The following is a 90,486-nucleotide window of genomic DNA, read 5'->3' as shown; positions in this document are numbered from 1 at the left end:
TGCTCGTCGCGTTCGGCGGCGGTGACCGAGGTGGTGGTGCGGACGTCGATGCCGCGGTCGGTGAAGCTGTCGGCCAGCCCGTCACCGGCGAACGGTTCGAAGCGGCCGAGCAGCCGTGGACCGCGCTCGATGATGGTGACGTTACTGCCGAGGTCGGAGTAGGCGCTGGCCATCTCGGACGCGGCGACGCCGCCGCCGAGAACGACGAGCCGGCGGGGGATCTCGGAGGCGGTGGTGGCCTCACGGCTGGTCCACGGCTGGACCTGGTCGAAGCCGTCGACGTCGGGAACCGCGGGCTCGGAGCCGGTGCAGACCGCGACGGCGTGACGCGCCGTCAGGGTGGTGCTCTGCCCGTCGGTACCGGTGACCGAGACCTGTCTGGTCCCGGACACGCGTGCGTGCCCTCGCACCAGGTCCACCGGGACACTGGCCAGCCATTCGGCCTGCCCCTGATCGTCGTGGTCGGCCCAGGTGTCGCGCCGTGCCTGCACCGCCTTGGCGTCCACCTTGCCGGCGACGGCTTGCCGGGCCCCGTCCACCTGCTGCGCCGCCCGCAGCGCCTCGGGTGGACGCAGCAGTGCCTTGCTCGGTATGCAGGCCCAGTGCGAGCAGTCACCGCCAACGAGGCCGGACTCCACGATGACCGCCGACAGCCCGCCCTGGACCGCACGCGCAGCGACGTTCTCACCGGTGGATCCGGCTCCGATCACGATCACGTCGTAGGTTCCGTCCGGCATGTGCTGTCTCCTCGTCGGTATGTCGCGGGCTGGGAGGCGAACTCACTCGCCGAGTTCGCGCATGACGGTATCGGCGAAGGCGTCCCAGTCGGTCCCGGGGTCGTGGTCCTTCCGCGCGTCACGTAGGGCCGCGCGCAGATCTTCCGCCTTGACGTCACCCGCGCGACCCCGCCCGTGGCCCGATCCGAGCAACTGTCCTGCCTGACCGGCGTAGCTTCCGTGTTCGCGTGGGTAGTCGCCGAGGCCCTCGCGGTAGCACCAGACGATGTCGTTCGCCTCGCCTTGCAGCCCGTCGCCGCGATTCATGCTCTGGCTCTCCGGCCGGTACGTCTCGCCGGGAAGGTCGCGTCCGCTCGGCATCCGGATCCCGAACTGTTCGCGAGTCCGTTCCTCCACCGCTTCTGTCAGATCCTCGCCCAGGTCGAGGGAGTCGAGTAGGCGGTCCTGCACGTACCGCGTGAGCATCTGCTCAGCCCGTTCAGCCTGGCCGGACCTCAACAGCCCGTGCGCTCGTCCACGGATCCGGCGTTGCTCTCGCAGGAGCGTGCGCTCGAAGCTCTCGATCTCGGCCGTGACGGGCCGGAGGAACGTCTCCGGGTTCTCGCAGGTGTGATACATCAGCCGCTTGAACGTCCGGGTGGCGTACCGGGTCGCCTCCTGTGGTGCGTAGTCGGCCGCCAGATGCGTGGACGCGGTGTCGCTGGTGAGGTAGCGGTGTTGCTTGAACTCCGGCGGGACGTCGTCGGCACCCAGGTAGACGGGCACGTACGGTGTCGTCACCGCACCGGTGACCGCGGTCCACAGCACGCGCAGCTCGGAGTGCTTCACATCCCGTAACTGCGCCACCTGGCCGTAGCCGGACCGGTCGTGCGACCACCGTGGGTCGCGGACGTAGGCGAGCATGTCCTCGAGCGACACCGGCGCGAGTTCCTCGGACAGCTCCCTTTCGAGGACCGCCTGCACGTTGTTTCCCCAGGGGTGGGTTTCGGTGATCTGCCGGTCGTTCGGCTGCCAGCCCGCGTAGACCTCCTGCGGGTCGAACACGTCGCTGGCCCCCGGATCGAACCAGCCCTGTTCGACGGCGAAGTCGACGAAGTTGTCCGAGGCCAGGTACTCGTCCGGGTGGTTCTGGAAGTCCACCGGGAACGGCTCGAGATAGCCCGGATAGGAGACGCGGGCCTCGTCCGGTCCGAGCCGCTCGGCCGCCCACAGTCCCTGGTTGCCGCCGTAGTTGACCAGCACCCAGCCTTCGTTCTCGTCGGCGAACAGGTGTGAGTTGCCGCCGTAGCTGGAGTAGCCGTACTCGTCGATCAGCCCGCCGACGATCTGGACGGCCTCGCGTGCGGTCGTCGCGCGTTCCATGGCGATGCGGGACAGGTCACTGTAGTTCGGCCCGGTCTGCGGCTGCTCGGTGAAGGCCAGCAACCGGTCGCTCGTGGGCGACCAGATGTCGCGGGCGGCGACGCCGTGCTCGTTCAGCCCGCCGTTGGTCAGCGGCGCCGGGAAGCCGGCGAACTCCGAGTAGTGCGACGTGATGTACCGGTTCGTCTCCCGCGCCTGCGGGATCTCGGTCAGCTCGCCGGGCATGCGCGCCTCGCCGGTGATGCCGACGGTGGTGGTGGCGTCCTCGGGGAACGTGCGTGACGGCACGATCTCCAGCCAATGGCTCGACGGCTCGTGGCCGAAGCCGCCGAGCAGGACCGAGCCGTCCTCGGTGAGGTTGCTGCCCACGTAGAAGCCGATGCTCTTGGTCGGGATCTGCGCCGGTGTCTGCCGGTCGTGTTTTGCGGGGGTAGCCGCCGGGCGTTCGCCCGGATGGTCAGCCGCGGCGGTCAGCGGCAGCGCGAGCGACACCGCCGCGCCCACAGTGAGTAGTTGACGAAGCTCGTTCCGGAGCCGGATCTGAGCCATGACGCCGACACCCTTTCTCTTCTCGTGAGCACTCTGCGACGCACCACGGCACGTCGAGAGGCACGCCCGTCGTTGTCCATGCGCCTTTACCCGCAATTCGGCCGTCGAAGCGGTACGGAATGCGGCTCATGTGCGCTTCGTTCAGTCGGTGCCGGGATTGATGCCGGGATTGATGCCGGGATCGGTGCCGGTGTGTGGGATGATGTCGCAGAGGCCGCCGCAGTCGGCCGGGTCGAGTTCCCGCGCGCGGCGGGCCAACTCGAGCAGCCGGCCGCGGGTCTGCTCCAGTTCGGCGATGCGACGCTCGACCTCGGTGAGCCGCTGGTCGACGAACTGCTCGACGTGGCTGCACGGGGTCGTACCGCCGTCGCGGATGCTCAGGATCTGGCCGATCTGACGAAGGGTCAGCCCGGCTGTCTGTGCGGCGCGGATGAACTGGACACGGTCGACGGTGCCGCGGTCGTAGTCGCGGTATCCGGACGGTGTCCGCCCCGGGTCGGGCAGGAGCCCTTCGTCCTCGTAGAACCGCAGCGTCTTCGTGCTGACCTCTGTCTGCTGCGCCAACTCGCCGATCCGCATGGGGCGCTCCCTCGGCTTGACCTTCCAGTGCGCTGGAATCTCTATCGTCGCACTCATGACGGCAACGGACGACCTCGCGGTGATCGGCTCCGGTGGTGCGGCGTTCGCGGCGGCGATCGCGGCGCGGCGCAAGAACCGCAGCGTGGTGATGGTCGAGCGCGACACCGTGGGCGGCACGTGTGTCAACACCGGTTGTGTGCCGTCCAAGGCGTTGCTGGCGGCCGCGGACGCTCGGCGGGTCGCCCTCGAAGCGCGGTTCCCGGGCATCGACTCGAGCGCCGGCGAGGTGGACGTCGCCGCGCTGATCAGCGACAAGACCGAACTCGTGGAGCAGTTGCGTGCGGACAAGTACGTCGACCTGGCGGCCGAGTACGGCTGGCGGGTTGTATCGGGAACCGCCCGGTTCGTTCCCGGGCCGGCCCTGGAGGTGGCGCTCGCCGATGGCGGCCGGGAACGGGTCGAGGCCGAGCAGTACGTCGTCGCCACCGGCTCGGCTCCGGCGGTGCCACCGGTCGAGGGCCTGGACGAGGCCGGGTACCTGACCTCGACGACAGCGATGGAGCTCGACGCACTACCGGCCTCGATGATCGTGGTCGGTGGCAACGCCGTCGGCCTGGAGCAGGCGCAGCTGTTCGCCCGGCTCGGTGTCAGCGTGGCGGTCGTCGAGGCACTGGATCGGCTCGCGCCGTTCGAGGAGCCCGAGGTTTCCGCCGCCGTCGCCGGGGTGTTCGCCGACGAGGGAATCTCGGTGCATGCCTGTACTGCGGTCACGGCGGTGCGCCGGGACGACACCGGTTACGTCGTCACCGGCGAGTGCGGTGGGCACACCGTCGAACTGCGGGCTGAGCAGCTGCTCGTGGCCACCGGGCGCCACCCCGTCACCGACGGGCTCGGCCTGGAGGCGGTCGGCGTCGAGACCGGACCGCGCGGCGAGATCGTCGTCGACGAACAACTCCGCACGACGAACCACCGCATCTGGGCCGCCGGCGACGTCACCGGCCACCCTCAGTTCGTCTACGTGGCCGCGGCGCACGGCAGTCTCGCCACCGACAACGCGCTCGACGGAGCCGCACGCGCGCTGGACTACCGGCACCTGCCACGAGTGACCTTCACCAGCCCTGCCTCAGCCTCCGTCGGGCTCACCGACGCCGAGGCGGTCGAGCAGGGACACGCCTGCACCTGCCGCGTCCTGCCGCTTCAGTACGTGCCCCGCGCCCTGGTCAACCGGGACACCCGCGGCGTCATCAAGCTCGTCGCCGAAACCGGCACCGGCCGGCTGCTGGGCGCCCACGTCGTCGCCGAGGGCGCCGGGGACGTGATCGCCGCCGCGGGCTACGCGCTGGCCAACCGGATGACGGTTGATCAGATGGCCGAGATGTGGAGCCCGTACCTGACCATGGCCGAAGGCCTCAAGCTGGCCGCCCAGGCCTTCGCCCGCGACGTCACCAAGCTGTCCTGCTGCGCCGCCTGACCCGGCGCCGGATCTCCTGGAGGAAACAGTCATGACCAGTGCCGACGATCGCATAACGAGGTTCAACGCCGAGTTCGGCATCACCCTCATGAACGACTCGCAGGCAGCGCTTCCGCCGCCGCTGCGTGATCTGCACCGGACCGTGCTGACCGCGTTCGTGAACACCGGGGAGGCGCCGAGCACGAATTGGGTGAGCGAGCAGGCGGCTCGGTTCGGACTCGACCCGGACCAGGCACTCGGAGCCCTCGACCGGGCGGACCTCGTGCACACCGCCGACGGCGCCGTCACCGTCGCCTACCCGTTCTCCGGCGTGCCGACGCCGCACCGTGTACAGCTGGACGACGGTGCCACCAGTTGGGCCATGTGCGCCGGCGACTCTCTGGGGATTCCGTTGATGGCCGGCCGCGATGCCACCATCTCCAGCGCCGATCCGCACACCGGCGAAGGGATCCACATTCAGTGCCGCGACGGCGCGTTCACGTGGCAACCCGACAGCACGGTCGTGCTCGTCGGCGCCACGACGGGGTGCGGCACCGCCGCCGAAGCGGCCTGCGGGCACGTCAACTTCTTTGCCGACCCGGTCAACGCCGAGGCGTACCTGCGGGCGCACCCGGCGGTGACGGGCGAGATCTACGATCAATCCGACGCCGTCGAGATGGGGCGGTTCATCTTCGGCCCGCTGCTCGATCGCTGAGCCGGTGCGATGTGGCCTTCAGGAGCTGCCGCGGATCATCAGGTCGAGGCCGAGCTCGAACTGCGCGTCCGGGTCGGACTGTCCACAGAAGACGTCCGCGACGCCGGCGAGGTCGTCGGGGGTACCCGGGCGCAACAGGTCACGCACGGACGGAACGCACCCGGGGCAACCGAGGCCCCAGCTGAGGTAGGCGAGCGCGTGGCCGAGAGCGTACGACGTGAGGGTGCGCAACAGCTCGTAAGCGCGATCTTCGGCGACGCCGCTGTCGACGGCCGCGGTGATGTGTGCCCGGACGGCGCGTAGGGCGGGAATGGGCATGACCTGCCGGGCGGTGATCAGCGGTGCCGCGTTCGGGTGCTGGTGGAGGACGTCGCGCAGCGCGTGCGCGAACTGGCGGTAGCCGCGGTGCCAGTCCGGGTCGGGCGGCGCGGCGTCCTCGACCTCGGTCCAGAGCGTCTCCACCACGCCGTCGAGGACGTCGTCCTTGCCGGCGACGTGGTTGTACAGCGACATGCCCTTGACGCCCAGCTCGGCACCGAGCTTGTGCATGCTCAGCGACTCCAGGCCGTGCTCGTCGACGTAGTTCAGCGCGGCGCGCAGGATCCGGTCCCGGGTCAGGGGTGCGCGTCCGGTGTCCGTTGCCGCTCGTGTCGTCGCCATGGTTGACAACTTACACCATAAGTTCTAGCGTCGCCGAACATGGGCTTACGGCATAAGTGAGGAGCCGTCATGGAAGCGGTACTGACCGAGAATCCGGCGTCGGCGGGCACCGCGCCCGGCGCGGCGATCGAGCTGTCCGGACTCGGAAAGGCCTACGGACGCGGCGAGCACGCGTTCGCGGCAGTCCGCGAGACGACACTGTCGGTGCCCTGGGGGCAGGTGATCGGCTTGCTCGGCCCGAACGGCGCGGGCAAGACCACCACGATCAAGATGATCTGCGGCCTGATCACGCCGAGTACGGGGTCGATCACGTTGGGCGGTTACGACGTGGCGCGACAGCGCAGTCACGCCGTCCGCCAGATCGGCGCGGTGCTGGAAGGGTCCCGCAACGTGTACTGGCCGATGTCGGCGTGGGAGAACCTGATGTACTTCGGGCGACTCAAAGGCCTGCGCGGATCGGAGGTCCGCCCGCGCGCACGCCGGCTGTTGACCGATCTTGGGCTGTGGGAGCGCCGGCACGAGACTGTCGGCTCGTACTCCCGGGGGATGCAGCAGAAGGTGGCGGTGGCGGCCGCTCTGATCACCGACCCACCGATCATCCTGCTGGACGAGCCCACGCTGGGCCTGGACGTCGAGGCGGCGCGCACCGTGAAGGACTGGATCGCGCATCTGGCCGCGGACGACGGCAAGACCGTCGTGTTGACCACGCACCAGCTCGAGGTGGCTCAAGAGCTGTCCGACCGGATCGCGGTGATCAAGGAGGGCGAGATCATCGCGGATCTGCCCACCACCGAACTGCTGGCCCGGCACGCCGAGAACCGATACGAGATACGCGTCGCCGGGTCGCTGGACGGGAACGTCGGCGGATTGCCCGCGGGGGCGCGGGTCGAACCGGACGGCTCCGGGACCCGGGTGCTCTTGCCGGACGCCGACAGCGCCACCGTGTACGCGGTCCTCGATCAGCTCGCGGCGGCGGACCAGCAGCTCGTGTCGGTGGCGCAGGCACGGCCGAGCTTGGAGGCGGTCTTCATCCGCCTCCTGCACCACGCAGGTGCGGCGCCGACGCCGGAGGCCGGAGGGGAGGGGACGACGCCGTGACGATGTCGCTGTCCGCCCCTGTCGCCAGTACGCGAGGGTCGTGGGTGGTCCTGCAGACCCGGCTGGTCGCCAACGAGACCGGCAAGGGCGTACGGCTGATGTGGCGACGACGGTCCATGGTGGTCGTCGGCATGGCCATGCTGGCGCTCAACTATCTCGGCATCACCTTCTTCATCGGCGGCGGGCACGTCGTCGAGCCACTGATGGTCGAGACGCTGCCCGCGTTGCTGGCGGTGGTTCTGGCCAGTACCGCCGCGGTTCAGGGCAGCGGCGGCATCGCGGAAGAGATCTACGGCGGAACGCTCGAGCAGGCGCAGATGAGTCCGGCCACACCTCAGGTGCAGATCCTCGGCCGGATCGCCGCGCTGGCGGTCGAAGGGCTGGCCGGCGCGGTGGTGCTCGGGGCCGTGTTCGCGCTCGGGTTCGGCCTCGACTACGACCTGCACCCGGCCGCCCTGGTGCCGGGCGTGCTCACCGTCGTCGACGCCCTCGGATACGGCCTGCTGCTCGCGGCGCTGACGGTGCGCATCGCGAGCATCGGCGCCATCACACACGTGTTCAACATGGTGGTCATGTTCTTCGGCGGGATGATCGTGCCGATCACCGTCTTCCCGGACGCCCTCGAGACCTTCGCGCAGTTCGTCCCGACCGCCCTCGGCGTCCAGGCCGTCAACACCACGATGGCGGGCGAGCCGTTGTCGGCGACATGGTCCGACGGGACGCTGCCCTGGCTCGTGGTGCACGCCGGCGTGCTGGTCGCGCTCGGGCTGGTGACGTACATCGTCAACATCCGACACGCGCAGCGGGAAGGAGGACTGAGCCCGCGATGAGCACGAGATACCTGGTCGCCGTGGGGAACGAGATCCGCAAGGGCCTGCGGTTCGCCTGGTCGGAGCGGCTGCAGATCCTGATCGAGCTGCCCATGTTCGGTGTGTTCATTCTGCTGCTCGGCCCGCTGCTCGGCCAAGGGGAAGTCGTCGTCGGCGGAGAGGTCGAGTGGGCGCTCGACAGCGCGACGACCTCGGTGATGCTGGTCTGGTTCGTTCCGTTCATCTTCTTCTACATGCAGGTCGTCAAGATGTTCTGGCGGCTGCTTGGCGAGATCCAGGCGGGCACGATCGAGCAGGTCTACCTGTCGCCGTTGCCGCCCTGGCTCGTCGCCGCCGTCGGCCGGGTGGTCGCGGCGTTCCTGGAGACCTTGCTGGTCGCTGCCGGCACGGTCGCGATCGTCGCGCCGTTCGTGCCGATCCGGGTGGACTGGAACGCCGCCGCACTGCTTCCCGCCGCAATGATCATGCTCGCCGCCGTCGGCGTCTCGCTGATCGTCGCGGGAGCGACGTTGGTGTGGAAGCAGATCCAGTTCGTCAACGACACCGTGCTTCTGGTCGTGATGCTCTTCAGCGCCAGCGCGGTCCCGCTGATCGACGTGCCGGCCTGGTGGGCCGACGCGAGCCACGCGTTCCCGCTCACCGACGGCGTCGGGAGCCTGTACACAGCCCTGTTCACCGACGGATCCGTCACCGAGCCGTGGGGCATGGGAGGGCTCGTCCCGCTGCTCGTGGTGACGTTCAGCTACCTGGCCGCCGGCATCGTCGCGTTCGGGTTCGGCGAGCGGGTCGCCAAGCGCCGCGGCACGCTCGGGCGCTACTGAGCCGTCGGAGTCTCGCGGTGGATGAGCCGCCGCGGCGGGATTCGCTTCGGTGGTGGGCGGAACAATTCTTGGGATTCCTCTGACACAACGGAAGGCGAAGTCTGTCGACAATGGCGTGACAGGACGGTGATGTCGATGTCTTACCTGTCACGACACGAGAACTCCACACGCCATGCTCACGACGAGCCGGCGGTTTCCGTGTCCGGAGCCGGTGCGCTGGACGCTGTCCTCGCCAGTCTCGATGACGGGCTGATCATCGCCGGGCTCGACGGCCGTGTCACCTTCCACAACGCCGCGGCCGCCCGGCTGCTCGGCGTCACCGGCGGCCTGCTCGCGGGTGCGTGCCTCAACGAAATCGGGCGTCAGCTCGGAATCCGTTCCACGGCGTCGCAGCCCTCGACGTCAATGCACGTGACCGCGACCGTCGCGGGCCGGCGCCGTAAGCTGCGCCTGCGCTCGTTCCCCGTCCGCGACAGCAGGGCCGTCACGCTCGGTGTCGGTTACCTGGTCGAGGACATCACCAGCCCCAAGCGCATCGTGCTGCGCCACCGCGACCTGGAGCTCGACATGCACGCGATGACCGCGCGCGTGCGAGGCCGCCGGGTCACTCTCACCCGGACCGAGCTGGCACTTCTGCGTCTGTTCATGGAGAACCCGGGCACGACGCTGCGTCATGCCCGGGTGCTCCGTCAGATCTGGGGACCGAAGTACGGCGATGAAGCACATTACGTCCGGGTCTATGTGAACCGGTTGCGGCGCAAGATCGAGGCGGACCCCGCCAATCCGACGTACCTCGTCACCGAACGCGGCATCGGCTACCGCTTCGCCGGGTGAGCCGGTGGGCGCCCACGAAGCGGTAGCCGATGCGTGCCGGCGGATCAGCCGGCGGGTTCGAGCCGGATGGTCAGCGCCGTGTTCTTCTCGACCTCCTCCCGGCTGTAGTACAGCGGGAAGGTCTCGCCGTTCGCCCACGGGACGAACAGGTTCTCGTAGAACTGGCTCTCCGGGTCGCCGGACTGGCCGGGGTTGGTCATCGCCTGGGCATCGTCCCAGTTGCCCGGCTCGGCGATGTAGCGCCACGACGCCCCGGCGTCACCGACGGTGTTGTTCACCGGTTCCTTCTCCATGGGCTCGATGTCGATCGCCTCCCGGGTCTGCGGGTCCACCAGCGCGGACAGCGGATGGATCAACTCCAGCTGGTTGTAGTGGCCGTATCGCCAGCGGTCCGGGTCGGACCCCTGGTCTTCGGTCAGCTTCCGCGCGGCAGCCGCGAGACTCGAGGTGATCGCCGCGTCCCGCACCGCGACGGCGTCGCCGTCGAACCACTTCTCCGGGTTCCGGATCATGTCCACGGCCGTGGTGTCGGCCACCGCCCCGATCTGCTCCACCACGGCCGGGTCGTCGACGGCCGCCTCGAGCAGCGCCTTCCCGAGGAAGCCGTCCCCTGTGCCGGGTGCGCCGTGGATGTCCGTCCAGACGTCGAACACCGCGGCCGCGCCGGAGTCGGCGTTCATGTCGTGGTCCCAGCCGCGGAGCAGGTCGAGCGCCTGCCGGACGCCGGGATCGTCGGAGGTGACCTCGTCGAGCTCGTCGGTGATCAGCCTGCCCGGGACGGAGACGTGGTCCGTCTGCAGCGCCAGCATCGACTCCTGGGTGGCGTCGTCCATCTCGCCGAGAACCTCACGCGTGCGTATCGCGCGCCAGGGGTCGGACGCCTCGAACCCGATCTTGCGGTTGACGTACTCGGGCAGCGGACCGGTCTCGTGGTCGTCGAACAGCCTGGACTCGTTGTTGGTCTGCAACCACCCGCGTTCGGGGTTGAAGCTGACCGGCAGCTGGTCCATGTCGTAGTAGCCGTCCCACTCGTAGCTGCCGTCGCCGGGCACGGGCAGCAGGCCGTCCCAGTTCGGGCGGATCGGGGTGCGGCCGGCCGGCTTCCATCCGATGTTGCCCTCGACGTCGGCGTACTGCTGGTTCTCGCCGGGCGTTCCCCACCGGTTCAGCGACGTGTGGAAGCCTCGCCAGTCGCCTTCGCGCATGTACTCGATGCTGCCGAAGTACGCGGCGGTACCCGGTTCGGTCCATACCGTGCGTACTCCGAAGGCGACCTTGCTCTTCGGGTCCTGATAGATGACCGGCCCGTGGCGGGTGAACCTCATCTCGACCGTCTCGGTCCCGCCGCCGCGAACCGGGATCTCCTCGGTCTTCACCCGCATCGGTTCCCAGCGGCCCTTGTAGCGGTACTGGTTCGGCTTGCCGGGGCGCGTCTCGTAGACGTACAGGTCTTCCTGGTCGATGTCGTAGATGGTCAACCCGAAGGCGATGTCCTGGTTGTGGCCGAGCGAGAGGCCGGGCAGGCCCGGTTCGCCGGCGCCGATCACGTCGATGCCCGGCGCGTTGAGATGTGCGATGTAGCGAAGCGAGGGAACCGACTGCCCCCGGTGCGGATCACTGGCGATCAGTGCCCCGTCGGTCTTGGTGCGCTCGGGAGAGACGGCGAACGTGTTGGAGCCGGGATCGAGGTCGTCCGGGTTGTCCGGCAGTTGCCCGATCTGGTCCCCGGCCTTGCGGCTGCCTGGCGGCGCCGGCTCGACTGTCCGCCCGTTCACGGTCGCCTCGCCGAATCCGCCGAGCGACTCCAGCTCCGCCTGGTCGAAGTCGACGCCCTGGGTGGCGAGGTCGTAGGTGCGCAGGAGTTCGTCGGGATCCTCGGGGAAGCTTTCGAGATCGAGACCATCCGGCACCTGGGTTTTCCAGCCGGCATCGAGCGGCTCCCGGATGTCTTCGTACTGCAGCCCGAGGTCACGGGCGACGTAGGCGCGTTCGACCTCGGACCGGAGGTTTCCGACGAGGGCGTGCGACCGGAGCCGGACGACGTCCTCCGGCTTCCAGAGTTCGGGCTCGTAGCGAAGGAACTCGAACTCCCATGGCATGAGCTCCTGGTTCTTCCGGGTGAGCTTGACGTAGGCGTTGATGCCTGCCGTGTAGGACTCGGCGATCTCCTTCGCGTCGTTGCCGTAGGACAGCCATTCCCAGTACATGTCGTCCCGGTAGGAGAACATCCGATTGGCGCGATCCTGCTCGACGTACGCCGGGCCGAACACCTCGGAGAGCTGCCCGAGACCCTTGCGGCGCCACAGATCGATCTGCCACAGCCTGTCCCGCGCCGCGTTGAACCCCTGCGCGAAGAACGAGTCGTAATGCTCACCGGCGTAGATGTGCGGCACGCCGTAGTCGTCGACCAGGATGTCGACCGGCTCCGACAGCCCTTCGACCGTGTACACGTCGTCCGGCCGCTCCTGCGTCGCGGCGGTGCCGGCGCCCTGAGCCACCGCTACCGTCGCGATCACGGCCGTACCCAGAGCTAGGGCGGCGCGCGCTCTCGTCCGATGGATCATCGTCGCTGTCCCTTCGTTGGCGGGCCGCGTGAGCGGCACGGGCGGACTGGAAGGAATCACCGACCTGGCTATCAGAGATCGCAGGTGACGCCCGGGCAGGCGGACGGTTCGTTGATGCGATGTTGATGCACGGGTTCGGCTATGGATTCGGAGACGGTGACACAGCGGTCAACGGTTGCCATTCATGTCACCCCGGAAGACAAAGCACCCTGGAAGACGAAGCGGTCCGGCGCGATCCGGGCACACCACGAATGCCGGTGACTTCAATCACGGTGCAGCTCGGCGGCGTCCGGCACCGTTGAGACCGCGTCAGTCCCTGCCGACGTCGCCGGCCGCCCGCAGCCCGGCGCGGAACCCGGCCTGGAACCGCGTGCGTCCTCCGAGCTGGTCGAACATCGTCTGCAGCCGGCGCTGCAGCGTGCGGGCGCTGACCCCGAGCTGGCGGGCGACCGCCTCGTCCTGCATCCCGCTCGCCAGCAGCGCCACGACGTCGAGGTCCAACGTGGAGCCGGACGTGGCCGCGGTGCCGGACTCGGACAGCTCCAGCGGAGCGGCGGTGCGCCACAGCGCCTCGAACAGCGACACCAGGGCGTCGAGCAACGCACTGGCTTGGACCACCAGGGCGCTCTCGACCGTCACCGGTTTGGACGTGAGCGGCAGGATGGCCACCTTGGCGTCGGCGATCGCCAGCTTGATCGGCACTTCGCCGATACGCGCCTGTTCGCCGGCGGCGACGCACCGTTTGACGTGCATGAGGATGGCCGGGTCCTCGAAAGCGCTCGGCCCGTAGATGCTCCGCGCGCGGACGCCGCGCCGCATCCCTGCCTCCTGGGCGAGGTTCGGCTGGCCGGTGTCGATCGCGAACGGCGGCTTGATCAGCCCCAGCACCTCGTGCTGCGCCATCTCGTGCAGTTGGTAGTAGCGCCGCGCCACGGCGTCGGGCCCGTTGACGATCTCGATCAGCTGCTCCGGCTCACCGTCCGGGCTCCAGGTCTCTTCGGCGGCCAGCACCGTCGCCGCCGCACGGCTGGACGCCAGCTCGTCCTGGCGTCGCGCCGCGAGCGCGTCGATGGCCACGGTCGGCGGCGTGGCCGTCAGCCGTAGCGGCCGGCCGGCGAGCCGGCTGACCAGACCCAGCTGTTCCAGGCTCGGCACCAGCCGGCGCAGCGCGTCCGTCGAGAGTCCGGCCGGCTCCGCGAGCTTCGACAGCGGCAACGGGCCGTGCCGCAGCAGCGCCCGGTAGGCCGCCTCCTCCGCGGCCGACACGCCGAGCCCTGCCAGCAGCCCTTTCTCGGTCTCCGACATCTCCACCACCTCTGGCCAACTCTCGACATGTCGAACTTACGCCACCGTATGGGCATTTACTGCCGTACAGAGCGCGCGGTAAGAACGGACGATCTTGCCCCTCCCGGAGGAGAGCCCATGCCGCCGCTATTCCATCGCACCCCCAGACGTTCCGGCCCGCGCCCGGCACGCGCGACCGCCGGACTGCTGGCGCTCCTGCTCCCGGTAGCGGGGCTCAGTGCGGCCGGCGCGTCCGCGGCACCGACCACCGCGCCGGACACCGGCACCGAGTCGAGAGAACCGCGCACGGCCGACACGACCGAAGCGAGCGCCGCTACCGAAACCGAGGCAGGCAGTTACGACCTCACCCTCGTCACAGGCGACACCGTGCACGTCACCGTCGACGCCGACGGCCGGCAGCGCGCCGAGGTCTCGCCGGCGCCACGGCCGGACGGATCGAGCCCGGGCTTCTGGACCCACCGGCGCGGTGACGACCTCTACGTCATACCGCAGGATGTCGCGGACCTGGTCCCGCGCCGGCTGGACCCCGCGTTGTTCAACGTCAGCGGACTGATCGAGAACGGCCATACCGACACGCAGAGCGATGACCTCGAGGTGATCGTCACCTACCGCTCCCGGGCCCGGCTGCGCACACAGGCCGCGCCGGGCAGCGGTGACGTCCGGCAGCTGGAGAGCGTGAACGGGCTCGGCCTGCACATCGACAAGGAGGACGACACCGCCGCGATCAGGCGGGCGCTGCACCGGCTCGCCGACCGCCCGAAGGCGCGCACTCTGTCCTCGGGTCCGTACGCCGGCCTCGACAAGATCTGGCTGGACCGCCGGATCGAGCCCGCTCTGGACGAGAGCACAGCGCAGGTCGGCGCGCCGTCGGCCTGGGAGCAGGGTTACGACGGCTCCGGTGTCACGGTCGCCGTGCTCGACACCGGCATCGACACCGACCACCCGGACCTGGCCGAGAACGTGGTCGCGTCCCGGAACTTCACCGACTCCGACACCGCCGACGACCGGCGCGGGCACGGCACCCACGTGGCCTCCACCGTCGCCGGGTCCGGCGCAGCGTCGGACGGGCGCTACACCGGCGTCGCCCCCGGGGCGGATCTGCTGAACGGAAAGGTGCTCAACGACGCCGGCACCGGTTCGACCAGCCAGATGATCGACGGGATGGAGTGGGCCGCCAAGCAGGGCGCCGACATCGTGAACATGAGCATCGGCATCCGCGGCGGGTACACCGACGGGACCGACCCCGGCAGCGTCGCCGTCGACGCGCTGACCGAGCAGTACGGCACGCTGTTCGTGGTCGCCGCCGGCAACGACGGCCCGAGCGACAGCACCGTCACCACCCCGGCCACCGCCGACCGCGCGCTGACGGTCGGCGCTGTCGACAAGGACGGCGACATCGCCGAGTTCTCCAGCCGCGGACCCCGCGCCGGTGACCGCGCGCTCAAGCCCGACGTCACCGCGCCCGGCGTGCACATCGGCGCAGCTCGCGCGGACGGTACCGCGCTGTGCGAGTTCGTGTGCTCCCAGCCGGAGGACGGGCCGATCAACGAGCACTACACGGCCGCGTCCGGAACCTCGATGGCGTCCCCGCACGTGGCCGGCGCGGCCGCCCTGGTCGCGCAGGCGCATCCCGGCCTGGAGGCGACACAGCTCAAGTCACGGCTGATGAGCACGGCGTCGCCCAGCGACGACCTGTCGATCTACGCCGAGGGAGCCGGCGAGGTCGACGTCGCCGCCGCGCTCACCGCCCCACTGCTGACCGCTCCCACCTCGGTCAGCCTCGGGAACTTCCGTTACCCGCACGCGCAGCGCGATCCGGTCGAGCGGACCATCACCTACACCAACCCGGGCGACGAGGCCCGCACGGTCGAGCTGGCGATCGACGTCGAGAACGGCGACGGCGAACCTGCCCCGGAGGGCGCGCTCACCCTGTCCGAGCGGACCCTCACCGTGCCGGCGGGTGGATCCGCCACCGCCACGCTCACGCTCGACACCACCCTGCCCGGCTTCGGCCAGTTCGGTGGCGCGCTCGTCGCACGGACCGCCGACGGAGACTCCCTGCGCACGCCGGTTGGCTACTACAAGGAGCCGGAGCGCTACGACCTGCACGTCAAGGGCATCGCCCGCGACGGTCGCGAGGCGTACGGCCGCTTCAGCGTGCTCGACGTGGTGGACGGCAGCGTCGCCGCCAAGCGCGCCTGGGGCAAGGACAACGAGACCACCTGCACCACCGAGCAGCGGGCGAGGACCAACTGCATCCGGGTGCCACCGGGCACCTACTCGATCAGCGGCCTGATCGCCACACTGCCGCAGTGGGCACCGGCCGGTCAGGTACCCGGGCCGTTGGCCGACTACCTGAACACCTCGCTGGTCAGCGAGCCCGAGGTCACCATCGACAGCGACACCACGCTGACCTTGGACGCCCGCGACGCCGTCGAGGTGGAGATCGAGACGCCCGACCACGAGACGAAGCGCAACGACGGCGCCGCCCGGTATCTCAGCCTCACCAGGACGCCCGAGAACGGGCCGGCCATCGGGGACGGCCTGCTGATCAATCCCCGGACCCAGCTGCAGGAACGGCTGTTCGTGCAGCCCACCGAGCAGGTCACCCAAGGACAGCTCGCGGCCTACACGCAATGGGGGCTGGCGGCCCCGGCGATCACGTTCGACGTCGCCGGCTCGGACAGCGTGCCGCTCAACCCGATGTACTACGACCGTGCCTGGTTCAGCGACAACTCCCGGCAGTACCCGATGCTGGACGGTACCCACGAGCTGCCGGTGGTCGACGCGGGGACGGCGACCGCGGACGAGATCGACGGTCTGGACCTCGACGGAGCGTTGGCGCTGGTCCGCCGCTCGGATGCCGTCCCGGTGCCCGAGCAGTCCGGCAACGCGGCCGAGGCCGGCGCCGCGATGGTCGCGATCTACAACGACGTGCCCGGCTCCAACGCGGACCCGGGCGTGCCCGGGGACTTGCAGGTGCCCACGGTCCGGCTGTCGCACGCGGAGGGCACCGGCCTGCTGGACCTGCTGCAGAAGCAGCAGGTCACGGTCGAGGCCGTCGGTCAGCCGGTCAGCCCGTACCAGTACAACCTGACCTACACCGAGAAGGGGCGGATCCCACAGGACCTGCACTACGTCGCCGACACCGACGAGCTGGCCGCGGTGGAGAACAGCTTCCACAGCCAGCTCGGCGAAGAATTCACCTTCACCGAGACCTGGTTCGCGCTGCAGCCGTGGGAGGACTTCTCGCTGAGCTTCGGGTTCCCCACCCGCGGCGGTGCGCAGACCCGGACCGACTACTACGTGCCCAGCTCCGAAACCGAGTACCTGCGTACTGTCACCACGCCCGAGTCGGTGCGGTGGCCGGAGCCGGAGATCATCCTCCGGGGCGAGCAGCGGTCGTTCCAGCCAGGCGAGCGCGTGCAGCAGTCCTGGTTCAACGCTCCACTACGGCCCGGCCTGTGGTCGGAGGACCCGGTGCGGCGTTCCGGGGACGAGATGAGCTTCAACTTTGCTGCCGTCACCGACGGCGACGGCCACGTCGCCGGTGCCTCCACCACCCCGGAGCACGGGCCACCAGGGTTCACCACCCGGTTCCGGGTGTACGCCGACGACCAGAAGGTCATCGAAACCTCGGGAGCGACGGACGGCATCGCCGCCGTTCCGCCGGATGCCGAGAACTTCCGACTCGAGTACGACGTCCAGAACGCCGCGTCGTGGGCGAAGCTGTCGCCGCGGACCAGGTCCGTGTGGACGTTCACGTCCTCCACCCCGGCCGACGGGCAGGTACGCGTCGAGCCGCTGCTCACCGTCGACTACGACGTCGACGTGGACCTGCACAACCGCGTGCCGGCACCGGAGGGCAGCACCGGCCCGCACGCCCTCGAGTTCACGGTGGGCCACCAGGCCGGAGCACCAGATCTGCCGATCCGCAGCACGGCGTCGCTGGAGGTCTCCTACGACAGCGGGGAAAGCTGGAGCAGGGTCCGCAACCTGCGTGAGGTGGAGGACGGGCGATTCGTCGCGCACCTGCCCCGGAAAGGGCCGGAGAACACGGCCGGCACCGTCTCACTCCGCATCGAGGCCGAGGACCGCGCCGGCAACACCGTCGAGCAGGAGATCATCGACGCCTACGGGCTGTCCGGCCGCTGAGCCGTAGCAGCACAGCGGCGGGACAGTGAGCCCGGGCCCTTCCGCAGGGGGCCCGGGCTCACACGCGCGTCTTCCGCGTCAGCGGCTTATGGCTACGACGTGGCGTGCGGTGGCGGCCAGTACGATCACGCCGGCCACTCCTCGTGCAGCCGATCGAGGTAATAGGTGGCATACCCCGGCCACGGAGTCGTCGCCGCATCCAGGACCGCAGAGAGATCGTCGGTCTCCGTCACGAAATGACGGGGACGGGTGGTTGGCATGCGACCGGTGTAACACGCGTCTTCCATGGTGCTACACCTGCCGACGAGACTCACGAAACTACCCGCGAAACGCTCTCCGCGCCTCACGTAGGAAGGCCCGCGCACGGCACGGACGGCGACGCGCACTGCCTGGCTACGCCGCTGGCTGGTGAGCCCGCGTGGGCAGTATCAGGTGATCGGTGTGTTTACTTGTCCTGGCTGGGCTGATATGCGGCCAACGGCTCAGGTGAGTGGATCTGGGCTGTCGTGCCCTTCGTGCCGGGGGACGTGGCTCGAGGGCTGTGGTGGTGGCTCGTGCTCGAGAATCCGGCTCCATGCGCGAAAAACGGACGGATGCGGGCCCGTTTCGGCGGTTGGTGCGTCCGTTTTTCACACATGGGACGCTCAGAACAGTATCAGCGAGCCCTGGGCGCATCCGCCCGACGAGCCCACGGAAGCGACAGCACCCCACACGCCGGCGCTTCGCAAACAGTTGTCCACTCTCCGGGTCGCTGGCCCTTTCGACAAGCCCCCGCAGCCGGAGCGGCGCTCGTGCACGTCGACGCGCAACCCACCACCCGCGGATGAGGACGCAGAGCCTGAAATGATCATTCGTTCCGACCCTGGGAAGCATCGTCTCGGTGTCGTTCGTTGGGCTCTAGATCACGGGAAAGTGCCAACTGGCCTGCACACACTGCTACGCCGATTCGGGACCCCGTTGCACACACGGGGTGATGACCACCGAGGCGCGACGGTCTGCTGTGTCAGCTCTATGTGGCCGCGCGGATGCTCGCCCGCGGCGACCTCGACTCGGAGCCTGCCCGGACGATCGTCCTGGCGCACGTCGACACCGTCCGTTCCGCCGTCGCTGGTCATGCGTCGTCGGCGAACAAGTAGTACAGATACCGCTGCGGGTCGGCCAGGAAGGCCCGGGTCAGCGCGACCGGCTCGGCGTCGTCGTACTCGACCGTTTCGATCTCGCCGCTGGTGTCGATCTGCACGATCGTCGCGTCCGGGCAGGCCAGCAGGATCGGCGAGTGCGTCGCGATGACGAACTGCGACCCTGCCTGCACCAGCTCACGGATCCGGGACAGCGCCGCGAGACAGCCGTGCACGGACAGCGCCGCCTCCGGCTCGTCCAGCAGGTACAGGCCCTTCGGCCCGAACCGGTGCACCACCAGGTCCAGGAACGACTCCCCGTGTGAGCGCTCGTGCGGGGACACCCCGCCGTAGGCCGGCAGCAGCGGCGGCGACCCCGGATCCTGGTCGAGGCGCTCGATCTCGGTCGCGACGTTGTAGAACGACTCCGCCCGCAGGAAGTACCCGGTCCGCGGCCGGTTGCCGGCCACGCGAGACAACACCAGATGCTCACCCAGGCTGGACTCGCTCGCTCGGGTGGAGAACCCGAACGACTGGCTGCCGCCCTCGGCGTTGAAGCCCGCCGCCACCGCCATCGCCTCGACGAGCGTCGACTTGCCGGTGCCGTTGTCACCGACCAGAAACGTCACCGGCGACGGCAACTCCAGCCCACCGTGTCGCGCCAGCCCCTGTACCACCGGCAACGTGTACGGGTACACGCCCGGCTCCGGCACCGAATCCAAGCGGATCTCACGCACGAAGGGACCTGCGTTCACGATGCGATCGTCGCACGGGTGGCCGCCTGCAGGACTACGGAGATGCTGGTGGGCGGGTCAGTCCTCGATTGCCTGACGTGTGCCGCCCTCCGCTGCTGGAGCGGTGGCCACGGGAAGATCCGCCAGCCGCCATTCGAGCATGCCGTCGGACAGCCGGCGGGCCCGGCGGCCGTGCGAGGTGAGCAGGCGGACGGCGTCGTGGGCGAGGACGCAGTAGGCGCCGCGACAGTACGCGACGATCTCCTGGTCGGAGGGGATGTCGGCGAGGCGGCCCGCGAGCTCCTCGACCGGGACGGACATCGCGCCCGGGATGTGGCCCGCCTCGTACTCTTCGCGCGGCCGGACGTCGAGCACGACGACGTCGTCGGTCTCGGCACGACGGACCAGTTCGGCCCGGGTGACCTCCTCGGTGCCCGGGCCCAGGTAGGTGGCGCGGGCCGCTTCGACGTCGGCCAGGTGCTCGTTGGCCACGGTGCGCACGAGGGCGTACAGCGCGGCGACGTCGGCACCTGCGAGCCGGTAGTGAACCTTGGCGCCCTCGCGGCGGGTGCTGACCAGGTTCGCCTGCTTGAGTGTCTGCAGGTGCGCCGACGTCGTGGTCACACCGAGATCGGCTGTCTTGGCGAGTGTCTCCACCGTGCGCTCGCCCTGCGCAAGCAGGTCGAGGAGCTCGAGACGTTTCCCGCTGCCCAGAGCCTTGCCCACGCGGGCGAACTGCTCGAACAGTTCCGTCTTCGCGGCGCGGTCACCCATGGTTTTCTCCTCATCATCTGCTGACGGCGGCGGCACGTGCGATCAGTGCTGCTGCCGTGTCGACGTCTTTCGGTGTGCTCCAGCGGCCCAGCGACAGTCGTATCGTGGCCAGGGCGCGCGTGGGTTCCAGGCCCATCGCGGCCAGCACGGGCGACGGCGAATGCTGCCCGCTGTGACAGGCCGAACCGGTCGACGCCGCGATTTCGGGCACGGCGGCGAGCAGCTGGTGCCCGCGGGTGCCCTCGACGCTGACGCTCAGCGTGTTGGGCAGCCGTGCCGCGCCCGCTGCGTTCGCCGTGACCCGGCCGGGCAACCGCTGCGAGAGATCCATGAGTAACTGGTCACGCAGCGCGTCGATGCGCTCGTCACTGTCGCCGAGCTCGTCGGCGGCGAGCCGGGCCGCGGTCCCCAGCCCGGCGGCGAGCGCCACGTTCTCGGTGCCCCCGCGCCGTCCGTTCTCCTGCCCGCCGCCGTAGATGACCGGTTCGAGTCGAACGCCGTCGCCAACGTGGAGCGCGGCGATGCCCTTCGGTGCGTACATCTTGTGGCCCACGACCGTCAGCAGGTCCGCGCCGAGTTCGGCGACGTCGACCGGGATCTTCCCGGCCGCCTGTGCCGCATCGCAGTGCAGGAGGGCGCCGTGCGCGTGGGTGATGTGGGCGATCTGTGGGACAGGCTGCAGCGTGCCGGTCTCGTTGTTGGCGGCCATCACCGTGACCAGCACGGTGTCGTCGGTCAGGGCCGCCGCCAGCTGCGAGGGGTCGACGACACCGTCGGTGTCGACCGGCAGGTACGTCACGCGCACACCGTGCAGGCGCTCGAGGGACCGGCAGGTCTCGAGTACCGCCGGATGCTCGGTGACCTGAGTGATCACGTGCGGCCGTCGCACATCGGCGCCGAGGACGACGCCGCGGATCGCGAGCTGGTCGGCCTCCGATCCGGAGCCGGTGAACACGATCGTGCCGGCGTCGGCGCCGATCAGTGCGCCGACCTGTGCGCGCGCGATGTCGAGGGCGTCCCCCGGCGGCGCGCCGTACGCATGGTCGCTCGAGGGGTTGCCGAAGTACCGCGTCAGATACGGGGACATCGCGTCGACGACGCGGGGGTCGACGGGCGTGGTCGCGTTGTAGTCCAGGTAGACGGGCCCGTCTGCCAGCGCCGGATGTTCGGCGGTGTTCACGTGTCTGCTCCTTCGATCACCGGGTGCGCCCGGCGGGTCGGTCGGCTCGAGAGGAAAACAGCATCCTCGCGACTAGCATAATCCATATATCCATGGAATATTGTAATGAGTTGCGGTCGCGCGGACGGCACCGCGAGGCGACGAGTCTCGGAGGACCACGATGGGTTTCACTGACGAACACCTGATCCCGCTGGTGGACGAAGGGCTGGGTAACAGCGCCTATCTCGTGGACCTCGGCGACGGCAGCGCGCTCGCCGTCGATGCCAGCCGCGACCTCCGTGCCTTGCGCGCCGCCGCCGAACGGCGCGGTTTGACGCTCCGGTTCGCCGCCGACACCCACCTGCACGCCGATTTCCTGTCCGGAGCCGTGCAGCTCGGTCACGACGACGGCGCCACGGTGCTCGCCTCGGCCGCGGGACGGCGAGCGTTCCCGCACGTCGCGCTCGCCGACGCCGACGAGGCGGACCTGGGCGGACTGACACTGCGCGCGCTGGCCACACCCGGGCACACGGATGAGCACCTGTCGTTCCTGCTGCTGGACGGGGTGCGTGAACTGGGCGTGTTCACCGGTGGGTCGCTGATCGTCGACTCGGCCGCACGCACCGACCTCCTCGGCGCGGACCGGGCCGAAGAACTGGCGCGTGCGCAGTACCGCTCCCTGCGCCGGCTGGCCACGCTGCCGGACGAGGCCGCGGTCTGGCCCACCCACGGGGCGGGCTCGTTCTGCTCGGCGCCCGCCGGTCGCGAACGGACGTCCACCATCGGCGCGCAGAAGCAGGCCAACCCGCTCCTGGCCGAGGCGGACGAGGACGCTTTCGTCGCCCGTCTGCTCGGCGGCCTCGGCAGTTACCCGGCATATTTCGACCGGCTGACCGAAGTCAACCGGCGTGGTCCCGCGGTCCTGACCGTGGCGGCGGTTCTGCCCGCGCTCACGGTCGACGAGATCGAGGGGGTGCGGGTCGAGGGCGGCCACGTCGTCGACGTCCGGCCGGTCGCGGATTTCGCTGCCGGGCACGTTCCCGGCGCGATCTCCATCCCGCTGCGTGCCCAGTTCGCGACCTGGCTGGGCTGGCTGCTCCCGGACACCTCGCCGCTGGTGTTCGTCACCGGCGCGGACCAGGACGTCACGGAGATCGTCTGGCAGGCGTGGAAGATCGGATACGAGCGCCTGGCCGGACACCTGGCCGGGGGTATGCCCGCATGGACGGCCGCAGGTGGCGATCAGCAGCACATCGAGTTGCTGTCCGCCGAGCGCGTCGGCGGGCGACCGGTACTCGACGTACGACAGGACGCCGAACACGCCGCGGGCCACATTCCGGCCGCCGCCCACATCGAGCTCGGCGACCTGGCCGAACATGCCGACGACGTCCCACGCGACGCGGTCGTGGCGTGCGGACACGGCGAACGCGCCATGACCGCCGCCAGTCTGCTGCAACGAGCAGGGCACACAGATCTCGCGGTTCTCGACGGCGGACCCGACGACTGGGCCGCCACGCACGGGCGGGCGCTGGCGCACGACACCGAGCGGACAACCCGCCGGTGAGTCCAATGTCGGCCGCGTCCCGACCGGTGCGGCTGGGGTTGAAAGAGAACTGGCCGCAGTTCACGCTGCTGATCGTCGTCAACGTCTGTGTCGGCGCCCTGGTCGGGCTGGAACGCACCACCGTCCCACTGATCGGCACTGACGTCTTCGGTCTCACCAGCAACCTGGCCGGATTCTCGTTCATCATCGCCTTCGGCGTCACGAAGGCGATGACCAATCTCGTCGCAGGCGCGCTGACCGCACGGTTCCGCCGGAAGCAACTATTGGTGGCAGGCTGGCTGATCGGCGTGCCCGTGCCGTTCGCACTGGCGTGGGCGCCCGGCTGGAGCTGGATCGTCGCCGCGAACGTGCTGCTGGGCATCAATCAGGGCCTGACCTGGTCGATGACGGTGAACATGAAGATCGACCTGGTCGGGCCCGCCCGGCGTGGCCTGGCCACAGGGCTGAACGAGGCCGCCGGTTACGTCGCGGTCGGCGCGACCGCGCTGGGCACCGGTTATCTCGCCGCCGCGTACGGGCTGCGTCCCGCGCCCGAACTGATCGGGGTCGTCTTCGTGGTCGCTGGGCTCGCGCTCTCGCTCGTGGCGCGCGACACCAGCGACCACGTCGCCCTCGAATTGTCTCGGCATCCCGCGCCGGCCGCAGCGTCGGAGGCCCCGGGGGTTGCGCAGGCCTTCGCGCGTACGTCCTGGCGAGATCGCAGTCTGCGCGGCGCCAGCCAGGCCGGACTGGCGAACAACCTGAACGACGGGCTGACGTGGGGTGTCTTTCCGTTGTTGTTCACCGAGTACGGACTCGGCCTGACCGCCGTCGGTGTGATCAAGGGGCTGTACCCGCTGCTGTGGGGTGTCGGCATGATCCCCACCGGGCACCTCGCCGACCGGGTCGGCCGCAAGCCGCTCATCGTCACCGGCATGCTCGTGCAGGCCACCGGATTCGTCCTCGCGTTTGCCCTGCTGTCCCGGCCCCTGCTGGCGGGCGTCGCCTCCGCCATCGCTCTCGGGATCGGCACCGCCATGGTCTATCCCGCGCTGATCGCGTCCGTCAGCGACCACGTACATCCGAGTTGGCGCGCCAACGCCCTGGGCGTGTACCGCTTCTGGCGCGACGTCGGTTACGCCGCGGGTGCCCTGGTCGCGGGGCTGCTCGCCGATCTCGCCGGGCTCGAGGCCACCGTCGTCGCGGCGGCCGTCATCACCGCGGCGTCCGGGCTCCTGGCCGCCCGCTGGATCAGCGAACCACGGACCGTCTGACCCTGTCGCGCGGAGGCGTGGCCGCGCGGCAGGCGTGCGCACCGTCGTTCACCACGGCTTCACCTCCGGTCGTCCCGGAGCACCCGTCGGCTGTCACGTTCGACCGGAAGCCTTTCGTCTGCATTGCGCCGAATCGTCCCCGCCTGTGTAGAGGAGTGGCACGAATCCATGGCTGCACGATCCGCACGTTCCCGACTGGCGTCCGTACTGGTGCTGGCCGTCGCCGCACCCGCGCTGGCAGCGCTGCCCGCCGGCCCGGCCGCCGCGGCGGACGAGCGCCCGACGTACCTCGGCAAGACCCACTACACCGGGGAGTTCCACGCGCACACCTCGATCAGCGACGGCGTCAAGATGCCGCGGGACGCGTTCGAGCACGTGGCCTCGCGCAGCGACGCCGACTTCTTCACCGTCTCCGACCACGACGTGCTGTTCGACCGGCGCAACAGTGACGACTTCACCACAGACTGGCGTGACGCCGTCTCCGACGAGTGGCGCCACCTGCACGAGGCGTCGGCGTCGTTCAACGCCGCGCAGGACGAGCTGGTGACGATCCCGGCCGAGGAGATCACCTGGTACGACGACTCCGGTCACATCAACCTGTTCAACACCGACTGGCTGACGACGGCCCGCAGCGAGGGCGACTCGCTCTCGTTCGGCGCCGCCACGGGTGACCTGAAGTACGATCTGCCGACGTTCTACGCCCGGCTCAAACAGGATCCGGACGCCATCGCACAGTTCAACCACCCGGACCCGGACGGCAAGGGCAACTTCGCCGCCTTCGGCCACCTCGATCGGGAGGTGGACGAGCGGATGCAGCTGATCGAGGTGAAGAACGCCACCAACCTGGCGCAGTACCAGCTCGCCCTGGACGCCGGCTGGCACCTGGCGCCGGTGTGGAACGGCGACGAGCACAGCGCCAACTGGGTGACCGGCAACGAGTCGACCACGGGCGTCTGGGCGGAGCAGAAGAGCCAGAACGCCGCCTACCAGGCGATGCGCGACCGGAGCATGTACTCCACCCAGGACGTCGACACCGTGCTGACGTACAGCGGCAACGGGCAGATGATGGGGTCGGTGCTCGCCTCCGGCACCTCGAGCGTCACCCTCGACGTCGGGCTGACCGACCCGGGCAGCGGGGAGTCGTTCACCTCCGTGCGGGTGCTGACCAACGGCGGTGCCGTCGCGCACGAGGTCCCCGGCGTCTCGGGCGGCGACGTGAACGTCACGCACGAGCTGGACGCGGACGACGGCGACTTCTTCTACGTGGTCGCGACCCAGGCCGACGGCGACACCGTCGTCTCCGCACCGGTATGGGTCGGCGGCACGACCCGCGGCGCCGACTACGCGCCGACGATCACGCTCGGCTCGGACCTGCCGTCCGCGGTCGCGTACGGCGACCGGGTCGCGCTGCCGGACGTCGTCGCCGAGGACGACAGCGGTGCACAGCCGACGGTCCGCTACCAGGTGTGGGACGACAACGGGCAGGTGCCCGTCACCGACGAGGGCTTCCGTGTCCGCAGCTACTCGGACCACTTCGTCGTCATGAAGGCGACCGACGGCGCCGGGAACGTCGGGTCGCGGATGCTGCGGCTGACGGTGACCCAGGACGACGCGGACCCGGCCGGCGTGTTCGGCTACCTCGGCAGCGTCGCCACGGTGGGTGAAGAGCCCGGGACCGCGGGCCTCAGCGTCACGACCGACGCCACCGTCGACCGCGTGTACGCGCAGGTCCGGCGGGCCGGGCACCGCACATGGCGCAGCACCCCGGTGCTCACCTCGGCCGACGACACCACCTACGAGATCAACACGGTGGGCAAGCCGGGCGAGGTCTACCAGAACACCGTGACCGGGCAGCCGCTGCGCAGCCACGAGTTCGACCTGACCGGCCTGCGGGACGGGACGCGCTACGAGTACCGCTTCGGGGTGGCCGTCGACGGCGCCGCGCCCGGACCGCGGGAGCCGGCATGGACCGACGTGCGGGGCTCGTTCCTGGCCGGAGGCGAGCGGAACCGGCCGATCTACCTGCTGGGCGACCTGGCGGCGGACTCCCGTGAGCCCGCCGACCTACGGCTGCTGCCCGACATGCTGGCGCGGCTGCGTGCGGAGCGACCCGGCGGCGGCACCGTCGTGCAGACCGGGGACCTCGTCGCACGGGGGGTTCAGCGCGAGTACTGGGCGGACGCGTTCGACCACGTCCTCGACGGCCTCGGCCTGCAGGTGGCGCCGGTCGCCGGCGACGCGGAGAGCGACGGTGACCTGGAGTACAACATCCTCTCGCCGCGCCGGAACGCCATCTTCTCGAGCATGTACGCGCTGCCCGACGACGGTCCCATCGGCGAGAGCAATTACTCCTTCGACCGCGGCGACGTGCACGTGGCCGTGCTGAACACGAACTACGACCTCGACGCCCAGCTGGACTGGCTGGTCGACGACATCCGCGCCGCCGACGAGCCGTGGAACGTCGTCGTGGGCCACCGGTCGTTCTTCGGCGGCGCCGGCGCCGAGGGGCCCGGGATGCGCGCGAAACGCGAGAAGGTTCTCCGGCCTGTTCCAGCGGCTCGGCATCGACCTGTACGTCGGCGGACACGACAACGTGTACAAGCGCTCCACGATCGTCGACGGCCGCCTCGCGCGGACACCGGAAGAGGTCGCGGCGGGGACCACCTTCGTGACGCTCGGCTCGGCCGGGCCGCACTTCGGCGACAATGCCGAGAAGCCGTGGGACGACGTCGTCGACGACGAGAACACCCAGATGGGCAGCGTGCTGCGGGCGAACGGCGACCGGCTGTCGCTGGCGACGTACACGGCCGACGGCCGGCTCGTCGACGACACCACGCTCGACCGTCCGCACGGCGACTGGACGGTCAGTACGGCGGAGATCACCGACGGCGGCCTCGCCGGCGTCGGGCTGGTCAGCCACCCGGGCAGCGGCGACGGCGTGACGGTCGAGGCGGTGAGCTACGACGCCACCGGTCAGCAGGTTCTCGACCGGCGCGTCACCGAGGTCGAGCTCGACCACCGCGGCGCCGAGCAGTGGGCCGGCTTCGACACCCCGTTGCCCGTCGCCGCCAACGACACGGTGAAGCTGCACTTCTGGGCCGGCCCGCAGCGGGACGAGGAACTGCGGCCGGTGCTCGTGCTGCAGGAAGGGCTCAGCGGCAGCGGCAATGCCGCCGACCCGTACCTCATCGACTCCGCCGACGACCTCGGCAAGGTGAAGCACGACCCGGACGCGCACTACCGCCTCACCACCGACCTCGACCTGGCCGGCCAGGACGCCCCCAAGATCGGCGCGGACCAGCCTTTCACCGGTGACCTGGACGGCGCCGGACACGTCATCACCGGGCTGCGGACCACGAACGGCGGGCTCGTGGGCGTCAACGACGGCAGCATCCACGACCTGGCGATCGTCGACGCCGACGTGTCCACCGCTACGGCGCGGGGCGGCATCCTCGCCGACACCAACACCGGAACCATCGAGCGGGTCCACACCAGCGGCCTCGTCACCGCGGCGTCGCGGGCCGGCGGGATCATCGGTGACAACGGCGGCGTCCTCCGGGACGCGTACTCCACCGCCCGGGTCCAGAGCTACGACACCGAGGCCGGCGGCACCGTGGGGGTGGCCCTCGCCGGCTCGACGACGGAGCGGGTCTACGCCGCCGGAGCGGTGGGCGCCTCCACCCGCAACACCGGAGGCGTCGCCGGGTACGGCTACACCGGCACCGTGCTGCGTGACTCCGTCGCGCTGAACCCCACCGTCACCGCGCCCAGGTACGCCCATCGCGTGCTCGGTCGGGTGCTGCGCGGGCACACCGCCACCCTCGCGAACAACTGGGCGGCGCAGAGCGTGGTCGCCGACGTGCAGAGCGTGCCGGACGCGCCCGCGGCGGACAACCTGATGGGCGCGACCGCGACCGTGGCGCAGACCCGGGATCCGGCGTTCTACCGCGACATTCTCGGCTGGGACTTCGACAGTGTCTGGGCCTGGGACTCCGACGGGATGCGCCCCACGCTGCGTTCGGTCCCCGAGGACGTCGCGCCGCCGTCGTCGGAGCCGGACACCCCGGAGCTGCCGCAGGACGGCGACGGCGCCTACCTCGTGTCGAGCGTCGCCGACCTCGACCAGGTGACGCAGTTCCCCGACCAGCGGTTCCGCCTGGCGGCCGACCTCGACCTGAGCGAGCACGCCGGGCTCACCGTCGCCCGCACCGGGTTCTCCGGTGAGCTCGACGGCGCCGGGCACCGCATCACCGGGCTCACCTCGTCCACCGGAGGACTGTTCCCGCTGGTCACCGAGGACGGGAACATCCACGACGTCGCCGTCGACGGCGCCCTGGTCGAGACCACCGCCTCGAACGTCGGCATCCTGGTCAACACCAGCCGCGGCACCGTCGAGCGGGTGACGACGTCGGGCACGATCTACGGCGGCAGCACCGTCGGCGGTGTGGTCGGCTACTCCTACGGCGAACTCCGCGACAGCTACTCCGCCGCCGACGTGTACGCCACCCGTGGCCGCCAGGCCGGCGGTGTCGCCGGCATCACCGGGGTCGGCAGCCTCACCGAGCGCACCTACGCCACCGGGCACGTCGAGGTGGTCGACGACAGGAACGCGGGCGGCATCAGCGGCTACGCCTACACCGGCACCACCGTGCGGCACAACATGGCGCTCAACTCGCGGGTCGTCGCCACCGGCTACGCTCACCGCGTCGTCGCCCGGGTGCTCCGGGGCGACACCGCGACGCTCGTCGGCAACGCCGCCTCCGAGAACGTGGACGCGGCCACCCAGTCCATCCCCGAGACCGGGCCGGACACCCTCAACGGCGCGACCCGCACGGCGGCGCAGGCGGCCAGTCAGGACACGTACGAGGCGATGGGCTGGGACTTCGCCGACGTGTGGGCGTTCGACACCGAACTGGGCAGGCCGGTGCTGCGCGCTGTCGACCAGGGGTAGGCGGAGTCGGCTCCCCGATTCAGGGTGCGCCGTCCGGACCGGCCGCGAGGGCTCGCCCGAGTGCGCTGGCGCAGTACCGGACGGTGCGCCCTGACCGCTCGCGGGTGACGAGCCCGTTCTCGCGCAGCACCCGCAGGTGCTGGGACACGGCGCTGGGGGTGATGCCGAGTGCGCCGGCGAGGTCGGTGGTGGTCGCCGGAGAACGCAACGCTTCGAGCAGTTCGGCGCGGGCCCGGCCGAGCAGCCGCCGGGTGGCTTCCGGTGGTGTTCGGGTGCCGGTGCTCCACAGCGCGGCGACGCCGCGGGCGGGGTAGCGGACGGTGGTCTGGGTGGACGTGTTCTTCTTGATCAGCACGTAGGGTGAGCCGAGCGCGACGGGCATCAGGACGAGCCCGCCAGGTCCGCGGTTGACCACCCGGTCCTCGCGCCACCGCGCACCCTCCAGCACCAGCCGTCCGTCCCGCCAGTGCAGGTCCGGGTGCAGGTCGGCGAACAGCGCCGCGGCGCCGCCGCGAGCGAGCCGTTTCGCGCGGTGGGCGACGTCGGCGTCGAGGGCGGCGTGGATCCGTGCCCAGTGCGGCGCGACCAGGCGGTCGTGCGCCGCGCGCAGCTCCGCGGCGATGTCACGGAGACCGGCGGCGGGGTCGGCGGCGAGGTCGGCCGCGGCTCGCGGCGGCGCGTCGCCGAAGACGCGCCGCAGGCTGGCGCGGACGTGGCGTGCGGGCGTGTCCCGCAGCGCCGCCAGGTCGTCGTCGATGGACGTCCCGGCGTGCGCCGGCGCCGGGACCAGGAACTCCGGCCAGCCCGGCTGCTCGCTGACGAGCAGCGGCCAGGTGCTCGACAGCGTCAACGGCTCCGCGGCCAGGGCGTCGGCCGCCCACCGCAGCCACCGCCGGTTGACGGCGTGCCGGTCCTGACCGGCGAGTTGTTGCAGCCCGGCCACGGTCTCCGACAACGGGGAGACCGCGAACCTGGTCGCGGCGAGCTCGTCCACGCCGAGATCGACGGTCAGCGCCATGGGCCGAGTATGTAGCAGGGAGCTACATGATGTCGCCGTGGCGCGCGGCGCCGGAACGATGCCGGCATGACGCGCTCGGCCGGCCCACGTGACCTGCCCGGAGCCTATTGGCGGCTGACCGGCGCGGCGGGTGTCGGCGCCGTGGGGGAGGGCGCGTTCGCCGCGGCTGCTCCGTTGCTGGCGGCGACGCTCACCGGCGATCCCCGGCTGGTCTCGGTGGTCTCCGCGTCGGTGTACCTGCCCTGGCTGTTGCTGTCGCTCGTGGCGGGCGCGGTGGTCGACCGGTACGACCGCGTGGGCCTGATGTGGTGTGCGCAGGCGGTCCAGGCGGTGATCGCCGGTGTCGTCGCGATCCTGGTGGCGTCCGATCGTCTTGGCATCCCCACCCTGGCGATCCTCGTGTTCGGGCTGGGCACGTGCCAGGTGGTCGCCGGCAACGCCGGGCAGGCGGTCCTGCCGGACATTGTCGGCCAGCGGCTGCTGCACGCGGCGAACGGCTATCAGCAGTCGATCGTCCTGGTGGGCCGGCAGTTCGCGGGACCGCCGGTCGGCAGCGTGCTGTTCGCGGCCGCGGCGGCGCTGCCGTTCGTCGCGGACGCCGGCGCGCTGGCGATCGCCGCCATGCTGCTGGCCACGCTGGCGCACTCCGGCCCTCGGTCGGCGGCGCACCCGCCAGCCGGGCATCCGCCAGCCGGGCACCCGCCGGTCCGCACCGCGATCGCGGAGGGCCTGCGCTGGCTGGCTCGGCACCGGCTGCTGCGGCTGCTGGCGGTCCTGCTCGGCGTGAACACCTTCTGCTTCCACCTCGGCAACGCGACGCTGGTGCTGCTGGCGACACGGACGCTGCACGTGGACGCCGCCGGGTACGGACTGCTGCTGGCGACCGCCGCCGTCGGTGGCCTGCTGGGCGGCGTCGCCGGACCGCGCATCGTCGCCGGGCTCGGCACCCGCGCCACGCTGTTCGCCGCACTGGGCACGAACGCCGCCGTCTTCGGGGGCGTGGGCGTGAGCCCCGACGCGACCGTCCTCGGTGCGCTGCTCGCCGTGAACGGCTTCGCCACGACGCTGTGGACGATCATCACGGTGAGCCTGCGCCAGCGCCTGGTGCCGTCCCGTCTGCTCGGCCGCGTCAACAGCATCTACCGCATGGTCGGCTGGGGGCTGATCCCGCTCGGTGCGCTGGCCGGTGGGCTCGTGGCGCACGTGTTCGGCCTGCGCGCGCCTTTCCCGGTCGCGGGGGCCATCCGTGCGGCAGCCCTGCTGGCCACCGGTCTCGCGCTGGCCCGGGCGATGGCGGTCACCCTCGATCCGAGGGAGTAGGGGACAGCTCAGCGGGTGCGTTCGTAGTGGCGGCGTGCTTTCGCGCGGTTGCCGCAGGCTGCCATGGAGCACCAGCGGGCGCGGTTGGCGCGGCTGCGGTCGAGCAGGAACAGCCGGCACTCGTCGTTGGCGCAGGGGCGTAGCCGGCCGGGCAGCTGTTCCTCGGTGGCGGCCCAGGCGAGGACCACGTCGACGGCCAGCCGGGCGTGAGGAGGAGCCTCGAGTGTCCACCGAAGGCCGTCCGGCGTGAGCTCCGGGGTCTGGCGGACCCCTTCGAGCAGCGGGCTCAACGCGACCGGCGAGCTATCTCTGCGCACCACGTTCTGCAGGACGTCCCGCGCCTCGCGGAGCAGCACCAGTTCCGCGTGGCTGCCGTCGCCGCCGTGCTCGCGTGCCCAGCGTCCGGCCGCGGCCGGATCGCCGAGCGCGTCCTGTTCCTCGCCGTTGACCAGTGGCCTGCTGTTGAGCAGGTCCAGCAGCAGGTCCATCGGATGCCGCTCCCGTCTCCCTAACCAGATCGGACTATTTGACAGGTTAGCCGCTCCGTGCTTGCATGACCAGGACCTAACCAGATCAGACATTTGAAGGAGTTAGAAGTGGGCTCGGTTCATCACCGCACCGCCACCATCGACGGACACCGGATCTTCTACCGTGAGGCCGGCCCTGCCGACGCCCCCGCGATCGTCCTGCTGCACGGCTACCCGACCAGCTCGTTCATGTTCCGTGAGCTCATCCCGCTACTGGCCGGGGACTACCACGTCATCGCGCCCGACCACCTCGGCTTCGGCCGCTCCGACGCTCCTCTCGTCGACGAGTTCGCGTACACCTTCGACGCTCTCGCCGAGCTCACCTCCGGACTGCTCGACCACCTGGGCCTGGACCGCTACGCCCTCTACGTGCAGGACTACGGCGCCCCCATCGGGTGGCGTCTCGCGCTCGAGCACCCCGAACGGATCTCCGCCGTCGTCACCCAGAACGGCAACGGTTACGAGGACGGGTTCGTCGAGTCGTTCTGGACCGACGTCTGGGCGTACGCCGCGAACCCCGGCCCCGACACCGAACCCGCCGTCCGTGCCGCCCTGAGCGTCGAGGCCATCCGCTGGCAGTACCTGCACGGCGTACCCGACCCGAGCCTGGTCAGCCCGGACACCTGGGAGCGCGACCTCGCCCTCGTCTCCCGTGAAGGCAACGACGAGGTCCAGTTGGCGCTGTTCCGTGACTACGCGAACAACCGCCCCCTCTACCCGCGCCTGCACGAGTTCCTGCGCACCAACAAGGTGCCGGTGCTCGCCGTGTGGGGCCGCAACGACGAGATCTTCGGCCCGGCGGGCGCCACGGCTTTCGCCCGCGACGCCGAGGACGCGGAGGTGCATCTGATCGACGGCGGCCACTTCCTGCTCGAGAGCCACCTGGACGTCGTCGCGGGATACCTGCGCGGCTTCCTCGGCCGAGTGCTGCGTTGAGGAACGTGTCGCGACCGATCCGCTGATCTGCCGCGCTCGGTTCGGTCGTGCCGGGCCGGTTGTGGTGGTCGCGGTTCGGTGCGCCAGAAACGGTCCCCAGTAAGGATGACTTGTCAATATCTTCCTTCGTTGCATTTTTTCACCGGGTGTTGAAGTGGCCACCGGGGTGTGCTCGCCGCGGCGAATGGGCGCACGGGTGCCGGACGTCTATCCCGCGCACGCTGACGGACGGAAAATACAAGGTCAACGGATGGTGAAGGGCGAGATCATCGACGGCGACCCTGGCTGTCGCTCGAAAAAATTCGGCGCACAGGGGTTGTCTCTTTTGTGCGACGTCCGTTACGTTCAAGGCCATATATAACGGCCGATCGGATACATGCGATTTGTCGAGGACAGTCGTCGACCTGTCAATTCTCTTGACATTTCGAGTGTTTCCGGTTGTGGGCACGCCGTGAACGTCCGCACCAGCGAACCGCCCGGTTACGACACGATCCGCCCGACCCACAACCGCCCGCTCCGTCCCCGGCACCACGCGCACCCGGAACCGCAGTCCGAGAGGCCGTGCTGTGAGCATTGACGTCGGCGCCCTCGCGCCCTCCCCGCCAGACACTCCCGCCGTCCACGTCGCCGGCGTGTCGAAATCGTTCGGCACCCTGCCTGCGCTGAGCGACGTGGACCTCCGGGTGCAGCGTGGCCAGGTCTACGGCGTCCTGGGGCCGAACGGCGCCGGCAAGACGACCTTGCTGCGCATTCTGCTGGGGCTCGTGCACGCCGACACCGGCACCGTGCGGGTGTCCGGCCGCCACCCGGGCGCGCCGGAGGCCCTGCGCGGCATCGGCGCGTTGATCGAGACCCCCGCCTTCGTCCCGCACCTGTCCGGGCGCACCAACCTCCGGGTGCTGGCCCGTGCGCGTGGCCTGCCCGACAGCGAGGTCCAGCGGGTTCTCGAGATCGTCCAACTCGACGGGCGGGCCGACGATCGCTACGGCGGCTACTCGCTCGGCATGGGCCAGCGCCTCGGCGTGGCGGCGGCGCTGCTCGGCCGGCCCCCGTTGCTCGTCCTGGACGAGCCCACCAACGGGCTCGACCCCGACGGCGTGGTGCAGATGCGCGAACTGGTGCGCAACCTCGGCACCGACGGCACCACCGTGCTGCTCTCCTCGCACATCCTCGGCGAGGTCCAGCAGATCTGCGAGCGTGTCGTCGTCCTCGACCGGGGCAGGACGATCGCCGACGACACGGTCGAGAACCTCCGCGCCGGGCCGGGCGCGCTCACCGTCGAACTCCGGGCGGATCCGCCCGCGCCGGCGCGCACCATCGCCCGCTCCCGGTTCGGCGAGGCCACGGTGCCCGAGAGCGACGACGCCACGCTGCGCCTGCACGTCGACCCCGGCGACGTTCCGGCATTGGTTCGCGCGCTGGTCGAGGGCGGTGTCGACGTGCACGAGGTCCGGCACGAACGCCAGTCGCTGGAGGACGTGTTCTTCGAGCTCACCCGGCACGATGCGGCGGAGGTGCGGTCATGATCGCCGCGCTGAACGCGGAGACGCTGCTGCTGCGGCACCGGCTCGCGCCGCTCGTCGTCGGCGGCAGTTGGATCGCCCTGGTCCTGGCCTTCGCCTTCGGCGTGCCCTACATCGTCTACAGCACGCTCGACCCCGATGCGACCGCCGACCGCGCCGACCTGCTCGAGACGCTCGTGCCCGCCGCCGTCGACAGCACCTCCGTCAGCAGCTACCCGATGTTCGGCGGAGCGATCATGCTGATCCTCGGGGTGCTGGTCACCGGGCCGGAGTACCGGTGGGGAACGTGGACGGCGCGGCTGTCGCAGGGGCCCGGCCGGGCGCAGGTCGTGCTCGCCAAGATCGCAGCAGGTGTGCTGGCCGTCATCGCGATCGCGGTGGCCGCCGCCGTGACCTCGGCCGTCGCGTCCGCGGTCATCGCCTCCGTCGAGGGTGAGCCGCTGAACTGGCCCGCCCCGGTCGAGATGCTTGCGTCACTGGGCGGCGCGGTACTGATCTCGGCGACCTGGATGAGCGTCGGTGCCGCCCTGGGCGTCCTGTTCCGCGGCACCAGCGTGGCGCTGGCGGTCGGGCTGGTCTGGACGCTCGGCCTCGAGAACGCGATCGCCGGGCTGGCCGGCGTCATCGGGGCGCTGGAGCCGGTCCGGGCGGTGCTGCTGGGAACGGCCAGCGGCTCGCTCGTCGCGGGCCTCGGCGCACCGACCCAGGGCGACGGCGGCACACCCGGCGTCGTCGACCACCTGACCCCGGCGGCGGCGTGCGCCGTACTGGCCGTCTACCTGGTCGCGAGCACCGTCCTGGCCGTGGCCCTCGTCCGCCGCCGCGACATCACCTGAGTCCCCGAGCCGAACCGACCCGAGGAGTGACGTTGACGACCGACACGCCCGAGCTCGTCCGGCCGCGCATGCGACGCGACGTGGCCTTCCTCGAGACGCTCGAAGGCGTCTACGTCCGCGGGCACGACGACGCCTTCGTCATCCGCGGGGCGAGCGCCTACCGCTACCTGACGGCGCTGCTGCCGCACCTCGACGGATCCACGCCGCTGTCCGAGCTGCTGTCCGGCCTGCCCGACGGGCACGCCGACGCGGTGCGTTCGCTGGTGGGGACGCTGGCGAGCAGGGGCGTCGTGGTCGACGGCCCGGACCTGCAGGCGGAGTACGACGACGACGTCCGCGCCCGCTTCGGCAGCCAGCTCGCGCTGCTCGACCACCACGGCGACGACGGCGACGGGTTCCGGCGCGCGGCGTCGGCGCGGGTCGCGGTGCTCGCCGACGACGAAACGGCCGGCGCCGCGCTGGCGGCCGGGCTGAGCGCGAACGGCGTCGGCAGTGGCGACGGGTTCGTCCGTGCGGGGTCGGCGGCGGCCGTGCGCGGCGACCTCGACGCGGGCCTCGACCTGGTGTGCTTCGTCGCGGTGAGGGGCCCGGGCGCCGACCTGTTCGCCGTCGCGGACGCGTGCCGCTCCGCCGGCGTCTCGTTCGTTCCGCTCACGCGCGTCGGCGACCTGCTGGTGCTCGGCCCGCGCGAGGCCGGCGGCACCGACGTGCTCACGGCCATGCTCCGCATCAGCGACAACGAGATCGACGGAGGCGCCGACGTGTGGCGGGCCGCGACGGCCGGCGCCGCGTCCGTGCCACCGCGGCCGGTGCTGCCGGGAACCGCCGCATCGATGGCCGTCAGCATGGCCGGGTTCGAGATCTTCAAGTCCCTCACCGGCACCATCAGCAGTGACATCGACGGCTCCGTCGTGCTCGTCGACCCGCACCGGCTCACCGTCAGCAACGAGCGTCTCGTCGCCCATCCGGCTGCGGACGCCCCGGGCGGTCCGGCTAGCGCGGTGCCGCGCGGACCGGCCGCCGGCGCCGTCAGCACGGATTCCGCCGCCGACGAGGACGAGGGCGACGAGGAGGCCGTCGAGCGCGCCTACACCCGGTTCGAGTCCGTCGTCGCCGACACCGTCGGCATCTTCCGGAGGTTCGACGACGATGCGATCGTGCAGATCCCGGTGAAGGTCGCCGGGCTGATCGCCCCGGCCGCCGACGCGGAACCGGTGGTCGCGTTCGGGGCGCGCAACGTCCTCGAAGCGCGCCTCGAAGCGCTCGAGACCGCCGCCGCCCGGTACGCGCTGGTCACGCACCGGCGCTGTTCGCTGCTGCCCGCGCCGAGCCCGGAGGCGGAGCGGGTGAGCCACGACCGGCTCGACACCTGGCTGGGCGTGCCTCCCTCCGACGCCGCACCGGTGGCGGCGACCGAACTCGCGACCGGGCGCGCCCTCGCCGTCGACCGCGCGGCCGCGCTCGCCGGGCCGTGGGACCGCGCCGCCGCCTGCTTCGAGCCGGACCGGGTGGGCATCGCCGCGGCCGAGTCGCTCGAGCAGGCGAGCCTGCGCGCACTCGTCGACGCGGCAGGAGCGGCCGCCGTCACCGCACTCGCCCGCGGCGAGCACGCGGTGCACCCGGTCCCCGCCGACCTGGCCGACGACGGCACCGACCGGTCCGGTCACCTCGCCATGCTGATCCGCGAGATCGAGGACGCCGGCGGCAGGATCGCGCTGCACGCCGCCACCGGCCCGGTGCCGATGGCGGTGGTACGGGTCGTCGACGGCGCCGGCGAGCGGATCACGGCCGCCCCGGGGACGTCGTGGACCCGGGCCGCGCTGAGCGCGCTGCTGCGCGTCGTCGGGCCCCGGCAGATCGCCGGCACCGCCCTGGCCGCCGGCGAACCTCGGCCGGGCAGCACCGACGTGCTGGACCACGCCGCCGTAGGCCCGCCGGTCACCGACCCCTCGTGGCTGCACCACGAGGCGGACGCCGAGACCGTCGTGGCCCGGCTGCACGCGGACGGCCGCGGCGCAGCGGCCGTCGACCTGGGCACCCCGGACCTCGCGGGCGTCACCCGCATCGTCCGCGTCCTGCTGTTCCGCCAGCCCACCCGCCCGGAGCTGTTCCGCTAGCCCACCCGCCCGGAGCCGTTCCGCCAGCCCACCCGCCCCGAGGAGGCACCGTGACCGACCTGACGACCGAGCTGCTGGCTCTCGAGACCGTGACCTTCGAAGTCGAGGAGATCGCTGACGTCGGCCAGGACGCCGCCGGCTGGTGCAGCTCCAGCACGAGCACGTCGAGCTGCTCCTCGTGCAGCACGTCGAGCTGCTGCGGCTGCTCGAGCTGCAGCTGCAGCAGCACCAGCTGACGAGGCTCCGCGACCTCACCGCCGGCCCGGGCGGTGAAAGGCACCCGCAGGGAAGGGGGTGAACGACATGGCGCTTCGTGAAGAGCTGCTCGTCCTCGAGACGGCCACGTTCGAGATCGAGGACATCACGGACATCGGTCAGGACGCCGCAGGTTGGTGCAGCTCGTCCTGCAGCTGCTCGAGCTGCAGCTCGTGCAGCACGTCCAGCTGCTGCTCGACCAGCACCAGCACCGGTTGCGGCGGCGGCTGACCCGCCCGGCGCTACCGGCCCACCAGTATCGATCGATCCGGAGAAAGGAGTGAACCATGGCGCACACGACACTCGGCATGGAGCTGCTCGAGCTCGAGGCGGTCACGTTCGAGGTGGACGAGATCACCGACCCGTCCGCCGACATGGCGGCCAGCAGCTCGTCCTGTAGCTGCTCGAGTTGCAGTTCCTGCAGCACGTCCAGCTGCTGCTCGTGCAGCACGAGCACGTCCAGCTGCGGCTGAGCACACCTGGATCGGGTGCTGCGGGCCACTCGGACTGGCCCGCAGCACCCTTCGACCCTACGTCTCGCGCTCTGCCCCGCCGCGCCCGAGGAGAGGTGCTGAATCCGTGACCACGCTGCAGGACGACCGCGACGCACACCGGCCCGCAACGGATGCCGCCGGCGACACCGCCACCTCGACCGCCGCGTTCGGACGGCAGGTCGCCGACCTGCTTCCGGCGGAGCTCGCCGCACGGTGCCCCGCCATCGACGTCGCCGTCCTCGGAGTACCCGGGCACGAGCACCGGGTGACCGTTCCCGTCGACCGGTCGCCGTCGACCGCCACGGTGAGCCTGCGCCGCTACGGCTCCGCCGTGATCGTCGCCGCCACTCCCGGTGGAGGCGGTCCGTGCCCGCGCTGCCTCGACCGCCGCTGGACGGTGTGCCGCCCGATGATCGAACGCCGGATCGTCGACGAGCCGCACGGCGTCCTGCCGGGCGAGCCCGGCGCGGTGCCGCCACACGTCGTCGCCGTGGCCGCGGTGCTGGTCGAGGCCGCCGCCACGCCTCCGGCGGGCGAGCCGGGCCACCCGGTGTGGGAGATCGACACCCGCACGGCATCGGTGCGCCGGTACGGCCTGCTCCGCGACTCGTCGTGCGACGCCTGCGCCGCGCCCGTCGCCGACACCAGCTCCGGCGCCGAGATCCACCTGCGATCGGTGCCCGCCCTGCGTCCCGGCGCCACCCGCAGCGGCCGGCCCGAGGACCTCGGGCTGCCCATGGACGCGCTCGCCAACCCGGTGTGCGGGATGCTCGGCGGACCCGGCATCCGCGCCTACCATGCCACCGCGACGGCGCCGGTCAGCGGGCATTTCGAGGTCCGCAGCAAGTACGGCCTGCACGAGATGTGGTGGAGCGGGCACGCCGAGAGCTACCAGCGCAGCGAGCTGCTCGGCGCCCTCGAGGGTCTCGAGCGCGACGCCGGTCAGCGCCCGCGCCGCGTCGAGGTCGCCCGCCGGGCGGCGGTCACCGAGCTGGACGCTCCGTACGTCGAGATGGAGCAGTGCGGGCTGTACACGCAGGACTTCTACGACCGGCACGCCGAGAAGTACGTGCCGTGGTCGGAGAATCCGAGCGTCCCCTGGGTCTGGGGCTGGTCGCTGCGCGACGGCCGCGCGCTGCTCGTCCCCGAGCAGATCGCCTACTACCTCGACCACCGCGAGGACCACCGCAACACCGTGCAGGAGTGCTCCAACGGCTGCGCCTCCGGCAGCTCGGTCACCGAGGCCGTGCTGCACGGCCTGCTCGAGCTCGTCGAACGCGACGCGTTCCTGATCAGCTGGTACGACGGGCTGACCCGGGCCGAGATCGACCTCGACACCGTCGACCATCCGCTGGTGCAACAGATGCGGGCGCACGTCGACCTGCTCGGGTACGACCTGCGATGCTTCGACATCCGCGTCGACCTGCCGGTGCCGGCCGTCGGCGCGGTCGCGGTCCGTCGCGACGGCGGGCCGGGCACGCTGTGCTTCGCCGGCGGTGCCTCGCTCGACCCGGACGACGCGGTCCGCGCCGCGGTGTGCGAGGTCGCCTCGTACGTCACCGGGTTCCCCGAGCGGGTCGGCGAGTCCATCGAGCACAACGAACTCATGGTCACCGACTACGGGCACGTCACCGAGCTCGCGCACCATGCGCTGTTGTTCGGCATGCCGGAGATGGCCCGGCACGCCGAACACTGGCTGCGCCAGGACCACCGGTCGCCGATCGCCGACGTGTTCGCCGACTGGACCACGTCGCGGGCCCCGGTGACCGACCTGCGCGAGCCGGTGGACGAGATCGTCGCGCTGCTCGCCGAACGTGGCCACGACACCGTCGTCGTCGACCAGACCACGCCCGAGCAGCAGGCGCTGGGCCTGTCCACCGTGGCGACGATCGTGCCCGGGCTGATTCCGATCGACTTCGGCTGGCACCGGCAACGCGTGCTGCGGATGCCGCGCACGCTCTGGGCGCCCTACCGCGGCGGGCACGTGCCGCGTCCGCTCGACCCCGGCGACCTGCACCTCGTCCCGCACCCGTTCCCGTGAAGGAGCGCGTCCACGTGAGCACACCGACCGAGACGCACCCCGTCGAACCGCCACTCGCCCCGGCCTCCCCGGGCCCGCCGTCCGGCCGTGACGTGGCGCTCGACTACGCGCGGCGGATGTTCGAGCGTCAGCGCGTTCCGCTGCCGCCGCTCGGGTACCGGGTCGACTGGGCCGACCAGCCGTCGAGGCACAAGCTCTACCTCGACACGGTCAAGCTGGCGCTGCCGGCGCCGTTCGAGCCGATGCCGGACGTCGGCGTCGGCGCCGCGGCCGAGGCGGCCGGCGCCGAACCGGTGCACACCATGCCCGGCCTCGGCGTGCTGGCCTCGGTGCTGGGGAGCTACGGGCTGGTCGACCGGCGCACCGAGCCGAACTGGAACGAGGACAGCCGGCGCAAGCTGCGCTCCGACGGCGCGGTGTGGGCGCGCCCGACCGCGTCCGGCGGCGGCATGTATCCGGCCGAGAGTTACGTCGTCGCGGGTCCGGATGCGCCGTTGCCCACCGGCGTGTACCACTACGACACCGCCCACCACGGGCTCGACCGGCTCACCGTGGCCGATCGCGGACACGACCTCGCCGCGGCCTGCGGGGTCGCCGCCGACCTGTACCTGGTGGCGACGCTGCGGTTCTGGAAGAATGCGTTCAAGTACAACTCGTTCTGCTACCACGTCGTCACCCAGGACGTCGGCGCCCTACTCGGGTCCTGGCGGCTGGTCCTCGGCGCGCACGACGTTCCCGCCGAGCCGGTGCTGTGGTTCGACGACGCCGCGGTGGCGGCCGCGCTCGACGTGGACGGCCATGCGGAGGCGCCGTTCGTGGTGCTCCCGCTCGGCAAGCGTGGCCCGCGGGGCCCGGGCGGACCGCCGGACACGCGGCCTCCGCGTCCGTCCGGCACCGCTGGACCGCTGCGCCCGAGGCCGGCCGGCGTCGAGCACCACCGGGTGTGGGAACGATCCGCGCGACCACGGACGTTCGACCTGGTCGACCAGGTACATGCGGCCGCGCTCGTGGGTGACGAGCCGCGTCCGGCGCCCACGCCGTCGTCGGCGGCGCCTTCGGTGGCGGCACCGGCCGAGGAGGACGGCGACGTGGTCGAACTGCCCCCGTCGCACGCCGCTGCCGGCGACCTCGACCTGCGGACCAGCCTGCTGCGGCGCCGGTCGAGCTTCGGGCAGCTGGCGCCGCGTCCGCCGCTCACGCTGGACGATCTGGGCTGGGTGCTCTCCGCCGTCGACCAGACGGCTCGATCCGGCACCGATGTCGCGCCCGCACCCCGTGACCCCTGGACCCGGCTGTGGGTGCTGGCCGGCGCCGTCGACGGGCTGGAACAGCGCGCCTACGCCTACACCGGGCACCGGCTCGTCGGCGGGCCGCGGGCCGACGTCGGCGCACTGCAACGGCACTACGCGCTGACCAACTACAACCTGGGCGAGGTCGCCGCGGTCCTGGTGGTCACCGGCCGGCTCGGGCCGCTGGTCGAGGCGTACGGCGCGCGCGGCTACCGGATGCTCGGCATCGAGGTCGGACAGGCGGCGCAGTCGACCTACCTGGCGGCCACGGCCCGCGGCCTGGGTGTGGGTGCGGTCCTGGGTATCGACAACCTCGCCGTGGACGAGCTGCTCGGCATCGGCGACACCGACGAGCGCAGCATGCTCTTCCTCCTCCTCGGCCACGACCGCGTCGGCCGTGCCGGCTACGACCACGCGCTGCGACCCGCGGTACCCGACGAAGGGACGCCACGATGACCGACCTGATCGAGGACGCGACCACCCGCGCCGACGCCGGCTCCGCGCTGTCGCGATGGCGGCTCGGCGAGGCCTTCCTGCTGCGGGTGGCCGGCCAGTCCGCCGACGTCACCGCGGCGCTGCGCACCGAGAAGGCGGCCGCGTGGGTGCAGCGGGTGTTCGATCTCGAGGCCGCCCGCGACACCGCCGGGGCGGCGCTGCGGGCCGAGCTCGAGGCCGCCGTCGCCGCGACGGACGAGGACGATCCCGGCCGTGCCGCGCTGATCAACCTGCGCCGCGACGTCTACAACAGCCGCCGTCCCCGCCCGGCCACCGTCACGAAGGCGCGGGCCGTACTCGATCCGGCCCGCGAGGAACTGCTGTCGCGCTGGGCCGACTCTGTGACCGCGCTGCGCGACGAACTCGAAAACGGGACGGCGATCCTCGCCGACGACGTCACCGAGGCCAGGAGCCGTGCACGCGTCCTGCTCGCCGACGACGACCTGCGCTGCGCCGTACTGCTGCAGTCCGAGGTGCTCGAGTCGACCATGGACCGCTACCTCGACCCGAAGCGCAAGCTGGACAAGGCCGGGCGCCAGATCGAGCGCACGCTGCTGGAGCTGCTGTACCGCGCGGCGCTCAAGACCAGCCCGTTCAGCACGCTCACCTCGGTCGGGCTCGGCCGGTTCAGCCCGGACACCCGGCGCGCCCGGCCGGATCCGGAGTCGCTGCAACAGCACTCCGCCGCCCGGCTAAACGTCGCCGTACCGGCCCGGCTGGCCGCGGTCATCCTGGCCGACCCGCAGCTGCGTTCGGACATCCACGTCTCGACCGCCCCCGGAGCCGGCCTCGACGGGGAATCGATGCGCTATGTCCGCCGCCGCACCACCGCCGGCACCGACCCGGACGCGGTGGTCGCCATCGACAGCGTGCACGAGGACCTGTTCTTCCTGCCCAGCGGCCCGGCCCTGGCCGACGTCGTCGCGTACGCCGGGGGCGACACGCGGCCGAGCCTGCACGAGCTCGCCCGGCAGGTCGCGGCCGCCGGCGAGGGTCGTGAGGTGGGCGAGGTCGACCAGCTGCTGGGCCATCTGCTCCGGCTCGGCTTCCTGCTGGCGCCGGACCTGCAGATCGACCTGCGCTCGACCGACCCGGCCGGCGTGTTCGCCGCGGCGCTGGCCACGCACGACCACCCGACTCTGCAGGCGGTGGCCGGGCGGCTCGCGGCCGCCGACGGACTCGTGCAGGAGTACCCGAGCACCCCCGCACGTGCACGCGCCGGGGTGCTCGCGCAGATCCGCGAGCACATCCGGGCCTGCTTCGACGCGGTCGGTGCGCCCCGCGAGCTGGTCCCGCGCACGCTCGTCTACGAGGACACCACCATCGCCGACGGCGGGCTGGACGTCGACGCGCGGCTCTGGGAGCAGACCGTGTTGCCGGACCTCGCGGACCTGGCCGACCTGCTGCCCGCGTTCGACCTCAACGTGTCGCGACGGCTGACCGCGAACGGGTTCTTCCGGGCCCGCTACGGCGTGGGCGGCCGGTGCGAGGACGTCGTCCGGTTCTGTCACGAGTTCCAGCGCGACTTCTTCGAGCCATACACCCAGCGCTCGATGCGACGGCGCCCGTTCGACGACGACAACGCCTTCGTGCGCCAGGAGAACTGGTTCAAGCTCGCCGACATCGACGCCGTCGACGACGCCCGTGAGGCCGCTTCGGCGGAACTGCGCGCTCGTTGCGCCGGGACGAGCGGGACGCCGGACGAGGTCCGCCTCGACGACGGTTTCGTCGACGCCGTGCGCCGGCATCTGCCCGCCGGTTCGCGGTTGCATCAGCCGTGGTCGTTCTTCGTCCAGCTCGCCCGGGACGACGCCGCCGCGGGCCCCGGCCGGATGGTGCTCAACCAGGCCTACGCCGGGCTGACGCTGATGTTCTCGCGCTTCGCGCACAGCCTCGACGCCAACGGCGGCCGCGCCGAGCAGCTGATCCGCCGCACGCTGCGTGACTACACGCCGGCCGGTGCCGTGCTCGCCGAGCTGCGCGGCGGATACGAGACCACGAACCTGAACATCCACCCGGACGTCACGGACTACGAGATCGTCTGCCCCGGCGACGCCAGCACACGCCCGCCGGACGAGCAGATCCCGCTGGACGACCTCGTCCTGGAGCACGATGCCGACGCCGACCGGGTCCGGCTGCGCTCGGTCCGTCTCGATCGCGAGGTCGTGCCGGTGTACCTGGGCTTCCTGATGCCGATGGCGCTGCCGGAGATCCAGCAGGTGCTGATGTGCTTCTCGCCGACGGGCATGGCCCAGATCGACCTGTGGGCCGGCACCGGTGAGCCGGTGCCGGACGAGGGCATCACGATGTACCCGCGGCTCGTCCTGGGCGATCTCGTGCTCCAGCGGCGGATGTGGAAGATGAACGTCGCCGCGCTACCCGTGCGCGACCCGGCCGACTCGGACGCCGAGCACCTGCTCCGCGTGCAGCGGTGGCGTCGCGAGAACGGCCTGCCCGCGCGGGTGTTCGCCCAGGTCGACACCGCGGCCGCTCGCTCGGCCGACGACGGAGCCGAGGCCGACGACGATCCGGCGCCCGGCGCCGGTGGCGACCCCGGCGCCGGCGGCGAGCGCAAGACCGGCCGCAAGCCGCTGCCGGTCGACTTCGACAGCTGGCTGTCGCTGCACCTGTTCGAGCAGATGGTTCTCGGCGCGTCGAACCGGATCGTGCTCACCGAGCCCGACCCGGACGTCGACCAGCTGTGGCTGCACGACCAGCACGGCCGGCCGTACGTCGGCGAGCTGCTGATCGAGCTGTACGACAGACCAGACTCCGCCGACAGGAGGGACGATCATGTCCGGTGAATGGGTCGCCCTGCACGTCTTCTACGCCAGTGACGCCAACCCGATCGTGGTCGAGGCGGTCCGCCCGCTGGTCGACGAGCTGCGGCGCGACGACGTCATCGACGGCTGGTTCTTCATCAAGTACTGGATGGAGGGCCCGCACCTGCGGGTGCGGTTCCGGCCCCGGACACCGGAGCTGCGCGGCGAGGTCACCGAACGCGCGACGTCGGCCCTGCAGGCCTTCCTCGACCGGCGCCCGGCGCTCTACGACACCGACATCGCCGGCCTCGGTGACCTGTACAAGAGGATGTACATCGCCGAGTACGGGGAGGAGCGCTGGGCGCGGGAGTACGGCGACGGGGCGATGCCGTTCCGTCCGAACAACAGCATCGCGAACCTGCCCTACGAGCCGGAGTACGACCGGTACGGCGGCCCGGCGGGCATCGATCTCGCCGAGTGGCACTTCGAGCACTCCAGCGACATGGTCGCCAAGCTGCTGGCGACGTCCAACACGCACGTCCGGCCGGTGCTGCTCGGGCTGGCGACCCAGCTGTCGCTGATGACGGCGTACACGTTCCTGGGCGACGACCGATCCGTGCAGCGGTTCTTCCAGCGCTACCGCACCTTCTGGGAGACCTCGTACCAGGAGCCCTCGGACGACTACCACGGCTCGTTCGACAAGAGCTTCGAGCTGACCCGCGACTCGCTCGTCGAACGGATCGACCGCATCCGCGGCATCGCGGGCGCCGAGCCCGCCGACGCGTTGTCCGGCATCGAACGCACGTGGTTGGCCCACTGCGCCGAGCTGCGCGAGCGGGTACTGGACGCCGCGGGCCGCGGACAGCTGGTGTTCCCCTCGGAACGGCTGGGGGGCAAGGCTCCGATCGACGACCCCGAGGCACTGGCGACGGTGCTGTTGAGCTCGTACGTCCACATGACCAACAACCGCCTGGGCGTCGCGATCCTCGACGAGATCTACCTGTCCTATCTGGTCGAGCGGGCACTCGAGACGCGCGGGGAACAGGTGCCGGCGTGACCACCGTCGACAGCACCGAAGGCGGGGTGCCGGCCGACTGGCTGCAGCACGCGCGGCCGGCGCTGCGGCCCGCGGTCCGCATCGGACCGGAAGTGACGCGGGGCGACGCCCGGGTGCACATCGTCGGAGACCGCGACACCCAGGCGTATCTCAAGGTCGGCGCGCGCGAGGCGTTCCTGATGCGCCGGCTCGACGGTCAGCACACGCTGGCCGAGATCGGCGACGAGTACGCGCACCGGTTCGGCAAGCGGCTCGCCGCCGCGAACTGGCAGCAGCTGCTCGGCATGCTGGCCTCCCGCGCACTCATCGAACCGGCCGGCGAGCAGCAGCTGGCGGAGGTCCGCGACCGCGCCGAGCAGGCCCGCCGTGGCGAGGGCCGGTCGCCGTTGCTGTGGCGCATGCCGATCGGAGGGCTCGCCGATCGGGTGCCCGCGGTGTCGCGGCGGGTCGGCTGGTTGCTGGCGCCGGCGGTCGCGGTGCCGCTGACGGTGCTCGGCGCGCTGATCTCGCTCTACGTCGTGTCGAACTTCGCGCAGCTGTACGACGCGGTGGGCGCGGCGCCGTCGCGCTGGTCGGTGTCCGTGGTGACGGTCGTGGTGACCTGGCTGGTGATCGGCTGCCACGAGTTCGGGCACGGCATCGCTTGCCACCGATACGGCGGCCGGCCCACCCAGATCGGGTTGATGTGGCGGTTCCCGCTGATCGCCCCCTACTGCAAGGTCGACGACGTCGTGACCTTCGAACGGCGCTCGCACCGGGTGACGACGTCGTTCGCCGGCATCTACGTCAACCTGATCGCGCTGCTGCCCTTCGCGGCGCTGTGGTGGTGGGGGCCGGCGTCCGGATGGTGGCACGGTCTGGCCGGCGCACTGCTCATCGTGGGGACCGCGAGCACGGTGGCGAACCTCGTGCCGGTGTTCAAACTGGACGGCTACCACATGCTCGAGCACGCGACGGCGACGATGAACCTGCAGTCGGAGTCGTTCCGCTTCGTGGGCCGGTTCGTCCGCGGCGGCCCCGCCGGGGTGTCGGCGTACCCGACCCGCGCCCGCGTGATCTTCGGCGGCTACGTCCTGCTCGCCGCGGCGATCCTGGTTCCGGCCGCGGTTCTGCTCGTCCGGCTGTGGTATCTGACGCTGGCCGATCTGTGGGGCACGGCCGGCGCGGTGGCGTTCCTGCTCGGTGAAGCGATCTTGGTCGCGCTGTTCCTGTGGTGGGCCGTAAGCTGGCGGCAGCGCAGACGCAAGGAGGCCTGATGGACCCTCTGAGCATGATTCTCGGCCTGCTGTTCATCGTGGCGATCAGCTGCGGTGGATGGATCGTCTGGGGTGTCGTGCAGAGCCGTGAGCGCGCGCGCGAACTGAAGATGGCCCGCGAACGCGAAGAGACCGAGCGGCTGCGGCTGCGGCTCGAGGCCGAGGACCGTGCCCAGGAACGCGCCGACCGGATCTACCTCGACACGCTGGACCGGCACTCGAACCCGCAGTTGCCACGTCGCGACGGAACGTCGCCCGACGCCTCCTGACCGCCCAGTTCGGTTGTGCCGGCCGTCGTGCCGGTCACCACCGCACCGGCAGCTCGGCGAGCCCGCCGGTCACCACGTCGTGCCGCAGCGTCAGCTCGTCGACGTCGACGGCCGGGCGCAGGGTCGGAAACCGCGCCACGAGCTGGGCGAACACGGCCTGCAGCTCGATGCGGGCCAGCGGCGCGCCGAGGCAGTAACGCGCACCGTGCCCGAACGTGAGGTGCGCTGGCCCGGCGCGGTTCACATCCACCCGGTCCGGGTCCGCGAAGACGGCGGGGTCATGGTTCGCGGCGCCGTTGTCCAGCAACACGAGCTCTCCTGCGCGGATGCCGACCCCGTCGACCTCCAGATCCGTGCGCGCGTAGCGGGGGATGCCGCCGCCTCCCTTGCCCGGCGCCCGCAGCAGCTCTTCCACCGCGTCCGGAATCAGGGCGGGATCGTCGTGCAGGGCACGCCACTGCTCGGGGTTGTCCAGGAGCAGCAGCGTGCCGAGCCCGATCTGCACCACCGTGGTCTCGTGCCCGGCGAACAGCAGCGCCATGGCGAGCCCGGCTGCCTCGGTGTCGGAGACACCGTTGGTGGCGCACAGCCGGGAGATCACGTCGTCGCCGGGTTCAGCTCGCTTGCGGGCGACGAGCTGCACGCCGTAACCGAACAGATCGGCCAAACCCTGTTCGGACCGGGCACGGTCCCGGACATCGGCGGCGGCCTGCGTCAGCGTGCGGAACCGGTCCCGTTCCTCGTGGGGCACACCCAGCAGCTCACAGATCACCAGCACCGGCAGCGGGATCGCCAGCGCCGCGTGCAGATCGGCCGGTGGCCCCTGCGCGGCCATCGTGTCCAGCAGTTCGATGGTCAGCGCGTCGATCCGCGGACGCAGCGCGCGCATGCGCTTGGGGGAGAAATGCGGCTGCAGCAGCGATCGCATCCGGGCGTGGTCGGTGTGCTCGGTGTCGAAATCGCCGAGAGGGCCGCCGAACAGCGCCGACTCGCCGGTGCGGGCCGCCGCCTCGGGGTCGGGGTGCGCGCGCCCGAGCCGGTTGTCGTCCAGCAGTTGCCGCACCTGTGCGTACCCGGTGACCAGCCACGCATCGTGGCCGACCGCGGTGCGGATGCGGTGGATCGTCCCTTGTTCCAGCAGCGCACGCAGCTGCGGCGCGATGGCGAGTGGATGCGTCTGCTCGAACGGCAACTGGACCGGCGCACTCATCGTGGCCTCCTCTGTCTCATTTACTCAATCTTGTATAAGAGAACATAAACAAACTACGTGTATATCCTGCCTTTAACAAGAGGAGGGGTGATGGCAACCGACGGTCGTCCCGACCGGACAGCGGCAGCCGGCCGCAGGCAACAGGCGCGACGCCTGCCGCGGGCCGAACGGCGCGAGCAGATCCTCGCCGCGGCCACCCGAGCGTTCGCGCGCGCGGGCTTCGCCGCCACCGGCCTGGACGACGTGGCCGCCGAGGCCGGCGTCACGCATGTGATCGTCTACCGGCATTTCGCCTCGAAGGCCGACCTGTACCGGGCCGTGCTCGACCGGGCATGCACCCGGCTCGCCGACACCGTCGGGACCGACGATTTCGACGACAGCAGCATCCCCGCGATGCTGCGTGCCGCCGCCGACGACCCGGACGGGTTCCGGCTGCTGTTCCGGCACGCGGCCCGCGAGCCGGAGTTCCGCGACGTGACCGACGCGCTCCGGGCCGCCTCGACCGAGGTCACCGACCGCCATCTCGCCGACTCGATACCCGAGGGTCCGTGGCGGGACTGGGCGGCCCAGCTCGCCCCGACGATGGCCCTCGAGGCGGTGATCGCCTGGCTGGACGCCGGGCAGCCCGACGCGGACGGCGCCGCCGCGCGTGTCGAACGCGCGGTTCACGGGGTGATCGACGCCGCACGCACCGACGGCCGGTGAGCCGGGCGACCGTGTGGTGCTCCGGATGTGCCTGGGCCGGCGCTGGCCGCGTCGCCGGCCCAGGATGGGATTCACGGACTCGGCTTGACCCTCACGCAGCGTGAGGCTGAAGGGTGAGGCGCATGAGCGACCACTACAACGCGTTCGAGATGAGTCCCGTGCCCGCACCCGGCCCGGACGCGGTTCCGCCGGAGCCGTTCCGTGGCATCTACGGAATGCCCGCGTTCGCGACGATCCCCACCAGCGACTTGGCGGCGTCCGTGGACTTCTGGGTTCGCGGGCTCGGGTTCTTCGAGCTGTTCGGCATCCCCGGCACGCTCGTGCACCTGCGCCGGTGGGCGTTCCAGGACGTGCTCCTCGTCTCGGCGGAAAGCGTCCCGGAGCAGGCACCAGCGGTGAGCTTCAGTTTCGCGTGCGTGCTCAGCCAGGTCGACTCCGTCGTCGAGACCTGTCGTGCGCTGCGCCCGGACTCGGTCGACGGTCCGCGTGACACCCCCTGGAACACCCGCGATGCGGAGGTGATCACCCCCGAGAACGCACGGATCGTCTTCACCGCGGCGAAGCCGTTCGACCCGGACAGTCAGGAGGCGCGGAACCTTGAAGCCGTCGGGATCACACCCCCGGGCGTCGGTCGCGGCGACAATGAGGAGCATGCCTGATCCCGCCGACACCGACGGACTGACCGTCGGTCAGGTCGCGACGCATCTGGGCGTGACGGTCCGTGCGTTGCACCACTGGGACGAGACCGGTCTGGCGCGACCGTCACTGCGCACGGCTGCCGGATACCGGCTCTACACCGCCGGTGATCTGGAACGTCTGCATCGCATCGTCATCTACCGTGAACTCGGTCTCGGCTTGGACAGGATTCGGGTGGTCCTGGACGACTCGACCGCGGACGTGCCCGGCGCATTGCGCACGCAGCGCACCCAGGTCGCCGAACGAATTGACCGCCTCCAGCAGCTCGGAGCCGCCCTGGATCGGATGATCGACGCTCACGAACGCGGCCTGCTGCTGACCATCGAGCAGCAGGCCGAGATCCTGGGCCCCCAATGGAACCCGGATTGGCCTGCCCAAGCTCGTCAGCGCTACGGAGACACGGCGCAGTGGCAGCAGTACGCCGAACGCTCAGCCTCTCGCGGTCCGGAAGATTGGCAGGCCATCGCCGACGCCGTCGCCGACCTCGACCGCGCTCTCGTGCATGCGATGGACTCCGGCGTCACGCCGGGGAGCGCAGAAGCGAATCAACTCGTCGAGCGGCACCGCGAGGTCTTCTCTTCGTACTTTCCCCTCACCAGGCAGATGCAGGTCTGTCTCGGTCGCATGTACGAGGCCGACCCGGGATTCGCCGCCCACTACGACGGCATCCGCTCCGGCCTTGCTACGTGGTTCCGCCGGATCGTCGACGCCAGTGCGCGCGCCCACGGCATCGACCCCGACACCGCGACCTGGCAGTAGAGCGCGGGATCCGTCAGGTCCGCACCAGCGGGGTCGTCGGACGCCTGCTCGAACCCGGAGCCTAGGATCGTCGGGTGAGCAACGTCCGCGCGGCAACCGAGGCAGACATCGGCGAGCTCGTCCGGTTGCGGGTCGTGTTCGCCGAGGCCATGGGTGGAAGCTTCAACCCGCCTTCCGCTGATTCGCGATGGCGAGACAACTGTGCCGCCGTCCTGGCCGGCCAGTTGGCGGCCGAGACCATGCGCATCCTCGTCGTGGACGGCACGAGCGGCCTTGCGGCGTGCGGATACGGGACGATCGAGCAATGGGTGCCGGGCCCGCATCTGCCTCATGGCCGCATCGGGCACGTCATGGGTGTGGTCACCGATCCGGAACATCGCCGCCTCGGGCACGCCCGGACGATCATGGACGGGCTGCTCGAGTGGTTCCGGGAGCAGCGCATCCCCCGAGTCGATCTGCACGCCTCCGCCGACGGTGAGCCGCTCTACCGCAAGCTCGGCTTCACCGAGCACCCCGACCTCTCGATGAGCTGGCGAACCTAGGCGACTTCCCGGCCCCGGGCTCCGGAACGCAGTAAAGTTCCACGCGTCCCAACCGGCGCGTCAGCGGCCGGACGAACTTCGCGAACGGGGGTTTCACGACTCGATGAGTACACCGCAGATGCCCGAGACCGTGCAGGCGTTCGTCGACTCCGTCAACCGCTCCGACGAGGAGGCGTTCCTGGCCGCGTTCACCGCCGACGGATTCGTCGACGACTGGGGCCGGACGTTCACCGGCCGCGAGGCGATCAAGGGCTGGAGCGACCGCGAGTTCCTGGGTGCCGACGGCGTGCTCACGCCCGAAGAGGTCACCACGGACGGCGACACCGTCACCGTCGTGGGCGACTGGCGCAGTACGCACGCCAACGGACGCAGCAGCTTCGCCTTCCGCCTCGCCGGCGACCGCATCGCCTCGATGACCATCCGCGAAGGCTGACCCGCAGCAGCCGGCGGACTTGCCCAGTACCGTTCAGCGATCGGTCACCGGGAGTCATAGCGGCGGTTACCCAGGGGCGGAATCGTGCGGACATGGACGATTCGCGCCGGCGTCGATCGAGCGCCGAACCCCTGTCCCGTCGTCTGTTCGTTGCCGGACTCGGGGCCTCGGCCGCGGCCGTCGCAGGCCCGGCGTTGATCCGCGCCGACGGTGCGCACGCCGCCGCGCCCGGCACCGGTGGCGCACTTCCCGATGACCTGTTCTCGCTGGGAGTCGCCTCCGGCGACCCGCTTCCGGACGGTGTCGTGCTGTGGACGCGTCTGGCGCCCGACCCGCTGGCCGGCGGCGGGCTACCGCCTCGGGCATACCCGGTCGAGTGGGAGGTCGCCGAGGACGAGCGTTTCTCTCGCGTCGTGCGCCGCGGCCGCGAGGTCGCGCTGGCTCAGTTCGGGCACAGCGTCCACGTCGAGGTCGACGGCCTACGTCCGGGCGCCGACTACGTCTACCGGTTCCGGGCCGGCGGCCGGATCTCTCCCGTGGGAAGGACCCGAACCGCCCCGGCCGGCGCTACGTCCGCGTTACGGTTCGCGTTCGCGTCCTGCCAGAACTGGCAGGACGGGTACTTCACCGCATACGAGGCGTTGGCGGCGGAAGACCTCGACTTCGTGGCCTTTCTCGGTGACTACATCTACGAGTCCGAGCCGCGGACGACGACGGTTCGCACCCATGAGGGCTCCGGTGAACCGACTACGCTCGAGGAGTACCGGAACCGCCATGCGCAGTACAAGAGTGACGTCCACCTGCAAGCTGTGCATGCGGCGTTTCCGTGGATCGTCACCTGGGACGACCATGAGGTCGACAACAACTGGGCCGACGAGATCCCACAGGACCCGGACAAGCAGAGCCCGGCGCAGTTCCGTGCCCGGCGGGAGGCCGCGTTCCAGGCATACTACGAGCACATGCCGTTGCGGCGGCGTTCCCGTCCGCGCGGTCTCGACATGCAGCTGTACCGCAGGCTCGGGTTCGGCGACCTCGTCGACCTGCATGTTCTGGACACCCGGCAGTACCGCTCCGACCAGCCGTCCACGTTGGAGGCTGCCGAGACGGACACCTCGTTGACCATGACCGGAGACGAGCAGGAGCGGTGGCTGGTGGACGGGCTCACCGACGGCTCCACACGCTGGAATCTGCTGGCCAACCAGGTCATGTGGGCGCAGAACGACCGCCGGGCAGGCCCTGAGGACGTCTTCGACTTCGACAACTGGGACGGCTACCGGGTTCAGCGACGGCGGATGCTGGAACTGTTCGGAACCGACCAGGTGTCGAACCCGGTCGTATTGACCGGTGACCGGCACTGTACGTGGGTCTGCGACCTCGAGCCCGACTTCGACGACCCGTCGGCGGCAGCCGTCGGGGCCGAGATCACCGGGACGTCGATCTCGTCGGGCGGCAACTCCGATCCGGACAGGTTCCAGGCGACGTACCGGCCGATCGCGGCGGAGAGCCCGCACTGGAAGTACTTCGACAACCAGCGTGGCTACATGGTGTGCGACGTCGACCGCGACCGGATGCTGAGTTCGCTTCGACTCGTCGACACGGTGTGGCAGCCCGAGGGGGCAACCGTGCGGACCGCGGCGGAGTTCGTCGTCGAGGCCGGCGTGCCGGGTGTGACGGTCGAGTACGAGGAGCCGCGGGCGGTTCACCGGCGTGCGCAGACGCGGCGGGAGGCCGGGCCGCAGTACGAGGTCGACGACGTCGAGGAGCATGTCGACCTGGGCAGGTGACTCGGCGGTCGCCTCGAACGGCGACCACACGTTCGATACTGTGCACCGATGCCGTCCGAAGCCGGGTACAGTCGTCGAGCTCCGGTGCTGATCGTCGTTGGCGGTCTTCCGGCGGCCGGGAAGTCGTCCGTCGCCCGGACGCTGGCTCCGCGACTACGAGCGGCGTACGTGCGCATCGACAGCATCGAGGTCGCCATCGACCGTGCCGAGGGCCGGTCGCGGGAGACGAACGGCTGGGACGCGCCGCCCGGCTACGCGGTGGGTTACGCCGTGGCTGCCGACCAGTTGCGTACCGGTCTCGACGTCGTCGCCGAATCCGTTAACCCGCTGCGTGCCAGCCGGGACGCGTGGCGGGACGCCGGGCTCGCGGCTGGCGCGGACGTCCTCGAGGTGGAGGTCGTCTGCTCCGACACCGACGAGCATCGCCGGCGTGCCGAGGAGCGGGTGTCGGACCTTGAAGGGCTCGCATTGCCGAGGTGGGAGCAGATCGTCAACCGCGAATACGAGCGATGGGACCGCGACAGGATCGTCGTGGATACCGCAGTTCTCGGCGTGGACGAAGCCGTGCGGCTGCTGCTACATGCTCATCATCAGCAGCAATGCCAGGACGGCGAGTACCCCGAGGAGCAACCCGACCGTCTGTGACCCGCGCCGCGGGTGTGCGATCCATCTGCGCATGCCGGCCAGCGGATGTGGCCGTCCGTATGTCTCGGACACTCGTGACCTCCTGCGTCTGCGCAGGCTGTGATGCCTGTGGCGGGGTCCGCCGGATGCGGATGCGGATGCGTGGCCCGGCCCCGGCGGCCCCCGTACTTCCGGCCGTCAAGCACCAGGGTCACCGGCAACGCGCGTGCGGTCAAGTGGTTCCGGCCATGCCCGTGGGTGAACACCCGATGACCGGCCCGTAGACGTACCCGTTCACAATGTTCGGCGGCGACCATCGTCGGCGGCGCGGCGCAGCAACTTCTCCGCCGCCGGCGACGGGTGCATTTGACGTCGGGCGCCGGAGAATGGGACGCATGCGGATTCTGGTTCTGGGCGGCACCTGGTTCATCGGCCGGCGGATCGTCGAGCGTCTGCACGAGCGTGGTGACGACGTGCTGGTCGTCCACCGCGGGCGCAGCGAGCCGGACGGCTGGGTCCCGGTGGAGCATCTGCGGACCGACCGGCGCGACCTGCACGCACACGCCGGCCGGGTCCGCTCGTTCGCGCCGGACGCGGTCGTCGACACGCTGGCGCTGAGCGCCGCCGACGTCGACGCCGTCCTGCCGGTCCTGCCCGAGGTGCCGACCGTGGTGCTGTCCAGCCAGGACGTCTACCAGGCGCACACCGGACTGCGCCACGGCAGGTGCGAGTCGCCGGTGCCGCTGACGGAGAGCTCGACGCTGCGTCGCGAGCGCTATCCGTACCGGGGCGCCGGCATCAACCACGTGCCCGACGACTACGACAAGCTCGACGTCGAGGATCGGTGGTGTTCCCGGGCAGCCACGATTCTGCGGCTGCCGCTGGTCTACGGCCCGCACGACTGGCAACGGCGGGAGGACGTCGTGTTGCGCAGGCTCCGTGCCGGCCGGCGACAGATCCCGATCGGCGCGGGTAACCTGCTCTGGACCCGGTGCCACGTGGACGATCTCGCCACCGGTGTGCTGGCGGCCCTGGACACGCGGGCAGCCGACGGACTGACCTTCAATCTCGGAGAGAGTCGCACCTGGCCGCTGGCTGCCTGGTTCACGCAGATCATCGGGGCCGCCGGAGCCGACGCCGAACTCGTCCGGGTGCCCGACGCGGCCCTGCCACAGGACCTGGCGCTGACAGCCGTCCAGCAGCAACACCTGCTCGTCTCCGTCGCGCGGGCGCAGGAGGTGCTCGGCTGGACTCCGGGTGAACCGTCGCACCGCGTCTCCGAGTCCGTGCGGTGGCACCTGGAGCACCCTCCCGCGGAGGGCGCGTGGACCGACGAGGATGCTGCCGCGGACGACGACGCCCTGGCGGCGAGCGCGTAGCCGGCGGTGGCGGACACGTGATGCGTCAACCGTCGCCGGCGACGAGGTACCCGCGGGAACAACTCGTGATCTCACGGCGGGGCTCGGCGATCCGGCCGCATGTGAGCGTTTAGGGTACTGCTCTGTCACGGATGTGCCGCATCCGTGACTTACGTATGTGGCCACCCGAAACGGTCGGCCGTACGAGCAGGACCAGTGGAGTTCCGGAGGAGACCTCATGCATGTGCGTCCGCGTCGTGTCCGTTCCGCGAGTGTTGTGATGGTCGCGGCCAGTGCTCTGGCGGTGAGCTCGTGCGGAGGGGAGTCGGTACGGTTCGGTGGCGAGGACGTCGCGAACGCCGAGGAGGTGCTGGCTTCCGCGGACGACGCGTTCGACGGCGTGGTCCAGGCCGGCGTGAGCGCGGGCACGACGACGGTGTCCGACGATTCGCGCTGCTACTTCCGCGAGGCCGGCGAGGACGGGGTCGATCGGACCGCGTTCTGTGGGCCGGTACGGCGGATCGGCGGGAACGCCGACGAGGCGTGGTTGCCGGTCCCGTTGGCGGCGGACGGCTCGACCGAGGACGGTCTCCGGCTGACGGTGGCCGCGACGGAGACGTCGGAGCTGACGGCGGTGGACAGTGGCGAGCTGTTCCGACCGGACGGTGGTGAGCCGGTGGCGGCGGACTCGCTGGACGAGCCGCAGGCGCCGGAGGCTCCGTTCGCCGATCGGGCGGTCGCGCTGCCGTTGAACCAGTCCGGCGTCGACGCGGAGTTCGAGCAGCTGGAGCAGCCGTACACGCTGATCACGCCGTCGGTGACGGTCACCGTCCAAGCGGCGGCGACGCTGGACGCGGTACCGGCGGACGTGGTGGATCAGGTGAGCGAATCCGGTGAGAGCTCCAGCACCGTCGGGGGTACCGGTGCGGCCGAGGAATCCGATGACACGGCGACGGGGGAGCCGTCGGTGCCGTTCTACCGGCCCGCCGAGGGGCAGCAGGTGCAGGCATGGCAGGTCACGTTCGGCCCGCCGCCGGAGATCGCGCCGGCCGAGGACGACCAGTACTTCGGGTTCGGCGGTGGCTCCGCGGAGCCGCGGGACGCTTCGACGTCGTTCGCGCTGGCGGCCGGGAACCAGCGGCTGACCGTGCGCGGCAACCTCGACATGGGCACCGGCATGGAGGTGGACACCCTGGGCGTGGGCTGCGACGAGGTGCCCTGCCAGACGAACGAGCAGCAGCAGTACCTGTTGCTCGCGTCGATGGCCGAGGACGCGTCGCCGTCACTGGTGGCGACCGTCGATGGTGCCGATCAGTCGCTGTCGCTGGACGACGGCACGCTGACGTCGGACGTGTCGCAGGTCGCTTACGACCGGGAGCGGCTGTCGCAGCAGGTCTCGACCACCTGGCCGAACAAGACGATCGTCGTCCGCACCGAGGAGCAGCTCGACAAGGAGGTCGAGGACGCGGTCTTCTTCGACGACATCACCTACAACTACGGCGGCGCCGTCCAGCAGGTCTTCCTGTCCCCGTTCGACTACGCCAAGGGCTGGGCACCGTCCGGCAAGGCGTGGCTGACCGTTCCGATCATCAACCGGCCGGACGACCTGAGCAGTGGCGAACTGAGTCTGGACGAGGCCGCGACGATGACGCTGAAGGTGGGAGATCAGCGGATCGCGGCGCAGTCCGGTGCCGGCCGTGATTCCTGGGCCGTGTTCCAGGTGAACGACACGTTCACCAAGGGCACCGTCGTGTACCGGCCGACCGGCAGCGTCAGCGTCTACGACCAGAACTACCCGCTGAAGACCGACGAACCGCTGACGCTCGACGTCGCCCTGCCCGCCGCGGAGTGATCGTCACGGGGGCTCGACCGCGGCGATGCGGTACTTGTGGACGTCGGCCGAACGCAGCGGCGGCAGGTCCGGCTCGGGCCCGCCGGAGGAGCGGAAGCGCTGCAGGTCCTCGTCGGACTCCCACTGCTCGTGGATGACGATGCGCTCCGGGTCCAGCGGGTCGGGGGCCTGGACGAAGTCGAGGCAGCCCGGTGCGGCTCGCGCGGCGCGAGTGACGTCGGCGACCGCGGCCAGGTAGCGGTCGCGGTCGGCGGGGTCCACGCGCAGCGTCCCGGCGATGATGATCATCCCGAATCCCGTCCTTCCGGCCGTCGAGTCCCTCGACGCTACGCCGTCGCGTCACGGAGCGGCCGTGCGGGCCGCAGCGGAGTCCGCGGATCTCGACGGGACTCGCCGGGTTCTGGCACGATCGTTGATCGTGAGGGAAGCATCCCGCAGCACGTGGACGCGACCTGAACCCGCCTCGTGACGGCGGTGCAGCGCAGCCGACCGAGGGGGACGCCGCATGCCGAACGCAGGACTCGCTCACGCCCGGACCCGCCGCTCGGCGGTGCTCGTCGCCGCACTGGTCGCTGTGCTGGTGGCGGCCACGGTGGTGGCGCGGCCGTGGTCGACGGACGCGGAGGGAACGACGCCGACGACCGGTGAGGACGTCGTGCTTTCGAAGCCGACCGTGCGCTACGACTCGCACTGCGACTGCACGGTGGTGACCGTGCGGTGGCAGGCGGACCGCGACCTCGAGAACGGCTGGGACGCCGTCGTCGTCCACGCCGACGAGACGGTCACGATGCTGGGCGGCTCCGTCATTGTCTGTGATGCCGGTCCCGCTCCGGACAGGTGCCGCACGCACGGAGTGCAGCTGGAGGCTTCGACCGGAGTCGGTCAGACGTTCGCCAGCGAGGAGGGCGAACACGGGACGATCTCGATGTCCGTCCGCGACTACACCGGGGTCGAGGGCCGCTGTCCGCTCACCATTCACTACGCTCACGGCGGCACCGACGACCGGATCCACCCCGACATCCGGCCCGGCAAGGTCCGGTTCCGGAGCAAGGCCGATTTCTGGAGGACGGAGGAGTCCTACCGCCCTGCGTGTTGATTCTCTGCTGCCAGCAGATTGTCTTGGTCCGCTCACCTGCGGCGGCTCAGGATCGAACTGACGCCGGGTCGTCCGGCGTCGGTTCGCTTCGATCGACGAGACGCTGGGAGAGACCATGCGGACTTCCGTTGCCCAATCCACCTCGAGCGCCGGAACGCTCGACGACCAGCTGGCGGCGAGGTTGCTGCACCAACGCATCATCGTCCTCGGCACCGAGGTCGACGATCAGGTGGCCAACCGGCTGTGTGCCGAGCTGTTGCTGCTGTCGGCCGAGGACCCGCGTACCGACATCAGCCTGTACATCAACTCGCCGGGCGGCTCGGTCAGCGCCGGGCTGGCGATCTACGACACGATGCGGCTGATCCCCAACGACGTCAGCACGCTCGCGATGGGCTTCGCCGCGAGCATGGGCCAGTTCCTGCTGTGCGCGGGCACCGCCGGCAAGCGTTACAGCCTGCCGCACACCCAGGTGCTGATGCACCAGGGCTCGGCCGGGTTCGGCGGCACGGCCGCGGACATCGAGATCTACGCCGAGCAGCTCGAACGGACGTCGGCGCTGATGAACCGGCTCACCGCCGAGCACACCGGACAGACGGAGGAGACGATCGAGAACGACGGCCTGCGTGACCGGTGGTTCACCGCCGAGGAGGCGCGTGAGTACGGAATGATCGACCGGATCGTGGAGCAGGTCGACGACGTCCGTCCCGCGTTTGCGGGCCGTTCGGTGGGGGTGTGAGCCGATGAGCCAGTACACGATCCCGTCCGTCGTCGAGAAGACGGCAACCGGCGAGCGTGCCTCGGACATCTACTCGAGGCTGCTGTCGGAGCGCATCATCTTCCTCGGCACCGAGATCGACGACGGTGTGGCCAACGTCGTGATGGCGCAGCTGCTGCACCTGGAGTTCGCCAGCCCGGACGCGGAGATCGGGCTGTACATCAACTCACCGGGTGGTTCGTACAGTGCGCTGACCGCGATCTACGACACGATGCAGTTCATCCGTCCGGACGTCGCCACCGTCTGCATGGGGCAGGCGGCGTCGGCCGCGGCCGTGCTGCTGGCCGGCGGAGCGCCCGGCAAACGGTCCGTGCTGCGGCACGGCAAGGTCGTGCTGCATCAGCCTTCCAGCCAGGCCCGCGGCACCCTGCCGGACCTGGCCATCGAGGCGAAGGAGATGGCGAAGGTGCGTGCCGAGATGGACGCGATCCTCAGTGCGCACACCGGCCATCCGGTGGAGAAGATCCGCGCCGACACGGACCGGAACATCACCTTCAACGCCCGCGAGGCCGTCACCTATGGCCTCGCGGACCGGGTCATCAGTACCCGCGAGGCGGCAGCGTCAGGACTGGCGGCGTGATCACGCCGCCTGCATGAGCGTGTCGCCTGGACGGTGCGTGGTCGGAGCGGTTCCCACGGAACGGCGCCGGCCACGCGCCACGTCCAGGCGGATGACTTCGGCCGATGCGGCGCGCTCGTCGAGCATGTCACGGCCGACCTCGGTGATCAGATCCGGCAGTTCGATCCGCAACGCGTCGCTGATGGCGGCCAGCACCTCCGACGATGCTTCCTTGCGGCCGCGTTCGACCTCGGAGAGGTACGGCATGGAGACCCGGGCGGCGCGGGCGACGTCGGCGAGCGTGCGGCGTTGTTCGAGGCGGGTGCGGCGCAGCACCTCGCCGAGGGTGGTCCGCAGCAGGGGGCGGTCCGAAGGCTCGGGCGTGGTTGGGCCGGACGTGACCGAATCGGACATCGATCTTCCCTCCTGGCTGCGTGGGCGCCGTCACCGCTGACGCGGGTGGTTTCACGCTATCGGTGCGCACACGGCGGTAGGAGTGGGTTTCGCCGCCGGCGTACGACCGGCACATGGGTCAACCAGCCACCCGACGACGGCGAGCACGAACTCGCGTCTGGAGAGTGTTCGCAGCGTGTTCCGATCGGATCCGCCAGCACGGTGTGGCGGTGCTGCTGCCCAGCAGAACGATCGCCGGGCGTTGGAGATGGCCGACGTCGACCGAAGCGCTGTCCAATGCTCGGCCCCGGGCAAGCACGTGAGCAGGCCCGCCGGCGACGTCACATGCCGTGGCGTTCGTACGGGTCCGTGACGGTGTGCAACGGCAGGCGAACCGAGCGCGGCGCATCCAGGTGGTCGGGGCGATCGTGCCAGGACACCGTGATCTCGCTGACCCGCAGTTCAAGGGGTTGGATCAGCATGTATCGCTCCGCATGCCCGGGTGGGAAGCGGTCCACGATGATCGAACCCTCATGCCGGACGAGATTGCGCACGTCAACGCGGACGCCGTAGGCGGTGTCGTTGCCGTCGTTACGCAACACGTAACGATGGTGGCTCACGTGTTCGAGACCGAAGACCGCGCCTGGCCAGATGCGCTCCGCCAGCGTGCTCGCCTGCTCCGGCCGGGTCACCGCCGTGACTGTCCGGCGCACATACCATGTCGCCCACAGCGCGAACCCGAGGGCTGCGACGACGACCACGGCCGACGCAACGTCCATATGTCAAACGTACCTCCGAAAAACGCGGTATGGCCTGCGCTGACGTGTAACGTTTCGGCATTCTGGCGGCCCGCGGCGCGCTCGCCCGCCGGGTGACGTCGGGGGCGGCCCGCATCAATGCTGTCGTGGTTTCCGCCGCCTGGTCGAGCAGCCCGGGGGCAAGGCAGCCGATCATGCTCATCGGCCCGGCCATTGCAGGCTCTCGCCGGATCCGGCCAGCGCATCGGTCCAGATCGGGCATTGCAGGGCGATCGTCGTGGCGAGGATCGGCCAATCGATAGTGACTCGGCGTTAGAACTGCACGGATGAGGATGTTCGCGTCGAGCACCAGCCGGCGCTGAATCTCCACTACTGCGCCTCTCTGCGCCGAGCCGTCTTGAAGTCCTCGATGATCTCGTCAGGGTCGACGTGCTCGGCTTCCAGCAGCACGGTTGCGGCCGTGCCCACGCGAGGCGACAGAGCAGGCGAGGGCCGCCGACACGGACTCCCGACGAGCGTCGTGGCGATCGTCGAGACGTAGGCCGCCGTTTGGAACTCGTTGGTCTTGCCGTGCATGGTTCGAGGGGCCTCGTGCGTCATTGAGGGCGACAGACAAGTCCAGATGTGACAAGACAAGGATGCAGATGGACTCGGAATCGGAAGAGCAATTCCGACAGTTCGTCGAAGGCCGCTCCCTCGCGTTGCGACGTTTCGCGTACGTCATCAGTGGCGACATGTACAACGCCGAGGACCTCGTTCAGGGTGCGCTGGCGAAACTCGTCAAGAAATGGCGCAAGATCGACGACCCGGAGCGATATGTGCGCCGGATCATCTACAACGATCAGGCCAGCCGGTGGCGGCGGCGCGGGGTGGTCCGAGAGGACCCGGCCGGGCACGTACCGGAACGGCAGTCCGCGGATCCGGCCGGCGACGTGCAGCGGCGTCTCGACGTCCAGCGTGCGCTGTGGCTGCTCGCGCCGAGGCAGCGCGCCGTGTTGGTGCTCCGGTTCTACGAGGATCTGCCCGAGCGTGAGGTCGCGGTCGTCATGGACTGCTCGGTCGGCACCGTCCGCAGCCAGACGTCGCGTGCGCTAGGTCGTCTCCGTCAGCTCGCGCCTGAACTCAACGGTGAGAATTCCTCGTTGCCCGTCGAGAAAGGGACTCGACCATGAAAGTCGAAGACACCATCAGGGAAAACGTCGACCATATGACGCGAGCGGTCCACCCGCGGACCGGCCTGGCCGACGACGCTATCCGCCAAGCCCACACGAGCCGGCGTCGAGTCCGTATCGCGGTGGCAGGCAGTACGGCCGCGGTGGCCGGGCTCGGGGCATTCCTCGTCGTCGACCCGGGTGGCCTGCGCGACGGCTTCGACACGCCGGCTGCGAACGCACCACTTCCTGCCGCGTCGGACACTCGTATCGACTTCGACGATCTGCCACTCGGCTCGCCTCCCGAAGTCCCATGGCTGGCCGACGGCGCCATCCACGACGTCTCCGGCTCGACATCGTTCGGCGTCGATGTGAGCGCGGTCTCCATACGCCGCGTCGATGGTGGCCACGTCGTCAAAGCAGTCCCACCCGCCGACGCGCCCTTCGATGATGTCGAAACGGTACCGGACTGGCCGCACGCTCGACTGTTCTTCGTCCCCCAGGACGGCGAAGCCACAGTCCTGGCCGAGGGCCGGGTCACGACGGTCGCCGTGTCGCCGTCCGGCAAGCGAGTCGCGTGGGGCATGGCCGATCTCACGGACGCGTCGGGCGATTTCAACGACCAGGACGACATGAGGTCCAGCCTCACCGTCGCCGACGTGCGCACCGGTGAGGTCATAGACGAGATCACGGAGATCCCGGCAATGATGTCGAGTCCGGCGGGCTTCCTCGGTGAGGACCGAGTGTTGTACGCGTCCGACAGGAACAAGACGCCGCTCGGAACCTTCCTGTGGGAGATCGGCGGTGACACCTCACGTTGGCGAGACGGAGGAAGTGTGGTGGCTGTGTCGGCGTCGGCCGGGCTCGCCGCCGTCCGTCCCCGTGGCGGCCCAACGGAGATCGTCGGCGTCGAATCCGGGGAGGTGCTCTGGAGCGTTGAGCGCACCATAGCGACCCCGCTGGATACGCTGGCATTTTCCCCGGATGGTCAGTATGCGGCGATCGTCGAGAACACGCACGTCGTGATCAGGGATGCGCGTACCGGTGAGGAGGTACGCCGGATCATGGTGGAAACTCCGGAGCATCCGCGGTGGGAGTCCGACGATTCACTGGTGTTCGGTGCTTATCAGGACACGACGCAGGCGGCGTTGGTGCGTTGCCCGGTCGAGGGCGACTGTGAGTTGGCCACCGAACCGCGTCAGCTGGACGATGATCCGCATACTCGGGACAATCCCTATCGCCTGGGAACGTAGTGACGATGTGCCGACGTTCGGCGGGGCCCGGTGACGATCGCGGTGTCGTCACCGGGCCCCGGCCGTTCGGTCGTTGTTCGATTGCGACGTCAGCGCGTGGCCTCCTCCGCCGCGGAGCAGCGCTGGAGTCCATCGATCGTGGCCAGTCTTGGGCATCCAGCAGCGCTGCTCCTTCGTCTGCGGGAACACCGGCCGATCCACAGGTTTCAAGCATTGCTCCAGTTCGCGCCGAGAGCTCAAGGCACGGCTCCGACTGCGTGGGCCGATCGCGAGCCCACGGCGTGCCACGTTCCTGTGTCGAAACGTCCGGCCCCGCACAACCAGCGCGTAGGGCCGCTCAGCCTGGCGGCGGCGCGGTGCTGGCGCGGACGATCAGCTCGGGCGCGACGACCTCCGGCTCGTGGATCGTCTCCGGTCCGAAGGCTCGGGCGTGGTGGGGCCGGACGTGACCGAATCGGACATCGCTGTTCCCTCCTGGCTGCGGACCAATGCCACCTCGTCAGTCGGTGAGCCGGGTGAGCACGAACACCGGGATGACGCGGCTGGTCTTCTCCTGGTAGGTCGCGTAGTCCGGCCACACCTCGACGGCCCGCTGCCACCAGAGCTCACGCTCCTCGCCGGTGACCTCGCGGGCGAGATAATCGTGCTTGTCCGGCCCGTCCTGCAACTCGACGTGCGGATTCGCCACCAGGTTGTGGTACCAGACCGGATGCTTCGGCGCGCCGCCCAGCGACGCCACGACGGCGTACTCGCCCTCGTGCTCCACCCGCATCAACGCGGTTTTGCGCAGCTTGCCGGTCTTGGCGCCGACCGACGTCAGAACGACGACCGGGCGGCCGCGCAACGTGAGTGCGGCGGTGCCGCCGGACTGCTCGTACTTCTCCGCCTGCTGACGCGCCCAGTCGGAGGTGCTCGGTTCGTACTCACCGTTCAAAGGCATGCCGTCGCCAACCCACGTCACGTCCGGAGCTATTCCCCGACGGGGTCTGTTCGCGCCACGCAGATGATGGCCTATGTAATGCACGAGCAAACTCCAGCAACCTCGCAGGGGAGGACCCAACATGGAGCTACGGTTTCTTGGCACGGAGACCCAGGGCGGAGGCTCGCCAACCTTGTACGCAACGGACCGGGGCACGTATGTCGTGCAGGGGTGGAAGGTCGACGTCGACGAGCAGAGCGTGGAGATACCGCACCGACTGCTGCGGCATGTCGAGACGGGCAGCTACCTGGGCTCTCAGATGGTCGACTCCGGGCGGGGGAGCTTCTTCATGTCCGGCCGGGCGGTCACCGACCAGGACGTGCTCGCGCAGATGGACATTCCTGGCCACGAGACATGCGTAGAGGTTCCGAGCAACGAGGAGGTCTGGTTCGGTGGAGTTGCTACAGGGTGAGGCGTTCGACTCCCTGTTCCAGAAGTTCGACCGACTCGCGTTCCATCTGGAAGTGCAGGACACGTACCACACTCCCGGCGAGGCCGAGCCGTTCGGACTGTTCCTGGCGGGCAAGGAAGACGACTTCGCCTGGCATCAGCCGTGGCTCGATGTCGTGCGCACAGCGACGGCGGCAGGGCGAGCCTTCCGACGGGTCCGGGTCGTGACCGTCCCGCACGTCGACTACACCCGCTGGGGCCTCACGGTCGCACCGCACAACATCGGCGCCGGCGAGGACATCCGCTGGCTTCCCCGCCACCTCACCGACGCTTCAGAGCTGACGACCGACGACTACTGGCTGTTCGACGACGACCTCGTGGCGTTCACCGTGTTCGAGCCGGGCGGACGGTTCGCCGGCGGTGCCGTCACGACCGACCCGGTGATCGTGTCGCACTGCCGTGCCGTGCGAGACCGCGCGTGGGCGGCTGCCATTCCGCACCGCACGTATGTTGAAAGCGAGTACGCGTCCGCGTAGAGCTGTACCGTGACGAACTCGATCCACCAGGCGCGCGAGGCGCTGGGGCAGCGGCTGCGCGACCTGCGCAAGGACGCAGGGCTGACCGGCAGGGGCCTCGCGGTGCTTGCCGGTTGGCACAGCTCCAAAGTGTCCAAGATCGAGTACGGACGGCAGACACCCTCCGAAGAGGACATCCACGCCTGGTGCCAGCACACCGGGACGGGTAACCAGCGCGCGGACCTCATCGCCACCGTCCGCAACATCGAGGCCATGTACGTCGAGTGGCGCCGCATGCTCGGCACCGGCACCCGACGGCGCCAACAGGCCTCACAGACGGTCGAGGCCGACACCCGCCTGATGCGCTGGTACGAGCCCACACTCATTCCGGGGCTCCTGCACACTGCCGAATACGCCGAGGCCGTCATGCGGCGTGTGATCGCGTTCTACGACATCCCGGACGACCTCGACGCAGGAGTGACCGCGCGGATGGAGCGGCAACAGACCCTCTACCGGGGCGACCACCGATTCCACTTCATCATCGCGCACCAAGCACTGCTCACGACGGTCGGAAACGACGACGTGATGATCGGGCAACTCGACCGGCTGCTGGCCGTCATGTCCCTGCCCCGCGTCGCGTTCGGCATCATCCCGCCCACAGCGGAGTACCATGTCCCGGCGAACCAGTTCATCATGTTCGACAACCGCCTGGTCCACGTCGAAACCATCTCCGCGGAGCTGACCATCAGCCAACCCCGCGAGATCGCCCTCTACAGCAGAGCATTCGACGAACTCGCCAAACAGGCCGTCGTCGGAGAACCTGCCCGCCAACTCGTCACCTCAGCACTCGAACAGCGACGCAGAGGTTGAGTCGGACTCTGGTCGCATCAAGCCGTAGCCCTTTTCGACGACGGACAGACGAGCATGGCGGCCTGACGGACCGCGCCCTACCGTGGCCGGGCAGCATCGTCGACGTCTCTGAGACGATCACGTCGAAGCCGCCGCGTCCACGCGCCAACGAACGGTCCGCCGAGTGCTGCGAAGGAGTCGCTCGCCATGCCTGAACTGCTCACCGACCAAGAACTGGCCACGATCCTGCGCGACGAGCTCTCCGGCTGGTCACGCGCGGAGGGGTCCATCACCAAGACCTGGAAGCTCAAGGGATTCTTCGGCGCGCTCGTCCTCGCGAACGCGGTCGGGCACGTGTGCAACGCGATGAATCACCACCCGGACCTGTCGGTCCACGACTACAACCAGCTGACGGTCACGCTCACCACCCACGATGCCGGCGGCGTGACCGAGTACGACATCGATGCGGCGCGACGGATCGAGCGAGTAGCCGCGTAGCGCAGAAGAAGCGTGTCCGGCCGTCACTAGGCGAGTGCATGCGTCACCAGGGCTGTAGGGGTGGTGACGCATGGAATTCCATGCGGAACGTGATCATTCTCAGAAGGCGTCATGTGATCACGGGGCAGGTGGCGTCGACGGTGCCGGCGTCGGTCAGGCTGACGGAGACCCGAACTCTGCCGGGGTCCCGTCCGGACGCCACCACCACCGCCAGTATCGTGCACACGACCTGCTCGACTCCGTTCGGGCCGGTCTCGTCGGCGGTGAACGGCAGATGGATGGTGATCCGGTCGCCGGCGTCGACGACACCGGACCGGATGTCGCTGGACGGCAGGTCGCTGTGCAGGCCCGCGTCGACCTCGGTGCCGGACGGTCCGGTCAGCAGCAGTTGAACGGCACTGTGCACCGTGCCCAGCCGGCCGGTGTCACGCGTGCTCGGCCGCAGATCGCCGCTGCCGTCCACGAAGAAGACGGTCGTCCCCGCGGCCAGGCCGGTCGGTGCCTGTCCACTGTCGGTGACTACGCTCGGCCCGATGCCGCACCCGGCGATCGGCATCGTGGCCAGGGCGACGACGAGTAAGGCGCGGCGGAGCCGGTCAACGGTTCTCATCGTCGTCTCCTGCCTCGTCGTCTTCCGCGTCGGCCACGCCCTCCGCGCCGCTTCGCTTCAGCCCGCGGGGGAGCCGGAGCACGAATCGTGCGCCCGCGCCCTGCACGTCGGCGGCCGTCACGTCGCCTCCGTGCAGCCGGGCGTTGGCGCGCGCGATCGACAGCCCCAGCCCGCTGCCGTCGGAGCGGGCGCGCGCGACGTCTGCCTTGTAGAAGCGGACGAACACCTGGTCGGGGTCGCCGTCGGGCAGCCCCGGGCCATGGTCGGTGACCGAGACCGTGACGTCGTCCGCGTCCGCGCGCACGTCGATCACCACCGGCGGCTCCCCGTGGTGCAGTGCGTTGGCGACGAGGGTGGACACCGCCACGTCCAGCCGGCGCGAGTCCACCCGGGCCCGGACCACTCCGGGCACCGTCAGCTCGACCCGCTCGGTCCAGCCTCGGGTGCGCAGCGTGTCGGCGACGGCGCGGCCGATGTCGATCTCCTCGAGGCGCAGCGCCGAGGCGCCCGCGTCGAACCGGGAAATCTCCAGCAGGTCCTCGACCAGCCGGGCGAGCCGGCGCGTCTCGCCGACGGCCATGGTGGTGAGCTCCCGGTCCTGCGGCGAGCGGTCGGCGGCGTCGTTCTCGAGCATCTCCATGACGGAGGTCAGCACGGTCAGCGGGGTGCGCAGCTCGTGTGAGACGTCGCCGACGAACCGTCTCGCCTGCGCCTCCCGGTCGCGCAGTTCACCGACGGTGTGTTCCAGTGTCTCCGCCGTGTGGTTGAACGTGGTGGCCAGCTCGGCCAGCTCGTCGTGCCCGCGCGGAGACAGCCGGGTGTGCAGGTTTCCCGCCGCCAGCTCACGCGCCGATTGTCCGAGCCGCCGCACCGGACGCAACACGCTGCCGGAGATCACCAGCGCGAGGACGGCGGCCACGGGCAGCGCGGCCGCGATCGTCAGCATCACCACCCGCTCCCACCGGTCCAGCTGTTCCTGCGTGGGGCGAAGGTCGCGTACCACGTAGACCCGGACGCCGGAGTCGCGCCGGCTCCCGTCCAGCTCGGTGAGCTGGATCGGCGTTCCGAGCACGAGCTTGGGGCCGGCGTCGGAGACCACGCGCTGGGCGACGACGTCGTCGCCGCCGGCCACAGCGGCGCGGATGTCGTCGCTGAGCAGCCCGAGAGTGTCGCCCGCCGAGGAGGTCAGGCCCTCGAAGGTGATCAGCGCGTCGCCGCCGATCGATCTGCGCAGCTGGTCGAGGTCGCTGCGTTCGGGCGGGTAGCCGATGGCCGGTGCGGCCTGACCGATCTGGTTGCGCAGCGCGTCCACCGCGCGCTGTTGTGTCTCGTCGATCAACGAGCTGCGGGCGGCGGCGTACCCGGCGCCGGACGCGGCCGCGGCGGCAACCGTCGCGACCAGCACGAACGCGAGGACCATGCGAGCGCGCAGGCCGCTGGGCCACCACGACGCGCCGCGCATCCGCGTCCGGGCCGTCACACCGGGCCGAACCGGTAGCCGAAGCCGCGGACCGTCTGGATGAACACGGGCGCGGCCGAGTCGGTCTCGATCTTCGCGCGCAGGCGCTGCACGCCGTTGTCCACCAGCCGGGAGTCGCCGAGGTACCGGTGCTCCCACACCGACTCCAGCAGCTGCTGACGGCTCAGCACCTGCCCGGGCGCGCGCGAGAGCTCCAGCAGCAGCCGCAGCTCCGTCGGTGTCAGGGACACGTCCTGCCCGCCCTTCGTCACGGTCATCGACGCGCGGTCGATGACGAGATCGCCGTGTGTCGCCGTGGCGGTGGGCGCGGCCTCCGATGCTCCGCGGCGCAGCACGGCACGGACCCGCGCGTCGAGCACCCGCGGCTCGATCGGTTTGACGACGTAGTCGTCGGCGCCCGCCTCCAGCCCGCCCACGACGTCGACGTCGTCCCCGCGTGCCGTGAGCATGACGATCGGTACGTTTCCCGCCGCCCGCACCCTCCGGCACACCTCGAACCCGTCCATGCCGGGCAGCATCAGGTCGAGGACGACGAGGTCAGGCGGATTCCGGTGCAACGCGCGCAGCGCATCCTCACCGGTCGCCGCGGCCGTGACGTCGTGCCCGTAGCGATCCATCGCCATGGCGAGGCTGACCCGCACCGGTTCGTCGTCCTCGACCAGCAGAATTCGCGACACGACGTCGAGTATCGGCCAGCCGCCGGGACCGCGGCCACGGGTTCGCCCGGACCGCGACACGGTTGCGACATTCCGTGGACGTGGTGGCGACGGGCGGACGTGAGCGTCGGGGACATGAACAGACACCTCAGTGCCCTCGTCGCCGGTCTCTGCGCTGCGCTGATCGCGGTGGCCGCGTCCGCGTGCTCCACCCGGACCCTTCCGGGCGCTCCTTCAGGTGCCGCGGACGGCGACCGGACGATCTACCTGACGTTCGACGACGGACCCGGCGACGAGACCGCCGACATTCTGGACGTGCTAGGCGAGTACGACGCCAAGGCGGTGTTCTTCGCCCTCGGCCAGAACCTGGCGCACAACAGCGATCTGGGCCGCCGCATCGTGGCCGAGGGGCACGCGCTGGCCAACCACACGTGGAACCACCGCGATCTGACCGAGCTGGACGGGCCCGGCCTCGACCGGGAGCTCGGACGCACGGCCGACCTGGTCGAACAGCTCGGCTCCGGCAGCCGCTGCGTGCGCCCGCCGCACGGCGCGACCGACGAAGAGCTGGAGGCGGAGCTGGACGAGCGCGGTCTGCAACAGGTGCTGTGGAACGTCGACACCCGCGACTGGAAAGCGCCCGAGGTGGGCGGCATCGTCGACCGGTTGTTGCAGGCGGAGCCGGGCGACGTCGTGCTGTTGCACGACGGCGGCGGTGACCGTACGAGGACGGTGGACGCGTTGCGGGAGGCGCTGCCGCGGCTCGCCGACGAGGGGTACGAGTTCGGGATCGTTCCCGGCTGCGGGGACCGGTGACACGGGACCGGCCCTCCCGGACCCCGGACCCGCTCCCCGGACGGCGCGAGCGGACAGGCTACGGCGACGGTGGTGCGGGGCGCTCCGGCGCTGTGTCGCCGAGTCCGAGCAGCAGCGTGCGCAGCAGGCCGGCGAGCTGCTCCTGCTCCTCGGGCCGGAGCGCGGCCAGCAACTGTCGTTCTCTGTCCAGGTGGTCCGCGACGGTGTCGTCGACCACCTGGTGCCCGTGCTCGGTCAGCGTGATCAGCACACTCCGCCGGTTCGTGGGGTCGGTCTCGCGGCTCACCAGGCCCTTCGCCGCGAGCCGGTCGATCCGGTTGGTGATCGCGCCGGAGGTCTTCATGGACGTGCCGACGAGGTCGCCGGCGGTCAACTGGTAGGGATGCCCGGCCCGGCGGAGCGTGGCCAGGATGTCGAACTCGTACCCGCGCAGGCCGTGCGCGGCGAAGTTGTCCTGCATGCCGCGTTCGAGGAATCGCGCCGCCCGGGAGATCCGGCCGACGACGCCCATCGGTGTGTGGTCGAGGTCGGGTCGCTCGGCTCGCCACTGGCCGAGGTACATGTCGACGCTGTCGCCCACCGGAACTACTCCTCAACGTTGAAGTGTTTGACTCTAAGGTACCAGTCGGACTACGCTCCTCAATGTTAAATTGTTCAATGTTGAGGAGTTAGTATGACGGCCCGAACCGACGACGTCGCCGTCACCCCCGGTGACGTCGCCGCCCCGACCCGAACGGCCGGGCTGACCGCGCTCACTGCCCTCGCCCCGCTGACCTGGGGAACCACCTACCTCGTGACCACCGAGCTCCTCCCTCCCGACCGGCCGCTGCTGTCGGGCGCGATCCGGGCGCTGCCCGCCGGCCTGGTGGTGCTCGCGTTCACCCGGACGCTGCCCCGCGGCGACTGGTGGTGGCGCGCCGCCCTGCTCGGCACGCTGAACATCGGCGCGTTCTTCGCGCTGCTGTTCGTCGCGGCCTACCGCCTGCCCGGTGGGGTCGCCGCGACTCTCGGCGCGGTCCAGCCCCTGGTGATCGCCGGAATCGCCGTGGTGTTGCTGAACGAGCGCCCGACGCGCTGGCGGCTCGGCTGGGGCGTCGCCGGCGTGGCCGGCGTCGGGCTGATGGTCCTGCGCGGGCACCTGGGCTTCGATCCGGTCGGCGTCGTGGCCGGGCTCAGTGGCACCGCCGCGATGGCCACCGGTGTGGTGCTGACGAAGCGGTGGGGGCGCCCGGTCGGGCTGCTGACGTTCACCGGCTGGCAGCTGACGGCAGGTGGGCTGTTCCTCGCGCCGATCGCGCTGGTGGTCAAGGGCGCGCCGCCGCCGCTGGACGTGTCCGCGCTCGCCGGGTACGCGTGGCTGGGCGTCGCCGGCACCATGGTCGCGTACGCGCTGTGGTTCCAGGGCGTGGGTCGGCTCCCAGTGGCGCCGACGTCGTTCCTGCCCCTGCTGTCGCCGGCCATGGCCACCGCACTGGGCTGGCTGGTCCTGGACGAGTCGCTGACCCCGGCGCAACTGGCCGGCTTCACCCTCGCGCTGGTGTCGATCGCGGCTGCTCAGCTCACGCCGCGTGCGCTCGGACGGGCGCGGAGGGCCGTCCGATGAACGCGCGCGCCACCCGGAACACCGGACAGATCAACGAAGGGACGACGATGATGCGATTCACGGTGTTCGGAGCCACCGGACAGGTCGGCCGGCGGGTGGTGGCCGAGGCGCTGACCCGCGGGCACGACGTCACCGCGGTTGCCCGGACGTCCGCTCGGACCGCGGAGCTGCCGCGTGGTGCCCGCCCGCGCACGGGCGACGCCTCCGACGCCGCCACCGTGGCGCAGCTCGGCGCCGGCCAGGATGTGGTGATCGGCGCGACCCGCCCGCCCGCCGGCCGGGAGCGTGACCTGGTGTCCACGGCGAAGGCACTGGTCGGCGGGCTCGCCGGAACCGGGACGCGGCTGCTGCTGGTCGGCGGGGCCGCCACGTTGACGGTCCCCGGAGACGGTGGCACGACGGTGCTGGACGACCCGGCGTTCCTACCGGTCGACTACCGGGACATCGCGCTGGCCTGCGCCGAACAGCTCGAGGTGTGCCGCGGCGAGACCACGGTGGACTGGGCGTACCTCAGCCCGCCCGCCATGCTCGCGCCCGGCGCGCGTACCGGCACCTACCGCGTCGGCGGCGACGAGCTGCTGGTGGACGACGCGGGCCGGTCGGCGATCTCGATGGAGGATCTCGCCGTCGCGCTGCTGGACGAGGCCGAGCGGCCGCGGCAGCACCGGCAGAGGTTCACCGTCGCGTACTGATCACGGCCGGCGTGGCCTGCGGCGCGAGATGGCGACCCCGATCAGGCAGACCGCGCCGCCGACGAGGCCGTACGCCGACGGGATCTCCGCCAGGATCAGCCACGAGAGCAGCACCGAGACGGTCGGCACGGCGTACGTCGACGCGGTCAGCCGTCCCGCGGTGGTGCGCTTCAGTGCGTAGGCCCAGGTGCTGAAGCCGATGGCCGTCGGGAACAAGCCGAGGTAGACGGTGGCGAGGATCGGGCCGGCCGAGGCGACACGCAGCTCGTCGATGAGCGCCGGTGCCCACGGCAGCAGCGCCACCGTCGCGATCACGCAGCCGATCCAGGTCGCGGTGAAACCGTCGACGCTGCGCAACGTGATCTTCTGGATCAGCACCCCGCCCGCGTAGAGCACGGCGGCCAGCAGGCACAGCGCGACACCCAGGCCGTCCCGTTCGCCCGAGGAGTCCATCGCGATGACGCCGACCCCGCTGAACGCCACCAGGGAGCCGACGATCAGCGGCCGTGGGAACCCTTCGCCCAGGACCAGCCCGGCGCCGAACGCCACCAGCAGTGGGGCGACGTTGACCAGCAGCGCCGCGGTGCCGGCGTCGACGTGGCGCTCGGCGGTGTTGAGCGCGACCGTGTAGGCGCCGAGCCACAGCACTCCGTAGGCGGCGACCAGCAGCATCGACGTCGGCGACCGGGGCAGGGACCGTTCGCGACCACGCCTGGCCAGCGCCAGCAGGGTGAGGGCCGCGGCCGCGACGGCCAGCCGCAGCAGCGCCATCGGCGCCGGCGACAGCGTGTGCCCGATGTCGCGAATGGCGACGAAGGAGGACGCCCAGAGCACGACGGTGACGCTGGCCGCGGCGGCCGCCTTCTGTCCGTCGGAGAACCGGGCAGGTGTGGTGGGGGTCTGGAGCGTCTCGGTCACGAGAGCCATCGTCACCGAGGCGAATCAACAGCACAAGCGGATATTACTTCACGATTGTTCAGCTCAGCTGTACGATAAGGCGTCATGCTGGATGTCTCCCGTCTGCGGCTGTTGCGCGCCGTCATCGCCACCGGGTCGATCCGCGCCGGAGCCGAGGCGCTGAGCTACACCCCGTCCGCGGTGAGCCAGCAGCTCACCGCGCTGCAGCGCGAGACCGGGCTCCGGCTGTTCGAGCGGGCCGGGCGAGGCATCGAGCCCACCGCGGCCGGGCGCATCCTGGCGACCGAGGCCGAGCCGTTGTTCGAGGAGCTGAGCCGGGTCGAGGGCGTGGTCGGCGACCTACGTGCCGGACGCGTCGGCAGTCTGTCCATCGGTTACTTCGGTTCGGCCGGCGCGGCCTGGCTGCCGACCATCGCGTCCACCCTGCGCGCGGAGTTCCCTGAACTGCGGCTCGACCTGCAGTTGACCGAGTTCGACGGTCCCGGCCCACACGACGTCGACCTCGACATCTTCGTGGAGGCGCGACGGGCCGAACCGCCGACCGCGGTGGACGTGCGCTGGTTGATCGACGACCCGTTCGTCGCCGTCGTCCGTGACGACGATCCGCTGGCCGGGCACGCCGACGTCGCGCTCGCTGACCTGGCCGGCCGGCGCTGGGTGGACAACGATCTCGCCGACGGCGCATGCCGGCGGGTGCTGCTCGAGGCCTGCGCCGAGGCCGGGTTCTCGCCGCAGTTCGCGGTCCAGACGCACGACTACCGCACCGCCATCTCGTTCGTGACGACCGGCATCGGCATCACCGTCGTTCCGGTGCTGGGGGTCGGCGATCTGCCGGCCGGCCTGACCACGGTCTCGATCGTGTCGCCCACACCGGTGCGGCGCATCAACGTCGCCGTGAAGAAGTCGGTCGCCGAGCACCCGGCCGCCCGCCGCACGCTCGACCTTCTCGAAGCGGCCGTGCGCGGCGGCCGGAGCGCGGTGGCCAGGTTGTGATGATTCTGTGACCAGCTCGGATGTTCACTCTCCGGATGGCTGATGGTTGTGTCATGTCACGCATTCCGACCGGATGCGACGTAAGCGGGATGTCCACGACGCAGGTTGGGGTCGCTCTGCACGTGTGACGGACATGGCAGGAGGCAGCCAGCACATGAGACCATCGCGATCTCGAAGCTCGGCGGCGATCGGTGCGAGCGTCACAGCGCTCGCCATGATCGCCGTGGCGATCCCGGCTCAGGCCGACGACCACGAGAACTCGCCCGGAGAGCCGACCATCACGCTTCCGATCAACGACAGCGCCGCCGGCGGCACCTACGACCAGGACTTCACCCGCGCCTACGCGGGCGAGACACCGGACGGCACGCCGGTCTACGTGTACGTGCCGGCCGGCACTCCACTCGACGGCTCCGCCCCCGCAGGGGTCCCGAGCCTCGACCCGCAGTTCGATCACAACCCGGACGACGAGTTCGTGCCGTGCGAGACCGCCACCGCCGGGCAGTTCACCCTGACGCAGGCGCAGATCGACTACGTCGGCGACATGCTCGCCGAGCGGATCGTCGCCGTCGACGAGGAGCACTTCGGCGCCATGGACGCGGCCGACCCGTCCGACCCGGCCAGTGACTCGCTGGTGATGCTCGTCTACAACGTCCAGGACGACGCGTACTACGACTGCGCAGCGACGTCGTACACGGCCGGCTACTTCGCGCCGGACTTCATCGACTCCAGCGGGATGAACACGATCGTCGTGGACGGGCTGGACTGGGCGAACCGGGTCGGCCCGAACGACGCCGAATGGCGTGACGGCGACCCCGCCAACGACCGGCCCGAGCTCTACGAGGGCGTCGTCGCCCACGAGCTCGAGCACCTGCTGCACAACTACGGCGACGGTGGCGAGCTGTCCTGGGTCGACGAGGGCCTGGCCGACCTCGCGGTGTTCCTCAACGGCTTCGACGCCGGCGGCTCGCACCTGAGCAATCACCAGGTGTTCTACGAGGAGACGTCGCTGACCAGGTGGGGTGGCTCGCTGGCCAACTACGGCGCGGCGTTCACCTACTTCCAATACCTGTGGGAGCAGGCGGGCGGCAACGGCGACGGCACCTTCACGCCGGACCAGCAGTACGACGCGGCCGCCGGTGACCTGCTGATCAAGACGATCTTCGAGGAGCAGGCCAACGGCATGGCCGGCGTGCAGAACGCGATCGACACGTTCAACGCCGCCACCGGGTCCGACCTGCGTAGCGCGGAGGCGCTGTTCAAGGACTGGTCCGTCGCCGTGTACCTCGACGACGAGCAGTCGCCCGTCTACGACATCAAGGCGTTCGACTTCGGCGACCCGGAGGACACGTCCTGGACGATGGACATCGCCGACGACACGTTCTGGGGCGGCCGCGGCTCGTACCAGGGCTCGCAGCCGGAGGCGAAGTGGAGCCGGCTGAAGAACCGGCCGGACACCACCGCCGTGCCTTTCGGCATGTCCGTGGAGCGCTTCCGCAACCCCGGGCCGTCCGTCCGCGTCGACTTCGACGGCGACGACCGCACCCAGGTGGCGCCGCACGCCGGTGACACGCACTGGTACGGCGGTTACGAGAGCCAGGCCGACAACGTGCTGAACGTCGACGCCGGCACCTCTCCGAGCACGCTCGACTTCTGGAGCTGGAACTTCATCGAGCAGGGTTGGGACTACGGTTTCGTCGAGGCGCTCGTGGGCGGCGAGTGGGTGACGGTCCCGCTGGTCGACGACGAGGGCAACACCGTCACCACGGACGACGACCCGCACGGCAACAACACCGAGGGCAACGGCCTGACCGGCACGTCGGGCGGTGAGTACTTCGTGGACGACCCGGTCTACGTGCACCTCACGGCGCAGTTGCCCGCCGGCGCCACGGACGTGCGGTTCCGCTACTCGACCGACGCGGCGTACCTCGACACGGGCTGGTTCGTCGACGACGTCCGGGTCGACGGGGCCGAGGCGAGCGTCGACTCCGACGCCGGCCACTGGACGCGGACCACCGGGGTCCAGGAGAACAACTGGACGGTCCAGACCATCGCGGCCTGCGACCTGACCCCGGGGACCACGTTGCCCGGCGAGTCGAGCGACGGCGCCGGAAACCACGTGTACCGGTTCGAAGGTGACGCGTTCGAGCAGGGCGGACTGGAGACCAAGTGCGCCAACGGCAACCAGGACGACTTCGCGGTCACCATCTCCAACCTGCCGACCGGTGACCTGACGTTCTTGGACGCGGATTACACGTTCCGCGTCGCGAACACCGGAAACACGAAGTAAGACCGGACCGGGACCACTCCGCACCTCATGATCATCAACGATCGTCCGTGCCATGTCGCGGAGCATCGTTGATGATCATGAGGGCTCCGGGCCCCAGATCTCGTCGAACAGCGCCGCGTCCAGCGGCAACAGCCAGCACGCCTCGATGCGAAGCTCGCGGAGCCCGTACAACCCGACCGTCGACCATCGCCGCTGCTCGCCGCCGACGACGGCGGTGCCGTCCGTCAGCGCGGCGACCTTGTCGCCAGAGCCGACGAGCACGTCGGCCCGGTGCATGCGGAAGGTCCGGGAGGCGAGGTCACGGCGCCGGGTGAAGTAGGCGAAGACCTCGTCGAGGCCGCGATAGGTCCCCGCGATGCGGTTGCGCCCCGGTACGGTCCAGACGACGTCCTCGGTCAGCAGGTGACGCAGCGCCGTGCCGTCGCCGCCGGCGTAGAACGTGTTCTGCGCCGCATGAAGGTCGTCGAGCAGCCGCGTCGCCGTTGGCTGGTCCATGGCACCGGATACTCGCACGTCTCGGTCGTGCGCTGAGAGCGGACCGAATTGACCTGAACTTTAGTTTGGGTTTTACCGTCGTCCCACGTTGCATCGAACAGCGTCCGAACGAGGGAGTGAGCGCATGCGTGCGGTACAGGTGACACGATTCGGCGGTCCGGAGGTGCTGGCTGTTGCCGGGCTCGCCAACCCCGTCGCCGAGCCCGGTCAGGTGGTGGTGGACGTCGACGCGGTCGAAGTGCTCTTCCTCGACACACAGTGTCGCGCCGGTTGGGGGCAGGAGTACTTCTCGTTCCAGCCGCCGTACGTCCCCGGCACCGGAGTCGTCGGTGTGGTGACCGCGCTCGGCGACGGGGTGGACGAGCGGTGGCGCGGGCGCAGCGTCGTGGTGCGCACGGGTGACGGCGGCGCTTACGTCGAGCGCGTCGCGGTGGCGGCCGGCGATCTCTTCGAGGTGCCGGCGGCGCTGGACGGGCACGCCGCGCTGGCTGCGCTGCACGACGGCCCCACAGCGCTGAGCAGGTTCGAGAACAGCGGCATCGAGAAGGGTTCGAGGGTGCTCGTCACGGCCGCGGCGGGCAGCCTCGGCAGCTGGCTCGTCCCGCTGGCCCACGCCGCCGGCGCGCACGTCGTCGCCGCCGTCCGCGGCGAAGCCAAACAACGGCTGGCGCTCGAACATGGCGCGGACGCCGTCGTCGACTACTCCGAGCCGGACTGGGGCGACAAGGTGCGTGCCGAGACCGGCGGGAACGGCGTCGACGTGGTGTTCGACGGCGTGGGCGGGGCCGTTGGTGGTTCCGCCTACCGGGTGACCGCAGACGGCAGCCGGTTCTTCTCGTACGGGGCCGCCAGCGGCGACTTCGCCGAGATCGACCCGGACGACGCGGCACGGCGCGGCATCACCGTCGTCGGTATCGGTCAACTCACCCCGGACCAGTGGACGCGGCTGACCGAGCAGGCACTCGAGGAGCTCGCGTCCGGCAACGTCACCGCGGTGATCGGTCAGATGGTGCCGCTCGAACGTGCCGGCGACGCGCACGCCGCGATCGAGGCCCGCACCGTCCTGGGGAAGACCGTGCTGACCGTGGACCGGCAGTGATGCGTGCTGCGTGCAGGTCGCGTGCTGCGCGAACACGCATGATCACCGGTTCTGGAAATCGAACCGCGGCGCCGACTCGGTGAGCATGGCGGTCGCGGCGGTCTGTGCCCAGACGGCGGCGACCTCGTCGGCGACCGTCGTGACGAGGCGTTCGACGTCGGTGGCCGCGCCGTCGTGCATGCCCTCGGCGACGATCAGCACATCGGTCGTGGCCTCGCGCACCGCGGAGAGGCCGCTCTGCCGGTTCGTCCACCGCCGCGCGTGCGCGCTGCCCGCGGCGTCGGCGAAGATCACCTCGCCGGCGTCGGGATGTTCGGTCGAGCCGGTGAACGTCTCGTAGGTCTCGTCGCCGGTGGCGCGCCGGACGTCGACGTACCCGTCGATCCGGGCGAGGTCGAACACGGCCACCGGAACCGCATACGCCAGCGACATCGCGTTGCAGACGTCGATCAGCGGGTGGATCCGCGGCAGCCGGCCTTCCTTGCGGAACCGCCGCAACAGCGACTCCGCCGCGCAGCGGTACTGCGTGGACTTCAGGCCCATCGCGGTGAACGTGCGCCGCCACGCCTGGATCTCGGGGAACTCGCTCTCGGGTGTCACCGCGAGGCGGGACTCGGCGATCGCGGTGAACGCGGCGGCGCGCTCGTCGACGGTGACGTCGGGCGTGATGCCTCCGGCGACGACCGCTCCGGCGGCGAGCTCCGGGAAGTCACGCCGGAGCTCGGGTGCGTGCTGGACGTGCAACGGCCCCTCCTTCGCACGGATACGTAGCACGAGACGACATGGACTCAGCGTTCCGCCAGGGCGAGGCGGACTCCGAGTGCGACGAACGCGCCCGCGAAGGTGCGGCGCATCCAGGTCAGCACCCGCGGGCGCGAGATGACGTGGTGGCGCACCAACGAGGCCAGCTTCGCGTAGCCGACGAAGACCACGAACGTCAGGGCCATGAACACCGCGCTGAGCTGGATCATCGGCAGCACCGGATTGGACGCGCCCGCGTGGACGAACTGCGGTAGGAACGCGAAGAAGAAGATCGTCAACTTCGGGTTGAGGATGTTGATGAGCACGCCGGACGTGACGACCCTCGCCGTGGACCGTGTTTCGGTGTCCGGGCTCACCGTCAGCGTCCCGGTCTCGCGCAGCATGCTCCACGCCAGGTAGAGCAGGTACGCGACGCCCAGGTACTTGAGCACCTGGAACGCGAGCGCGCTGGTGTGCAGCAGCGCCGCCAGCCCGGTGATCGCGGCCATCATGTGCGGGACGATGCCGAGTGTGCAGCCGACCGCGGCGACGACACCGGCACGGGTGCCCCGGGTGAGGCCCGCGCCCATCGTGTACAGCACGCCCGTTCCGGGTGTGAGCACGACGACCAGTGACGTCAGGAAGAACTCGATGCTCACGGCTCGCCTCCGCTGGTCGTTGGCTCGGACCGTTCTTCGCGTGCTCGCACCCCGGACGGTGTGAGACCCGGTCGCGCGGGACGGGCCAGGGTTGCGGGGAGCCCCGGGCTCGTCCGTTCGAAGGGTACCGGGTTCGGCGCGGCCGGCGACGGTGACGGCCGCTCAGAGGCCCAGGCGCGCGGCCGTCGTGTGCGCGCCGTCGTTACTGACGATGGCGACTGGTCGACGGTTGTCCGCCTCGGTGCTCCGAGCCGGGTGGAGCGTGGCCAGGTGGATGTCGCCGCGACGCGTCACGGCGCCAAGCCGTCTGCAGCTGTGGTGATTGCCCCCGAAGTCACGTGGCGCGGTCGGGTGTGGCTCAATTGCGTCACGTGAGACGAAACGATGCGCTGGCCCGGCAGGTGGGCGATGAGTGACGAACGCTGCCAGGTGTGTGGAGGGCCGCTGCCGGCCCGGTCCGAACGGCGCGGACGTTCGTCGCTGTACTGCTCGCCGGCGTGCCGGCAGAAGGCGTACCGGTCCCGTCGCACGTCCGCGACCGGCGACGTGCACGAGCTGATCGCCGAGGTCGAACGACGGGTCCGGGCGCTGGAGCCTCGAGTGCCGGACACGTTCTACGGCGACGTGACGGACCTGTCGTCGTCGGTGGGCCGGTTGCGTCGCATCGCCCGGGTCGCGCGCGATGCCGCAGCCGGCGGCACGGGCGATGCTGATTCCGTCACGCCAACGTCCGTGACGGAAACCGGCGAGACGGCCGGTGACGAAGCTGCGACCATGCTGTCGGGAGACGAGTGGGCCTTCGCCGGCCTGGTTGAGCAGTACCGACGTGAGCTGCAGGTGCACTGCTACCGGATGGTCGGTTCGTACGACGACTCCGACGACCTGGTGCAGGAGACGCTGCTGCGTGCATGGCGGAACCGGGACGGGTTCGAAGGACGCTCCACCGTCCGGGCATGGCTGTACCGCATCGCCACGAATGCGTGCCTGGACTTCCTGCGCCGCACCAAGCGGCAGCCGGAACGGTACGAGCCCGTCCCGGGGATCGACTCCGGCCACGGCGACCCGCCGCCGAAGGTGACCTGGCTGCAGCCGTATCCGGAGGAGGCGCTCTCGCAGCTGTCCACCGCCGAGGCGCAACCGGACGACGTGGCCGAGTCGCGCGAGACCATCGAGCTGGCGTTCCTGGTGGCCATCCAGCATCTGCCGCCGAAGCAGCGCGCCGTGCTGATCCTGCGTGACGTGCTCGACTGGTCCGCCGTGGACACTGCGGCGCTACTCGAGATGAGCGTGGCCTCGGTCAACAGCGCACTGCAGCGGGCGCGGCCGACCATGCGCGAGTACCTGCCGAAGCACGGCGCCGGCGTCGACTGGTCCGGCGTGACCCGGCCCACCGGCACCGAACGTGAGGTCCTGCAGCGCTACATCGACGCCTCGGACCGTGCCGACATCTCCGCCATGGCCGACCTGCTCAGCCCGGATGTCGTGCTGACGATGCCGCCCAACCCGTTCTGGTTCGTCAGCCGGGACGCGATGGTGTCGTTCATCACGCCGTCGGCCGATCCGGCGTCGCCGCAGTTCCTGGGGGACTGGTGGCACGTGCCCACGGTCGCGAACAGCATGCCGGCGGCGGCCGGGTACGTGCGCCGGCCGGGCACGGCCGTTTACCGCGCCCAGGTCCTCGATGTGCTGCGCATCGTGGATGGTGCCGTCGTCGAGATCACCGCGTTCGAGCCGCATCTGTTCCCCGCATTCGGGCTGCCGATGAAGCTCAGCGACCCGCCCTCCTCGCGTTGAGCGCGGAGAAGTTCGGCTCCAGCGGGTGAAATGTCCGATCCTCGGCCGAAGAACTGCACGATCAACACAGGCGGGAGCGATGAGTCGGCGGCGTCCCGTGCGTCTCAATGGTCGACCGTCACGCGCACCGGGCGTGTGACACCAACCGAGACTTCACGGAGGCGACCATGTTGCTGCAGAACAAGAACGCGATCATCTACGGCGCCGGCGGGTCGATCGGCGCGGGCGTGGCCGAGGCGTTCGCCGCCGAGGGCGCGACCGTCCACCTCGCGGGCAGGACACGGGAGCCGCTGGAGACGGTGCGCACGCGCATCGAAGCCGCCGGCGGCGCCGCGCACGTGGAGACGGTCGACGCGCTCGACGAGGAGGCCGTCGACCGGCACGCTGCCGCGGTGGCGGCCGACGCGGGCGGCATCGACGTCTCGTTCAACCTGGTCACCCGCGGCGACGTCCAGGGGATGCCGCTGGCCGAGATGACGCCCGAGGACGTGCTCCGCCCGGTCGTCAACGGCGTGACGGCGAACTTCCTCACCGCTCGAGCGGCTGCCCGGCACATGACCGAGCGGGGTTCGGGTGTCATTCTCGCGCTCAACAGCGGGTCGGCGAACGGCAGCCCGATGATGGGTGGCACCGGCCTGGCCGACGGAGCCACCGACACGCTGGTGCGCAACCTGGCCGCGGAGCTCGGGCCCGCCGGCGTGCGCGCGGTGGGTATCTGGACGGCGGGGCTGCCCGAGACGATGTCGCCGGAGAAACTCGCGCCGTTCATGGGTGGTCAGCAGATGGACGACGACGCGTTCCGCGGGCTCGTGCAGAACCTCGACTCGATGCGGATGACCAAGCGCTCACCCACCGTCGCGGAGGTCGCCGCGACGGCGGCGTTCCTGGCTTCGGACCGGGCCGGCGCCATCACCGGGACGTTCGTCAACGCCACCAGCGGCATGATCACCGCCTAGCGGTCAGCGCCACTCCCATGATCATCGGCAGTTACCGGCCATATGGCCCGGAAACTGCCGATGATCATCGGGAGGCGAGGCGTCAGGGGACGTAGTTGAAGTAGTCGGGGTGCGGGCCGGTCCGCTCGTCGCGGTCGAGGCCGGCGATCGTCGTGATCTCGTCGTCGCTGAGCTCGAAGTCGAACACGGCCGCGTTCTGCTCGACGCGGCTGCGGGTCACCGACTTGGGGAAGACGATGTCGCCGCGCTGCAGGTGCCACCGCAGCGTCACCTGCGCCGCGGTCTTGCCGTGCCGCTCGGCGATCTTCCCGATGACGGGGTCGTCGAGGACCTTGCCCTTGGCGATCGGCGCCCACGCCTCGGTGGCGATTCCGTGCTCGGTGCCGAAGGCGCGCACGTCGTCCTGGACGAGATACGGGTGGACCTCGATCTGGTTGACCGCAGGGACGATCTCGGTCTCGTCCAGCAGACGCTGCAGGTGGTGCGGCTGGAAGTTCGACACGCCGACGGCGCGGCATCGGCCGGAGCGGGAGATCTCCTCCATGGCGCGCCACGTCTCGACGTAGTCGCCGACCTCCGGCAGCGGCCAGTGGATCAGGAACAGGTCGACGTAGTCGATGTCCAGCTCCTGGACGGTCCGGTCGAAGGCGCTCAGCGCATCGTCGTAGGCGTGGAAGCTGTTGTTCAGCTTGCTGGTCACGAAGACCTCGGAGCGGTCGAGGCCGGACTGCCGGACGGCCTCGCCGACCTCCTTCTCGTTGCCGTACATCTGCGCGGTGTCGATGTGGCGGTAGCCCACGTCGAGCGCGGTCAACGTGGCGTCCTTGGTGTCCTCGGGCTCGATCTGGAACGTCCCGAAGCCAAGCTGCGGGATGGTGATGCCGTTGTTCAGGGTGACGTCGGGAATCGCGATCATGCGGGGACGTGGTCCTTCCTTGTTCGTCGTCGGTCGCACGCGGGTGACACCGGTGCCGGTACGTCGTGTCGGCGGGAACGCCTCGGTGCGGTGATGCGTACCCGCGTCGCGAAAGGGCATACCCGGCTGCGGCTGTGCGCCCGGCATGGTGGTGTCACCACCATGGTCCCGCACCGAGCCTGGCGCTGTCGCGGTGGTCGGCCGACTTCGCCGCCCCTCACCAGCTGGGGCTACCTCGCGCCGTTCGTCGGACGACGGCAACTACGTGCGGTGCTCCGCGTGCCCTCGCGTTCGCCACGGTGGGCGGAGGGCTCAGGGCAGGTCGGCGGCGCGACCCAGCGGAACGGCCGACGGCCGCTCGCAGGTGCTGGCGACGTCGACCGCGACGCCGTCGGCCGCGGACCGAAGCAGGGACTCCATCACGTCCAGGACGTGCAACGCGACGGCACCGTCCGTGCGCGGCGTGGCGCCGGAGGGCGTGCCGGCCAGGTCGGCGATACCGCAGCCGCGGGAGCCGTCCAGGTAACCGGCGCTCACCGGTAGCACCTGCCAGTCGTCGTCGCCCGGGCGGCGCAGTGACGTGTCTCCGGCGAAGGTGTCGGGTCGGGCACGATGAGCGAGCCGTGTTCACCGTGGACCTCGAGGTTGGAGGCGCGGGTGGCGACGGTGTCGAAGCTCATGATGATCGTCGAGATGGCGCCGGAGGCATGCACCAGAGCGCCACTGACATGGGTGTCCACCTCGACCGGGACGGACACCCCGGCGCGTGCGCCGGAGCCGATGGTCCGTTCCGGGCGCGGGCGTCCCGCGGTGCCGGTCACCCTGGTGACGGGCCCGAGCAGCGTGACCGGGGCGGTGACGTAGTAGGGGCCCATGTCGAACAGCGGGCCGCCGCCGGGCAGGTAGTAGAAGTCCGGGCTGGGGTGCCAGCTCTCGGGTCCGGAGTTCGCCATGACGGCGCTGGCGGCGACCGGCACTCCGATGGATCCGTCGTCGATGGCCCGGCGCGCCGTCTGGATTCCGGTGCCGAGCACGGTGTCGGGGGCACAGCCGACGCGCACCCCGGCCTGGTCGGCGGCGGCCAGCACCTCCGTGGCCTGCGCGACCGTGGTGGCCAGCGGTTTCTCGCCGTAGACGTGCTTGCCCGCGGCGACGGCCTTGCCGGCGACGTCGGCGTGCGCTGCCGGCACGGTCAGGTTCAGGACGAGGTCGATGTCGGGCGCGACGACGAGTTCGTCCGGCGTCACGGCACGGGTGCCCGGGCGTTCGGCGGCGACGGCGCCCGCCCGGTCCGGATCGAGATCGGCGACCGCGGCCAGCCGCAGGGACGGCAGTGTGTCGAAGGTGTCGAGGTACTGCGCGGAGATGGCGCCCGCGCCGATGATGCCAACGGTCAGCGGCTCGCCCACAGCATGCCCCTTTCGATGACGGTACGGACGTGCGTCTTCGGCGGGCGGTGAGCGGCGCGCGTCCGGGCAGCAGGTTACCGGTCCGCCCTCGGCGGCGATCGTGCCGGGGAGGACGCGGGTGCGCAGCCCGGGGCGCGTTAGGGCTCGGCCGCGTGCTCGCCGGTCTCCGTCAGGTGTGCGACGACGCGCTCGGTCACGGCGCCGAGCATGTCCAGTTCGTCATCGGTCAACAGGTCGATGAAGTGCCGGCGTACCGACTCCACGTGGGCGGGGGCGGCCGTCTCGATGCGCCGCAGCCCATCCTCGGTCAGGACGGCGTCGCAGGCGCGCGCGTTGTCGGCCGGTTCCTCGCGCCGGACGAGCCCGCGCCCCTCCATCCGGGTGAGTTGGTGGGAGAGGCGGCTCTTGGACCACATTGTCCGCCGGGTCAACTCGATCGAGCGCATCCGGTGGCCGGGAGCCTCGGACAGGACGACGAGCACCGTGTAGTCGGCATCGGACAGCCCGCTGTCGCGTGCCAACTCACGGATGACCTGGGCGGCCAGCAAGTCGTTCATCCGGCGATATCCACGCCACGTGCGTTCTTCCCGCTCGGTCAGCCATCCCGGTTCGGGCATGGGGCCATGCTACGGCACTCGCGGTTGACACATCAACTCGCCCGGTCTAGCGTTCGAGTTGACGCATCAACACGAGGAGTGGGTCATGCCAACGCTGAACGTGATCACCGCCAGTACCAGGCCCGGCCGCGTCGGTCCGACGATCACCGAATGGTTCGTCGATCGAGCCGAGCGGCACGCCGGATTCGACGTCGTCGCCGTCGATCTTGCCGAAATCGACCTGCCGTTCCTGGACGAGCCCGAGCACCCGTCGTTCCGGCGGTACACCAAGCCGCACACCGAGGCATGGAGTGCCCGCGTCGACGCCGCCGACGCGTTCGTGTTCGTGATGCCGGAGTACAACTTCGGCATCACGGCACCGCTGAAGAACGCCCTCGATTACCTGTACGAGGAGTGGGCCTACAAGCCGGTCGGCTTCGTCAGCTACGGGCTCTCGGCGGCGGGCAGGAACGCGGTGCAGATGACGAAGCAGATCGTCACGTCGCTGCGGATGATGCCGACGACGAAGGCGGTCGCGGTGCCGCTGATCGAGAACATCGACGAGGGCCGGCTCCGCGCGGACCCGGGCATGGACGACGCGGCGACGGGCATGCTCGACGAGCTCGGCAGGCTCTCCGCGGCGCTGAGCACGCTGCGCACCCCGGACGTGCCCACGTCGGATGCCGTCGCCTGAGGGTCGTGCGGATGGCCGTGCACGTCACGGCCGGCGTGCTCGAGATCGTCGACGTGCTGCCGCCGACCTCGGGGTGCGCGGCATCCGGGCGAGTCTCAGCGCCGCTCAGCTGCGCGACCTGGTGGCGCTGTACGAGGCGGGTGACCTGCGGGTGACCGTCCGTGCGGCGTTCCCGCTCGAGCGGATCGCCGACGCGCACCGCGAGGTGGAGAAGGGCCACGGCCGCGGCAAGGTCGTCGTCACTCTCGACGGGTGACCGCCGCGGGTCGCGCCGGCCGGCGCGACCCGCGGGGGACGGTCTCCGTGGTCGCCATGGCCGTGCGCAGCCTCGGCCGGGCCGCCGTGCTGGCCGGAGCTTGCCGCGGTGGACGGGTGTGCCGTGCCGCGGGGAACGACGTAGACGATGCCGCGGCCGGGCCGGTCGCGCAGGATGATCCGCGGAACCAGGCCGCCCCGCCGCGCCAGGATCGCCCCGACGATCACGGCTCCGGTCAGCGGTCCCGCCGCGCAGGCAACCATGGCCAGTTGCGCCCCGTGGTGGTGCGCGACCCAGCCGATGATCGATCCGGACGCGGCCTGGGCTCCGAAGAAGACCAGGATGTACAGCGCCATCACCCGCCCGCGCATCGTCGTCGCGACCGCGGACTGCACCAGCGTGTTCCCGCCGGTGAGGTAGAGCAGCGACGCCGCGCCCACACCGACCAGGACCACGCTGAACGCAACCTGTGAACGCAGCGACGCGGCCAGCAGCTGCAGGACGCCGAGGGCGACGGCCCCGTACACCAGCGACCGCAACCGCAGCGAGCGGCGCCGGGTGTTGGCCAGCGCTCCGGTGACCGCGCCGGCGGCCAGGCAGGAGTTCAGCAGCCCGAAGCCGCCGGAGTCGGTGTGGAAGACGTCGTCGGCGTACGCCGCGAGCACGGTGGCCATGTTGATGCCGGTGATCGCGACGAACCCGACCAGCACCACGGCCCACAGGATTTCCGGTTTGCCGGCCACGTACGACAGCCCTTCGCGCAGCTGGCCGCCGGCGCGCCGGACCGCGGGCGCGGCGTTCAGCTCGGCGGGACGCATCGCGACCAGCAGCAGAACCGCGGCCGTGCACGCCATCGAGTTCACGACGAACGCCCATCCCTCGCCGACGAGGGCGATGCCGGCGCCGGCGAGGGCCGGCCCGACGAGCGCGCCCATCTGGAAGACGGTCGAGTTGAGGCTGATCGCGTTGCGCAGGTGCTCGTGCCCGGCGACCTCGGGGACGAAGGCCTGCCGCGCGGGGTTGTCCACCACCGTGGCGAGCCCGAGGAATGCGGCGCTGGCGAGGATGTGCCACGCCTGCACCACGCCGGCCAGCGTTAGCGTGCCGAGTGTCAGCGCGGAGACGGCGAACAGCGACTGGGTGATCATCAGCACCCGGCGCTTGTCGAACCGGTCCGCGATGACACCGCCCCACAGCCCGAACAGCAACATCGGGCCGAGCTGCAGCGTCACGGTCAGGCCGACCAGGGCGACGTTGCCGGTGAGGCCGAGGATGAGCCAGTCCTGGGCGATGCGCTGCATCCAGCCGCAGGTGTTGGTGAGCACCTGGGACGTGACGTAGAGGCGGTAGTTGCGTACGCGCAGCGAGGCGAAGGTGTGCCGCCAGCTGGGAGGTGGGGCGGGCCGGGACTGATCGTGGGCGGTGGTCGAGGTCGATGACGGGGACGGTTTCGGTGCGGCGGTCGCCGAACTCACGGTGGATTCCTCGGTCGTCACGGGCTGAGCGCCTGGGCGGCGGTGGGATCATGCCGGCTGCCAGGACCGTCCCCTACGTTAATTGCTGAATCTCGATTCATCGTCCGGATGGAGGCTATTAGTGTCATTAGCATTTGTAATAGGCTGGCGGTGTCGCCAGGCGTGATCGGAGGGTGTCGGTGTTCGATCCGGTCCATTTGCGGACATTCCTCGCGGTCGCGTCCACGTTGAGCTTCACCGAGGCGGGCCGCCGGCTCGGCATCAGCCAGCCGAGCGTCAGCCAGCACGTCCGCCGTCTCGAGGAGGCCGCGGGCAGGCAGCTGCTCGCGCGCGACACGAGGGTCGTGACGCTGACCGACAACGGCGAGGCGATGGCGGGGTTCGCGCGGACCATCCTGGCCGCGCACGACGACGCGGCCAGCTACTTCACCGGTACCGCCATGCAGGGCAGGCTGCGGTTCGGCGCGGCGGACGACCTGGCGCTCGCCCAGCTGCCGGCGGTGCTGCGCGCGTTCCGTCAGCTGTACCCGAGGATCAACCTGGAGCTCACCGTCACCCAGACCGGCGCGCTGCAGCGGCGGCTGGCGGCGAACCAGCTCGACCTCGTCTTCATCAAGGAGCCTCCCGGCGAGACCAGCGGAAGGATCGTCCGGCGCGACCGGCTGGTCTGGATCGGCCTGCCCGGCACGCGCATCTCGGCCGAAGAGCCGATCCCGCTGATCACCTACGCCGCGCCGTCGCTGAGCCGGCTGACCGCGCTGCGGGTGCTGGCGGAGTCCGGCCGGACCTGGCGCATATCGTGCAAGACGCTGCAGGTCAACGGTGTTCTGGCGGCAGTGAGAGCGGGGATCGGCGTCGCCGTGTTCCCGAGCAGCCTCGTCCCGCCGGACCTGCAGGCGCTGCCTGCGTCGCCGGAGCTGCCGGAGCTGGGGGACATCGACATCACCCTGGTAGCGAACCCGCGGGCGCCGCGCGAGCCGGTCGAGGCGCTCACGTCGGCGATCCTCGGGGAGCGTGTGGCCGCCCGGCCGCCTGCCCCGTGACGGCCGAATCCGGGTTGCTCACCGGGTCCCTACACAGCCGCATTGTCGCTACGGTGTAGCGGTCGGTCACTCGGTGGCGCAGTCATGGGGTCGGCGCCGCCCGGTCAAGGCTGAGGAGGCTGCACATGAGCGAGCCCGAACAGACGGAGACCAGCGTCGGCGAACCAGCGAGCCGGGTGAACCCGGTCGTGTTCTACGGATCGTCCGCATGCATTCTGGCCATCGCACTCTGGGCCATGATCGCGCCCGACATGGCCGCGGACGTGATCGGCGAGATGGTGGGCTGGATATCCGAGTACTTCGGCTGGTACTACTTCCTCGCCGCGACGATCTTTCTGGTGTTCGTGGTGTTCATCGGATTCTCCCGGTACGGGCGGATCAGACTCGGCCCGGAGCACTCCAAGCCGGATTTCAGCCTGTTCACCTGGGGCGCGATGCTGTTCGCCGCCGGCATCGGCATCGACCTGATGTTCTTCTCGGTCGCCGAGCCGGTGTCGCAGTACCTCGACCCGCCGCAGGGCGACGGCGAGAACACCGCCGCGGCACGTCAGGCCGTCGTGTGGACGCTGTTCCACTACGGCATCAGCGGGTGGGCGATGTACGCGCTCATGGGCATGGTGCTGGGGTACTTCGCCTACCGCTACAACCTGCCGTTGAGTATCCGCTCGGCTCTCTACCCGATCTTCGGCCGGCGGATCCACGGCCGCATCGGGCACACCGTCGACATCGCCGCGGTGCTCGGGACGATCTTCGGCATCGCGACGTCGCTGGGCATCGGCGTCGTCCAGCTCAACTACGGGTTGAACTTCCTGTTCGACGTGCCCGAGGCGACGGGCGCGCAGATCGGGCTGATCGTGGTGGCGGTGCTGATGGCGACCGTGTCGGCGGTGGCCGGCGTCGACAAGGGCATCCGCCGGCTGTCCGAGCTGAACGTGATCCTGGCCATCGGGCTGATGCTGTTCATCCTGTTCAGCGGCGACACGGTGTTCCTGCTGAACGGCATCGTGCTGAACATCGGTGACTACGTCAGCGGGTTTCCCGGCATGACGATGAACACGTTCGCGTTCGACCGGCCCACCGAATGGCTGAACTTGTGGACGCTGTTCTTCTGGGCGTGGTGGATCGCCTGGGCGCCGTTCGTGGGCCTGTTCCTGGCGCGGATCTCGCGTGGGCGCACCATCCGCCAGTTCGTGGCGGCGACGCTGGTCATCCCGTTCCTGTTCATCCTGGTCTGGATCTCGATCTTCGGCAACAGCGCACTGGACGTCGTCATCGGCGGCAACCAGGAGTTCGGCCAGGCCGCGATGGACCAGCCGGAGCAGGCGTTCTACTCGCTGCTCGACCAGTACCCGGGCGTCACGCTCAGCGCCAGCGTGGCGACGTTCACCGGGCTGCTGTTCTACGTCACCTCGGCCGATTCCGGCGCGCTGGTCATGGGCAACTTCACCTCGTACCTCAAGTCGTCCACCACCGACGCGTCGCAGGCGGTGCGGATCTTCTGGGCCGCCGCCACCGGCCTGCTGACGCTGGCGATGCTCATCGTGGGCGGGGTCACGACGCTGCAGAACGCGACCATCATCATGGGGCTGCCGTTCTCGTTCGTGATGTTCCTCGTGATGCTCGGGCTCTACCGGGCCCTGCGGGTCGAGGGGCACCGCGAGGACGCGTTCCGGGCCGCTCTGCCGTCGTCGTTGTCGATGCGCACGGCCGGC

The 90,486-nt window shown here is 70.4% G+C and carries 81 protein-coding genes and 2 pseudogenes (1 of these 83 only partly in view); 54 read left to right on the top strand and 29 right to left on the bottom strand.

Annotation, left to right across the window (positions count from 1 at the left end; translation table 11 throughout):
• From CLV30_RS17460 to CLV30_RS17450, 3 genes are all read right to left on the bottom strand, one after another.
• On the bottom strand, nucleotides 1-737 hold a 737-nt coding region (locus tag CLV30_RS17460; RefSeq protein WP_146154798.1), incomplete at its 3' end, for an FAD-dependent oxidoreductase.
• A gap of 42 nt (nucleotides 738-779) precedes the next feature.
• Nucleotides 780-2,648 (bottom strand): C69 family dipeptidase, encoded by a 1,869-nt coding sequence (locus CLV30_RS17455; RefSeq protein WP_106538498.1) that lies wholly within the window; start codon nucleotides 2,646-2,648, stop codon nucleotides 780-782.
• A gap of 141 nt (nucleotides 2,649-2,789) precedes the next feature.
• Entirely contained in the window at nucleotides 2,790-3,227 is a 438-nt protein-coding gene (locus CLV30_RS17450) for a heavy metal-responsive transcriptional regulator (RefSeq protein WP_106538497.1), read from the bottom strand.
• 55 nt (nucleotides 3,228-3,282) lie between these two features.
• Here CLV30_RS17450 and merA point away from each other — a divergent pair, with 55 nt between their 5' ends.
• Nucleotides 3,283-4,698: a mercury(II) reductase gene (merA, locus tag CLV30_RS17445; RefSeq protein WP_106538496.1), complete on the top strand. Its 1,416-nt coding sequence runs from the start codon at nucleotides 3,283-3,285 to the stop codon at nucleotides 4,696-4,698.
• 31 nt (nucleotides 4,699-4,729) lie between these two features.
• The gene (locus CLV30_RS17440; RefSeq protein WP_106538495.1) at nucleotides 4,730-5,392 is read left to right on the top strand and encodes an alkylmercury lyase family protein; all 663 of its coding nucleotides are present in this window, start codon (nucleotides 4,730-4,732) and stop codon (nucleotides 5,390-5,392) included.
• An 18-nt stretch (nucleotides 5,393-5,410) separates the two neighbouring features.
• Here CLV30_RS17440 and CLV30_RS17435 read toward each other — a convergent pair whose 3' ends face one another.
• A complete protein-coding gene (locus CLV30_RS17435) occupies nucleotides 5,411-6,052 on the bottom strand; it encodes a TetR/AcrR family transcriptional regulator (protein ID WP_106538494.1) in 642 nt (213 codons plus the stop codon).
• Between the two features lie 69 nt (nucleotides 6,053-6,121).
• Between CLV30_RS17435 and CLV30_RS17430 the strand changes: the two genes are divergently transcribed.
• From CLV30_RS17430 to CLV30_RS17415, 4 genes are all read left to right on the top strand, one after another.
• Entirely contained in the window at nucleotides 6,122-7,150 is a 1,029-nt protein-coding gene (locus tag CLV30_RS17430) for an ABC transporter ATP-binding protein (protein ID WP_106538493.1), read from the top strand.
• Nucleotides 7,151-7,152: 2 nt separating this feature from the next.
• Nucleotides 7,153-7,980, top strand: coding sequence for an ABC transporter permease (locus CLV30_RS17425; protein WP_106538492.1), 828 nt, complete (start codon nucleotides 7,153-7,155; stop codon nucleotides 7,978-7,980).
• On the top strand, nucleotides 7,977-8,801 hold the full coding sequence (locus CLV30_RS17420; protein ID WP_106538491.1) for an ABC transporter permease: 825 nt from the start codon (nucleotides 7,977-7,979) through the stop codon (nucleotides 8,799-8,801). The genes CLV30_RS17425 and CLV30_RS17420 overlap by 4 nt, the downstream gene beginning before the upstream one ends.
• 198 nt (nucleotides 8,802-8,999) lie before the next feature.
• A complete protein-coding gene (locus CLV30_RS17415) occupies nucleotides 9,000-9,635 on the top strand; it encodes a winged helix-turn-helix domain-containing protein (protein WP_165358723.1) in 636 nt (211 codons plus the stop codon).
• 44 nt (nucleotides 9,636-9,679) lie between these two features.
• Here the strand turns inward: CLV30_RS17415 and CLV30_RS17410 are convergent, their stop codons facing one another.
• A complete protein-coding gene (locus CLV30_RS17410) occupies nucleotides 9,680-12,151 on the bottom strand; it encodes a penicillin acylase family protein (protein WP_165358722.1) in 2,472 nt (823 codons plus the stop codon).
• Nucleotides 12,152-12,508: 357 nt separating this feature from the next.
• The gene (locus CLV30_RS17405; protein ID WP_106538520.1) at nucleotides 12,509-13,504 is read right to left on the bottom strand and encodes a helix-turn-helix domain-containing protein; all 996 of its coding nucleotides are present in this window, start codon (nucleotides 13,502-13,504) and stop codon (nucleotides 12,509-12,511) included.
• 117 nt (nucleotides 13,505-13,621) lie between these two features.
• Between CLV30_RS17405 and CLV30_RS17400 the strand changes: the two genes are divergently transcribed.
• Nucleotides 13,622-17,659, top strand: coding sequence for a S8 family peptidase (locus CLV30_RS17400; RefSeq protein WP_165358721.1), 4,038 nt, complete (start codon nucleotides 13,622-13,624; stop codon nucleotides 17,657-17,659).
• A gap of 1,111 nt (nucleotides 17,660-18,770) precedes the next feature.
• Here the strand turns inward: CLV30_RS17400 and CLV30_RS17390 are convergent.
• Genes CLV30_RS17390 through CLV30_RS17380 form a run of 3 tightly spaced genes read right to left on the bottom strand, consistent with a single transcriptional unit; the run spans nucleotide 18,771 to nucleotide 21,465 of the window.
• A complete protein-coding gene (locus CLV30_RS17390) occupies nucleotides 18,771-19,532 on the bottom strand; it encodes an AAA family ATPase (RefSeq protein ID WP_106538487.1) in 762 nt (253 codons plus the stop codon).
• A gap of 57 nt (nucleotides 19,533-19,589) precedes the next feature.
• Nucleotides 19,590-20,285 (bottom strand): ArsR/SmtB family transcription factor, encoded by a 696-nt coding sequence (locus CLV30_RS17385; RefSeq protein ID WP_106538486.1) that lies wholly within the window; start codon nucleotides 20,283-20,285, stop codon nucleotides 19,590-19,592.
• 13 nt (nucleotides 20,286-20,298) lie between these two features.
• A complete protein-coding gene (locus tag CLV30_RS17380) occupies nucleotides 20,299-21,465 on the bottom strand; it encodes a cysteine desulfurase family protein (RefSeq protein WP_205741054.1) in 1,167 nt (388 codons plus the stop codon).
• A 160-nt stretch (nucleotides 21,466-21,625) separates the two neighbouring features.
• Between CLV30_RS17380 and CLV30_RS17375 the strand changes: the two genes are divergently transcribed.
• From CLV30_RS17375 to CLV30_RS17365, 3 genes are all read left to right on the top strand, one after another.
• A complete protein-coding gene (locus tag CLV30_RS17375; protein WP_106538485.1) occupies nucleotides 21,626-23,008 on the top strand; it encodes an MBL fold metallo-hydrolase in 1,383 nt (460 codons plus the stop codon).
• Between the two features lie 5 nt (nucleotides 23,009-23,013).
• The gene (locus CLV30_RS17370) at nucleotides 23,014-24,261 is read left to right on the top strand and encodes an MFS transporter (RefSeq protein ID WP_106538484.1); all 1,248 of its coding nucleotides are present in this window, start codon (nucleotides 23,014-23,016) and stop codon (nucleotides 24,259-24,261) included.
• Nucleotides 24,262-24,429: 168 nt separating this feature from the next.
• Nucleotides 24,430-27,576 (top strand): CehA/McbA family metallohydrolase, encoded by a 3,147-nt coding sequence (locus CLV30_RS17365; protein ID WP_129711098.1) that lies wholly within the window; start codon nucleotides 24,430-24,432, stop codon nucleotides 27,574-27,576.
• A gap of 1,655 nt (nucleotides 27,577-29,231) precedes the next feature.
• Here CLV30_RS17365 and CLV30_RS27380 read toward each other — a convergent pair.
• The gene (locus CLV30_RS27380; RefSeq protein WP_240723367.1) at nucleotides 29,232-30,230 is read right to left on the bottom strand and encodes an ArsR/SmtB family transcription factor; all 999 of its coding nucleotides are present in this window, start codon (nucleotides 30,228-30,230) and stop codon (nucleotides 29,232-29,234) included.
• A 66-nt stretch (nucleotides 30,231-30,296) separates the two neighbouring features.
• Between CLV30_RS27380 and CLV30_RS17355 the strand changes: the two genes are divergently transcribed.
• Entirely contained in the window at nucleotides 30,297-31,550 is a 1,254-nt protein-coding gene (locus CLV30_RS17355) for an MFS transporter (RefSeq protein WP_106538482.1), read from the top strand.
• Between the two features lie 8 nt (nucleotides 31,551-31,558).
• On the opposite strand, the gene CLV30_RS17350 is transcribed toward CLV30_RS17355, so the two are convergent.
• A complete protein-coding gene (locus tag CLV30_RS17350; protein ID WP_106538481.1) occupies nucleotides 31,559-32,038 on the bottom strand; it encodes a CGNR zinc finger domain-containing protein in 480 nt (159 codons plus the stop codon).
• Nucleotides 32,039-32,146: 108 nt separating this feature from the next.
• On the opposite strand from CLV30_RS17350, the gene CLV30_RS17345 reads away from it, so the two are divergent.
• The 13 genes from CLV30_RS17345 to CLV30_RS26595 all read left to right on the top strand — a co-directional run bounded on the left by CLV30_RS17345 (nucleotide 32,147) and on the right by CLV30_RS26595 (nucleotide 47,407).
• Nucleotides 32,147-33,013 carry an alpha/beta fold hydrolase gene (locus CLV30_RS17345; protein ID WP_106538480.1) on the top strand — a complete coding sequence of 289 codons (867 nt, stop codon included), beginning with the start codon at nucleotides 32,147-32,149 and terminating at the stop codon, nucleotides 33,011-33,013.
• Nucleotides 33,014-33,579: 566 nt separating this feature from the next.
• Nucleotides 33,580-34,539 (top strand): ABC transporter ATP-binding protein, encoded by a 960-nt coding sequence (locus tag CLV30_RS17340; RefSeq protein WP_205741052.1) that lies wholly within the window; start codon nucleotides 33,580-33,582, stop codon nucleotides 34,537-34,539.
• Complete coding sequence (locus CLV30_RS17335; protein WP_106538479.1) at nucleotides 34,536-35,372, top strand: ABC-2 transporter permease; 837 nt, start codon at nucleotides 34,536-34,538, stop codon at nucleotides 35,370-35,372. The genes CLV30_RS17340 and CLV30_RS17335 overlap by 4 nt, the downstream gene beginning before the upstream one ends.
• Before the next feature lie 32 nt (nucleotides 35,373-35,404).
• Nucleotides 35,405-37,489 carry a hypothetical protein gene (locus CLV30_RS17330; RefSeq protein WP_129711097.1) on the top strand — a complete coding sequence of 695 codons (2,085 nt, stop codon included), beginning with the start codon at nucleotides 35,405-35,407 and terminating at the stop codon, nucleotides 37,487-37,489.
• A gap of 142 nt (nucleotides 37,490-37,631) precedes the next feature.
• The gene (locus tag CLV30_RS26605; protein WP_165358720.1) at nucleotides 37,632-37,787 is read left to right on the top strand and encodes a hypothetical protein; all 156 of its coding nucleotides are present in this window, start codon (nucleotides 37,632-37,634) and stop codon (nucleotides 37,785-37,787) included.
• Nucleotides 37,788-37,878: 91 nt separating this feature from the next.
• Nucleotides 37,879-38,028: a hypothetical protein gene (locus CLV30_RS26600; RefSeq protein ID WP_165358719.1), complete on the top strand. Its 150-nt coding sequence runs from the start codon at nucleotides 37,879-37,881 to the stop codon at nucleotides 38,026-38,028.
• 3 nt (nucleotides 38,029-38,031) lie between these two features.
• Nucleotides 38,032-38,217 (top strand): thiazolylpeptide-type bacteriocin, encoded by a 186-nt coding sequence (locus CLV30_RS17315; RefSeq protein ID WP_106538475.1) that lies wholly within the window; start codon nucleotides 38,032-38,034, stop codon nucleotides 38,215-38,217.
• Nucleotides 38,218-38,323: 106 nt separating this feature from the next.
• A complete protein-coding gene (locus CLV30_RS17310) occupies nucleotides 38,324-40,279 on the top strand; it encodes a TOMM precursor leader peptide-binding protein (protein ID WP_106538474.1) in 1,956 nt (651 codons plus the stop codon).
• Nucleotides 40,280-40,293: 14 nt separating this feature from the next.
• Nucleotides 40,294-42,024 carry a nitroreductase family protein gene (locus CLV30_RS17305; protein ID WP_129711096.1) on the top strand — a complete coding sequence of 577 codons (1,731 nt, stop codon included), beginning with the start codon at nucleotides 40,294-40,296 and terminating at the stop codon, nucleotides 42,022-42,024.
• Nucleotides 42,021-44,867, top strand: a complete 2,847-nt coding sequence (locus CLV30_RS17300; RefSeq protein ID WP_106538472.1) for a lantibiotic dehydratase — start codon at nucleotides 42,021-42,023, stop codon at nucleotides 44,865-44,867. Before CLV30_RS17305 ends, CLV30_RS17300 begins: the two co-directional genes overlap by 4 nt.
• Nucleotides 44,857-45,882, top strand: coding sequence for a thiopeptide-type bacteriocin biosynthesis protein (locus CLV30_RS17295; RefSeq protein ID WP_106538471.1), 1,026 nt, complete (start codon nucleotides 44,857-44,859; stop codon nucleotides 45,880-45,882). The genes CLV30_RS17300 and CLV30_RS17295 overlap by 11 nt, the downstream gene beginning before the upstream one ends.
• Complete coding sequence (locus CLV30_RS17290; RefSeq protein ID WP_106538470.1) at nucleotides 45,879-47,138, top strand: M50 family metallopeptidase; 1,260 nt, start codon at nucleotides 45,879-45,881, stop codon at nucleotides 47,136-47,138. Before CLV30_RS17295 ends, CLV30_RS17290 begins: the two co-directional genes overlap by 4 nt.
• Nucleotides 47,138-47,407, top strand: coding sequence for a hypothetical protein (locus CLV30_RS26595; protein WP_165358718.1), 270 nt, complete (start codon nucleotides 47,138-47,140; stop codon nucleotides 47,405-47,407). Before CLV30_RS17290 ends, CLV30_RS26595 begins: the two co-directional genes overlap by 1 nt.
• 34 nt (nucleotides 47,408-47,441) lie before the next feature.
• Here the strand turns inward: CLV30_RS26595 and CLV30_RS17280 are convergent, their stop codons facing one another.
• Entirely contained in the window at nucleotides 47,442-48,617 is a 1,176-nt protein-coding gene (locus CLV30_RS17280; RefSeq protein ID WP_106538468.1) for a cytochrome P450, read from the bottom strand.
• A gap of 90 nt (nucleotides 48,618-48,707) precedes the next feature.
• Between CLV30_RS17280 and CLV30_RS17275 the strand changes: the two genes are divergently transcribed.
• From CLV30_RS17275 to CLV30_RS17235, 9 genes are all read left to right on the top strand, one after another.
• A complete protein-coding gene (locus CLV30_RS17275) occupies nucleotides 48,708-49,322 on the top strand; it encodes a TetR/AcrR family transcriptional regulator (protein WP_106538467.1) in 615 nt (204 codons plus the stop codon).
• Between the two features lie 122 nt (nucleotides 49,323-49,444).
• Nucleotides 49,445-49,981, top strand: coding sequence for a VOC family protein (locus tag CLV30_RS17270; protein WP_106538466.1), 537 nt, complete (start codon nucleotides 49,445-49,447; stop codon nucleotides 49,979-49,981).
• The gene (locus tag CLV30_RS17265; protein WP_106538465.1) at nucleotides 49,974-50,777 is read left to right on the top strand and encodes a MerR family transcriptional regulator; all 804 of its coding nucleotides are present in this window, start codon (nucleotides 49,974-49,976) and stop codon (nucleotides 50,775-50,777) included. The genes CLV30_RS17270 and CLV30_RS17265 overlap by 8 nt, the downstream gene beginning before the upstream one ends.
• A 74-nt stretch (nucleotides 50,778-50,851) precedes the next feature.
• On the top strand, nucleotides 50,852-51,319 hold the full coding sequence (locus CLV30_RS17260; RefSeq protein WP_205741051.1) for a GNAT family N-acetyltransferase: 468 nt from the start codon (nucleotides 50,852-50,854) through the stop codon (nucleotides 51,317-51,319).
• A 103-nt stretch (nucleotides 51,320-51,422) separates the two neighbouring features.
• Nucleotides 51,423-51,752: a nuclear transport factor 2 family protein gene (locus tag CLV30_RS17255; protein ID WP_106538464.1), complete on the top strand. Its 330-nt coding sequence runs from the start codon at nucleotides 51,423-51,425 to the stop codon at nucleotides 51,750-51,752.
• Nucleotides 51,753-51,844: 92 nt separating this feature from the next.
• Entirely contained in the window at nucleotides 51,845-53,536 is a 1,692-nt protein-coding gene (locus tag CLV30_RS17250) for an alkaline phosphatase D family protein (RefSeq protein ID WP_106538463.1), read from the top strand.
• Between the two features lie 48 nt (nucleotides 53,537-53,584).
• Nucleotides 53,585-54,181: a P-loop nucleotide/nucleoside kinase family protein gene (locus CLV30_RS17245; RefSeq protein WP_276320019.1), complete on the top strand. Its 597-nt coding sequence runs from the start codon at nucleotides 53,585-53,587 to the stop codon at nucleotides 54,179-54,181.
• Between the two features lie 374 nt (nucleotides 54,182-54,555).
• Entirely contained in the window at nucleotides 54,556-55,539 is a 984-nt protein-coding gene (locus CLV30_RS17240) for an NAD-dependent epimerase/dehydratase family protein (protein WP_165358717.1), read from the top strand.
• 217 nt (nucleotides 55,540-55,756) lie between these two features.
• Entirely contained in the window at nucleotides 55,757-57,370 is a 1,614-nt protein-coding gene (locus CLV30_RS17235) for a hypothetical protein (RefSeq protein WP_129711095.1), read from the top strand.
• 3 nt (nucleotides 57,371-57,373) lie between these two features.
• Here the strand turns inward: CLV30_RS17235 and CLV30_RS17230 are convergent, their stop codons facing one another.
• Nucleotides 57,374-57,658, bottom strand: a complete 285-nt coding sequence (locus CLV30_RS17230) for a putative quinol monooxygenase (RefSeq protein WP_106538459.1) — start codon at nucleotides 57,656-57,658, stop codon at nucleotides 57,374-57,376.
• Between the two features lie 217 nt (nucleotides 57,659-57,875).
• Here CLV30_RS17230 and CLV30_RS17225 point away from each other — a divergent pair, with 217 nt between their 5' ends.
• The 3 genes from CLV30_RS17225 (at nucleotide 57,876) to CLV30_RS17215 (ending at nucleotide 59,821) form a co-directional block, all read left to right on the top strand.
• Nucleotides 57,876-58,466, top strand: a complete 591-nt coding sequence (locus CLV30_RS17225; protein WP_106538458.1) for a hypothetical protein — start codon at nucleotides 57,876-57,878, stop codon at nucleotides 58,464-58,466.
• 115 nt (nucleotides 58,467-58,581) lie between these two features.
• Entirely contained in the window at nucleotides 58,582-59,202 is a 621-nt protein-coding gene (locus tag CLV30_RS17220) for a ClpP family protease (RefSeq protein ID WP_106538457.1), read from the top strand.
• Nucleotides 59,203-59,206: 4 nt separating this feature from the next.
• Nucleotides 59,207-59,821 (top strand): ClpP family protease, encoded by a 615-nt coding sequence (locus CLV30_RS17215; protein WP_106538456.1) that lies wholly within the window; start codon nucleotides 59,207-59,209, stop codon nucleotides 59,819-59,821.
• Here the strand turns inward: CLV30_RS17215 and CLV30_RS17210 are convergent, their stop codons facing one another.
• The 3 genes from CLV30_RS17210 to CLV30_RS27920 all read right to left on the bottom strand — a co-directional run bounded on the left by CLV30_RS17210 (nucleotide 59,822) and on the right by CLV30_RS27920 (nucleotide 61,251).
• On the bottom strand, nucleotides 59,822-60,214 hold the full coding sequence (locus tag CLV30_RS17210) for a helix-turn-helix domain-containing protein (RefSeq protein ID WP_106538455.1): 393 nt from the start codon (nucleotides 60,212-60,214) through the stop codon (nucleotides 59,822-59,824).
• A 320-nt stretch (nucleotides 60,215-60,534) separates the two neighbouring features.
• Nucleotides 60,535-60,954: a hypothetical protein gene (locus tag CLV30_RS17205; protein ID WP_129711094.1), complete on the bottom strand. Its 420-nt coding sequence runs from the start codon at nucleotides 60,952-60,954 to the stop codon at nucleotides 60,535-60,537.
• A 195-nt stretch (nucleotides 60,955-61,149) separates the two neighbouring features.
• Nucleotides 61,150-61,251: a PIN domain-containing protein gene (locus tag CLV30_RS27920; protein ID WP_106538515.1), complete on the bottom strand. Its 102-nt coding sequence runs from the start codon at nucleotides 61,249-61,251 to the stop codon at nucleotides 61,150-61,152.
• 344 nt (nucleotides 61,252-61,595) lie between these two features.
• Here CLV30_RS27920 and CLV30_RS17190 point away from each other — a divergent pair, with 344 nt between their 5' ends.
• Both CLV30_RS17190 and CLV30_RS17185 read left to right on the top strand, forming a co-directional pair.
• Entirely contained in the window at nucleotides 61,596-62,123 is a 528-nt protein-coding gene (locus CLV30_RS17190) for a SigE family RNA polymerase sigma factor (RefSeq protein ID WP_106538452.1), read from the top strand.
• Complete coding sequence (locus CLV30_RS17185; RefSeq protein WP_129711093.1) at nucleotides 62,120-63,355, top strand: WD40 repeat domain-containing protein; 1,236 nt, start codon at nucleotides 62,120-62,122, stop codon at nucleotides 63,353-63,355. The genes CLV30_RS17190 and CLV30_RS17185 overlap by 4 nt, the downstream gene beginning before the upstream one ends.
• A 499-nt stretch (nucleotides 63,356-63,854) precedes the next feature.
• On the opposite strand, the gene CLV30_RS17180 is transcribed toward CLV30_RS17185, so the two are convergent.
• Nucleotides 63,855-64,295, bottom strand: a complete 441-nt coding sequence (locus CLV30_RS17180; RefSeq protein ID WP_106538450.1) for a nitroreductase family deazaflavin-dependent oxidoreductase — start codon at nucleotides 64,293-64,295, stop codon at nucleotides 63,855-63,857.
• Between the two features lie 172 nt (nucleotides 64,296-64,467).
• Here CLV30_RS17180 and CLV30_RS17175 point away from each other — a divergent pair, with 172 nt between their 5' ends.
• The 4 genes from CLV30_RS17175 to CLV30_RS17160 all read left to right on the top strand — a co-directional run bounded on the left by CLV30_RS17175 (nucleotide 64,468) and on the right by CLV30_RS17160 (nucleotide 66,586).
• Nucleotides 64,468-64,746 carry a hypothetical protein gene (locus tag CLV30_RS17175; RefSeq protein WP_205741050.1) on the top strand — a complete coding sequence of 93 codons (279 nt, stop codon included), beginning with the start codon at nucleotides 64,468-64,470 and terminating at the stop codon, nucleotides 64,744-64,746.
• Nucleotides 64,727-65,260: a DUF6879 family protein gene (locus CLV30_RS17170; RefSeq protein WP_106538448.1), complete on the top strand. Its 534-nt coding sequence runs from the start codon at nucleotides 64,727-64,729 to the stop codon at nucleotides 65,258-65,260. The genes CLV30_RS17175 and CLV30_RS17170 overlap by 20 nt, the downstream gene beginning before the upstream one ends.
• Before the next feature lie 9 nt (nucleotides 65,261-65,269).
• Nucleotides 65,270-66,109: a helix-turn-helix domain-containing protein gene (locus tag CLV30_RS17165; protein ID WP_106538447.1), complete on the top strand. Its 840-nt coding sequence runs from the start codon at nucleotides 65,270-65,272 to the stop codon at nucleotides 66,107-66,109.
• A gap of 186 nt (nucleotides 66,110-66,295) precedes the next feature.
• A complete protein-coding gene (locus tag CLV30_RS17160; protein ID WP_106538446.1) occupies nucleotides 66,296-66,586 on the top strand; it encodes a 4a-hydroxytetrahydrobiopterin dehydratase in 291 nt (96 codons plus the stop codon).
• Between the two features lie 109 nt (nucleotides 66,587-66,695).
• Here the strand turns inward: CLV30_RS17160 and CLV30_RS17155 are convergent, their stop codons facing one another.
• Genes CLV30_RS17155 through CLV30_RS17145 form a run of 3 tightly spaced genes read right to left on the bottom strand, consistent with a single transcriptional unit; the run spans nucleotide 66,696 to nucleotide 69,353 of the window.
• Nucleotides 66,696-67,196, bottom strand: coding sequence for a hypothetical protein (locus CLV30_RS17155; protein WP_106538445.1), 501 nt, complete (start codon nucleotides 67,194-67,196; stop codon nucleotides 66,696-66,698).
• Nucleotides 67,183-68,676 carry a sensor histidine kinase gene (locus CLV30_RS17150; protein WP_205741049.1) on the bottom strand — a complete coding sequence of 498 codons (1,494 nt, stop codon included), beginning with the start codon at nucleotides 68,674-68,676 and terminating at the stop codon, nucleotides 67,183-67,185. The genes CLV30_RS17155 and CLV30_RS17150 overlap by 14 nt, the downstream gene beginning before the upstream one ends.
• Nucleotides 68,673-69,353 (bottom strand): response regulator transcription factor, encoded by a 681-nt coding sequence (locus CLV30_RS17145; RefSeq protein ID WP_106538513.1) that lies wholly within the window; start codon nucleotides 69,351-69,353, stop codon nucleotides 68,673-68,675. Before CLV30_RS17145 ends, CLV30_RS17150 begins: the two co-directional genes overlap by 4 nt.
• A gap of 114 nt (nucleotides 69,354-69,467) precedes the next feature.
• Between CLV30_RS17145 and CLV30_RS17140 the strand changes: the two genes are divergently transcribed.
• Entirely contained in the window at nucleotides 69,468-70,148 is a 681-nt protein-coding gene (locus CLV30_RS17140) for a polysaccharide deacetylase family protein (RefSeq protein WP_129711092.1), read from the top strand.
• Between the two features lie 58 nt (nucleotides 70,149-70,206).
• Here the strand turns inward: CLV30_RS17140 and CLV30_RS17135 are convergent, their stop codons facing one another.
• Complete coding sequence (locus CLV30_RS17135) at nucleotides 70,207-70,728, bottom strand: MarR family winged helix-turn-helix transcriptional regulator (RefSeq protein ID WP_106538443.1); 522 nt, start codon at nucleotides 70,726-70,728, stop codon at nucleotides 70,207-70,209.
• A gap of 93 nt (nucleotides 70,729-70,821) precedes the next feature.
• Here CLV30_RS17135 and CLV30_RS17130 point away from each other — a divergent pair, with 93 nt between their 5' ends.
• Nucleotides 70,822-71,751, top strand: a complete 930-nt coding sequence (locus CLV30_RS17130) for an EamA family transporter (protein ID WP_106538442.1) — start codon at nucleotides 70,822-70,824, stop codon at nucleotides 71,749-71,751.
• Between the two features lie 50 nt (nucleotides 71,752-71,801).
• Nucleotides 71,802-72,443, top strand: coding sequence for an NAD(P)-dependent oxidoreductase (locus tag CLV30_RS17125; protein ID WP_106538512.1), 642 nt, complete (start codon nucleotides 71,802-71,804; stop codon nucleotides 72,441-72,443).
• On the opposite strand, the gene CLV30_RS17120 is transcribed toward CLV30_RS17125, so the two are convergent.
• A complete protein-coding gene (locus CLV30_RS17120) occupies nucleotides 72,444-73,370 on the bottom strand; it encodes a DMT family transporter (RefSeq protein ID WP_106538511.1) in 927 nt (308 codons plus the stop codon).
• Between the two features lie 75 nt (nucleotides 73,371-73,445).
• Here CLV30_RS17120 and CLV30_RS17115 point away from each other — a divergent pair, with 75 nt between their 5' ends.
• Together CLV30_RS17115 and CLV30_RS17110 are read left to right on the top strand one after the other, a co-directional pair.
• Entirely contained in the window at nucleotides 73,446-74,354 is a 909-nt protein-coding gene (locus CLV30_RS17115) for a LysR family transcriptional regulator (protein WP_106538441.1), read from the top strand.
• Nucleotides 74,355-74,508: 154 nt separating this feature from the next.
• The gene (locus tag CLV30_RS17110) at nucleotides 74,509-76,641 is read left to right on the top strand and encodes a M6 family metallopeptidase (protein ID WP_129711091.1); all 2,133 of its coding nucleotides are present in this window, start codon (nucleotides 74,509-74,511) and stop codon (nucleotides 76,639-76,641) included.
• A 75-nt stretch (nucleotides 76,642-76,716) separates the two neighbouring features.
• On the opposite strand, the gene CLV30_RS17105 is transcribed toward CLV30_RS17110, so the two are convergent.
• Entirely contained in the window at nucleotides 76,717-77,136 is a 420-nt protein-coding gene (locus CLV30_RS17105) for a nuclear transport factor 2 family protein (RefSeq protein ID WP_106538439.1), read from the bottom strand.
• A gap of 124 nt (nucleotides 77,137-77,260) precedes the next feature.
• Between CLV30_RS17105 and CLV30_RS17100 the strand changes: the two genes are divergently transcribed.
• On the top strand, nucleotides 77,261-78,235 hold the full coding sequence (locus CLV30_RS17100) for a zinc-binding dehydrogenase (protein WP_106538438.1): 975 nt from the start codon (nucleotides 77,261-77,263) through the stop codon (nucleotides 78,233-78,235).
• Between the two features lie 42 nt (nucleotides 78,236-78,277).
• Here the strand turns inward: CLV30_RS17100 and CLV30_RS17095 are convergent, their stop codons facing one another.
• Both CLV30_RS17095 and CLV30_RS17090 read right to left on the bottom strand, forming a co-directional pair.
• Entirely contained in the window at nucleotides 78,278-78,979 is a 702-nt protein-coding gene (locus tag CLV30_RS17095; RefSeq protein ID WP_106538437.1) for a B3/B4 domain-containing protein, read from the bottom strand.
• A 44-nt stretch (nucleotides 78,980-79,023) separates the two neighbouring features.
• Nucleotides 79,024-79,635 carry a LysE family translocator gene (locus CLV30_RS17090; RefSeq protein WP_106538436.1) on the bottom strand — a complete coding sequence of 204 codons (612 nt, stop codon included), beginning with the start codon at nucleotides 79,633-79,635 and terminating at the stop codon, nucleotides 79,024-79,026.
• 408 nt (nucleotides 79,636-80,043) lie between these two features.
• Between CLV30_RS17090 and CLV30_RS17080 the strand changes: the two genes are divergently transcribed.
• Entirely contained in the window at nucleotides 80,044-81,429 is a 1,386-nt protein-coding gene (locus CLV30_RS17080; RefSeq protein WP_106538435.1) for a sigma-70 family RNA polymerase sigma factor, read from the top strand.
• 167 nt (nucleotides 81,430-81,596) lie between these two features.
• Nucleotides 81,597-82,385: an SDR family NAD(P)-dependent oxidoreductase gene (locus CLV30_RS17075; protein WP_106538510.1), complete on the top strand. Its 789-nt coding sequence runs from the start codon at nucleotides 81,597-81,599 to the stop codon at nucleotides 82,383-82,385.
• Nucleotides 82,386-82,467: 82 nt separating this feature from the next.
• On the opposite strand, the gene CLV30_RS17070 is transcribed toward CLV30_RS17075, so the two are convergent.
• The 3 genes and pseudogenes from CLV30_RS17070 to CLV30_RS17060 all read right to left on the bottom strand — a co-directional run bounded on the left by CLV30_RS17070 (nucleotide 82,468) and on the right by CLV30_RS17060 (nucleotide 85,327).
• Nucleotides 82,468-83,301 (bottom strand): aldo/keto reductase, encoded by an 834-nt coding sequence (locus CLV30_RS17070; protein WP_106538434.1) that lies wholly within the window; start codon nucleotides 83,299-83,301, stop codon nucleotides 82,468-82,470.
• A 312-nt stretch (nucleotides 83,302-83,613) separates the two neighbouring features.
• Nucleotides 83,614-84,710, bottom strand: a pseudogene (locus CLV30_RS17065) (Gfo/Idh/MocA family protein).
• A gap of 137 nt (nucleotides 84,711-84,847) precedes the next feature.
• Nucleotides 84,848-85,327 carry a MarR family winged helix-turn-helix transcriptional regulator gene (locus CLV30_RS17060; RefSeq protein WP_106538433.1) on the bottom strand — a complete coding sequence of 160 codons (480 nt, stop codon included), beginning with the start codon at nucleotides 85,325-85,327 and terminating at the stop codon, nucleotides 84,848-84,850.
• Between the two features lie 85 nt (nucleotides 85,328-85,412).
• Here CLV30_RS17060 and CLV30_RS17055 point away from each other — a divergent pair, with 85 nt between their 5' ends.
• Entirely contained in the window at nucleotides 85,413-86,000 is a 588-nt protein-coding gene (locus CLV30_RS17055) for an NADPH-dependent FMN reductase (RefSeq protein WP_106538432.1), read from the top strand.
• A pseudogene (locus CLV30_RS27915) lies at nucleotides 85,987-86,181 on the top strand (hypothetical protein); the annotation flags it as partial. The gene CLV30_RS17055 and the pseudogene CLV30_RS27915, both read left to right, overlap by 14 nt.
• Here CLV30_RS27915 and CLV30_RS17045 read toward each other — a convergent pair.
• The gene (locus tag CLV30_RS17045; RefSeq protein WP_205741045.1) at nucleotides 86,106-87,731 is read right to left on the bottom strand and encodes an MFS transporter; all 1,626 of its coding nucleotides are present in this window, start codon (nucleotides 87,729-87,731) and stop codon (nucleotides 86,106-86,108) included. The pseudogene CLV30_RS27915 and the gene CLV30_RS17045 sit on opposite strands and share 76 nt — an antisense overlap.
• A gap of 179 nt (nucleotides 87,732-87,910) precedes the next feature.
• Here CLV30_RS17045 and CLV30_RS17040 point away from each other — a divergent pair, with 179 nt between their 5' ends.
• Nucleotides 87,911-88,774: a LysR substrate-binding domain-containing protein gene (locus CLV30_RS17040; protein WP_106538509.1), complete on the top strand. Its 864-nt coding sequence runs from the start codon at nucleotides 87,911-87,913 to the stop codon at nucleotides 88,772-88,774.
• A gap of 125 nt (nucleotides 88,775-88,899) precedes the next feature.
• Nucleotides 88,900-90,486, top strand: partial view of a choline BCCT transporter BetT gene (gene betT, locus CLV30_RS17035; RefSeq protein WP_106538430.1) — the 5' portion only. Its footprint extends 555 nt past the window's final position; 1,587 of the gene's 2,142 nt are visible here — the first part of the coding sequence; the start codon lies at nucleotides 88,900-88,902; its stop codon lies beyond the right edge, outside the window.

Origin of the sequence: Haloactinopolyspora alba, from assembly GCF_003014555.1 — a bacterium.
In the GTDB taxonomy this organism is placed as follows: domain Bacteria; phylum Actinomycetota; class Actinomycetes; order Jiangellales; family Jiangellaceae; genus Haloactinopolyspora; species Haloactinopolyspora alba.
This window is presented reverse-complemented; position numbering and strand designations above follow the sequence as displayed.

Coding starts and splice junctions, on each gene's coding strand:
- CLV30_RS17455 (WP_106538498.1), bottom strand. CDS start 2,648: ATGGCTCAGATCCGGCTCCGGAACGAGCTTCGTCAACTACTCACTGTG.
- CLV30_RS17450 (WP_106538497.1), bottom strand. CDS start 3,227: ATGCGGATCGGCGAGTTGGCGCAGCAGACAGAGGTCAGCACGAAGACG.
- merA (WP_106538496.1), top strand. CDS start 3,283: ATGACGGCAACGGACGACCTCGCGGTGATCGGCTCCGGTGGTGCGGCG.
- CLV30_RS17440 (WP_106538495.1), top strand. CDS start 4,730: ATGACCAGTGCCGACGATCGCATAACGAGGTTCAACGCCGAGTTCGGC.
- CLV30_RS17435 (WP_106538494.1), bottom strand. CDS start 6,052: ATGGCGACGACACGAGCGGCAACGGACACCGGACGCGCACCCCTGACC.
- CLV30_RS17430 (WP_106538493.1), top strand. CDS start 6,122: ATGGAAGCGGTACTGACCGAGAATCCGGCGTCGGCGGGCACCGCGCCC.
- CLV30_RS17425 (WP_106538492.1), top strand. CDS start 7,153: ATGTCGCTGTCCGCCCCTGTCGCCAGTACGCGAGGGTCGTGGGTGGTC.
- CLV30_RS17420 (WP_106538491.1), top strand. CDS start 7,977: ATGAGCACGAGATACCTGGTCGCCGTGGGGAACGAGATCCGCAAGGGC.
- CLV30_RS17405 (WP_106538520.1), bottom strand. CDS start 13,504: ATGTCGGAGACCGAGAAAGGGCTGCTGGCAGGGCTCGGCGTGTCGGCC.
- CLV30_RS17400 (WP_165358721.1), top strand. CDS start 13,622: ATGCCGCCGCTATTCCATCGCACCCCCAGACGTTCCGGCCCGCGCCCG.
- CLV30_RS17385 (WP_106538486.1), bottom strand. CDS start 20,285: ATGGGTGACCGCGCCGCGAAGACGGAACTGTTCGAGCAGTTCGCCCGC.
- CLV30_RS17375 (WP_106538485.1), top strand. CDS start 21,626: ATGGGTTTCACTGACGAACACCTGATCCCGCTGGTGGACGAAGGGCTG.
- CLV30_RS17370 (WP_106538484.1), top strand. CDS start 23,014: ATGTCGGCCGCGTCCCGACCGGTGCGGCTGGGGTTGAAAGAGAACTGG.
- CLV30_RS17365 (WP_129711098.1), top strand. CDS start 24,430: ATGGCTGCACGATCCGCACGTTCCCGACTGGCGTCCGTACTGGTGCTG.
- CLV30_RS27380 (WP_240723367.1), bottom strand. CDS start 30,230: ATGGCGCTGACCGTCGATCTCGGCGTGGACGAGCTCGCCGCGACCAGG.
- CLV30_RS17355 (WP_106538482.1), top strand. CDS start 30,297: ATGACGCGCTCGGCCGGCCCACGTGACCTGCCCGGAGCCTATTGGCGG.
- CLV30_RS17350 (WP_106538481.1), bottom strand. CDS start 32,038: ATGGACCTGCTGCTGGACCTGCTCAACAGCAGGCCACTGGTCAACGGC.
- CLV30_RS17335 (WP_106538479.1), top strand. CDS start 34,536: ATGATCGCCGCGCTGAACGCGGAGACGCTGCTGCTGCGGCACCGGCTC.
- CLV30_RS17315 (WP_106538475.1), top strand. CDS start 38,032: ATGGCGCACACGACACTCGGCATGGAGCTGCTCGAGCTCGAGGCGGTC.
- CLV30_RS17300 (WP_106538472.1), top strand. CDS start 42,021: ATGACCGACCTGATCGAGGACGCGACCACCCGCGCCGACGCCGGCTCC.
- CLV30_RS17295 (WP_106538471.1), top strand. CDS start 44,857: ATGTCCGGTGAATGGGTCGCCCTGCACGTCTTCTACGCCAGTGACGCC.
- CLV30_RS26595 (WP_165358718.1), top strand. CDS start 47,138: ATGGACCCTCTGAGCATGATTCTCGGCCTGCTGTTCATCGTGGCGATC.
- CLV30_RS17280 (WP_106538468.1), bottom strand. CDS start 48,617: ATGAGTGCGCCGGTCCAGTTGCCGTTCGAGCAGACGCATCCACTCGCC.
- CLV30_RS17275 (WP_106538467.1), top strand. CDS start 48,708: ATGGCAACCGACGGTCGTCCCGACCGGACAGCGGCAGCCGGCCGCAGG.
- CLV30_RS17270 (WP_106538466.1), top strand. CDS start 49,445: ATGAGCGACCACTACAACGCGTTCGAGATGAGTCCCGTGCCCGCACCC.
- CLV30_RS17265 (WP_106538465.1), top strand. CDS start 49,974: ATGCCTGATCCCGCCGACACCGACGGACTGACCGTCGGTCAGGTCGCG.
- CLV30_RS17255 (WP_106538464.1), top strand. CDS start 51,423: ATGAGTACACCGCAGATGCCCGAGACCGTGCAGGCGTTCGTCGACTCC.
- CLV30_RS17250 (WP_106538463.1), top strand. CDS start 51,845: ATGGACGATTCGCGCCGGCGTCGATCGAGCGCCGAACCCCTGTCCCGT.
- CLV30_RS17245 (WP_276320019.1), top strand. CDS start 53,585: ATGCCGTCCGAAGCCGGGTACAGTCGTCGAGCTCCGGTGCTGATCGTC.
- CLV30_RS17240 (WP_165358717.1), top strand. CDS start 54,556: ATGCGGATTCTGGTTCTGGGCGGCACCTGGTTCATCGGCCGGCGGATC.
- CLV30_RS17235 (WP_129711095.1), top strand. CDS start 55,757: ATGCATGTGCGTCCGCGTCGTGTCCGTTCCGCGAGTGTTGTGATGGTC.
- CLV30_RS17230 (WP_106538459.1), bottom strand. CDS start 57,658: ATGATCATCATCGCCGGGACGCTGCGCGTGGACCCCGCCGACCGCGAC.
- CLV30_RS17225 (WP_106538458.1), top strand. CDS start 57,876: ATGCCGAACGCAGGACTCGCTCACGCCCGGACCCGCCGCTCGGCGGTG.
- CLV30_RS17220 (WP_106538457.1), top strand. CDS start 58,582: ATGCGGACTTCCGTTGCCCAATCCACCTCGAGCGCCGGAACGCTCGAC.
- CLV30_RS17215 (WP_106538456.1), top strand. CDS start 59,207: ATGAGCCAGTACACGATCCCGTCCGTCGTCGAGAAGACGGCAACCGGC.
- CLV30_RS17210 (WP_106538455.1), bottom strand. CDS start 60,214: ATGTCCGATTCGGTCACGTCCGGCCCAACCACGCCCGAGCCTTCGGAC.
- CLV30_RS17190 (WP_106538452.1), top strand. CDS start 61,596: ATGGACTCGGAATCGGAAGAGCAATTCCGACAGTTCGTCGAAGGCCGC.
- CLV30_RS17185 (WP_129711093.1), top strand. CDS start 62,120: ATGAAAGTCGAAGACACCATCAGGGAAAACGTCGACCATATGACGCGA.
- CLV30_RS17180 (WP_106538450.1), bottom strand. CDS start 64,295: ATGCCTTTGAACGGTGAGTACGAACCGAGCACCTCCGACTGGGCGCGT.
- CLV30_RS17160 (WP_106538446.1), top strand. CDS start 66,296: ATGCCTGAACTGCTCACCGACCAAGAACTGGCCACGATCCTGCGCGAC.
- CLV30_RS17155 (WP_106538445.1), bottom strand. CDS start 67,196: ATGAGAACCGTTGACCGGCTCCGCCGCGCCTTACTCGTCGTCGCCCTG.
- CLV30_RS17140 (WP_129711092.1), top strand. CDS start 69,468: ATGAACAGACACCTCAGTGCCCTCGTCGCCGGTCTCTGCGCTGCGCTG.
- CLV30_RS17130 (WP_106538442.1), top strand. CDS start 70,822: ATGACGGCCCGAACCGACGACGTCGCCGTCACCCCCGGTGACGTCGCC.
- CLV30_RS17125 (WP_106538512.1), top strand. CDS start 71,802: ATGCGATTCACGGTGTTCGGAGCCACCGGACAGGTCGGCCGGCGGGTG.
- CLV30_RS17120 (WP_106538511.1), bottom strand. CDS start 73,370: ATGGCTCTCGTGACCGAGACGCTCCAGACCCCCACCACACCTGCCCGG.
- CLV30_RS17115 (WP_106538441.1), top strand. CDS start 73,446: ATGCTGGATGTCTCCCGTCTGCGGCTGTTGCGCGCCGTCATCGCCACC.
- CLV30_RS17110 (WP_129711091.1), top strand. CDS start 74,509: ATGAGACCATCGCGATCTCGAAGCTCGGCGGCGATCGGTGCGAGCGTC.
- CLV30_RS17105 (WP_106538439.1), bottom strand. CDS start 77,136: ATGGACCAGCCAACGGCGACGCGGCTGCTCGACGACCTTCATGCGGCG.
- CLV30_RS17100 (WP_106538438.1), top strand. CDS start 77,261: ATGCGTGCGGTACAGGTGACACGATTCGGCGGTCCGGAGGTGCTGGCT.
- CLV30_RS17080 (WP_106538435.1), top strand. CDS start 80,044: ATGAGTGACGAACGCTGCCAGGTGTGTGGAGGGCCGCTGCCGGCCCGG.
- CLV30_RS17075 (WP_106538510.1), top strand. CDS start 81,597: ATGTTGCTGCAGAACAAGAACGCGATCATCTACGGCGCCGGCGGGTCG.
- CLV30_RS17070 (WP_106538434.1), bottom strand. CDS start 83,301: ATGATCGCGATTCCCGACGTCACCCTGAACAACGGCATCACCATCCCG.
- CLV30_RS17060 (WP_106538433.1), bottom strand. CDS start 85,327: ATGCCCGAACCGGGATGGCTGACCGAGCGGGAAGAACGCACGTGGCGT.
- CLV30_RS17055 (WP_106538432.1), top strand. CDS start 85,413: ATGCCAACGCTGAACGTGATCACCGCCAGTACCAGGCCCGGCCGCGTC.